The sequence below is a fragment of the Streptomyces sp. NPDC088762 genome, assembly GCF_044750905.1.
Taxonomy (GTDB): Bacteria; Actinomycetota; Actinomycetes; order Streptomycetales; family Streptomycetaceae; genus Streptomyces.
The window spans coordinates 412230-527572 of sequence record NZ_JBIVKT010000004.1 but is presented as its reverse complement, the minus strand read 5'-3'; the positions used below and the strand labels follow the sequence as shown (position 1 = coordinate 527572).

Annotated in this window: 98 protein-coding genes, 1 tRNA gene and 1 pseudogene (1 of these 100 only partly in view); 60 read left to right on the top strand and 40 right to left on the bottom strand. The window is 72.2% G+C overall.

Annotated elements, in window-relative coordinates; translation table 11 throughout:
- From ACIP5M_RS13825 to ACIP5M_RS13800, 6 genes are all read left to right on the top strand, one after another.
- Window positions 1–141, top strand: partial view of a polynucleotide kinase-phosphatase gene (locus tag ACIP5M_RS13825; RefSeq protein WP_401196102.1) — the 3' portion only. The gene continues 2454 nt to the left of window position 1, outside the view; 141 of the gene's 2595 nt are visible here — the last part of the coding sequence; the start codon falls outside the window, past its left edge; its stop codon occupies window positions 139–141.
- A 230-nt stretch (window positions 142–371) separates the two neighbouring features.
- A complete protein-coding gene (locus tag ACIP5M_RS13820) occupies window positions 372–848 on the top strand; it encodes a hypothetical protein (RefSeq protein ID WP_401196101.1) in 477 nt (158 codons plus the stop codon).
- 46 nt (window positions 849–894) lie between these two features.
- Complete coding sequence (locus tag ACIP5M_RS13815; protein WP_401196099.1) at window positions 895–2124, top strand: arginine deiminase; 1230 nt, start codon at window positions 895–897, stop codon at window positions 2122–2124.
- 191 nt (window positions 2125–2315) lie between these two features.
- Complete coding sequence (argF, locus tag ACIP5M_RS13810; protein ID WP_401196096.1) at window positions 2316–3326, top strand: ornithine carbamoyltransferase; 1011 nt, start codon at window positions 2316–2318, stop codon at window positions 3324–3326.
- A 116-nt stretch (window positions 3327–3442) separates the two neighbouring features.
- The gene (locus tag ACIP5M_RS13805; protein WP_401196094.1) at window positions 3443–4270 is read left to right on the top strand and encodes an enoyl-CoA hydratase family protein; all 828 of its coding nucleotides are present in this window, start codon (window positions 3443–3445) and stop codon (window positions 4268–4270) included.
- Window positions 4271–4289: 19 nt separating this feature from the next.
- Window positions 4290–6539, top strand: a complete 2250-nt coding sequence (locus ACIP5M_RS13800) for a bifunctional salicylyl-CoA 5-hydroxylase/oxidoreductase (RefSeq protein ID WP_401196092.1) — start codon at window positions 4290–4292, stop codon at window positions 6537–6539.
- Window positions 6540–6547: 8 nt separating this feature from the next.
- Here the strand turns inward: ACIP5M_RS13800 and ACIP5M_RS13795 are convergent, their stop codons facing one another.
- Genes ACIP5M_RS13795 through ACIP5M_RS13780 form a run of 4 tightly spaced genes read right to left on the bottom strand, consistent with a single transcriptional unit; the run spans window position 6548 to window position 10315 of the window.
- Entirely contained in the window at window positions 6548–7003 is a 456-nt protein-coding gene (locus tag ACIP5M_RS13795) for a hypothetical protein (protein ID WP_401196090.1), read from the bottom strand.
- Window positions 7000–7839: a GNAT family N-acetyltransferase gene (locus tag ACIP5M_RS13790; protein WP_401196088.1), complete on the bottom strand. Its 840-nt coding sequence runs from the start codon at window positions 7837–7839 to the stop codon at window positions 7000–7002. The genes ACIP5M_RS13795 and ACIP5M_RS13790 overlap by 4 nt, the downstream gene beginning before the upstream one ends.
- A gap of 48 nt (window positions 7840–7887) precedes the next feature.
- The gene (locus ACIP5M_RS13785) at window positions 7888–8688 is read right to left on the bottom strand and encodes a PaaX family transcriptional regulator C-terminal domain-containing protein (RefSeq protein ID WP_401196085.1); all 801 of its coding nucleotides are present in this window, start codon (window positions 8686–8688) and stop codon (window positions 7888–7890) included.
- A 4-nt stretch (window positions 8689–8692) separates the two neighbouring features.
- Complete coding sequence (locus tag ACIP5M_RS13780) at window positions 8693–10315, bottom strand: AMP-binding protein (RefSeq protein ID WP_401196083.1); 1623 nt, start codon at window positions 10313–10315, stop codon at window positions 8693–8695.
- A gap of 122 nt (window positions 10316–10437) precedes the next feature.
- Here ACIP5M_RS13780 and ACIP5M_RS13775 point away from each other — a divergent pair.
- Window positions 10438–11553: pseudogene (locus ACIP5M_RS13775) on the top strand (acyl-CoA dehydrogenase family protein); the annotation flags it as partial.
- 39 nt (window positions 11554–11592) lie between these two features.
- Window positions 11593–11994: a RidA family protein gene (locus ACIP5M_RS13770; RefSeq protein WP_401196346.1), complete on the top strand. Its 402-nt coding sequence runs from the start codon at window positions 11593–11595 to the stop codon at window positions 11992–11994.
- A gap of 58 nt (window positions 11995–12052) precedes the next feature.
- Here the strand turns inward: ACIP5M_RS13770 and ACIP5M_RS13765 are convergent, their stop codons facing one another.
- On the bottom strand, window positions 12053–12256 hold the full coding sequence (locus ACIP5M_RS13765; protein WP_401196081.1) for a 4-oxalocrotonate tautomerase family protein: 204 nt from the start codon (window positions 12254–12256) through the stop codon (window positions 12053–12055).
- Between the two features lie 54 nt (window positions 12257–12310).
- A complete protein-coding gene (locus ACIP5M_RS13760; protein WP_401196079.1) occupies window positions 12311–13093 on the bottom strand; it encodes an SDR family NAD(P)-dependent oxidoreductase in 783 nt (260 codons plus the stop codon).
- A gap of 119 nt (window positions 13094–13212) precedes the next feature.
- Between ACIP5M_RS13760 and ACIP5M_RS13755 the strand changes: the two genes are divergently transcribed.
- Complete coding sequence (locus ACIP5M_RS13755) at window positions 13213–14127, top strand: LysR family transcriptional regulator (protein ID WP_401196077.1); 915 nt, start codon at window positions 13213–13215, stop codon at window positions 14125–14127.
- A 6-nt stretch (window positions 14128–14133) separates the two neighbouring features.
- Here ACIP5M_RS13755 and ACIP5M_RS13750 read toward each other — a convergent pair whose 3' ends face one another.
- Window positions 14134–15504, bottom strand: a complete 1371-nt coding sequence (locus tag ACIP5M_RS13750; protein ID WP_401196075.1) for an aminopeptidase P family protein — start codon at window positions 15502–15504, stop codon at window positions 14134–14136.
- 219 nt (window positions 15505–15723) lie between these two features.
- Here ACIP5M_RS13750 and ACIP5M_RS13745 point away from each other — a divergent pair, with 219 nt between their 5' ends.
- From ACIP5M_RS13745 to ACIP5M_RS13675, 15 genes are all read left to right on the top strand, one after another.
- Window positions 15724–18111 (top strand): collagenase, encoded by a 2388-nt coding sequence (locus tag ACIP5M_RS13745; RefSeq protein WP_401196072.1) that lies wholly within the window; start codon window positions 15724–15726, stop codon window positions 18109–18111.
- A gap of 70 nt (window positions 18112–18181) precedes the next feature.
- Window positions 18182–19381: an NAD(P)/FAD-dependent oxidoreductase gene (locus tag ACIP5M_RS13740; protein WP_401196070.1), complete on the top strand. Its 1200-nt coding sequence runs from the start codon at window positions 18182–18184 to the stop codon at window positions 19379–19381.
- Window positions 19381–19692: a (2Fe-2S)-binding protein gene (locus ACIP5M_RS13735; protein WP_401196067.1), complete on the top strand. Its 312-nt coding sequence runs from the start codon at window positions 19381–19383 to the stop codon at window positions 19690–19692. The genes ACIP5M_RS13740 and ACIP5M_RS13735 overlap by 1 nt, the downstream gene beginning before the upstream one ends.
- Window positions 19673–21121, top strand: coding sequence for an NAD(P)/FAD-dependent oxidoreductase (locus tag ACIP5M_RS13730; protein WP_401196064.1), 1449 nt, complete (start codon window positions 19673–19675; stop codon window positions 21119–21121). Before ACIP5M_RS13735 ends, ACIP5M_RS13730 begins: the two co-directional genes overlap by 20 nt.
- Before the next feature lie 75 nt (window positions 21122–21196).
- Window positions 21197–22141, top strand: a complete 945-nt coding sequence (locus tag ACIP5M_RS13725; protein WP_401196062.1) for a dihydrodipicolinate synthase family protein — start codon at window positions 21197–21199, stop codon at window positions 22139–22141.
- Between the two features lie 20 nt (window positions 22142–22161).
- On the top strand, window positions 22162–23166 hold the full coding sequence (locus tag ACIP5M_RS13720) for a proline racemase family protein (RefSeq protein WP_401196060.1): 1005 nt from the start codon (window positions 22162–22164) through the stop codon (window positions 23164–23166).
- Window positions 23154–24182, top strand: coding sequence for a proline racemase family protein (locus ACIP5M_RS13715; protein WP_401196343.1), 1029 nt, complete (start codon window positions 23154–23156; stop codon window positions 24180–24182). The genes ACIP5M_RS13720 and ACIP5M_RS13715 overlap by 13 nt, the downstream gene beginning before the upstream one ends.
- A 38-nt stretch (window positions 24183–24220) precedes the next feature.
- Window positions 24221–25156 carry an ornithine cyclodeaminase family protein gene (locus ACIP5M_RS13710; RefSeq protein ID WP_401196341.1) on the top strand — a complete coding sequence of 312 codons (936 nt, stop codon included), beginning with the start codon at window positions 24221–24223 and terminating at the stop codon, window positions 25154–25156.
- Window positions 25157–25212: 56 nt separating this feature from the next.
- Window positions 25213–25923, top strand: a complete 711-nt coding sequence (locus ACIP5M_RS13705; RefSeq protein WP_401196057.1) for a GntR family transcriptional regulator — start codon at window positions 25213–25215, stop codon at window positions 25921–25923.
- 98 nt (window positions 25924–26021) lie between these two features.
- Entirely contained in the window at window positions 26022–26945 is a 924-nt protein-coding gene (locus tag ACIP5M_RS13700) for a D-alanyl-D-alanine carboxypeptidase family protein (RefSeq protein WP_401196055.1), read from the top strand.
- Window positions 26946–27138: 193 nt separating this feature from the next.
- Complete coding sequence (locus ACIP5M_RS13695) at window positions 27139–28881, top strand: ABC transporter substrate-binding protein (RefSeq protein WP_401196053.1); 1743 nt, start codon at window positions 27139–27141, stop codon at window positions 28879–28881.
- A 22-nt stretch (window positions 28882–28903) separates the two neighbouring features.
- Complete coding sequence (locus ACIP5M_RS13690; protein WP_401196051.1) at window positions 28904–30022, top strand: ABC transporter permease; 1119 nt, start codon at window positions 28904–28906, stop codon at window positions 30020–30022.
- Window positions 30019–31005: an ABC transporter permease gene (locus ACIP5M_RS13685; protein WP_401196050.1), complete on the top strand. Its 987-nt coding sequence runs from the start codon at window positions 30019–30021 to the stop codon at window positions 31003–31005. Before ACIP5M_RS13690 ends, ACIP5M_RS13685 begins: the two co-directional genes overlap by 4 nt.
- Window positions 31005–32003, top strand: coding sequence for an ABC transporter ATP-binding protein (locus ACIP5M_RS13680; protein WP_401196047.1), 999 nt, complete (start codon window positions 31005–31007; stop codon window positions 32001–32003). Before ACIP5M_RS13685 ends, ACIP5M_RS13680 begins: the two co-directional genes overlap by 1 nt.
- A complete protein-coding gene (locus ACIP5M_RS13675) occupies window positions 32000–32983 on the top strand; it encodes an ABC transporter ATP-binding protein (protein WP_401196045.1) in 984 nt (327 codons plus the stop codon). Before ACIP5M_RS13680 ends, ACIP5M_RS13675 begins: the two co-directional genes overlap by 4 nt.
- A gap of 75 nt (window positions 32984–33058) precedes the next feature.
- On the opposite strand, the gene ACIP5M_RS13670 is transcribed toward ACIP5M_RS13675, so the two are convergent.
- On the bottom strand, window positions 33059–35116 hold the full coding sequence (locus ACIP5M_RS13670) for a prolyl oligopeptidase family serine peptidase (protein ID WP_401196042.1): 2058 nt from the start codon (window positions 35114–35116) through the stop codon (window positions 33059–33061).
- Window positions 35117–35211: 95 nt separating this feature from the next.
- Here ACIP5M_RS13670 and ACIP5M_RS13665 point away from each other — a divergent pair, with 95 nt between their 5' ends.
- Window positions 35212–36765 (top strand): MFS transporter, encoded by a 1554-nt coding sequence (locus ACIP5M_RS13665; RefSeq protein WP_401196039.1) that lies wholly within the window; start codon window positions 35212–35214, stop codon window positions 36763–36765.
- A 251-nt stretch (window positions 36766–37016) separates the two neighbouring features.
- The gene (locus tag ACIP5M_RS13660; protein ID WP_401196037.1) at window positions 37017–37448 is read left to right on the top strand and encodes a VOC family protein; all 432 of its coding nucleotides are present in this window, start codon (window positions 37017–37019) and stop codon (window positions 37446–37448) included.
- Here the strand turns inward: ACIP5M_RS13660 and ACIP5M_RS13655 are convergent.
- The 5 genes from ACIP5M_RS13655 to ACIP5M_RS13635 all read right to left on the bottom strand — a co-directional run bounded on the left by ACIP5M_RS13655 (window position 37433) and on the right by ACIP5M_RS13635 (window position 40975).
- The gene (locus tag ACIP5M_RS13655; RefSeq protein WP_401196035.1) at window positions 37433–37990 is read right to left on the bottom strand and encodes a hypothetical protein; all 558 of its coding nucleotides are present in this window, start codon (window positions 37988–37990) and stop codon (window positions 37433–37435) included. The genes ACIP5M_RS13660 and ACIP5M_RS13655 overlap by 16 nt on opposite strands.
- Window positions 37991–38014: 24 nt before the next feature.
- Window positions 38015–39421: a cytochrome P450 gene (locus ACIP5M_RS13650; RefSeq protein ID WP_401196032.1), complete on the bottom strand. Its 1407-nt coding sequence runs from the start codon at window positions 39419–39421 to the stop codon at window positions 38015–38017.
- A 110-nt stretch (window positions 39422–39531) separates the two neighbouring features.
- Window positions 39532–40020 carry an NUDIX domain-containing protein gene (locus ACIP5M_RS13645; RefSeq protein WP_401196029.1) on the bottom strand — a complete coding sequence of 163 codons (489 nt, stop codon included), beginning with the start codon at window positions 40018–40020 and terminating at the stop codon, window positions 39532–39534.
- A complete protein-coding gene (locus ACIP5M_RS13640; protein ID WP_401196026.1) occupies window positions 40017–40661 on the bottom strand; it encodes a class I SAM-dependent methyltransferase in 645 nt (214 codons plus the stop codon). Before ACIP5M_RS13640 ends, ACIP5M_RS13645 begins: the two co-directional genes overlap by 4 nt.
- Window positions 40658–40975 carry a DUF6087 family protein gene (locus ACIP5M_RS13635; protein WP_401196023.1) on the bottom strand — a complete coding sequence of 106 codons (318 nt, stop codon included), beginning with the start codon at window positions 40973–40975 and terminating at the stop codon, window positions 40658–40660. Before ACIP5M_RS13635 ends, ACIP5M_RS13640 begins: the two co-directional genes overlap by 4 nt.
- A gap of 358 nt (window positions 40976–41333) precedes the next feature.
- Here ACIP5M_RS13635 and ACIP5M_RS13630 point away from each other — a divergent pair, with 358 nt between their 5' ends.
- Window positions 41334–42233 carry a GNAT family N-acetyltransferase gene (locus ACIP5M_RS13630; protein WP_401196020.1) on the top strand — a complete coding sequence of 300 codons (900 nt, stop codon included), beginning with the start codon at window positions 41334–41336 and terminating at the stop codon, window positions 42231–42233.
- 294 nt (window positions 42234–42527) lie between these two features.
- Here ACIP5M_RS13630 and ACIP5M_RS13625 read toward each other — a convergent pair whose 3' ends face one another.
- On the bottom strand, window positions 42528–44057 hold the full coding sequence (locus ACIP5M_RS13625) for a helix-turn-helix domain-containing protein (protein WP_401196017.1): 1530 nt from the start codon (window positions 44055–44057) through the stop codon (window positions 42528–42530).
- A 563-nt stretch (window positions 44058–44620) separates the two neighbouring features.
- Here ACIP5M_RS13625 and acnA point away from each other — a divergent pair.
- From acnA to ACIP5M_RS13575, 10 genes are all read left to right on the top strand, one after another.
- Window positions 44621–47338 carry an aconitate hydratase AcnA gene (acnA, locus tag ACIP5M_RS13620; protein WP_401196015.1) on the top strand — a complete coding sequence of 906 codons (2718 nt, stop codon included), beginning with the start codon at window positions 44621–44623 and terminating at the stop codon, window positions 47336–47338.
- A 332-nt stretch (window positions 47339–47670) separates the two neighbouring features.
- The gene (gene ngcE / locus ACIP5M_RS13615) at window positions 47671–49095 is read left to right on the top strand and encodes an N-acetylglucosamine/diacetylchitobiose ABC transporter substrate-binding protein (protein ID WP_401196339.1); all 1425 of its coding nucleotides are present in this window, start codon (window positions 47671–47673) and stop codon (window positions 49093–49095) included.
- Between the two features lie 38 nt (window positions 49096–49133).
- Window positions 49134–50078 (top strand): carbohydrate ABC transporter permease, encoded by a 945-nt coding sequence (locus ACIP5M_RS13610; RefSeq protein WP_401196012.1) that lies wholly within the window; start codon window positions 49134–49136, stop codon window positions 50076–50078.
- 13 nt (window positions 50079–50091) lie between these two features.
- Entirely contained in the window at window positions 50092–51024 is a 933-nt protein-coding gene (locus tag ACIP5M_RS13605; protein ID WP_401196010.1) for a carbohydrate ABC transporter permease, read from the top strand.
- A gap of 244 nt (window positions 51025–51268) precedes the next feature.
- On the top strand, window positions 51269–52483 hold the full coding sequence (locus ACIP5M_RS13600) for an ROK family protein (protein WP_401196006.1): 1215 nt from the start codon (window positions 51269–51271) through the stop codon (window positions 52481–52483).
- Window positions 52484–52612: 129 nt separating this feature from the next.
- Complete coding sequence (locus ACIP5M_RS13595; RefSeq protein ID WP_401196004.1) at window positions 52613–53713, top strand: substrate-binding domain-containing protein; 1101 nt, start codon at window positions 52613–52615, stop codon at window positions 53711–53713.
- A gap of 158 nt (window positions 53714–53871) precedes the next feature.
- Complete coding sequence (locus ACIP5M_RS13590) at window positions 53872–54660, top strand: ATP-binding cassette domain-containing protein (RefSeq protein WP_215011998.1); 789 nt, start codon at window positions 53872–53874, stop codon at window positions 54658–54660.
- Window positions 54661–54686: 26 nt separating this feature from the next.
- The gene (locus ACIP5M_RS13585; RefSeq protein ID WP_401196336.1) at window positions 54687–55967 is read left to right on the top strand and encodes a sugar ABC transporter permease; all 1281 of its coding nucleotides are present in this window, start codon (window positions 54687–54689) and stop codon (window positions 55965–55967) included.
- 250 nt (window positions 55968–56217) lie between these two features.
- Window positions 56218–58134: a 1-deoxy-D-xylulose-5-phosphate synthase gene (gene dxs, locus ACIP5M_RS13580; RefSeq protein ID WP_401196001.1), complete on the top strand. Its 1917-nt coding sequence runs from the start codon at window positions 56218–56220 to the stop codon at window positions 58132–58134.
- 105 nt (window positions 58135–58239) lie between these two features.
- Window positions 58240–59790 carry an amino acid permease gene (locus ACIP5M_RS13575; protein ID WP_401195998.1) on the top strand — a complete coding sequence of 517 codons (1551 nt, stop codon included), beginning with the start codon at window positions 58240–58242 and terminating at the stop codon, window positions 59788–59790.
- 32 nt (window positions 59791–59822) lie between these two features.
- Here ACIP5M_RS13575 and ACIP5M_RS13570 read toward each other — a convergent pair whose 3' ends face one another.
- A complete protein-coding gene (locus ACIP5M_RS13570; RefSeq protein ID WP_401195995.1) occupies window positions 59823–60917 on the bottom strand; it encodes an LCP family protein in 1095 nt (364 codons plus the stop codon).
- Window positions 60918–61143: 226 nt separating this feature from the next.
- Between ACIP5M_RS13570 and ACIP5M_RS13565 the strand changes: the two genes are divergently transcribed.
- The 5 genes from ACIP5M_RS13565 (at window position 61144) to ACIP5M_RS13545 (ending at window position 69539) form a co-directional block, all read left to right on the top strand.
- Entirely contained in the window at window positions 61144–62190 is a 1047-nt protein-coding gene (locus tag ACIP5M_RS13565; RefSeq protein ID WP_401195992.1) for a hypothetical protein, read from the top strand.
- 394 nt (window positions 62191–62584) lie between these two features.
- Window positions 62585–64270 (top strand): stealth family protein, encoded by a 1686-nt coding sequence (locus ACIP5M_RS13560; RefSeq protein WP_401196333.1) that lies wholly within the window; start codon window positions 62585–62587, stop codon window positions 64268–64270.
- Entirely contained in the window at window positions 64267–65229 is a 963-nt protein-coding gene (locus ACIP5M_RS13555) for a hypothetical protein (protein ID WP_401195989.1), read from the top strand. Before ACIP5M_RS13560 ends, ACIP5M_RS13555 begins: the two co-directional genes overlap by 4 nt.
- Complete coding sequence (locus ACIP5M_RS13550) at window positions 65229–68102, top strand: stealth conserved region 3 domain-containing protein (RefSeq protein ID WP_401195986.1); 2874 nt, start codon at window positions 65229–65231, stop codon at window positions 68100–68102. The genes ACIP5M_RS13555 and ACIP5M_RS13550 overlap by 1 nt, the downstream gene beginning before the upstream one ends.
- A gap of 45 nt (window positions 68103–68147) precedes the next feature.
- Window positions 68148–69539, top strand: a complete 1392-nt coding sequence (locus tag ACIP5M_RS13545; RefSeq protein ID WP_401195984.1) for a GDSL-type esterase/lipase family protein — start codon at window positions 68148–68150, stop codon at window positions 69537–69539.
- Window positions 69540–69564: 25 nt separating this feature from the next.
- On the opposite strand, the gene ACIP5M_RS13540 is transcribed toward ACIP5M_RS13545, so the two are convergent.
- The 3 genes from ACIP5M_RS13540 to ACIP5M_RS13530 all read right to left on the bottom strand — a co-directional run bounded on the left by ACIP5M_RS13540 (window position 69565) and on the right by ACIP5M_RS13530 (window position 74053).
- On the bottom strand, window positions 69565–70572 hold the full coding sequence (locus ACIP5M_RS13540) for an endonuclease/exonuclease/phosphatase family protein (protein ID WP_401195981.1): 1008 nt from the start codon (window positions 70570–70572) through the stop codon (window positions 69565–69567).
- A gap of 128 nt (window positions 70573–70700) precedes the next feature.
- On the bottom strand, window positions 70701–72830 hold the full coding sequence (locus ACIP5M_RS13535) for a 3-hydroxyacyl-CoA dehydrogenase NAD-binding domain-containing protein (protein WP_401195979.1): 2130 nt from the start codon (window positions 72828–72830) through the stop codon (window positions 70701–70703).
- Window positions 72827–74053 (bottom strand): acetyl-CoA C-acyltransferase, encoded by a 1227-nt coding sequence (locus tag ACIP5M_RS13530; RefSeq protein ID WP_030960473.1) that lies wholly within the window; start codon window positions 74051–74053, stop codon window positions 72827–72829. The genes ACIP5M_RS13535 and ACIP5M_RS13530 overlap by 4 nt, the downstream gene beginning before the upstream one ends.
- Before the next feature lie 188 nt (window positions 74054–74241).
- Between ACIP5M_RS13530 and ACIP5M_RS13525 the strand changes: the two genes are divergently transcribed.
- A complete protein-coding gene (locus tag ACIP5M_RS13525; RefSeq protein WP_401195976.1) occupies window positions 74242–75327 on the top strand; it encodes a PQQ-binding-like beta-propeller repeat protein in 1086 nt (361 codons plus the stop codon).
- Window positions 75328–75396: 69 nt separating this feature from the next.
- On the opposite strand, the gene ACIP5M_RS13520 is transcribed toward ACIP5M_RS13525, so the two are convergent.
- From ACIP5M_RS13520 to ACIP5M_RS13510, 3 genes are all read right to left on the bottom strand, one after another.
- Window positions 75397–76683, bottom strand: coding sequence for an HRDC domain-containing protein (locus tag ACIP5M_RS13520; protein WP_401195973.1), 1287 nt, complete (start codon window positions 76681–76683; stop codon window positions 75397–75399).
- 140 nt (window positions 76684–76823) lie between these two features.
- A complete protein-coding gene (locus tag ACIP5M_RS13515; RefSeq protein ID WP_007267191.1) occupies window positions 76824–77486 on the bottom strand; it encodes a response regulator transcription factor in 663 nt (220 codons plus the stop codon).
- Between the two features lie 275 nt (window positions 77487–77761).
- Window positions 77762–78418: a DUF3000 domain-containing protein gene (locus ACIP5M_RS13510; RefSeq protein WP_401195970.1), complete on the bottom strand. Its 657-nt coding sequence runs from the start codon at window positions 78416–78418 to the stop codon at window positions 77762–77764.
- Window positions 78419–78509: 91 nt separating this feature from the next.
- Between ACIP5M_RS13510 and hemE the strand changes: the two genes are divergently transcribed.
- Window positions 78510–79574 carry a uroporphyrinogen decarboxylase gene (gene hemE, locus ACIP5M_RS13505; protein ID WP_401195968.1) on the top strand — a complete coding sequence of 355 codons (1065 nt, stop codon included), beginning with the start codon at window positions 78510–78512 and terminating at the stop codon, window positions 79572–79574.
- Window positions 79575–79722: 148 nt separating this feature from the next.
- On the opposite strand, the gene ACIP5M_RS13500 is transcribed toward hemE, so the two are convergent.
- Window positions 79723–81114 carry an FAD-dependent oxidoreductase gene (locus ACIP5M_RS13500; RefSeq protein WP_401195965.1) on the bottom strand — a complete coding sequence of 464 codons (1392 nt, stop codon included), beginning with the start codon at window positions 81112–81114 and terminating at the stop codon, window positions 79723–79725.
- 58 nt (window positions 81115–81172) lie between these two features.
- Window positions 81173–82201: a DUF4349 domain-containing protein gene (locus ACIP5M_RS13495; RefSeq protein WP_401195963.1), complete on the bottom strand. Its 1029-nt coding sequence runs from the start codon at window positions 82199–82201 to the stop codon at window positions 81173–81175.
- A gap of 150 nt (window positions 82202–82351) precedes the next feature.
- Between ACIP5M_RS13495 and hemG the strand changes: the two genes are divergently transcribed.
- Together hemG and hemQ are read left to right on the top strand one after the other, a co-directional pair.
- Window positions 82352–83812, top strand: coding sequence for a protoporphyrinogen oxidase (gene hemG / locus ACIP5M_RS13490; RefSeq protein ID WP_401195961.1), 1461 nt, complete (start codon window positions 82352–82354; stop codon window positions 83810–83812).
- A gap of 22 nt (window positions 83813–83834) precedes the next feature.
- On the top strand, window positions 83835–84548 hold the full coding sequence (hemQ, locus tag ACIP5M_RS13485) for a hydrogen peroxide-dependent heme synthase (protein ID WP_215011973.1): 714 nt from the start codon (window positions 83835–83837) through the stop codon (window positions 84546–84548).
- A 123-nt stretch (window positions 84549–84671) separates the two neighbouring features.
- Here hemQ and ACIP5M_RS13480 read toward each other — a convergent pair whose 3' ends face one another.
- The 5 genes from ACIP5M_RS13480 to ACIP5M_RS13460 form a co-directional block, all read right to left on the bottom strand.
- The gene (locus tag ACIP5M_RS13480) at window positions 84672–86357 is read right to left on the bottom strand and encodes an alpha/beta hydrolase (RefSeq protein ID WP_401196331.1); all 1686 of its coding nucleotides are present in this window, start codon (window positions 86355–86357) and stop codon (window positions 84672–84674) included.
- Between the two features lie 82 nt (window positions 86358–86439).
- Window positions 86440–87228, bottom strand: a complete 789-nt coding sequence (locus ACIP5M_RS13475) for a TIGR04222 domain-containing membrane protein (RefSeq protein WP_401195959.1) — start codon at window positions 87226–87228, stop codon at window positions 86440–86442.
- A gap of 84 nt (window positions 87229–87312) precedes the next feature.
- On the bottom strand, window positions 87313–88389 hold the full coding sequence (locus ACIP5M_RS13470; protein ID WP_401195957.1) for a TIGR04222 domain-containing membrane protein: 1077 nt from the start codon (window positions 88387–88389) through the stop codon (window positions 87313–87315).
- Window positions 88386–89765, bottom strand: a complete 1380-nt coding sequence (locus tag ACIP5M_RS13465) for a DUF692 domain-containing protein (protein WP_401195955.1) — start codon at window positions 89763–89765, stop codon at window positions 88386–88388. The genes ACIP5M_RS13470 and ACIP5M_RS13465 overlap by 4 nt, the downstream gene beginning before the upstream one ends.
- A 124-nt stretch (window positions 89766–89889) precedes the next feature.
- Window positions 89890–90642, bottom strand: coding sequence for an aminoacyl-tRNA hydrolase (locus ACIP5M_RS13460; protein ID WP_401195953.1), 753 nt, complete (start codon window positions 90640–90642; stop codon window positions 89890–89892).
- A 71-nt stretch (window positions 90643–90713) separates the two neighbouring features.
- On the opposite strand from ACIP5M_RS13460, the gene ACIP5M_RS13455 reads away from it, so the two are divergent.
- From ACIP5M_RS13455 to ACIP5M_RS13440, 4 genes are read left to right on the top strand one after another with little or no spacing between them, the layout of a single operon-like run.
- On the top strand, window positions 90714–91388 hold the full coding sequence (locus ACIP5M_RS13455; RefSeq protein ID WP_401195950.1) for an AIM24 family protein: 675 nt from the start codon (window positions 90714–90716) through the stop codon (window positions 91386–91388).
- Window positions 91385–92197 (top strand): ATP-binding cassette domain-containing protein, encoded by an 813-nt coding sequence (locus ACIP5M_RS13450; protein ID WP_401196328.1) that lies wholly within the window; start codon window positions 91385–91387, stop codon window positions 92195–92197. Before ACIP5M_RS13455 ends, ACIP5M_RS13450 begins: the two co-directional genes overlap by 4 nt.
- The gene (locus tag ACIP5M_RS13445) at window positions 92194–92844 is read left to right on the top strand and encodes an ABC transporter (RefSeq protein WP_401195949.1); all 651 of its coding nucleotides are present in this window, start codon (window positions 92194–92196) and stop codon (window positions 92842–92844) included. Before ACIP5M_RS13450 ends, ACIP5M_RS13445 begins: the two co-directional genes overlap by 4 nt.
- A gap of 22 nt (window positions 92845–92866) precedes the next feature.
- Entirely contained in the window at window positions 92867–93058 is a 192-nt protein-coding gene (locus ACIP5M_RS13440; protein WP_401195947.1) for a hypothetical protein, read from the top strand.
- 14 nt (window positions 93059–93072) lie between these two features.
- Here ACIP5M_RS13440 and ACIP5M_RS13435 read toward each other — a convergent pair whose 3' ends face one another.
- From ACIP5M_RS13435 to zapE, 5 genes are all read right to left on the bottom strand, one after another.
- Window positions 93073–93879 (bottom strand): polysaccharide deacetylase family protein, encoded by an 807-nt coding sequence (locus ACIP5M_RS13435; protein WP_401196325.1) that lies wholly within the window; start codon window positions 93877–93879, stop codon window positions 93073–93075.
- Window positions 93880–94104: 225 nt separating this feature from the next.
- On the bottom strand, window positions 94105–95034 hold the full coding sequence (locus tag ACIP5M_RS13430; RefSeq protein ID WP_401195944.1) for a PPK2 family polyphosphate kinase: 930 nt from the start codon (window positions 95032–95034) through the stop codon (window positions 94105–94107).
- Window positions 95035–95082: 48 nt separating this feature from the next.
- A complete protein-coding gene (locus ACIP5M_RS13425; protein WP_401195942.1) occupies window positions 95083–96426 on the bottom strand; it encodes an alkaline phosphatase PhoX in 1344 nt (447 codons plus the stop codon).
- Window positions 96427–96657: 231 nt separating this feature from the next.
- Window positions 96658–97086: an OsmC family peroxiredoxin gene (locus ACIP5M_RS13420; RefSeq protein ID WP_401195940.1), complete on the bottom strand. Its 429-nt coding sequence runs from the start codon at window positions 97084–97086 to the stop codon at window positions 96658–96660.
- 62 nt (window positions 97087–97148) lie between these two features.
- Entirely contained in the window at window positions 97149–98249 is a 1101-nt protein-coding gene (gene zapE / locus ACIP5M_RS13415; RefSeq protein WP_401195938.1) for a cell division protein ZapE, read from the bottom strand.
- 36 nt (window positions 98250–98285) lie between these two features.
- Here zapE and ACIP5M_RS13410 point away from each other — a divergent pair, with 36 nt between their 5' ends.
- From ACIP5M_RS13410 to ACIP5M_RS13375, 8 genes are all read left to right on the top strand, one after another.
- Complete coding sequence (locus ACIP5M_RS13410) at window positions 98286–99068, top strand: pyrimidine reductase family protein (RefSeq protein WP_401195935.1); 783 nt, start codon at window positions 98286–98288, stop codon at window positions 99066–99068.
- 136 nt (window positions 99069–99204) lie between these two features.
- Window positions 99205–99672, top strand: coding sequence for an indole-3-glycerol phosphate synthase (locus ACIP5M_RS13405; RefSeq protein WP_401195933.1), 468 nt, complete (start codon window positions 99205–99207; stop codon window positions 99670–99672).
- 58 nt (window positions 99673–99730) lie between these two features.
- Window positions 99731–101125, top strand: a complete 1395-nt coding sequence (murC, locus tag ACIP5M_RS13400) for a UDP-N-acetylmuramate--L-alanine ligase (RefSeq protein WP_401195931.1) — start codon at window positions 99731–99733, stop codon at window positions 101123–101125.
- A 15-nt stretch (window positions 101126–101140) separates the two neighbouring features.
- Complete coding sequence (gene msrB, locus ACIP5M_RS13395; RefSeq protein WP_401195928.1) at window positions 101141–101548, top strand: peptide-methionine (R)-S-oxide reductase MsrB; 408 nt, start codon at window positions 101141–101143, stop codon at window positions 101546–101548.
- A gap of 577 nt (window positions 101549–102125) precedes the next feature.
- Window positions 102126–104393, top strand: a complete 2268-nt coding sequence (locus tag ACIP5M_RS13390; RefSeq protein ID WP_401195925.1) for a nitrate- and nitrite sensing domain-containing protein — start codon at window positions 102126–102128, stop codon at window positions 104391–104393.
- Entirely contained in the window at window positions 104390–104794 is a 405-nt protein-coding gene (locus ACIP5M_RS13385) for a roadblock/LC7 domain-containing protein (protein WP_401195922.1), read from the top strand. Before ACIP5M_RS13390 ends, ACIP5M_RS13385 begins: the two co-directional genes overlap by 4 nt.
- On the top strand, window positions 104794–105162 hold the full coding sequence (locus tag ACIP5M_RS13380; RefSeq protein WP_401195920.1) for a DUF742 domain-containing protein: 369 nt from the start codon (window positions 104794–104796) through the stop codon (window positions 105160–105162). Before ACIP5M_RS13385 ends, ACIP5M_RS13380 begins: the two co-directional genes overlap by 1 nt.
- Entirely contained in the window at window positions 105149–105742 is a 594-nt protein-coding gene (locus ACIP5M_RS13375) for a GTP-binding protein (protein WP_401195917.1), read from the top strand. The genes ACIP5M_RS13380 and ACIP5M_RS13375 overlap by 14 nt, the downstream gene beginning before the upstream one ends.
- Window positions 105743–105794: 52 nt before the next feature.
- On the opposite strand, the gene ACIP5M_RS13370 is transcribed toward ACIP5M_RS13375, so the two are convergent.
- Genes ACIP5M_RS13370 through ACIP5M_RS13350 form a run of 5 tightly spaced genes read right to left on the bottom strand, consistent with a single transcriptional unit; the run spans window position 105795 to window position 111094 of the window.
- Window positions 105795–106694, bottom strand: a complete 900-nt coding sequence (locus ACIP5M_RS13370) for an NAD-dependent epimerase/dehydratase family protein (RefSeq protein WP_401195916.1) — start codon at window positions 106692–106694, stop codon at window positions 105795–105797.
- On the bottom strand, window positions 106691–107785 hold the full coding sequence (locus ACIP5M_RS13365) for a cytochrome P450 (protein ID WP_401195913.1): 1095 nt from the start codon (window positions 107783–107785) through the stop codon (window positions 106691–106693). The genes ACIP5M_RS13370 and ACIP5M_RS13365 overlap by 4 nt, the downstream gene beginning before the upstream one ends.
- The gene (locus ACIP5M_RS13360) at window positions 107782–109275 is read right to left on the bottom strand and encodes a class I adenylate-forming enzyme family protein (protein ID WP_401195911.1); all 1494 of its coding nucleotides are present in this window, start codon (window positions 109273–109275) and stop codon (window positions 107782–107784) included. The genes ACIP5M_RS13365 and ACIP5M_RS13360 overlap by 4 nt, the downstream gene beginning before the upstream one ends.
- Entirely contained in the window at window positions 109275–110075 is an 801-nt protein-coding gene (locus ACIP5M_RS13355) for a glycosyltransferase (protein WP_401195908.1), read from the bottom strand. The genes ACIP5M_RS13360 and ACIP5M_RS13355 overlap by 1 nt, the downstream gene beginning before the upstream one ends.
- Window positions 110072–111094: a 3-oxoacyl-ACP synthase III family protein gene (locus tag ACIP5M_RS13350; protein ID WP_401195906.1), complete on the bottom strand. Its 1023-nt coding sequence runs from the start codon at window positions 111092–111094 to the stop codon at window positions 110072–110074. The genes ACIP5M_RS13355 and ACIP5M_RS13350 overlap by 4 nt, the downstream gene beginning before the upstream one ends.
- Window positions 111095–111388: 294 nt before the next feature.
- On the opposite strand from ACIP5M_RS13350, the gene ACIP5M_RS13345 reads away from it, so the two are divergent.
- Window positions 111389–113449 (top strand): phosphocholine-specific phospholipase C, encoded by a 2061-nt coding sequence (locus tag ACIP5M_RS13345; protein ID WP_401195904.1) that lies wholly within the window; start codon window positions 111389–111391, stop codon window positions 113447–113449.
- Between the two features lie 149 nt (window positions 113450–113598).
- Window positions 113599–114354: an alpha/beta fold hydrolase gene (locus ACIP5M_RS13340; protein ID WP_401195901.1), complete on the top strand. Its 756-nt coding sequence runs from the start codon at window positions 113599–113601 to the stop codon at window positions 114352–114354.
- A 70-nt stretch (window positions 114355–114424) separates the two neighbouring features.
- Here ACIP5M_RS13340 and ACIP5M_RS13335 read toward each other — a convergent pair.
- Together ACIP5M_RS13335 and ACIP5M_RS13330 are read right to left on the bottom strand one after the other, a co-directional pair.
- Window positions 114425–114497 (bottom strand) — tRNA-His (locus ACIP5M_RS13335).
- Between the two features lie 74 nt (window positions 114498–114571).
- Entirely contained in the window at window positions 114572–115309 is a 738-nt protein-coding gene (locus ACIP5M_RS13330; RefSeq protein WP_401195900.1) for a hypothetical protein, read from the bottom strand.
- Between the last annotated feature and the right edge of the window lie 34 nt (window positions 115310–115343).

Below are 115343 nucleotides of genomic sequence, written 5' to 3'. Positions count from 1 at the left end.
CGCTCCCTCGCCCTGCGCGAGTACGCGCTCGGGCTGGAGGCGCTGGACCGGCTGGCGGCCGGGGAGCCGCTGTGGCGGGTCCACGAGGCCGTTTTCGCGGTACTGGCCCTGGAGTCGGAGCCGGTCGACCCCCGGCTCTGACCGGCGGACGGCGCCGCGCCGCTCCCTTCCGCGCCCCGGTCCCTCCCGCGCGCCCGTCAAGCCGGGCACGCGGGAGGGCCGCGCATTAGGTCGTATGAGGGAACTTTCGGGGAGAACTCCGGGAAACCCGCCGGCGGGATCGTTCATCCAGGGCAGCGGAATGTCCGCGACCCTGGAAGGACGGAACGTCACCTATGAAGATGACCGCGCGCGGAAGCATTGCGGCGCTCATGACCTGTATGGCAGCGGCCGGCGCGGCCACCCCGGCCGTGGCCGATTCGGTGCCGGTCGGTGTCCCGCTCGACGCCGTGGAGACCGCGCTGGGCGTGGACACCCCGCGCCTGGCCACCGGGGTGCCGGTCCCCATCACCGGAGCACCGGAGGCGCCCCGCTTCCACAAGGGGAACATGCTCCCCACCCCTCTCCTCCCGGTGATCCCGATCGGTGCCGAGCTCGGCGACACCCTCGTCACCTCGCCGGTGCCGAACCTGCTGGGCAAGCCGGAGACCGACGGCGAGGGCTCGCTGGAGGCTCCGGCCACCAACCTGCTGGCCCGGACCCCCGGCCTGGTCGCCGGCGGTCTGCTGACGATGCCGGACGCCTCCAATTCGGGGGTGCCGAACCTGACCGCCCCCGAGCTGGGCGTGATCGCCCCGGAGCTGACCGGGGCGCCGGAGGCGCTCCTGGGTCTGGCGCTGCCCCGCTGAGCAGACACCGGGTCAAAAGGCCGCCCGGTCTGCGAACGTGTACGGCATGGGATTCCATGTCGATTCCGAGACCGGGCGGCTTCGCCGCGTCATCCTCCACCGGCCCGACCTGGAGCTGAGGCGGCTCACACCGAGCAACAAGGACGCGCTCCTCTTCGACGACGTGCTGTGGGTGCGCCGGGCCCGCCAGGAGCACGACGGCTTCGCGGACGTACTGCGCGACCGGGGCGTGGAGGTCCACCTCTTCGGCGACCTGCTGCGCGAGGCCCTCGACATCCCGGAGGCGAGACGCCTCGTACTGGACCGGGTGTTCGACGAGAAGGAGTACGGGCCGCTCGCCACCGACCACCTGCGGGCGGTCTTCGACGGTCTGGGTTCGGCCGCGCTCGCCGAGGCGCTGGTCGGTGGGATGACCAAGCGCGAGTTCCTGGCCCGGCACGCGGAGCCGGTCTCGGTGCGCTTCCACGCCATGGACGTGGACGACTTCCTGCTGGGCCCGCTGCCCAACCACCTCTTCACCCGGGACACTTCGGCGTGGATCTACGACGGGGTGTCCATCAACGCGATGCGCTGGCCGGCCCGGCAGCGCGAGACGGTCCACTTCGAGGCGATCTACCGGCACCACCCGCTCTTCACCTCCTCCGGCGCCTTTCACTACTGGTCCCAGGGGCAGTCGGACTACCCGTCGACGATCGAGGGCGGGGACGTGCTCGTCCTCGGGAACGGTGCGGTGCTCATCGGGATGAGCGAGCGCACCACCCCGCAGGCGGTGGAGATGCTGGCCCGGGGCCTGTTCGCGGCCGGGTCGGCCACCAGCATCGTGGCGCTGGACATGCCGAAGCGGCGGGCCTTCATGCACCTGGACACGGTGATGACGATGGTGGACGGAGATACGTTCACCCAGTACGCCGGGCTCGGCATGCTCCGCTCCTACACGATCGAGCCGGGCGAGGGGGCGAGCGAGCTGAAGGTGACCGACCACGCGCCGGAGCAGATGCACCGGGCCATCGCGACGGCGCTCGGACTGGACTCGATCCGGGTGCTGACGGCGGGGCAGGACGTGCATTCGGCGGAGCGCGAGCAGTGGGACGACGGGTGCAACGTGCTGGCCGTGGAGCCGGGGGTGGTGGTCGCCTACGAGCGGAACGTCACCACCAACACCCACCTGCGCAAGGAGGGCATCGAGGTGATCGAGATCCCGGGCAGCGAGCTGGGCCGGGGCCGGGGCGGACCGCGCTGCATGAGCTGTCCGGTGGAGCGCGACGCCGTGGCCTGAGCCGTGGCGCGGACCCGTGCGGCGGTCCGGTGCGCGGGTCCGGTGCGCGGTGCGCGGGAGGCCGAGGGCGGGCGGCGGCGCGGACCGGCAGGGCCTGCTGAGGCAGCGATCACATATCCGTATACCAATGCAGAGGATCGTATAGACTTCCAACTTCCCACACCCTGTCACCGTGACGCTGGAGCGATCCCATGGTCCCCGCCCTCGCAGGCCGCAGTTTCCTCAAGGAGCTCGACTTCACCGCCGCCGAGTTCCGCGGCCTGATCGAGCTCGCCGCCGAGCTCAAGGCGGCCAAGAAGGCCGGCACCGAGCAGCCCTCGCTCCAGGGCAGGAACATCGCGCTGATCTTCGAGAAGACCTCCACGCGCACCCGCTGCGCCTTCGAGGTCGCCGCCGCCGACCAGGGGGCCCGCACCACCTACCTCGACCCCTCCGGCTCCCAGATGGGCCACAAGGAGTCGGTCAAGGACACCGCCCGGGTGCTCGGCCGGATGTTCGACGGGATCGAGTATCGCGGTGACAGCCAGGACACCGTCGAGGAACTCGCCGCCCACGCGGGCGTGCCCGTCTTCAACGGCCTCACCGACGACTGGCACCCCACCCAGATGCTGGCCGACGTGCTCACCATGACCGAGCACTGCGCCAAGCCGCTGGAGCGGATCTCCTTCGCCTATCTCGGCGACGCCCGTTTCAACATGGGCAACTCCTACCTCGTGACCGGCGCGCTGCTGGGCATGGACGTACGGATCGTGGCGCCCGAGGCCTACTGGCCGGCCGCGCCCGTGGTGGCGGCGGCGCGCGAGCTCGCCGCCCGCAGCGGGGCCAGGATCACCCTGACCGAGCGGATCGACGAGGGCGTGGCCCAGGCCGACTTCGTCATCACCGACATCTGGGTGTCCATGGGCGAGCCCAAGGAGGTCTGGGACGAGCGGATCGAGGCCCTGTCCCCGTATGCCGTGACCATGGACGTGCTGCGCGCCACCGGGAACCCGGAGGTGAAGTTCATGCACTGCCTCCCGGCCTTCCACGACCTCGGCACCAAGGTGGCCCGCGAGATCCACGAGCGGCGCGGACTGGAATCGCTGGAGGTGACGGACGAGGTGTTCGAGTCGGCTCACTCGGTCGTCTTCGACGAGGCCGAGAACCGGCTGCACACGATCAAGGCCGTCCTCGTCGCCACGCTCGGCAAGCGCGGCGCATAGTCATGCCTCCGGGCACCGCGGCGGGCCGCGGCGGTCCGCCGCGGTCCCGTACGCGACGCTCCCCGAATGTCGCGCTTCTGTGACGGCAGTCACGTTCCAGTGATACCGTCGGGGGTGTGAGCCCCTTCACCGGTTCCACACCAGCGACCGAACGGTGGCGCCACCTGCGGGTGACCCGGCAGGACGGCGTGGCCACCGTCACCTTCGACCGCCCCGACAAGCTGAACGCGCTCACCTTCGGCGCCTACGCCGACCTGCGCGATCTGCTGGCCGAACTGTCCCGTGAGCGTTCCGTACGCGCCCTCGTGCTCGGCGGCGAGGGACGCGGCTTCTGCTCCGGCGGCGACGTGGACGAGATCATCGGCGCCACCCTCGCCATGGACACCGCCCAGCTCCTCGACTTCAACCGGATGACCGGCCAGGTCGTCCGCGCGATCCGCGAATGCCCCTTCCCGGTGATCGCCGCCGTGCACGGGGTGGCCGCCGGGGCCGGAGCCGTCCTCGCGCTCGCCGCCGACTTCCGGATCGCCGACCCCAGCGCCCGCTTCGCCTTCCTCTTCACCCGCGTCGGCCTCTCCGGCGGCGACATGGGCGCCGCCTACCTGCTGCCCCGCGTCGTCGGCCTCGGCCACGCCACCCGCCTGCTGATGCTCGGAGAGCCCGTACGCGCACCCGAGGCCGAGCGGATCGGCCTGCTCAGCGAACTCACCGAAGAGGGCAAGGCGCACGTACGGGCCGCCGAACTCGCCGCGCACCTGGCGGCCGGCCCCGCCCTCGCCTACGCGCAGACCAAGGCGCTGCTCACCGCCGAACTCGACATGCCGCTGGCCGCCTCCGTCGAAATGGACGCGGCCACCCAGGCCCTCCTGATGAACGGCCAGGACTACGCGGAGTTCCACGCCGCCTTCACCGGCAAGCGCCCGCCCGACTGGAAGGGCAGGTAGCGGGATGACACCGCGCCGGATGCCCGCGGAAGCCCTGCGGGTCGCGGTCGTCGGCGGAGGACCCGGCGGGCTGTACGCCGCCGCGCTGCTGGCCCGCCAGGGGCACACCGTCGAGGTCTGGGAACGCGGCGCGCCGGACGAGACCTTCGGCTTCGGCGTGGTGCTCTCCGACGAGACCCTCGGCGGCATCGAGCGGGCGGACAGCGTGGTCTACGCCGCCCTGAGCGCGGAGTTCGTGCGCTGGGACGACGTGGACGTCGTGCACCGGGGCCGGCTGCTGACCTCCGGCGGCCACGGCTTCGCCGCCCTCGGGCGGCGCCGGCTCCTCGAGATCCTCCACGAGCGCTGCGCCGGTCTGGGCGTCCGGCTCCGCTTCCGCACCGGACCGGTGACCGCCGAGGACCTCGCGGCCTCGTACGACCTCGTCGTCGCGGCCGACGGCGTGCACAGCGCGACCCGGGAGGCCGGGGCCGCGCACTTCGGGCCGACCGTGACGAACGGGCGCTGCCGGTACATCTGGCTCGCCGCCGACTTCGCCTTCGAGGCCTTCCGCTTCGAGATCGCGGAAACCGAGTACGGGGTGATGCAGCTGCACGCCTACCCCTACGCCGCCGACGCCTCCACGGTGATCGTGGAGATGCGGGAGGAGGTGTGGCGGGCGGCGGGCTTCGACCTGTGCGACGAGACCGAATCGGCGGCCCGCTGCGGCAAGATCTTCAGCGAGGCCCTGCGGGGCCGGCCGCTGCGGGGCAACCGCTCGGCGTGGACGGCCTTCCGTACCGTCGTCAACGACCGCTGGTCCCACGGCAACGTGGTGCTGCTCGGCGACGCCGCGCACACCGCCCACTTCTCCATCGGATCCGGCACCAAACTCGCCGTCGAGGACGCCCTCGCGCTCGCCGAAGCGGTGGCCGCCGAGGCGGACGTACCGGCGGCCCTCATCGCGTACGAGGCGGCCCGGCGGCCCGCGGTCGCCAGCACCCAGCGGGCGGCCGCCGCCAGCATGCGCTGGTTCGAGGAGCTCGCCGGCTACGTGGAGCAGCCCGCCCGGCAGTTCGCCTTCAACCTCCTCACCCGCAGCCGGCGCGTCACCCACGACAACCTGCGGCTGCGCGACGAGCGGTTCACGCGGGCCGTGGAACGCGACTTCGGCTGCCCGGACGAGGCCACCCCGCCCATGTTCACCCCCTTCACGCTGCGCGGCCTGACCCTGCGCAACCGGGTCGTCGTCTCACCGATGGACATGTACTGCGCCGAGGACGGCGTACCGGGGGACTTCCACCTCGTGCACCTGGGCGCCCGGGCCCTCGGCGGGGCCGGACTGGTGATGACGGAGATGGTCTGCGTCAGCGCCGAAGGCCGGATCACCCCCGGCTGCACCGGGCTGTACACCGCGGAGCAGGCGGCGGCCTGGCGCCGGATCACCGACTTCGTCCACACCTCCGCGCCCGGGACCGCGCTCGGCGTGCAGCTCGGGCACGCGGGGCGCAAGGGCTCCACCCGCCTGATGTGGGAGGGGATGGACGACCCCCTCCCGCACGGCAACTGGCCGCTCGTGGCCGCATCGGCCCTGCCCTACCGGCCGGGCGTCTCCGCGGTCCCGCGCGCCCTCGCGGAGGCGGACCTGCCGGCCCTGCGCTCCGAGTTCGCGGCGGCCGCCGTCCGCGCCGCCGACTGCGGTTTCGACCTGCTGGAGCTGCACTGCGCCCACGGCTACCTGCTCTCCGGGTTCCTCTCCCCGCTGACCAACCGGCGCACCGACGCCTACGGAGGCTCCCTGGAGAACCGGCTGCGCTTCCCGCTGGAGGTCTTCGACGCGGTCCGCGCCGTCTGGCCCGACGACCGCCCGATGACGGTGCGCCTCTCGGCCACCGACTGGGCGCCGGGCGGCACCTCGCCGGATGAGGCCGTGGAGATCGCGGCCGCCTTCGCCGCCCGCGGCGCGGACGCCATCGACGTCTCGACCGGCCAGGTCGTCGCGGACGAGGCCCCGGAGTACGGGCGCTCGTACCAGACCCCCTACGCCGACCGGATCCGCAACGCGCTGGGCGTCCCCGTCATCGCCGTCGGCGCCATCTCCTCCTGGGACGACGTCAACTCGCTGCTCCTGGCGGGCCGCGCGGACCTGTGCGCCGTCGGCCGCCCCCACCTCTACGACCCGCACTGGACCCTGCACGCGGCCGCCGACCAGTCCTACGAAGGCCCGGCCGCCCCGTGGCCGGCCCCGTACCGCGCGGGCAGCCGCAAGCCGCCCGCGGGGCGCGGCTGAGGTCGCGTTCAGCGCGCCGGGGCCAGCGCCGCGCACTCGTGGCACAGGCAGGGCTCCGGGTGCGGCCAGTGCGGCCAGCGTTCGCTGCGCAGCTCCCAGGCGCGGCGCTCCAGTCGGGGCGCTGCCTCCGCGGCGGCGTCCGCGGCCTCCGGGCCCCAGAACCCGGACCATTCGGCGGCGCGCAGCACGGCCGGGCTGCGCACGAGCTTCGGCCGGAAGGTGTGCAGGTGACGGATGTGGACGTACCCCGACACGTAGCGCCCGGCGTGCCGGGGGCGGCCGACGACCAGGCAGTCCTCCCCGTCCACGATGCCGAAGACGTGGACCCTGGCGCCGCCCCTGAAGGTCTTCGTGCCGGGGCGCAGGCCCTGGCCGCCCTCGCCCCAGCGGCGCCACAGCACGACGTTCGCGGTCAGCATCCAGAGCGGTTCGAGGGGCTCGTCGGGGTCTTCAGGGGCGCTCACAGGGCCTCCACCTCGAGGCGGTCCTCGACCGGGGTGTAGCCCAGGCGCAGGTAGATGCCGTTGCTGGTGGGATTGGCCAGGTCCGTGAAGAGGACGACCTCCGAGGCGCCGGCGGCGTACGCCGCCTGGCTCGCGGCGTGCGTGACCCCGGCGGCGTAGCCGTGGCCGCGGAGGGCGGGCGGGGTGTAGACCGGGCCGACGCGGGCGGCGGAACCGACCGGGCGGGTGAAGGAGGCCAGCGAGACCGGGTCGCCGGCGTCCTCCCAGAGCAGGATGCCGCCGTACGAGATCCGGTCGCGCAGGGCGGTCTCCGAGGCGCCGCCCGGTATCCGGACCTCCACGTGGAAGGCCTCGATCCACTCCAGCAGCAGCGGAAGATCGGCCTCGCCGGCGAGCCGGGCCCGCCCCGCAGGGGCGGGGTCCGGGGCGACCAGCCCGGCCAGCCGGTACAGCCGGGTCTCCTCGGCGACCCGCGTGGGCCGGGCCCAGGCCCCGGCCAGCGCCTCCGCGTCCGGGCGGCGGGCGTTGATCCCGGAGAGCCCGGCGAGCAGCGGCTCGGTGGCGAGCGCGTCCGCGAGCGCCCGTACCGCCTCCTCGGGCACCGCGCCGAGCTGCAGCGGGAACGGCGGGGTGCACAGCAGGCCCGCGGCGACGGAGCCGTCGGCCCCGGTCCACCAACCGAACACGGGGTCGGCGGACCCGTATGCGTGGACCCCCTGCCGCTCCAGCCGGTCGGCGACGGTCAGCAGGAGGGTGTTGGAGACGGGCTGAGCGGCCACGGCCGGAGCGGCCGCGGCCACATAGGCGGCCAGGTCAGAGGTGAAGGTCCAAGTCATGGCCCATCCTGACGCGGCTCCGGACCCGCGTGCGACCGCTTTTCCGGGTCAGGGCTGCGCGAACCGCCCGCCCGCATCCCGCAGCCGCGCGTGCAGCTCGGCGAAGACGGCCGCCGCGCGGTCTCCCGGCCAGTCCGCCGGGAGCAGATCGGGCGGCAGGCCCGGATCGGCGTACGGGAGGCGGCGCCAGCTGTCCAGGGCGAGCAGATACCCGCGGTAGGCCTCCTCGGGGGTCGGCTCCCGACCCGACTGGAGGGCCCGCAGGGCGGGTTCGTGCAGGTCGAGGAACTCCTCGTGCTGCTTGGCCAGCGAGGTCAGGTCCCACCAGCGGGACACGGCCTCCGCGGTCGGCGCGAAGCCGAGGTGCGCGCCCCGGAAGAGCTCCACGTACGGGGTCAGGTGCAGCCGCTCCAGCGTGTGCCCCGTCTCCTCCGCCAGCCCGGCCGGGGCGATCCACACGCCCGGGGCCACCGCGCCGAAACCGAGCCGGGCCAGCCGGGAGCGCAGCAGGTGCCGCTTGTGCCGCTCCTGCTCGGGGACGGAGAACACCGCCACCAGCCACTCGTCCGAGCGGGGCGGGCCGCCGTAGATCCGCCGGTCGCCGTCGTCGAGCAGCTGCCGCGCCTCCTGGGAGAGCTCGTACGCGGCCGAGCCGTCCGCCGCGCGGGCGGGCAGCAGGAAGCCGCGCCGCTTCAGCCGGGACACCGACGAGCGGACCGACGGGGCGTCCACGCCGGCCGCGCCCAGCAGGCGGATCAGCGCGGACACCGGGACCGGGTCCTCGAAGGCCCGCCCGTAGGCTCCGTAGAAGGTGACGATCAGGGATCGCGGGGTGTGCTGCTCGGCCACGGGTTCACTCTAGATCCCGCAGCCGGAAGCGTTGCAGTTTGCCCGTCGCGGTGCGGGGGAGGGAGGGCACGAAGACGAAGGCGCGCGGGCACTTGTGCGGGGCCAGCTCCCCCCGCATGAAGGTGCGCAGATCCTCCTCCGTGAGCACCACACCCTCACGGGTGACGGTGTACGCGACCACGATCTGCCCGCGTCGCTCGTCCGGGCGGCCCACCACAGCGGCCTCCACCACGTCCGGGTGGCGCAGCAGGGCCTCCTCCACCTCCGGGCCGGCGATGTTGTAACCCGCCGAGATGATCATGTCGTCGGCGCGGGCGACGTAACGGAAGTACCCCTCCGGATCGCGTACGTACGTGTCACCGGTCAGGTTCCAGCCGTCCCGTACGTACTCCCCCTGCCGCGGATCGGCCAGGTACCGGCAGCCCACCGGGCCCCGCACGGCCAGCAGCCCCGGCTCGTTGTCCGCGACCGGCCGGCCGGAGGCGTCCACCACCCGCGCCTGCCAGCCCGGAACCACCCGGCCGGTCGTACCCGGCCGGATGTCCTCGTCGGCGGCGGAGATGAAGATGTGCAGCAGCTCCGTGGCGCCGATCCCGTTGATGATCCGCAGCCCGGTGCGCTCGTACCAGGCCTGCCAGGTCGCGGCGGGCAGGTTCTCCCCGGCCGAGACGCAGCGGCGCAGCGCGGAGAGGTCGTACACGCCCACGTCGTACGGGCCCAGCGCGTCCAGCATCGCCCGGTAGGCGGTGGGCGCCGTGAACAGGACCGTCACCCTGTGCCGGGCGAGGGCGGGCAGCAGGTGCCGCGGCGCCGCCTCCTCCAGCAGCAGCGCGGACGCGCCCGCCCGCAGCGGGAAGACGACCAGTCCGCCCAGGCCGAAGGTGAACCCGAGCGGCGGACTGCCGGCGAAGACGTCGTCCGGGCGGGGGCGCAGCACCGTACGGGAGAAGGTGTCGGCCACCGACAGGAGGTCGCGGTGGAAGTGCATGCAGCCCTTGGGGCGCCCGGTGGTGCCGGAGGTGAAGGCGATCAGGGCGACGTCGTCGGCGGAGGTCTCCACGGCGGGGTAGGGCACCCCGTCGTGCCGCTCGGCCAGCCGCAGCAGGTCGTCCGGGGCCTCGCCCCCGTAGGCGGTGATCCGCAGTCCCGGCACCTCGGCCTTGGCCAGGTCGTCCAGTGCCCCGGTGTGGCACACGGCGTGACTCACCCGGGCCATCGCGCAGACCGTGGCCAGCTCCTTCGCCCGTTGCTGGGGCAGGACGGTCACCGCCACCGCCCCGGCCTTCATCACCGCGAGCCAGCAGGCGGCGAGCCAGGGGCCGGTCGGGCCGCGCAGCAGGACCCGGTTGCCGGGGACCACGCCGAGATCGACCGTGAGGACGTGGGCGAGGCGGTCCACCCGCCTGCGCAGCCCGCCGTACGTCCACACCTCGCCGGCGGAGCTGCGGAAGGCCGGCCGGTCCGGCCCGAAGCGGTCGATGGTGGCGTCCAGCAGCTCGGCCCCGCAGTTCAGACGGTCCGGATAGGCCAGTTCGGGGAGTTCGAAGAGCAGTTCCGGCCAGCTGCCCGGGGGCGGCAGATGGTCGCGCGCGAAAGTGTCGGCGTGAGCGGAAGGCTTGAGTTCCAAGGCGGGTTCGCCCCCTTGCAACGGTCCCGGGTGTGGGGTGGAGCCGGCCGTGCTGTTGCATCACGAGCGTATCGTGATGGTGACGGCAGTCAACAGGACGCGATAGATGCGGGGACATTCGGATGACCGGATTCGCGCTCGGGGTGGACCAGGAGGAATGGTGCGGGCAGTTGCGCGCACTGGCGGCGGACCGGCTCAGGCCGCTCGCCGAGAAGGGGGAGCCGGGACGGGTCAACCGGCCCCTGCTCGCGGAGCTGGGTGAGCTGGGCCTGTTGGAGCGGGTGTTCACGTCGGGCGCCCTGGAGCTGTGCCTGCTGCGCGAATCCCTCGCCCACGGCTGTACGGAGGCGGAGACGGCCCTCGCCCTCCAGGGGCTCGGGGCCCACCCGGTCCTGCGGGCCGGGACCGCGGCGCAGCGGGAACGGTGGCTGCCGGCGGTCCGCGCGGGACGGGCGGTGGCGGGCTTCGCGCTGAGCGAGCCCGGGGCGGGCTCGGACGCGGCGGCCCTGGCGCTGGCGGCGGCCCCCGACCCGGCGGGGGGCTGGCGGCTCAGCGGGGAGAAGTGCTGGATCTCCAACGCGCCGGAGGCGGATTTCTACACCGTGTTCGCCCGGACGGGTGAGGGCCCGGGGGCGAAGGGCGTATCCGCCTTCCTGGTTCCGGCCGACCGCCCCGGACTGGGCGGGCAGCCCCTGGACATGCTGTCCCCGCACCCCATCGGCTCCCTGTCCTTCGACGGGGTCCCGGTCGGCCGCGACGACCTCCTGGGCGAGCCCGGCCGGGGCTTCCGGGTCGCGATGGACACCCTGAACCTCTTCCGGCCGAGCGTCGGCGCGTTCGCGGTGGGCATGGCCCGCGCGGCGCTCGACGCGACCCTCGCGCACACCGCGGACCGAACGGCCTTCGGCGGGACGTTGAGCGACCTGCAGGCGGTCGCGCACCGGGTGGCCGAGATGGCCACCCGCACGGAGGCGGCCCGGCTGCTGGTCTACGCGGCGGCCGCCGCCTACGACAGGGACCCCGGCTCCCCGGAGGTCCCGCGCCGGGCGGCGATGGCGAAACTGCTGGCCACCGAGACGGCCCAGTACGTGGTGGACCACGCGGTCCAGCTGCACGGGGCCGTGGCCCTGCGGCGGGGCCACCTGCTGGAACACCTCTACCGGGAGGTGCGGGCGCCCCGGATCTACGAGGGGGCGAGCGAGGTGCAGCGCGGCATCATCGCGAAGGAGCTGTACCGGGCGCGCACGAGGGCCGTGCCGGGGGGAGGTGGGCGCGCGATGAGCCTGGAACGGATCAACCCGCCGGAGCTGTCGCCGCCGACGGGTTTCTCGCACGCCGTCACCGCGACGACCGGTTCCCGGCTGGTGTTCCTGGCCGGCCAGACCGCGCTGGACGGCGCCGGCAAGGTGGTGGGGGAGAGCCTGCCGGAGCAGTTCGAGGTGGCCCTGACCAACCTCCTGACGGCCCTGGCAGCCTCCGGCGGCACCCCGGCCGACCTGGCCCGGGTGACGGTGTACGCGGTCGACGTGCCGGCGTACCGCAGGCACGCCCCCGAACTGGGCCGGATCTGGCGCCGCCTGGCGGGCCGCGACTATCCGGCGATGGCCGTCATCGGCGCGGTCCGCCTCTGGGACGAGCAGGCCCTCGTCGAACTGGACGGCATCGCGGTGCTCCCCTGAGCGCTGCAGGTCGTGTCTTCGAAGTCCCGTCCGCCCGGCGCCACTTTGACGACACGACCTAGCGCGTGCGGCGGCGGTACTCCTCCGTCGGGACGCCGCCGACGCCCCAGTTCTCGAGGTCGACCTCGTCGATGACGACGAACGTGGTCGCCGGGTCCTTGTCGAGGACCTTGACCAGCAGGTCGGTGACTCCGGCGATGATCTCGGCCTTCTGGGCGGCGGTGGCGCCTTCGCGGGTGATCCTGACGTTGACGTACGGCATGGCGGATGTCCTTCCGGTGGGTAGGCGTGGGGTGTTGGGCGGGGAGCGGGGACCTCAGGCGGCGCGGCCGATGACGTGGCCGCCGTCCACGCGCAGGGCGTGTCCCGTGACGAAATCGGCGTGCGCCAGGTAGAGGACCGCCTCGGAGATCTCGGACACCTCACCGATCCGGTTCAGCAGGTGGATTCCGCCGAACGAGTCCACGTCGGAGTCCCCGTGCAGCGGGGTGCGGACGATTCCGGCCGCGACGAGGTTGACCCGGATGCCGTCCGCCGCGAGCTCCGCGGCCAGGCTCGTCGTCAGCGCGTGCACCCCCGCCTTGCTCACCACCGGTGCGGAGGCCGGGAAACCCGCCAGCGCGTGGTCCACCAGGACGGTGCCGATGTTGACGATGCTGCCGCCCCCGCCCTGCGCGCGCAGCGCCCGTACGAAGGCCTGGGTCGTGAGGTAAGTGCCCTTCAGATTGCCCGTCAGGAAGCCGTCGAGCTCCTCCGGCGTGACCTCCGTGAACGGCCTGGAGGCGAAGGTGCCGGCGTTGTTGACCAGGACGTCGAGGCGGCCGAAGCGGTCGAGTGCGGTACGGACGAGCGCCTCGCCGGTCTCCGGTTCGGCGATGCTGCCCGCGACCCAGGCGGTCCGTTCGGGGTGGCCCAGGCCGGCCGCGGCCTTGGCCAGGCGTTCGGGGTCCCGGCCGTTGAGGACGACGTCGGCGCCGCTCGCCAGGAAGGCCCGGGCGACGTCCAGCCCGATGCCGCTGGAGGCACCCGTGATCAATGCGGTGGTCGGGGTGGTGCTGGTGCTGGTGCTGGTGCTGATGTTGGTGCTGGTCTCGGTCATTTTCGTGGGCCCTTCGCGGCTGAACGGTTCGGTGGGTTCGTCGTGCTGACACCAGAAACGTAAGAGCCTTCAACCGATAAGACCACGACGTACTTTGGAGCATGTGATAATCCCAGGTTATGGATGTGGATCTGCGTGACCTGGAGCTCCTGGAGGCCACCGCGGAGGCCGGCTCACTGACCGCCGCCGCCGAGCGGCTCTTCGTCAGCCAGCCCGCCCTCAGCCAGCGGCTGACCCGCATGGAGGGCCGCCTCGGCATGCCCCTGTTCGACCGCAAGGGCCGCCGTCTGGTCCCGAACGCCGCCGGCCGCCGGCTGCTGGTCGCCGCCCGCCAGGTCCTCGGCGAACTGGAGTCCGCCTCCCGCGATCTGCGGGAGATCCGCGACGGCCGCGACCGGCGGGTCCGCTTCGCCGCGCAGTGCAGCACCACCTTCCCGTGGCTGCCGCCCGTGCTGCGCGCCTTCCGCGCGCGCGAACCCGACACCGAGGTGCGGATCGAGACCGTCCCCGACGACGCGCCGATCCCGGCGCTCCTCGCCGACCGGATCGACGTCGCGCTCGTCACCAAGCCGGACCTGCAGATGGACCGGGTGTCCCTGACCACGTTGTTCGACGACGAGATGATGGCCGTGGTGCCGGCCGGCCACCCCTGGTCCTCCCGCGAGCACCTGACCGCCCGCGACTTCGACGGCGCCGACCTCGTCCTCTACGACTTCTACGACCAGAAGCGCATCCCGTCGATGCCGCTGCCCCTCCCCCCGGGCGCCCGCCCGGCCAGGATCACCACCATGCCGGTGGTGACCGACCTGGTGGTGGAGATGGTGGCGGGCGGCCAGGGCGTGACGGTGCTGCCGAACTGGGTGGCCGCCCCCTACGTGGACTCGCACGGCCTCGCCCTGGTCCGCATCGGCGCGCAGCCGCTGACCCGCACCTGGTACTGCGCCACCCGCACCGGCCCCCGCCCGGCCCATCTGGACGTCTTCGTCGAGGAACTCATCACCCGGCTCAAGTCCCCGGACCGCCACTCGCGTTGATGTGTCCTAACCGTTCAGGAGGCGTCCCATCCACTCCTCGATGCCGTCCACCGTGCGCGGCAGGGCGCCCGACATCAGGCGGGCGCCGTCCGCGGTGACGACCAGGTCGTCCTCGATGCGCACCCCGATCCCGCGCAGCTCCGCCGGCAGGGTCTCGTCGTCCGGCTGGAGGTAGAGGCCCGGCTCCACCGTCAGGACCTGGCCTTCCTCCAGGACGCCGTCCAGGTACGTCTCCGACCGTGCCTGCGCGCAGTCGTGCACGTCGAGGCCGAGCATGTGCCCGCTGCTGCACAGCGTGTACCGCCGGTGCAGGTCGCCCTCCGCGTGCTTCAGGACCCCCCACTCCGCCAGGCCCTCCGCGATCACCCGCATGCCGGCCCGGTGGAAGTCCCGGAAGCTCGCCCCCGGTCGCAGGGCGGCCATGCCCGCCTCCTGGGCGGCCAGGACCAGTTCGTAGACCTGCCGCTGGACGGGGGAGAAGCGGCCCGACAGCGGGAGGGTGCGGGTGATGTCCGCCGTGTAGAGGGTGTCCGTCTCCACACCCGCGTCCAGGAGCAGCAGTTCGTCCGGGTTCAGCCGGCCGTCGTTGCGGATCCAGTGCAGGACGCACGCGTGCGCGCCCGATGCCGCGATCGTGTCGTAGCCGGTGCCGTTTCCCTCCGCCCGGGCGCGCAGGCCGAAGACCCCCTCGATCCACCGCTCCCCGCGCGGATGCGCCAGGGCGCGCGGCAGTGCCCGTACGACGTCCTCGAAGCCCGCCGCCGTGTGGTCGACCGCCAGCTGGAGCTGCTCGACCTCCCAGGCGTCCTTCACCAGCCGCAATTCCGAGAGAACGGTGGCCAGTTCGCCGTCGGTCGCGGCGTTGCGGCCCGCCGGTGACCCCAGTGCGTCCAGGTGGGCGCAGCGGATGCCGGTGAGGGCTTCCGCTTCCGCCAGGTCGGCGCGGCGTCCCACCCAGAACTCCCCGTAGCGGCGGTCCCGGTAGAACTCCTCGTTCCCGCCCGCCCGCGGCGAACGCGGCCGCAGGTAGAGGATGGCCTCGTGGGCGTGCGGCCCCGAGGGCTCCAGGACCAGGACGTGGCCCACCTGGTCCTCGCCCGTCAGTCCGGTCAGCCAGGCGTACGCGCTGTGCGGGCGGAAGCGGTGGTCACAGTCGTTGGAGCGGACCTTCAGCTCGCCGGCCGGGATGATCAGCCGCTCTCCCGGGAAGCGCGCCGAGAGCCGGGCCCGGCGGGCGGGGGTGACGGCGTGGCCGGGGACGCGGTCGACCCCGGGCAGGGGGGAGGCGGCCCAGTTCCCCGCCATGAATCGGGACAACTCCGGGGATACCGGCAGGTCGTGGCTGCCCGTGTGGAGGCGGGAGGAGGTGTCGGTCAACGAGGGCTCCCTCAAGAAGGTGCGAACTGGTGGGCGCACAGGTCTTGTCAGTGCAATTTCACATTACTATGTTACAGCTCACACCGCGGCACGTTAATCCCCGTCAAACGCCGCGTGACCCGGGGCTGTTGACCCGCGCCGTCGACCCGCGCAGTGCACCCGCCCCGGGGCCGTTCACGCACCACCCCCCACGTCACCCTCTCCACACGGGAGTTCTCGGTGTTCCAGCACAGAGCTGTGCGTTCGTCCCTCCTCGCCTCCGCCGTCGCCGTGACGCTCCTCGCCACCGCCGGCCAGGCCACCACGCAGGCCGCGGAATCGGGGACCACCGCCGCCGTCGCGGGCGGCGCCAAGGCGCCCGGCGCCCTTTCGGCCGCGCCCGCGGCGAATCCCTTCGACGAGGTCGACCGCCTCGCCCATCCGAGGGAGCAGAAGCCGGCGCCCGCCCACGCCCCCGGCGGCACGGACGCCACCGGCCGGGTCCCCGGCGCCGCGACGCCCGAGGCCGCGCCCGCCGCGAGCACCGAGAAGAGCCGCGCCGCGGCGGCTCAGGCGACCCCCACCGCGCGCAGCCTCGCCGTCGCCGTGCCCTGCACCCTCGACGGGATCACCGGCCTGTCCCCGGAGCAGTTCGCCGATTTCCTCGCCGACCAGGCCGTCCTGGCCGACGGCTGTCTGCGCGGCCTCATCTGGACGTGGGACGCCCGCCTGGCGCCCGTCATGTCCGACGCGCACGTCCAGGCCGTGTCCCGCCGGATAGCCGGCCTGGCCGCCGCCCACGACGGCCGCAACTCCTCGCACCTCGAGGAGATGTTCACCTACCTGCACGCCGCCGCCTACCACGACTTCTCGCGCGACGAGATCGACCTGACCGACGCCGCGACCGTCGATGCGGTACGCCGCGCCATCGAGGCCTTCGGCAACGCCGCCCACACCTTCGACGTCACCGCCTCCAACGCCCGCACCCTGCGCGAGGCCCTCTACGCCGCGGGCCCGGGCCTGCGCCAGTACCAGCTCGGCCTCATCAAGAAGGTCCTGGCGACCATGGACGCCTCGCACCCCGAGACCCACAAGGACCCGGCCTGGGGCGGCGCGGCCCTCGCCGCCCTCAGCACCAGCTACCTCGGCGTCTACCCGGGCAACGAGGACTCCGCCTTCCACGCCGCCGTGACGGCCGACCCCGCCTACCGCGCCGCGTTCAAGGCCTTCGCGGGCTACACCCACCTCAAGGGCACCGCCAACGAATGGGTGACCCGCGACGCCCTCGGCGAGTACGGCCGCTTCGGCCAGATCGACGGCCTCAGGGATCAGATCGTCGCCGACCTCGGCGCCCTCCTCGGGACCGTCAAGGCCGACTGGGGCAACGGCAGCGAGCAGTGGGCCAAGATCGTGTCCTGGCTGAACACCTACGAGGCCTGCAAGCCGTACGGGGTGTGCAAGGAGGACATCGAGAAGATGCTCTTCCCGAACACCTACACCTACGACAACGGCGGCATCAAGGTCCGCACGGCCCTGGACCGGGCCACCGTCGACCAGCTCTACTACGCGAGCAAGCAGGTCAAGGCGCAGTTCCACCGCGTCCTCGGCACCGACCAGCCCCTCGCCGGCGACCCCAACAGCACGCTGAACATCGTGCTCTACGCCTCCCGCGCCGACTACGTCACCTACCAGACGATGCTGAACGGCTACGGCACCAACAACGGCGGCATGTACATCGAGAACGGCGCCACCTTCTACACCTACCAGCGCCGGGTGCCCCAGGACTCCTCCCTCACCCTGGAAGAGCTCTTCCGCCACGAGTACACGCACTACCTCAACGGCCGCTACGCCGTCCCCGGCTTCTTCGGCGAGGGACCCTGGTACGAGAGCGACCGTACGACCGCCATGGACGAGGGCACCGCCGAGTTCTTCGACGGTGCCACCCGCGACAACGGCATCGCCGTCCGCAAGTCCCTGGTCAAGAGCGTCATCAGCGACACCGCGGGCGGTGGCCCCCGCATGTCGGTCGAGCAGCTGCTCAACGCCACCTACGACGGCGACGGCTTCCGCTTCTACAGCTACGCCGGCACGTTCTTCGAGTTCCTGTGGACCGAGAAGCCCTCCCTGCTGCGCGAGATGTACACGCACCTGCGCAACAACGACGTCGCGGCGTACGACGCCTGGCGCGGCCGGATGGGCGCGGACACCTACCTCCAGCGCGACTACGACCGCTTCCTCAACGCGCAGATCGCCAAGGTGGACCAGCTGTTCGTCCCGGACACCCGCTTCACCCCCAACGAGCAGCTGCGCGACTCGGCGCTCGCCTCGGTGAAGTCGGCCTTCGCCACCGCCACGTACAACAACCCGGAGTGCGTGGAGAACGGCGACCCCGGCAAGCGGCGCTTCACCTGCACCGGACGGATCACCGCGAACCTGAAGAACTGGCGCAGCGACGACCAGAACTTCAAGGACATGTCCGAGACGGTCGACTACTTCCTCCTCGACCGGGCCGGCGCGGCCTCGAACAACCTGGCCGACATGAACTGCTCCTTCGGCGCGCCGGAGATCTGGTCCAACAAGCTCGCCGCGACCTCGAGTTACAGCTGTGAGGGCCCGCTCCGCAGCTGATCCGTACCGGACCGGTCCCGGCTCCGGGACCGGTCTGGGCAGGCCCTAAAGAATGTGACATATTACTGCCGTGCTCAAGAGACACTCTCCCGACGTCGTGATCATCGGCGCCGGCGTCGTCGGGGCGGCCTGCGCGTACTACGCGGCCCGCGCCGGATTCTCCGTGGCCGTGGTCGACCGCGGCCCGGTCGCGGGCGGCACGACCGGCGCCGGCGAAGGCAACCTGCTCGTCTCCGACAAGGACGCGGGCCCCGAACTCGACCTCGCCCTCCTGTCCGCCGGACTCTGGCACGAACTCGCCTCGGCCCTCCCGCAGGAGATCGAGTACGAACCCAAGGGCGGCCTCGTCGTCGCCCCGGACCAGGCTTCGCTCGAAGCGCTGCGGAGCTTCGCGCAAGGCCAGCGCAAGGCCGGAGTCGAAGCGGCCGAGGCGGGGGCCGACGACCTCCGCGACCTGGAACCCCACCTGGCGCCGGGCCTGGCCGGCGGCTTCCACTACCCCCAGGACGCCCAGGTCCAGCCCGCCCAGGCGGCGGCCCGGCTGCTGGCCGCGTCGGGCGCCGAGGTCCACCTGGGCGAGGAGGTCACGGACATCCTCCTGGACGCCGCAGGAGCGGTCCGGGGCGTGCGCACCCCGCAGCGGGAACTCCTCGCCCCCGCCGTGGTCAACGCGGCGGGCACCTGGGGCGGCCGCCTCGCCTCCCTCGCCGGGGCCGGCCTGCCCGTCCTCCCGCGCCGCGGCTTCGTCCTGGTCACCGAACCGCTGCCCCGCGTCGTCCGCCACAAGGTCTACGCCGCCGACTACATCGCCGATGTCGCCAGCGGCTCGGCGTCCCTGCAGTCCTCCGCCGTGGTCGAGGGCACCCCGGCGGGCCCCGTTCTGATCGGCGCCACCCGCGAACGCGTCGGCTTCGACCGCACCCTCTCCATCGAGGCCCTGCGCCGGCTGGCCTCCCAGGCGGCGGCCCTCTTCCCGGTGCTGGCCGGCGTCCGGGTCCTGCGCACCTACCACGGCTTCCGCCCCTACCTCCCGGACCACCTCCCGGCGATCGGCCCCGACCCCCGCCGCCCCGGCCTGCTCCACGCCTGCGGGCACGAGGGCGCCGGCATCGGCCTGGCCCCGGCCACCGGCGCCCTGATCGCCGCGGCCCTGACGGGAACGGCCCCGCCGGTGGACCCGCTGCCCTTCCGTCCGGACCGGTTCGGGGAAACCCCCGCCGAGCCGCCCGCCGGGGACCGGCCCCCGGCACCCCCGAGGAGGACCCCCTGATGCGAAGCCCCCGCTCCCTGGTCGGCGGCAGCCCGGTATCGACGTACCCCATCGCCTTCGACGGGCGCGAACTGCCCGCGCACGAGGGCCAGTCCATCGCCGCCGTGCTCTGGTCCGCCGGGATTCTGGCCTGGCGGACCACCCGCGAGAGCGGCGCCCCGCGCGGCGCCTTCTGCGGGATCGGCAGCTGCTACGACTGCCTCGTGACCGTCAACGGGCGCCCCAACCAGCGCGCCTGCCTGGTCCCCGCCCGCTCCGGGGACACCGTCACCACTCAGGAGGGCACGGGCCATGCAGACCTCGGCATCTGAACCCGCGGACCCCATCGACCCCGTCAACCCCGGCCACCCTGGCGGTCCCACGGGCCCCACCGACCTCGCCGTCATCGGCGCCGGTCCGGCCGGGCTCGCCGCCGCCGTCACCGCCGCCGGCCACGGCCTGCGCGTCACCCTCCTCGACGCGGGGGAGCAGCCCGGCGGGCAGTTCTACCGCCGTCCGGCACCCGGCCTCGGCGCGGCCCGCCCCGAGGCCCTCCATCACGGATGGGCCGCCTTCGCCGCCCGCGAAGCCGCCCTGCGCGCCCACGCCGCGGCGGGCCGGATCACGTACCTCCCGCTCCACCACGTGTGGACGGTGGTCCCCGACGGCGACCACTGGACCCTGCACGCGGTCGCCGGCCCCGACGAGCACGCGGCGACCGTGCGCGCCGCCCGCGTCCTGCTGGCCACCGGCGCGTACGAGCGCCAACTCCCCTTCCCCGGCTGGACCCTGCCCGGCGTGGTCGGTGCCGGCGGAGCCCAGGCCATGCTCAAGGGCGGCCTGGTCCTGCCCGGCCGCCGGATCGTCGTCGCCGGCAGCGGACCCCTCCTGCTCGCCGTGGCCGGCTCGCTGGCCGCCGCCGGAGCCACGGTCCCGGCGGTGGTGGAGGCCTCGGCGTACACCGCGTACGCGCGCAGCGCGACCACGCTGCTGCGCAACCCCGGCAAGCTCGCCGAGGGCGCGCTCCACGGAGGCGCGCTGCTCAAGGGCGCCGTCCGGCTCCTCACCCGGTCCGCCGTCGTCGAGGCGCACGGCACCGACCGCGTCGAAGCCGTCACCGTGGCCCGGCTCGACCGCGACTGGCGACCGCTGCCCGGCACGGCCCGCCGGATCCCCTGCGACGCCCTCGCCGTGGGCCACGGGCTCGTGCCCCAGCTGGAACTCGCCACCGGCCTCGGCTGCGCCACCCTGCACGGCCCCGACGGCGCGGTGGCCCTGGACCTCGACGCCGGGCAGCGCACCTCCGTCCCCGGCATCTGGGCCGCCGGGGAGACCGGCGGCATCGGAGGCGCCGAACTCGCGCTCGCGGAAGGGGAGATCGCCGCCCTCACCGCCGCCGGGAAGCCCGTCCCCGCCGCCCTCGCCCGCTGCCGCGCCCGGCTGCGCGCCTTCGCGGGCGTCATGGGCGCCGCCCACCGCCCGGGCCCCGGCTGGACCGGCTGGCTGCGCGAGGACTCCGTCGTCTGCCGCTGCGAGGAGGTGCCGGCCGGCCGGATCCGGGAGGCCGCCGAAGACCTCGGCGCGCGAGACGCCCGTACGGTCAAACTCCTCACCCGGGCCGGCATGGGCTGGTGCCAGGGCCGGATGTGCGGCCCGGCCGTGGCCGCCCTGTGCGGGGAGCGGCCCGCGCCCGACCGGCGGCCGCTGTCCTGTCCGGTCCCGCTGCGCCACCTCGCCGAACTTCCCCCCGCCGATCGCTGATCGGGTGTCCCGGACCCTTGTGGCCGGCTCACACCCACTAGTAAAATGTCACACACCACACTAGGGAGTCACCTCATGACCCACGCGCCCGCCCCCGCGCCCGTCCCCACCCCCGCACCCGGCGCAGACACCCGCTCCCGGCCCTGGCACGGGATCATGGTCGCCACCACGCTCCCGCTGCGCGCGGACCTCACCGTCGACTACGACGCCTACGCCGAACACGTGGCCTGGCTGATCGCCAACGGCTGCGACGGCGTGGTCCCCAACGGCTCCCTCGGCGAGTACCAGACCCTCACCGACGAGGAGCGGGCCCGCGTCGTCCGTACCGCCGTCGAGGCCGCCGGCGACGGAGCCCGCGTCATGCCCGGCGTCGCCGCGTACGGCAGTGCCGAAGCCCGCCGCTGGGCCGAACAGGCCGCCGAGGCCGGGGCAGGCTCCGTACTCCTCCTGCCGCCCAACGCCTTCCGGGCCGACGAGGAGACCGTCCGCGCCCACTACGCCGAGGTCGCCCGGGCCGGCCTGCCCGTCGTCGCGTACAACAACCCGTACGACACCAAGGTCGACCTGACGCCCGCCCTGCTCGCCCGCCTCCACGGCGACGGCTCCATCGTCGCCGTCAAGGAATTCAGCGGGGACGTGCGCCGCGCCTACGAGATAGCCGAACTCGCCCCCGGCCTCGACCTGCTCATCGGCGCCGACGACGTCCTGCTCGAACTCGCCCTCGCGGGCGCGGTCGGCTGGATCGCCGGCTACCCCAACGCGATCCCGCGGTCCTGCGCCACCCTGTACCGGGCCGCCGTCGCCGGTGACCTCGCCACCGCGCTGCCGCTCTACAAGTCCCTGCACTCGCTGCTCCGCTGGGACTCCAAGACCGAGTTCGTCCAGGCCATCAAGCTCTCCATGGACCTGGCCGGACGCCCCGGCGGCGCCACCCGGCCGCCGCGCTTCCCGCTCACCGGCGAGACCGAGGCCTCCGTCCGCGCCGCCACCGAAAAGGCCCTCGCCGAGGGCCTCAACTAACCCGTCCGAGGGGGGACACGATGCGCACACGCCACGTCTACCACGCGGTGGACTCGCACACCGAGGGCATGCCGACCCGGGTCATCACCGGGGGAGTCGGGGTGATCCCCGGCGCCACCATGGCCGAGAAGCGGCTCCACTTCATCGAGCACATGGACCACATCCGCACCCGGCTCATGTACGAGCCGCGCGGGCACGCCGCGATGAGCGGCGCCATCCTGCAGCCCCCCACCCGGCCCGACGCCGACTTCGGCGTCCTCTACATCGAGGTGTCCGGCCTGCTGCCCATGTGCGGGCACGGCACCATCGGGGTCGCCACCGTCCTGGTCGAGACCGGCATGGTGCCCGTCGTCGAACCGGTCACCACCGTCCGGCTCGACACCCCGGCGGGACTGGTGAGCGTCGACGTACGCGTCGAGGACGGGGCGGCCACCGCCGTCACCCTCACCAACGTCCCCTCCTTCTGCGCCGGCCTCGATCTGAAGGCCGAGGTCCCCGGCTTCGGCACGGTCACCTACGACCTCGCCTACGGCGGCAACTTCTACGCCTTCGTCGAACTCGACTCCCTCGGCCTCCCCTTCGACCGGGCCCGCAAGGACGACCTGCTCGCCGCCGGACTCGCCGTCATGGAGGCGATCAACAGCTCGGGCGACCGCCCCGTCCACCCCGAAAACCCCTCCATCGCCGGGGTCAAGCACGTCTACCTCGCCGCCCCCGGCTCCGACGCCCGTCGCTCCCGGCACGCCATGGCCATCCACCCCGGCTGGTTCGACCGCTCGCCCTGCGGTACGGGGACCAGCGCGCGCATGGCCCAGCTGCACGCCCGCGGCCTGCTGGAACTCGGCGCGGACTTCGTCAACGAGTCCTTCATCGGCACCGAGTTCACGGGCCGGCTGATCGGTGAGACCACCGTCGGCGGACTCCCGGCCGTCGTCCCCACCGTGACCGGGCGGGCCTGGATCACCGGCACCGCCCAGTACTTCCTCGACCCCACCGACCCCTTCCCCGGAGGATTCCTGCTGTGAACACCGTCCGTACGGTGGACTACCACACCGCGGGCGAGCCCTTCCGGATCGTCGACACCGGTGCCGACGGCGTTCCGCCCGTTCCCGGGGACACCGTCGCCGAGCGCTGCGCCACCGCCATCGGCCCGGGAGGCTCCGGGACCGCCCCGCGACGCGGCGCGCTGGACGACGTACGGCGCCTGCTCGTGCAGGAGCCGCGCGGGCACGCCGGCATGTACGGCGGCTTCGTCGTGCCCCCGGACGACGACGGGGCCCACTTCGGCGTCCTGTTCTGGCACAAGGACGGTTACTCCACCGCCTGCGGCCACGGCACCATGGCCCTCGGAGCCTGGGCCGTGGACACCGGCCGGGTCGCGGCCCCCGACGACGGGGACGCCCAGGTCCGCATCGACGTGCCGTCCGGGCGGGTCACCGCCACCGTGCACCGGGACGGCGGCCGCACCACCGGGATCACCTTCCGCAACGTCCCGGCCCGGGTGGCGGCGCGCAAGGTTCCGGTCGCCACCTCGCTCGGAGTGGCCGAGGTGGACCTCGCCCACGCCGGGGCCTGTTACGCCTCCGTCGCCGCCCGCGACCTGGGCCTGGACGTCTCCCGGGCCGCCCTGCCCGCCCTGGTCCGCGCCGGACGGGAGATCCGGTCCGCACTGGCCACGCACCCGGCCGCCTGGCACCCCGACGGGCCGCTGCTCTCCGGTGTCTACGGGGTGATCCTCCACGAGGAGCTGCCCGACACCCCCTTCGGGCCGCACCAGCGCAACGTCACCGTCTTCGCCGACGGGCAGACCGACCGCTCGCCCTGCGGCTCCGGCACCTCGGCGCGGCTCGCCCTGCTGGCGCAGGACGGGCGGCTGGGCCCGGGCGAGGACCTGCTGCACGAGTCGGTGACCGGCACCGTCTTCACCGGGCGGATTCTGCCGGGCGGGGTCACCGAGGTCACCGGCACCGCCTACCGCACCGGCGAACACGCCTTCGCCGTCGACCCGTACGACGCGCTCGGGACGGGCTTCCTGCTGTGACGCGGCCCGATGCGGTGAGCTCCGGCGGGCTGCGGCACCTGGACGCGGCCGCCGTGGCCCGGCTCCTGACGCCGGCCGAGGCCGGCGACGCCCTGGCCGCCGCCCTGCGGGCCGGGCAGGATCCCGAGAGCGGTCCGCAGCGCACGGCGCTCGCCGTGCCGGGCGGCGGTGAACTGCTGCTGATGCCGGCCGCGTCCGGGGCGTACGCCGGTGTGAAGGTCGCGGGTGTCGCCCCCGGGAACCCGGCGCGCGGCCTGCCCCGCATCACCGGCAGCTACCTCCTCCTCGACGGCCCCACCCTGCGACCGCTGGCCCTGATGGACGGCGCGGCCCTCACCGCTCTGCGCACCCCGGCGGTCTCGGCCCTCGCCCTGCGGTACCTGGCCCCGGCCGGGCGGCCGCTGCGGCTGGTGCTCTTCGGGTCGGGCCCGCAGGCGTACGGCCACCTGGAAGCGGTGCTCTCCGTACGGGAATTGGCGGAGGTGGCGGTGGTCGCCCGGCAGCCGCTCGGGGCCCGCAGGCTGGCGGAGCACGCAGAAGGCCTCGGGGTGCCCGCCCGCGCCGGGACGGCGGGGGACGTGGCCGACGCCGACCTGGTGGTGTGCTGCACCACGGCCCGCACCCCCCTCTTCGACGGGCGGCTGGTCGGGCCGGGGGCGGTGGTCGTCGCGGTCGGCTCGCACGAGCCGGAGGCCCGCGAGACCGACACCGCCCTCATCCGGCGCTCCGCCGTGTACGTGGAGTCGCGTGCGGCGGCGCTGCGCGAGGCCGGGGACCTGCTGGTGCCGGAGGCGGAAGGGGCCATCGGGCCCGGCCACATCACCGGCACCCTGGCCGACCTGGTCGCCGGGCGGATGCCGGCGGGCGGGCCGCCGGGTTGTCCACAGGTGTTCAAGAGTGTGGGCATGGCCTGGGAGGATCTTGCCGTGGCGGTCGCGCTGTTCGAGGCCGCCGGGGGAAACAGCGAAACGTGACATTGTACGCTGTTCTTCCGCCCATCGGCGGGGTGAGGGGTCTCGGAGGAAAAGCAATGGGTGACCTGAAGCAGCACAGTCTCATCAAGGCCCAGGAACGGCTCCGCGACCAGGTCGGCCACGCCCTCCGAGCCGCCCTGATAGCGGGGGAGCTGCGCCCCGGCAGCGTCTATTCGGCCCCGGGCCTCGCGGCGGAACTGGGCGTCTCGGCCACGCCGGTGCGCGAGGCGATGCTCGACCTGGCCCGCGAAGGCCTTGTCGAGCCCGTCCGGAACAAGGGCTTCCGGATCACCGAGGTCAGCGAGCGCGATCTCGACCAGTACACCGAACTGCGCACGATGATCGAGGTGCCGACCGTCGGACGGATCACCAAGATCGCCACGACCGAGCAGCTGGAAGCCCTGCGCCCCATCGCGCAGGAAATCGTCACCAGCGCCCGCGAACACAATCTGATCGGCTATCTGGAGGCGGACCGCCGCTTCCACCTCACGCTGCTCGGCCTCGCCGGCAACGACCGCCTCGTGGAGACCGTCGGCGACCTGCGCAAGCGCTCCCGGCTGTACGGGCTCACGGGGCTGGACGAGGCCGGCAAGCTCGTCTCCTCCGCCGAGGAGCACATCGAGCTGCTCGACCTGATGCTCACCGGAGACGCCGAGGCGGCCGAGGCCTGCATGATGCGCCACCTCGGCCACGTCCGCTCCCTGTGGGCGCAGGGCCGCGACGAGCCCGTCGGCCGCACCCCGGGCGGCCTCGGCTCGGGTGTCTGACCCTGCGGCTAAGCTCCCGAAGGGGCGCGGGCACCCTGGTGCCCGCGCCCCTTCGCCCACATTTGCCTACACGGGGACAGAACTTGATAACGAATCTGATGCGCCGCGCACGCGGTGCGCTCGCCGTCACCATCGTCACCGGAGCCCTGCTGACGGTGGCCGCGCCGGCGCAGGCCGCCGCCGCGCCGCCCGTCACCGCCGCGGGCGCCTTCCTGATGGACGGCACGACCGGAGCCACGCTCTTCTCCAAGGAGCCCGACACCAAGCGCCAGATGGCCAGCACCACCAAGATCATGACCTTCGTCACGGCGCTGGCGTCTCCTGACTTCGACCTCGAGCGGAAGGTCCCGGTGAAGCAGGAGTACCTGGACTACGTGGTCCGGGAGGGCGCCAGTTCGGCCCACCTGAAGGCGGGCTCCACGCCGACGGTGCGTCAGCTGCTGTACGGCCTGATGCTTCCGTCGGGCTGTGACGCCGCCTACGCGCTCGCCGACACCTTCGGCGCGGGTGCGACCACGAAGGAGCGCACGGCGGACTTCATCGCGAAGATGAACGCCAAGGCCAAGGCGCTGGGCATGACCAACACGGTCTACGACTCCTTCGACGGCATCTCGCCCACGGGCAACAACCTCACCACCCCGCGCGACCTCGCCAAGCTCACCAAGCACGCGATGAAGGGCCTCACCTTCTCGAGGATCGTGAAGGTCACCTCCTACGACACCGGTGGCACGTCGACCGACGCCACCTGGAAGAACAGCAACCTGCTCATCCAGCCCAGCCCCACCGGGTACGCGTACCCCGGCGCGATCGGCGTCAAGACCGGCACCGGCACCGCGGCCGGCAAGTGCCTCGTCTTCTCCGTGAACCGCAACGGCAAGACCGTCATCGGCGTCCTGCTGAACGACGAGGAGCGCTACGCCGACTCGATGGCGCTCTCGGACTGGGCTCTCGGCTCGGCGACCGGCTCCAAGGCGGCCGTCCAGCGCGCCAACACCGAGCCGATCCCGGACATCCTGGACTGACGGTGAGGACCGCCCGCCACCCCGCCACTGCGGCGGAGTGGCGGGCGGTCCGCTGTGGACCCGCCCAACAGGCTTTACACCAGCGGGATTTGGACACGGCTGAATAACGACGGCGCAAACCTCTTGTCAGTACAATTTCACATTACTATGTTACCGGTCACACCCTAGAGCGCGGCCCTTCACTGGAGTGACCATGACCAAGCGCACCCAACTCGCCCTCGCCACCGCCCTGGTGGCGGCACTCGCACTCGGCGCCTCGGGCTGCTCCGACCCCAAGAAGGGTTCCGCCGGCGCGGGCGCCTCCAACCCGGCCGCCGCCAACGACGGCAAGATCCTCGGCGGCACCCCCGTCAAGGGCGGCACCCTCACCGTCCTCTCGAACCAGGACTTCGCCCACCTCGACCCCGCCCGCAACTGGGTCATGCCGGCCATGGACTTCGGGACCCGGCTCCTCTACCGCACGCTCGTCACCTTCAAGGCCGAGCCCGGCAAGGGCGGCAGCGAACTGGTCCCCGACCTCGCCACCGACCTGGGCACCCCCTCCAACGGCGGCCGCACCTGGACCTTCACCCTCAAGGAGGGCGTGAAGTACGAGGACGGCTCGCCCATCAAGGCCCAGGACATCAAGTACAACGTCGAGCGCTCCTTCGCCCCCGACCTCACGGGCGGCCCCGACTACGCGGCCCAGTACCTGGCCGGCGCCGAGGGCTACAAGGGCCCCCTCCAGGGGCAGCACCTCGACTCGGTCAAGGCCCCCGACGACCGCACGATCGTCTTCGAACTCAAGCGGCCGGTCGCCGAGTTCTCCGCGACCGCGACCCTCCCGACCTTCGCCCCCGTGCCGCAGGCCCAGGAGAAGGGCACCCAGTACGACGCCCGCCCGTTCTCCTCCGGCCCGTACAAGATCGAGTCGTACGACCGCGACAAGAAGCTGGTCCTGGTCCGCAACGAGCACTGGGACGCCAGGACCGACACCGTCCGCAAGGCCTACCCCGACAAGTTCGTCGTGGTCATGGGCCTCAAGGGCGGCCAGATCGACGACCGCATCATCGCCGGCGAGGGCGCCGACGCCTCCGCCGTCCAGTACGCCGACATGCGGCCCGAGAGCGCGCCGAAGGTCCTGCCCAAGCCGGACGTCAAGGCGCGCCTGCTCGCCGAGTCCCAGGGCTGCACCGAGATGCTCTACCTGAACAACTCCCGGCCGCCCTTCAACGATCCCAAGGTCCGCGAGGCCATGCAGTACGCCGTGGACAAGGAGTCCGTGATCACCGCGGGCGGCGGCCCGGCCCTCAACGAGGTCGCCACCGCCTACCTGCCCCCGGCCCTCTCCGGCGGCAAGCAGGCCGACACCCTCAAGATCGCCCCGGCGGGCGACCCGGCCAAGGCCAGGGAACTCCTCAAGGCCGCGGGCAAGGAGAGCCTCAAGGTCTCCCTCGCCGTCTCCACCGGCGACAAGGCCAAGGCCGAGGCCCTCCAGCAAGGCCTGTCCCGCGCCGGCATCGAGGTCGTCGTCGACACCATCGACCCGGGCGCCTACTACGACGTCATCGGCGACCTCTCCACCACCCCCGACATGACGCTCTCCGGCTGGTGCCCCGACTACCCCTCCGGTTCCACCTTCATCCCCTTCGTCTTCGACGGACGCACCATCAAGGAGAAGGGCAACCAGGGCAACAACAGCCAGTTCCGCGACGACGCGACCATGAAGCGGATCGACGAGATCAACGCCATGGCCGACGCCAAGCAGGCCAACCAGGCCTGGATCGACCTGGACGCCGAGATCATGAAGAAGTCCCCGGCCGTCCCCGTCCTGCTGGAGCGCAAGCCGCTGCTCGTCGGCCCCAACATCGCGGGCGCCTACGGCCACCCCGTGTGGACCGGCACCATCGACTACGCCACCGTCGGCCTCAAGGACCCCTCCAAGAGCCAGGGCTGAGGAATCCGGAGCCCGCGACACCATGACCACCACCGCACCGGGCGCCGGCGACCGCGCAGCCCCGGACCCCGACGGCGCCGCGGCCCCTGACAACACGCCAGGCTCCGGCGCCGCCCGTGCCCCTGGCACCCCGGCCCCCGCAGCCCCGGCCCCCGCAGCCCCGGCTCCCGACGGCACGACGACCTCTCACCCAGCCCCCGGCACCGCCAAAACCGCCCGGCCCGCGGCAGCGCAGGCAGCGCCCGGCAGCAGCCCCTGGCAGCTCGCCCGGCGGGAGCTCCGCCGCCGCCCCGCCGTCCGCGTCAGCCTCTGCCTCGTCCTCCTCTTCGTCCTGATGGCCGCCACCGCCCCCTGGCTGGGCGCGCTGGGCGGCTGGTCCCCCGAGGAGTTCGACAAGTCCGCCATCGACCCCTACCTGGGCGGCCAGCCGCTCGGCTCCCTCGGCGGGATCAGCCCCGAGCACTGGCTCGGCGTCGAACCCGTCACCGGCCGGGACCTGTTCGCCCGCGTGGTCCACGGCGCCCAGGTCTCCCTGCTCATCGCCTTCGCGGCGACCGCCATCGTGGTCCTCGCCGGCACGGCCGCCGGGATCGCCGCCGGCTACTTCGGCGGCCGCACCGACGCCGTCCTGTCCCGGCTGATGGACCTGACCATGTCCTTCCCCTCCCTCATCTTCATGATCGCGATGCTGTCCGTGGCCAAGGACGTCAACCGCATCGTGCTGATGACCGCCGTCATCGGACTCTTCGGCTGGCCCGGCGTCGCCCGCGTCGTCCGCGGCCAGACCCTCTCCCTCAAACACCGCGAGTACGTGGACGCCGCCCGCGTCGGCGGATCGAGCTCCTGGCGGATCCTGACCCGCGACATCCTCCCGGGCGTCTCCGGCCCGGTCATCGCCTACACCACCCTGCTCATCCCCGGAATGATCAGCACGGAGGCGGCGCTGAGCTACCTCGGCGTCGGCGTCCGCCCGCCCACCCCCTCCTGGGGCCAGATGATCGCCGAATCCGTCGCCTTCTACGAGACCGACCCCATGTACTTCGTCATCCCGAGCGTCTTCCTCTTCCTCGCCGTGCTCGCCTTCACGCTCCTCGGCGACGCCCTGCGCGACATCCTCGACCCGAGGGGCGGCCGTACGTGATCCTCTACCTCGCCCGCCGCCTGCTCGCCCTCGCCGGCGTGCTCCTCGCCATCGCCGCCGTCACCTTCCTCATCTTCTACGTCCTGCCCTCCGACCCGGCCGCGGCCGCCTGTGGCAAGACGTGCAGCGCCGAGCGACTGGCCGACGTACGGGCGTACCTCGGCCTCGACCAGCCCCTGTGGCGGCAGTTCGCCGACTTCCTCACCGGCATCTTCACCGGCCGCACGCTCGGCAGCGGCCAGTACGCCGTCCAGTGCGACTTCCCCTGCCTGGGCTACTCGTACGAGAACTCCCTGCCCGTCTGGGACCTGCTGATGGACCGGCTCCCGGTCTCCGCCTCCCTCGCCGTCGGCGCCGCGGCCCTCTGGCTGGTCCTCGGGCTCGGCGCCGGGGTCACCGCCGCCCTGCGCAAGGACACCGCCACCGACAAGGCCCTGATGGTCGGCGCGGTCGCGGCCGCCTCGCTGCCGGTCTACTTCACCTCCGTGATGCTCATCTACGGGGTCATCCGCATCGCCGGCCTCCTGCCCTACCCCACCTACCAGGCCTTCACCGACAACCCGTTCGCCTGGGCCACGAACCTGCTGCTGCCCTGGACGGCGCTCGCGCTGCTCTACGCCGCCATGTACGCGCGGCAGAGCCGGGGTTCGATGATCGAGGCGATGGCCGAGCCCTACATCCGCACCGCCCGCGCCAAGGGCATGCCCGAGCGCACCGTCGTCGTCAAACACGGGCTGCGCTCCGGGATGACCCCCATCCTCACCATCTTCGGCATGGACCTCGGAGGGCTCCTCGCCGGAGCCGTCATCACCGAGTCCATCTTCGGACTCCCCGGCATCGGGCGGCTGTTCTACGGGGCGCTGGTCAGCTCCGACCAGCCCGTGGTCCTCGGGGTCACCCTGCTCGCCGCCTTCTTCATCGTCGTCGCCAACCTCGTCGTCGACCTCCTGTACGCCGTCATCGACCCGAGGGTGAGGTACTGATGGCCGCCCTGCTCGAAGTGCGCGATCTGCGCGTCACCTTCTCCACCCCGCGCGGCACCGTACGCGCCGTCGACTCGCTCGGCTTCACCGTCGAGGCCGGGCGGACCCTCGGCATCGTCGGCGAGTCCGGCTCGGGCAAGTCGGTCACCTCGCTCGCCGTCATGGGACTGCACCGGGGCGCCGAGATCGGCGGCTCGGTGGCCCTGGACGGCCGGGAGCTGACGGGCCTGCCCGAGCGGGAGCTCGCCAAGGTGCGCGGCCGCAAGATGGCCATGATCTTCCAGGACCCGCTCTCCAGCCTGCACCCCTACTACACGGTGGGCGAGCAGATCGCCGAGCACTACCGCGTGCACTTCAGGGCCGGGCGGGCCGCCGCGCGCAAACGGGCGGTCGACATGCTCGGCGAGGTCGGCATCCCGGAACCGGCCCGCCGCGCGGGGGAGTACCCGCACCAGTTCTCCGGAGGCATGCGCCAGCGCGCCATGATCGCCATGGCCCTGGCCTGCGAACCCGAACTGCTGATCGCCGACGAGCCCACCACCGCGCTCGACGTCACCGTGCAGGCCCAGATCCTGGAGCTGATCGCCCGCCTCCAGGAGGAGCGCGGCCTCGGCGTCGTCATGATCACCCATGACCTGGGCGTGGTCGCCCGCGTCGCCCACGAGGTGCTGGTCATGTACGGCGGCCGGGCCGCCGAACAAGCCCCGGTCGACGCCCTGTTCGCCGATCCCGCCCACCCCTACACCCGGGGGCTGCTCGACTCGCTGCCCCGCCTGGACACCGCCGACGACGCACCGCTGCCCTCCATCCCCGGCTCACCGCCCTCCCTGCTCGCGCCCGCCCCGGGCTGCGCCTTCGCCCCGCGCTGTCCGCGCGCCGCCGAGCCCTGCGATGACGTACGGCCCGAACTCGTGGCGTACGGGGACGGCGAAGGACCGGAGCGGATGGTGGCCTGCCACTTCGCCGGCGCCCGTACCGCCGAGGAGGCGGCCCGATGAAGACGACGAGCTCCGAACCCCTGCTGTCCGTACGGGACCTCACCATGGCCTTCCCCGGGAAGCGGTCCGCGACCGGGCGCCGGGGGGCGCCCGTGCGCGCCGTCGACGGGGTCTCCTTCGACCTGGCCGCCGGACAGACCCTCGGCCTGGTCGGGGAGTCGGGGTGCGGGAAGTCCACCACCGGCCGGATGATCGTGCGGCTGCTGGAACCCACCTCGGGCCGGGTCGCCTTCGAGGGCAAGGAGATCGGCCGGCTCTCCCAGAGCGCCCTGCGACCGCTGCGCAAGAACATCCAGATGGTCTTCCAGGACCCGCACTCCTCCCTCAACCCCCGCCAGACGGTGGCCCGGATCATCTCCGACCCGCTGCTGGTCCAGGGCTGGAGCGCCGTCGACGCCCGCCGCCGGGCCGCCGAGCTGATGGAACTGGTCGGTCTGATCCCCGAGCACATCGACCGCTACCCGCACGAGTTCTCGGGCGGTCAGGCCCAGCGCATCGGCATCGCCCGGTCGCTGTCCACCAGCCCCCGCCTGATCGTCGCCGACGAGCCCGTGTCCGCCCTCGACGTCTCCGTCCAGGCCCAGATCGTCAACCTCATGGAGCGGCTGCGCGCCGAACTGGGCCTCGCCTACGTGTTCATCGCGCACGACCTGTCCGTCGTCAAGCGGGTCAGCGACCGGGTCGCCGTCATGTACCTCGGCCGGATCGTCGAGATCGGGGACAAGAAGTCCCTCTACGAGAACCCCCAGCACCCGTACACCCGGGCGCTGTTGTCCGCCGTACCGCTGCCCGACCCGGCGGCGGAGCGGCGGCGGGAGCGGATCGTGCTGCTCGGCGACCCGCCGAGCCCGGCCGCTCCACCCCCGGGCTGCAGCTTCCACCCGCGCTGCCCCAAGGCGCAGGCCGTGTGCCGCACCGAGCGGCCGTTGCTGCAGCTCGCCGCCTCCCGAGAGGTGGCCTGCCACTTCCCCGGTGACTGACGGGGATCCAGGGGAAGGGGAAGGGCCCCGGGGACAACGGCGTCTCCGGGGCCCTTCCGTGTGTTCCGAGGGTGCTCAGGCCAGTTCCCGGCGGAAGAACTCCAGCTCCAGCGCCATCAGCTTCTCGCGGGTGCCGCCCGGGGTCATGTGGGTGACGCCCGGCAGGGCCAGCAGCTGGTGGGGGCGGCCCGCGTCCGTCAAGGCCTGCGACAGGCGCAGGGTGTGGGAGGGGTGGACGTTGTCGTCGGCCAGACCCGTGGTGAGCAGCAGCGGACGGGTCAGCTTCGGCGCGTCCGCGATCAGGGAGTCCCGCTCGTACACCTCCGGGTGCTCCTGGGGCAGGCCCAGGTAGCGCTCGGTGTACGCGGTGTCGTAGTACCGGAAGTCGGTGGGCGCGGCCCCGGCTGCCGCCGCGTGGAAGACGTCCGGGCGGCGCAGCACCGCCATGGCCGAGAGGTAGCCGCCGTAGGACCAGCCGCGGATGCCGACCCGGGCGAGGTCGAGGTCGGGGTGCCGGGCGCCCAGCGCCTGGAGGGCCGCGACCTGGTCCTCCAGGGTCACCTCGGAGAAGCCGCGGTACATGGCGTGCGTGTGGGCGGGGGAGACGTACGCCGTCCCGCGGTTGTCGACGGTGACCACGGCGAAGCCCTGGTCGGCCCACCACTGGCGGGCCTGCCAGCGGCGCGGTTCGGAGCTGACGTCCTGCATGCCGGGGCCGCCGTAGCTGTCCATCAGTACGGGCAGCCGCCGGCCGGGGACATGGCCGCGGGGGAGGACCAGGGCGGTGGGGATGCCGTGCTCGGTGACCCGTTCCAGGAGCGGGACCACCCGGTAGGGCAGGGGCTCGGACAGGTCGGCGGGCGCGCATTCGCGCCCGTCCGCGGTGCGTACGGTACGACGGATCCCGTCTGCGTCGGCCGAGGTCAGCAGCAGGGTCCCGGCCGAGGCCTGGACGGAGTGCACGCCGGGCCCGTCGGCGAGCGGGGTCCGTTCCCCGGTCACGGGGTCGAGCAGCAGCACCTGCTGGTCGGCCGGATCGCCTTCGGCGGCCTCGACGAGCAGGGAGCCCGCGTGGATCCCGGCCACGCGGCGGATCTGGATCCCCTCACCGGTGAGCAGCACGCCGTCGACGGCGAGCGCGCGGGCGGCTCCGTCCGGGGTGTCGGCGCAGGTCAGCACCCGCCCGTCGGGGAGCCGGGCCGGGGTGCCGGGGAGCAGTGGGTCCACCCACCGGGGATGAACGGTGCGGGAGAGTTCCCGGGCGCGGCCGGTGGCGGGGTCTGCGGAGAGCAGCAGCACGCGTTGCTGGAGGCGGTCCTGGACGGTGAGCAGGATCTCCGTCTCCGATTCCCAGCCCGCGTCGGAGACGTACGGGTAGGTCCCGGCGTCCCAGGTGATCCGTGTCCGTTCCCCGGCCGAACCCAGCACCCACAACTGGACGTCGGCGTTGGGGCCGCCCGCTTGGGGGTAGGCGAAGTCCTCGGGCGGCAGCTCGGGGTGGGCCGGATCGGTGAAGTACCGCCGCTGGAGGCGGGATTCGTCGACCCGGGCGGCCAGCAGGGTCTTCCCGTCCGGCGACCACCAGTGGCCCCGGGCCCGTCCCAGCTCCTCGGCGGCGGCGAACTCGGACACGCCCCAGCGGGCCCCGTCGTCCGGGCTGACGCGGCCGCCGGGGGCGACGTACAGGGCGTCGTCGCTGACGTACGCGGTGCGCGTGCCGTCGGCGTTGGGCCTCGGGTCCAGGGCCGGTCCGGCGGCCGGTATCTCCTCGGGTGCCCGGGCTCCGTCCGAGCCGACCTGGTACAGCCGCCCGTACAGCGCGAAGACGGCGCGCAGGCCGTCACCGGAGAGCGCGTACGAGCCGATGCCGGCCGCGACGAGCCGGATCCGCTCGCGCAGCCGGCGCTCGGCGGTGGGCAGGGGGCCCGGCTCGGGGCACAGCTCGCGGGGGTCGGCAAGCCGGGTTTCGGCCCCCGTGGCGGTGTCGAGCACCCAGAGGCTGTCGAAGGCGTCGGTGGGGCCGCCGGAGCGGAGGAACCAGAGCAGCCGGCCGTCGTCCCCGAAGGAGAAGGCGCGCGGGGCTCCATGGGTGAACCGGGCCGTGTCGGCGGAGAGCCGGAGGAAGTCGTCCATGGCCGTAGTTTGACATGTGAAATGGCACTGACGCAGTGGGTGGGACTGGGCCGTTCGAGTGGTGACCCCGTGGGAGCGGGCTTAGCGTCGAGAGGGTGGACGCGAACGCATCGCCGAACACCAAGAGGGCCGACGGCAAGGTCCGAGGAAGCGGGAACGGTCTCGCGCTGTTCGTCATCGCCTCATGCCAGCTCATGGTGGTCCTCGACATCACCATCGTGAACATCGCGCTGCCGCACATCCAGACCGCGCTCCACTTCTCGACCGAGAGCCTTTCCTGGGTCGTCAACGCCTACACCCTCGCCTTCGGCGGCCTGCTGCTCCTCGGCGGCCGGACGGGCGACATCCTGGGCCGCAAGCGCGTCTTCATCTTCGGCGTCCTGCTCTTCGGGCTCGCCTCCCTCCTCGGCGGACTCGCGCAGAACGAGGGCCAGTTGCTGGCCGCCCGAGCCCTCCAGGGCGTCGGCGGCGCCATCGCCTCCCCGACCTCGCTCGCGCTGATCACCACGACCTTCCGTGAAGGCCCCGCCCGCAACCGGGCCTTCGGCGTGTTCGCCGGAGTCTCCGCCGCCGGCGGCGCGATCGGCCTCCTCGCGGGCGGCATGCTCGTCGAATGGCTCAACTGGCGCTGGGTGTTGTTCGTCAACGTCCCGATCGCCGTGCTGATCGCCGTGCTGGCCGGAAAGGTGATCCGCGAATCCGAACGCCACCCCGGCCACTTCGACCTCGCCGGAGCGCTGCTGTCCACCACGGGCATGGTCGCGCTCGTGTACGGCTTCATCAGGGCCTCCCAGGACGGCTGGCGCGACCCGATCACGCTCGGATCCTTCGGCGCCGCCGTGGTCCTGCTGACCCTGTTCATGCTCAACGAGCGCCGCTCGCCGCAGCCGATCACCCCGCTCCACATGTTCGCCGACCGCAACCGGGCCGGGACCTACGGGATCATGCTGATGCTCGCCTGCGCGATCTTCGGCATGTTCTTCTTCCTCACCCTCTTCGTGCAGATCGTGCTCGGCTTCAGCCCGCTCCAGGCCGGGCTCGCCTTCCTTCCGGTGAGCGCGGTCGTCGCGGTCGGCGCCGGCACCACCTCGCAGCTGCTGCCGAAGTTCGGGCCCAAACCCTTCATGGTCACCGGCGCGCTGTGCTCGGCGACGGGGCTCGCCTGGCTGACACAGACCGACATCCACTCCACGTACCTGGGCAGCATCCTCGGCCCGCTGCTGATCTTCGGCCTGGGCATGGGCCTCCAGTTCGTGTCCCTGACTCTGATGGCCCTGTCCAACGTCCCCGACCGTGAGTCGGGAGCGGCCTCCGGACTGCTCAACTCGATGCAGCAGGTGGGCGGTTCGCTCGGGCTGTCGATCCTGGTGACCATCTTCGGCACGGCCAGTCGCAACGAGGCCAAGGACCAGGCGCCGGGCTTCCTGCGCAACGCCGGCCCCGAACAGCTGGCCTACTTCAAGCGCACCGGGCAGTACCCGAAGCCGTGGAGCGACCAGGTGCTCACCTCGGGCATCAGCGCGGCCTTCGTGGTGGCCGCCCTGTTCACCCTGGTCGGGGCGCTGATCGCGCTGATCGTCATCCAGGTCAGGCCCTCGGACCTCGAACGCCTCCAGGGCAACCACGCGCCCAGCGCCGACCGGGTCTAGGGAGTGTCCGGCGGAGCACGACCCGGGAGCGGCGGAGCACGACCCGAGAACGGTGTTGCCTCGGCCCGTGATGATCACTAAAGTCGCTCGGGTGACTGCCGGGTCGGCCATGGGCCACGCACGAGTAAGGCTCCCGGCCTCGGCGTGAGCGCGGGGCGGGCAAGAGCCCCGCCCCCTTTCCGAGTCTTCCTGCCCGGCGCCCGTACGCGGCGCCCTTCCAGCGGATACCGAGACCCGGAGACACACCTCACATGCCGAACGGCGCACAGCAGTACCCGTACGCATCCGAACTGCCCGTGACATCCGTGCAGTTGAACCACACCGCCATCTACGCCCGCGACCGGCGGCTGTCGGCCGAGTTCCTCGCCGTGATCCTGGGGCTGGAGGTCGGCGCTCCCTTCGGGCCGTTCCTCCCCGTCGACCTCGGCAACGGCGTGACGCTCGACTACTACGAGAAGCGTGGCGAGCCGATCCAGTCGCAGCACTACGCGTTCCTCGTGCCGGACGAGCGGTTCGACGGCATGATCGCCCGCCTGGAAGCGGTCGGGGTCACCTACTACGCCGACCCCGGCCACACCGAACCCGGGCGGATCAACCGCCTGTTCGGCGGTCGCGGCGCCTACTTCGAGGATCCGGACGGCCACAACATGGAGATCATGACCCGGCCCTACGTCCGCCCCTGAGCGAGCGCGGCGCGCAGGCGGGCCGCGTCCGCCCGGGTGTTCATCCGCAGGGCCAGCCAGGAGCCGTCCGCGAAGGAGAGGTCCACCCGGGTCGGGCGGCGCCGCGGCCACGGCACGCGGCGCAGCGCACAGGCGGCGGAGCGGGACTCGCGGCCCGCGTCGCCGCGCCGCCAGGGCGGCCGGACGGTGACCTTGCCCGGGGCCGCGGTGAAGGTTCCGTACGGGCCCCGGGCTTCGGTGTGCCAGTGCGTCCAGTGGAAGCCGTACAGGGCCAGGGCGAGGCGGCCGGCCTCGCTGTCCCAGCCGCCCCGCAGGGCCGGCCCGTGGAGGAGCCGTCCGACCAGGCGGGCGGCCCGCTCGAAGGGCTCGGTGAGCGCCGACACCGCCTCGGCGAGGTCGTCGGGGAGCGCCGTCAGGAACCGGAAGAGGAAGAAGCCGCCGATCCGGCGGAGCAGCCGCTCCGGGGCGGGCGAGCCGGGCAGTATCGCGCGCGCGGGCCGGCGTGCGTACGGGGACAAACGCCCCGGAATCTCCTCGTCCATCCGGTCATGATGGCGGGACGGCCGCTAGCCGTCCACGCGACGGACCCGGCAGCGCGCCGGGCCGTCCGTCCGCAGGGTGATTCCGGCGCTGACCGGGATGTCGGTGTCGACGGCCTCGAACTCGTACGTCCGCAGGATCATCGCCAGCGCGATCACCGACTCCAGCATCGAGAAGTGCTGCCCGATGCAGGCGCGCGGACCGCCTCCGAAGGGGAACCAGGCATAGCGCGGACGGCCCGCCTCCGCCTCCGGGGCGAAGCGTTCCGGGTCGAAACGGTCGGGGTCGGGCCAGTAGCGGGGGTGGCGGTGCGTCACCCAGGGCGCCAGTATCACGTCCGCGCCCGCCGGGACGGCGTGGCCGCCGATCTCGGTGGCGGCGACCGCCTTGCGGCCGATGACCGGGGCGGCCGGGTAGAGCCGCATGGCCTCCTTGAGGACCTGGGTGAGGTACGGGAGCCGGTCCAGGTCGGCGGCCTGCGGCGTACGGTCGCCCAGGACCCGGGCGATCTCCTCCCGGGCCCGGCTCTGCTCCTCGGGGTGGCGGGCGAGCAGGTGCAGGGCGAAGGAGAGGGAGGTGGCGGTCGTCTCGTGCCCGGCGAGCAGGAAGATCAGCACCTGGTCGCGCAGCTCGGAGGCGTCGAACTCCCCGTCGTCCGAACTCTTCGCGGCGGCGAGCAGCGTCAGCAGGTCCTCGCCGGGGCCGTCGGAACCGGTGCCGGCACCGTCACCGGCGCCCGTCCTCCGCTCACCGATGATCTTGTCGCACACCGCATAGAGCTCATCCATCGCGGCGGCCGCCCGCTTGTTCGCCGGAGTCGGCCAGCTCCGGGGGATGTTGGCGGGGGAGTAGCCGCGCCGCAGCACGTACTCGGTGATGACCGGAAAACACCGGTCGACGACGTCGACGGTGGCCTCCACGTCGGTGCCGAAGAGGATCCGGGCCACCGCGCGCAGGGCCAGGCGCATCATCTGCTCCGACACGTCGACGATCCCGCCGGGGGCCTGTTCCCAGCCGGCGAGGACCGACGCGGTCTCGGCGGCGACCGCCCCCGCGTACCCGTCCACCCGGCGCCGCGTGAACAGCGGCTGGACCAGCCGGCGCTGGCGCAGGTAGTCCTCGTCCTGGCTGGTCAGCAGCCCGTTGCCGAAGGAGTCGCGGACCTCCTGGTAGAAGGGGTTGTCCTTGCGGAAGTTGGCCGACTCCGAGGCGAGCACCTGCTGCGCACCCTCAGGGGAGAACACGCAGTACAGCTCGGCCCGCAGCCCGGGCGGTCCGGCACTGATCCGTACGACGTCACCGTGCCGCTGCTGCGCCCGCAGGTAGGTCCCGAGCGAGTCCGACTTCAGCTCGAACAGCGACCCCAGCACCGGCACCCCCGCCAGCACGGGAACCTCCGCCCCGACAACCCCCGAGCCCGTCCCGACCGCCATGTCGACCCGCCCCTCATCCCGTCCGAAACCCCCATCCTGCCGCCCCCGGCCCACAGTTGGCGAGCGAGAGACCCCATCAGACCGGATCCCACCGCCCCCCGCCCCACCCGCTACGCCTCCATGTACCGAACGACACCATCCCGGCGCGCGGCATCGATCTCCCGCAGCCGTGCGAAGGTGCGCGGGGTCATGACCGCCTCCCACTCGGCCACGGTCTGCACCCGCACCTGGGTGTGCTCCGCCGGGTCGAGGACGATGGACCCGATCTGCTCGTCCGTCAGGGTCCCGCCGTCGAAGATGAACCCGATGTGGTTCGCGGGCCAGGCTTCGCCCTGGTGCCCGATGAAGTGCGACCCGAGGAGCTTCGGCTCACCGCCGAACACGATGCCCGTCTCCTCCAGGCACTCGCGCAGGGCGCACTGCCACGGCGTCTCCCCCGGATCCATGTTCCCGCCCGGCCACTGCCAGGCCTCGGCGGAGCGGGTCGCGCGCAGCTGCACGGGCCGGCCACGGCTGTCGGTGAAGTAGAGACAGGCGTACGAGGTCGCCCGGGCGATGGTCTCGATGTACTGCCCGGGCGGCAGCCAGGCGGAGCTCACTCCGCCGCCTGCGCCCAGGCCCGGACCAGGAGCGTGCCGAGATCGAGCGGGTCCGGAGCCTCCAGCACCCGTGCCTCCACCCGCCCGAACCCGGCCTCCGCCAGCATCTCCTCGTACGTTTCCGGCGCGTACGACCACCGCTTGACCGCGACGGGCCGCCCCCGGAGGGCGCCCGGGTAGATCCCCTGGGGCCCGTAGCAACCGTCCACGGCCGGAGCGTGCGTAAAGAGCAGGACGCCGGCGGGCGTCAGCCTCTTGCGGATCAGCGGCAGCAGCTCGCGGGGGTCGTGGAACCACACCGCCCCGAAGCGGGAGATCACCGCGTCGAACACCTCGTCGGTACGCGTGAGGAAGCCGGTGGCGTCCTGCCGGAAGAACCGGGCGGGCAGCCCTTCGCACCGCTGCCGGGCGCGGTCCAGGTGCGCCGAAGCGAGATCCAGCCCCACCACGGGGATCCCCCGGCGGGCGAAGAGCACCAGCTCCAGCGCATCACCGCATCCCAGCTCCAGCACACTGGCGGGCGCCCCGACGAAGTCCAGGCCGGGCCCGTGCCCCTCGTACTGTGTCCACCCGCGAAAGGCGGCGTCATCCCATTCGACCGCCCCCCACCCCTCGGCGTACGTGTCCCAGTACTCGCTCAACGGGAACTCCCATCGGCGCCGGTCGGCTTGCGGTGCCTACCGCCCTGCGGCCGGGGCGCCGGCCGGCTGCCTTCCTGCCGTGCTTGGGGGACGGGGCGCAGTCGCCGGCAGGCCGCCGCGTAGTCCTCGACCACGGCCAGGGCCACCCACTGGAACCCGTCCCATTCGAGGATCAGGCGGGGAACTTCGGGGTCCAGATGGGCGGCGCGCTGCGGCCCGGTTCCGAGCGTGACGGCTTTGAGCTCGCCGGTCCTGCGGAGCCGTCCTTCACGGCGCGCGGCCCATCGGTCGAGGGGTTCGTCTTCGGGGTTCATCGTCGTACCTCCGTCGAGCAGGACCCGCACCCTACCGACGGGCAGGACCCGGCAGCACTCCCTCGAACCGGTGACGAGCGCCTCCTGCGGCTCTACTTGGACAAGGCGGGCGGATTCGGCCGCGGGCCTTTGAGAGCGCTCTGCATCTCCCGCGAACCCCTCCTTGCAAGGGGCGCGGAAATCCGTGGACGGACCCGCGGAAGATCACGTACCGTGTGGCTTCACGCCCTGAGATGGATGGAAGGAGGCGAGTGCCGTGCAGTTCACACCTTTCCAGCGCTCCCTCTTCCCCTATCCCGGCGTAATTCGTCACTTCTGACCGGGAGCGCTCCAAGCAGCCTGCATCCCGGAGGAATCCATGACCGATACGGTCATCCGCGCGCTCTCCGCCAGCGACGCACATCTTTTCGACGCACACCCCGACCCCCTCGGCGCCGGTGAAGGCCACCGGCGTACCCGGTTCCGCCCGGACTGGAAGCGCGTCGCCCTGCGCGACGGCGAGGTCGTCGCACGCGGTGCGTGGTGGGGCGGCCCCGACGACTCGGAGCCCGTCAACATCAACTGGTTCGACGTGGCCGAGGGCGAGGAGGAGGCCGGGGCCGAACTCCTGCGCTCCGCTCCCTGGCAGGTCGAACTCGAGATCAACCTGCCCGGTGGCTGGCGGGAAAGTACCTACCTGCGCGCCGCAGCCGAGGCGCGCTTCGCCGCCGCACGAGCCGCAGGGTACGAACTCCTGGTGGAACGCTTCCTGTACCGCTGGACCCCCGAGCGAGGTCTGCCCGAGCGGCCCGGACGCCTGCGCTTCAGCGCCGAACCCGACGACACCGTGTTCTTCGACGCGTTGCGCCGCATCCACTCCGCCACCCTGGACGCCCACGCGCTCAGGGCCATCGAGGAGGGCGGCCTCGACCAGGCCGCCCAGGAGGAACTCGACTTCTTCCGCTGGTGCCCCTCCCCACGGGAATGGTGGCAGACCGCACACACGCCGGAGGGCGACCTGGCCGGCATCCACATCCCGGCCCACAACCCCTCCGGCCCGACGATCGGCTTCATCGGAGTCGTCCCGGAACAGCGCGGTCGCGGCTACGCCTACGACCTCCTCGCCGAGTGCACCCACCTCCTCGCCGAGCAAGGCGCGGAGTTCGTCAGCGGAGCGACGGACCAGGCCAACTTCCCCATGGCCGCGAACTTCGCCAAGGCCGGTTTCCCCGTCATCCGTGAACGCATCAACTTCCACCCGGCGGGCCAAGCGGCCTAGCGAGGAGTGGCACGCGGTGAGCGGTCCGGGCCGAGGGCAGGCCCGGACTGCTTGCCAGTGCCCGACGGCATGCCGGCCGACCGTGAACGTGCAGGATCTGCGCTGTGGAGTGGCCACCGTCTCGTCGTCAGTCCACACACCGACGATGATCAACGGTGGCCGCGCCCGTTCCTTACAGCACCCACCAGCAAGATCACGATCTACAGCTGGAGTACTAATGGGCCGTCCACCGTACCGTCACGCTGGCGGTGGAAAGCGAGGGAAGACCTCGGCTGGATCCCGCTTGTCCGGATCCTAGATGTCCCGGAAGATTTCGATCTGGGCGCCCACCGAGTTGAGGCGCTCGGCCAGTTCCTCGTAGCCGCGGTTGATGACGTACACGTTGCGGAGCACCGAGGTGCCCTCGGCCGCCATCATCGCCAGGAGGACGACCACCGCCGGGCGGAGGGCCGGGGGGCACATCATTTCCGCGGCGCGCCAGCGGGTCGGGCCCTCGACCAGGACGCGGTGCGGGTCCAGGAGTTGGAGGCGGCCGCCGAGGCGGTTGAGGTCGGTGAGGTAGATCGCGCGGTTGTCGTACACCCAGTCGTGGATCAGGGTCTGGCCCTGGGCGACGGCGGCGATGGCCGCGAAGAACGGCACGTTGTCGATGTTCAGCCCGGGGAACGGCATCGGGTGGATCTTGTCGATCGGGGCTTCGAGTTTGGACGGGCGGACCGTGAGGTCGACCAGGCGGGTGCGGCCGTTGTCGGCGGTGTACTCCGCCGAGCGGTCGTGGTCCAGGCCCATCTCCTCCAGGACCGCCAGCTCGATCTCCATGAACTCGATCGGCACCCGGCGGATCGTCAGCTCCGATTCGGTGACGACCGCGGCGGCGAGCAGGCTCATCGCCTCGACCGGGTCCTCGGAGGGGGAGTAGTCCACGTCCACGTCGATGTTCGGGACGCCGTGGACGGTGAGCGTGGTCGTGCCGACGCCCTCGACCTTGACGCCCAGCGCCTCCAGGAAGAAGCAGAGGTCCTGGACCATGTAGTTGGAGGAGGCGTTGCGGATGACCGTCACGCCGTCGTGCCGGGCGGCGGCCAGGAGGGCGTTCTCCGTGACCGTGTCCCCGCGCTCGGTCAGGACGATCGGGCGGTCCGGGGAGACCCCGGAGGCGACCCGTGCGTGGTAGATGCCCTCGGTCGCGGTGATGTCCAGGCCGAACCGGCGCAGGGCGATCATGTGCGGCTCGATGGTGCGGGTGCCGAGGTCGCAGCCACCGGCGTACGGCAGGCGGAACTGGTCCATCCGGTGCAGCAGGGGGCCCAGGAACATGATGATGCTCCGGGTCCGGCGGGCGGCGTCCGCGTCGATGGCGTCCATGTCGAGGCGGGCCGGCGGGACCAGCTCCAGGTCGACGCCCTCGTTGATCCAGCGGGAGCGGACACCGATGGAGTTCAGGACCTCCAGGAGGCGGTAGACCTCCTCGATGCGGGCCACCCGCCTCAGGACCGTGCGGCCCTTGTTGAGGAGCGAGGCGCACAGCAGGGCGACACAGGCGTTCTTGCTCGTCTTGACGTCGATGGCGCCGGACAGCCGGCGGCCGCCGACGACTCGCAGGTGCATCGGGCCGGCGTAGCCGAGGGAGACGATCTCGCTGTCGAGCGCTTCACCGATTCGGGCGATCATCTCAAGGCTGATGTTCTGATTGCCGCGCTCGATCCGGTTCACGGCGCTCTGGCTGGTGCCGAGCGCGTCGGCGAGCTGACTCTGCGTCCAGCCCCGGTGCTGCCGGGCGTCACGGATGAGCTTGCCGATGCGTACGAGGTAGTCGTCTGCCATGGCTGCACCGTATCTCAGATATGAGATGTCGATCGCGTCGGGTGCGGCAGACGGGTGTTATGGACTGTCAGATTCCGCACCGGGGCGCGCGATCCATGGCCCGTGAGCTGCCGCCACTCCCACTCGGGTGGATGGGGCAGGAGTGCCTGCCGTGGCGTGACGTCGGCGAGTTGTTCGAGCCCGCCGAGAGGGCAATGGTGGCATTTATGCGCATCTGCCCACCGCCCGGACCTCATCGGCCCGGTCGCTCCGGCGCGCCGGGCGGCGTTTCGACTCCCGCCCGGTCATCGCCACCGGCGCGCGCGAGCCGCCCGCACCGACGGTGGATCCGCCCCCCGCCCGGCGTATCCCGGCGCATCTGACGGATCCGGGGCAGCGCGCCTCGTCCCGATCCCCGGACATGTACTAGAGTTATCTCGACATCGAGATATCTGCCGAAGGCGAACCGCAGCCGCCCCCGCTGGTAAGGGTTACCTAACTTAGCCTTACCTTAGCGGATTGGCCAAGGGGCGTGGCGGCAGGATGCGGTACTACGCGCGAAATCATGCATGAAGGAGACTGTCGTGTCGGCGAACAGCTTCGACGCCCGCAGCACGCTGCAGGTGGGCGACGAGTCGTACGAGATCTTCCGGCTGGACAAGGTTGAGGGCGCCGCCCGCCTTCCCTACAGCCTGAAGGTCCTGCTGGAGAACCTGCTCCGCACCGAGGACGGCGCGAACATCACCGCCGACCACATCCGGGCGCTCGGCGGCTGGGACTCCCAGGCCCAGCCCAGCCAGGAGATCCAGTTCACGCCGGCCCGCGTGATCATGCAGGACTTCACCGGTGTTCCCTGCGTCGTGGACCTCGCCACCATGCGCGAGGCCGTGAAGGCCCTCGGCGGCGACCCGTCCAAGATCAACCCGCTGGCCCCGGCCGAGCTGGTCATCGACCACTCGGTCATCGCCGACAAGTTCGGCACCAACGACGCGTTCGCCCAGAACGTGGAGCTGGAGTACGGCCGCAACAAGGAGCGCTACCAGTTCCTGCGCTGGGGCCAGACCGCCTTCGACGAGTTCAAGGTCGTCCCCCCGGGCACCGGCATCGTCCACCAGGTCAACATCGAGCACCTGGCCCGCACCGTCATGGTCCGTAACGGCCAGGCGTACCCCGACACCCTCGTCGGCACCGACTCGCACACCACCATGGTCAACGGCCTCGGCGTGCTGGGCTGGGGCGTCGGCGGCATCGAGGCCGAGGCCGCGATGCTCGGCCAGCCGGTCTCCATGCTGATCCCGCGCGTCGTGGGCTTCAAGCTGACCGGCGAGCTGCCCACCGGCACCACCGCCACCGACCTGGTGCTGACCATCACCGAGATGCTGCGCAAGCACGGCGTCGTCGGCAAGTTCGTCGAGTTCTACGGTGAGGGCGTCGCCGCCACCTCCCTCGCGAACCGCGCCACCATCGGCAACATGTCGCCGGAGTTCGGCTCCACCGCCGCGATCTTCCCGATCGACGACGAGACGCTGAAGTACCTGCGCCTGACCGGCCGCGACGCCCAGCAGGTCGCCCTCGTCGAGGCGTACGCCAAGGAGCAGGGCCTGTGGCTGGACCCGGCCGCCGAGCCGGACTTCTCCGAGAAGCTGGAGCTCGACCTCTCCACGGTCGTCCCCTCCATCGCCGGCCCGAAGCGCCCGCAGGACCGCATCGTCCTCGCGAACGCCGCGCAGCAGTTCGCCCAGGACGTGCGCAACTACGTCGACGACGTGGACGAGGCGGGCAAGGAGTCCTTCCCGGCCTCCGACGCCCCGGCGAACCACCCGAACGGCACCCCCTCGAAGCCGACCCTGGTCACCCTGGCCGACGGCTCCTCCTTGGAGATCGACCACGGCGCCGTCACCGTCGCCGCGATCACCTCCTGCACCAACACCTCGAACCCCTACGTCATGGTCGCCGCGGCGCTCGTGGCCAAGAAGGCGGTCGAGAAGGGCCTGACCCGCAAGCCGTGGGTCAAGACCACCCTGGCCCCGGGCTCGAAGGTCGTCACCGACTACTTCGACAAGGCCGGCCTGACCCCGTACCTGGACAAGATGGGCTTCAACCTCGTCGGGTACGGCTGCACCACCTGCATCGGCAACTCCGGTCCGCTGGACGAGGAGATCTCGAAGGCGATCAACGAGCACGACCTCGCGGTCACCTCGGTGCTCTCCGGCAACCGCAACTTCGAGGGCCGGATCAACCCGGACGTCAAGATGAACTACCTGGCGTCCCCGCCGCTGGTCGTCGCGTACGCCATCGCGGGCTCCATGAAGGTGGACATCACCACCGAGGCCATCGGCATCGACACCGAGGGCAAGCCGGTCTTCCTCAAGGACATCTGGCCCTCCGAGGCCGAGGTCAACGACGTCGTGGCGAACGCCATCGGCGAGGACATGTTCAACAAGTCCTACCAGGACGTCTTCGCGGGCGACGCCCAGTGGCAGGCGCTGCCGATCCCGACCGGCAACACCTTCGAGTGGGACCCGCAGTCCACCTACGTCCGCAAGCCCCCCTACTTCGAGGGCATGACGATGGAGACCACCCCGGTCTCCGACATCGCCGGCGCCCGCGTGCTGGCGAAGCTGGGCGACTCGGTCACCACCGACCACATCTCCCCGGCCGGTGCGATCAAGGCCGACACCCCGGCCGGCAAGTACCTCACCGAGCACGGCGTCGAGCGCCGCGACTTCAACTCGTACGGTTCCCGCCGCGGCAACCACGAGGTCATGATCCGCGGTACCTTCGCCAACATCCGCCTGCGCAACCAGATCGCGCCGGGCACCGAGGGCGGCTTCACCCGCGACTTCACCGTCGAGGGCGCGCCGGTCTCCTTCATCTACGACGCCTCGCAGAACTACCAGGCCGCCGGCATCCCGCTGGTCATCCTGGCCGGCAAGGAGTACGGCTCGGGCTCGTCCCGCGACTGGGCGGCCAAGGGCACCGCGCTGCTCGGCGTCAAGGCCGTCATCGCCGAGTCCTACGAGCGCATCCACCGCTCCAACCTGATCGGCATGGGCGTCCTGCCCCTGCAGTTCCCCGAGGGCGCCACCGCGGCCTCCCTGGGCCTCACCGGCGAGGAGACCTTCTCCTTCACCGGTGTGGAGGAGCTGAACAACGGCACCACCCCGCGCACGGTCAAGGTCACCACCGACACCGGTGTGGAGTTCGACGCGGTCGTCCGCATCGACACGCCGGGTGAGGCGGACTACTACCGTAACGGCGGAATCATGCAGTACGTGCTCCGGAACCTCATCCGAGGCTAAGGGCGCGCCAAGCGGAGCCGTTCTCCGCTTATCGGCACCATAGGGCCGTATCCCCGTTAAGGGGGTACGGCCCTTCCGCTTTTCCGGGATGTCCCCGGCGGTCGGGGCCAGGTGACGGAGAGGTCTCAACTCGGAAAAGCTGAGGTCCATAGTTGTGCACGATCTTGCTCAGGCGAGCGGAAGTGGACTATACCTGTGCCCGTCCGGACCAGCGCGAGACGAGCGGCCCCGGACCGGGGGATGGGCGGGGACCTGCGGTGATGTCCGCACGTGCGGCAACCGCCGTGATTTCCGGCCTCCTTCACACTTCTGACGAAGGCGAGGACATGAGCATGGGATCCACTGGTGAGGGCCTCGGCCGCCGTGATCTGATCAAGCGTTCCGCAGCACTCGGACTGATCACGGTGCCGACGATGAGCTTCCTGTCCGCCTGCGCCTCCGGCGGTGACGACACCACGAAGGGCCCGGACAAGGGCGCGGTGACCAAGGAGAACCCCTTCGGCGTCGCCAAGGGCGGCAAGATGGACGTCGTCGTCTTCAAGGGCGGGTTCGGCGACGACTACGCCAAGGCCTGGGAGGCCGCCTTCGACAAGAAGTGGGGCACCACCAGCTCCCACCTGGGCACCCAGGAGATCGCCGCCAAGCTCCAGCCCCGCTTCAACGGCGGCACCCCGCCGGACGTCATCGACGACTCCGGCGCCCAGATGATCAAGATCGACGTACTCGCCAAGGGCGGCCAGCTCGCCGACCTGACCCCGGTCCTCGACGCCCCCTCGCTCGACGACCCGACCAAGAAGGTCCGCGACACCCTGATCCCCGGGGCGGTCGAACAAGGGACGCAGGGCGGCAAGTTCGTCGCCCTGAACTACGTCTACACCGTCTTCGGCCTCTGGTACTCCGGCAAGCTCTTCAAGGAGAAGGGCTGGGCCGAGCCCAAGACCTGGGACGAGTTCCTGGCCATCTGCGCCAAGGCCAAGGAGGCCGGCATCGGCGGCCTCGCCCACCAGGGCAAGTACCCGTACTACATCAACGTCGTCATCATGGACCTGATCGCCAAGAAGGGCGGTCTGGAGGCCATGAAGGCCATCGACAACCTGGAGCCCAACGCCTTCGAGGGCAACCCCGCCGCCCTGGCGGCCGTCGAGGCGGTCTACGAGGTGGTCGAGAAGGGCTACCTCATGGCCGGGACCAACGGCCTGACCCACACGGAGTCCCAGACCGCGTGGAACCAGTACAAGGCCGCCTTCATCCCCTCCGGCTCCTGGCTGGAGAACGAGCAGCTCAAGCAGACTCCGGAGGACTTCGACATGAAGTTCCTGCCGGTGCCCCTGCTGGCCGACAGCAAGCTCCCCTTCACCGCCATCCGCGCGGGCGCCAACGAGCCCTTCATCGTCCCGGAGAAGGCCGCGAACAAGGCGGGCGGCCTGGAGTTCCTGCGCTCCATGCTCTCCCGCGAATGGTCGACGATCTTCGCCCAGCAGGCCAACTCGCTGACCATCGTCAAGGACGGCGTGGACCCGAGCGTCACACTCCGCCCCGGCACCCAGTCGGCGGTCACGGCGCTCAAGGCGGCCGGCGAGAACACCTTCAACTACCTCTACCCCGACTGGTACAGCGAGATGGACACCGAGATCCAGAACGCGTCCAATGAGCTGATGGCCCAGCGGATCCAGCCAAAGGAGTGGATCAAGCGGGCCCAGGCTGCGGTAGACAAGGCTGCCAAGGACCCCAACGCCAAGAACAACCACCGCAGCTGACACCACGTCCACCGGCAGCGTCATCAGGGACGGACACCATGAGCCAAGTAGCCCGCGGCACAGGAAGGGCCGGCTTCATCACCGGCTTCCTCATCCTGCCGCTCGCGCTGTATCTGACCTTTGTCATCTGGCCGTACATTCAGACGTTCGGCTATTCCTTCACCAACTGGTCCGGCCAGTCACCGACGTTCGACTTCGTCGGACTGGAGAACTACTCGGCCCTGCTGAAGGACGAGGTCTTCCGCGGCGCCCTCTGGCACAACCTGCTGCTCCTGGTGTTCGTCCCGACCATCACCATCCTGCTCGCCCTCTTCTTCGCCTTCATGGTGAACGCGGGAGGGCGCAGCGGGGCGGGCGGGGTGCGGGGCGTGCGCGGATCGGCCCTCTACAAGGTCGTCTACTTCTTCCCGCAGGTCCTCTCCCTCGCCATCCTCGCGGTGCTCTTCGGCGCGGTGTACCGCAGCGACGAGGGCGGTCTGCTGAACGGTTTCCTCGGCAAGTTGGGGCTCGTCGACCCCGCCCATCCAGTCGAATGGCTCAACCAGCCCAACCTGGTGCTCTGGTGCCTGCTCCTCGTGGTGGTCTGGCACGGGGTCGGCTTCTACCTGGTCCTCTTCTCCGCGGCCATGCAGTCCGTCCCCAAGGACATCTACGAGGCCGCCCTGCTGGACGGCGCCGGACGCGCCCAGACCTTCCTCAAGGTCACGCTCCCCCTGCTGTGGGACTCCGTGCAGACCTCGGCGGTCTATCTGGGCATCGCCGCGATGGACATGTTCGTCCTGGTGTCGACCATGACCTCCGGCCAGTTCGGCGGCGGTCCCGACCACCACAGCGAGGTCATGGCCACGGTGCTCATGCGCAACTTCCTGTACTTCGGCAAGAGCGGCTACGCCTGCGCCATGGGCGTGGTCATGCTGGTCCTGACCATGATCCTCTCCGTTGTCACGCTGCGCGCCACCCGCCGCGAGCGCATCGAGTTCTGAGCGGGAGACCACGATGACCACAGTGATCAAGGCACCGGGCGAGTCCTCGGCCGAGCGGCCCGGCGGCAGCGGCAGCGGCCGCGCCGAGGAGGGCGGCAACCGCCGCTCCGACGGCACGGTGCTCAACGTCTTCTCGCACGGCTTCCTCGCCGTCTGGGCCATACTGATCGTCCTGCCCCTGATCTGGCTGGCGCTCGGTTCGTTCAAGACCGACTCCCAGATCGGCGGGTCGGCCCTCAGCTGGCCCTCCAACTGGCACTTCGACGCCTTCTCCCGGGCCTGGGACAAGGGCATCGGGGACTACTTCGCGCACACGCTGATCGTGATGGCGTTCTCGGTCCCGCTGACCATGCTGCTCGGCTCGATGGCGGCGTACGTCCTGGCGCGCTACCCCTTCCCGGGGAACCGGATCATCTACTACTTCTTCGTCAGCGGGGCGATGTTCCCCGTCTTCCTGGCGCTCGTCCCGCTGTTCTTCATGGTCAAGCGCCTCGACATGCTCAACACGTACCAGGGTCTGATCCTGGTCTACGTCGCCTACTCGATGCCCTTCACCGTCTTCTTCATGCACTCCTTCTTCCGCACCCTGCCGACGGCGGTGTACGAGGCGGCGGTGATCGACGGAGCATCCGACACCCGGATCTTCTTCCAGGTGATGCTGCCGATGGCCAAGCCCGGCCTGATCAGCGTCGGGATCTTCAACGTCCTGGGCCAGTGGAACCAGTACATCCTGCCCTCCGTGCTGATGCAGCCCCAGAGCGGATCGGACCCCGAGCGCTACATGCTCACCCAGGGCCTGATCCAGCTCCAGTACCAGATGGGCTACGAGACGGACCTGCCGGTGCTGTTCGCCGGCGTGACCATCGCGATGATCCCGATGCTGGTCGTCTACCTGTCCTTCCAGCGCCAGATCCAGGCCGGGCTGACCTCCGCCACCCTCAAATAGCCGCGCGATCAGCCGGCCGGATCACGCACCGCCGGCCGGCTGAACCCGCCCCCGCGGCCCTTCTCTCCCCCTTATGGTCCAAAGTGGCTGTTTCGTGCTGCCTCAGGCTCTTGACGTGTGGATGCGTAAAGGCTCGACTTAAGGTTCACAAGTTGGAGAGACGCCGGGGTCTCGCAGCCGAGCCGCGGTGTCCCGGCCGGGGGGCGACGGCCGGCCGTCGCTTATGGGCAGGAGTGGATGAGTCGTGCAGACTCCCGGATCGCAGTCCTCGCTGCATCGCGCGAATCTCGAGCGGGTCGTGCGGGCGGTGCGCCTGTCGGGTTCGCTGACCCAGGCGGAGATCGCCCGCACCACCGGACTGTCGGCGGCCACGGTCTCCAACATCGTCCGCGAGCTCAAGGAGAGCGGGACCGTCGAGGTCACCGACACCTCGGCGGGCGGCCGGCGGGCGCGCAGCGTCTCCCTCAGCGGTGACGCCGGCATCGTCATCGGCGTCGACTTCGGCCATACCCACCTGCGCGTGGCGGTGGGCAACCTCGCCCACCAGGTGCTGGCCGAGGAGGCCGAGCCGCTGGATGTGGACGCCTCCTGGACGGAGGGCTTCGACCGGGCGGAAGCGCTGGTCGGGCGGCTGATCGCGGGCATAGGGGTGGGGCTGGAGAAGGTCATCGGCGTCGGGCTCGGCGTCCCCGGCCCGATCGACGTGGAGTCCGGGACCCTGGGCTCGACCGCGATCCTGCCGGGATGGGCGGGCATCAACCCCCGCCAGGAGCTCTCGCAGCGCCTCGGGGTGCCGGTCTACGTCGACAACGACGCCAACCTCGGAGCCCTCGGTGAACTCGTTTGGGGGAGCGGGCGCGGAGTAAAGGACCTCGCGTACATCAAGGTGGCCAGCGGCGTCGGCGCCGGGCTGGTCATCAACGGCCGGATCTACCGCGGGCCGGGCGGTACCGCGGGCGAGATCGGGCACATCACGCTGGACGAATCCGGCCCCGTCTGCCGCTGCGGGAACCGCGGCTGCCTGGAGACCTTCGCCGCGGCCCGGTACGTACTGCCGCTGCTCCAGGGCACGCACGGACCGGAGTTGACGATGGAGCGGGTGGTGGAGCTGGCCCGCGGCGGGGACCCGGGCTGCCGCCGGGTGATCACGGACGTGGGCCGCCACATCGGCAGCGGCGTGGCCAGCCTCTGCAACCTCCTGAACCCCAGCCGGGTGGTCCTCGGCGGCTCCCTCGCGGAGGCGGGTGAACTGGTCCTGGCCCCCATCCGTGAATCAGTGGGGAGGTACGCGATTCCGAGCGCGGCCCGCCAGTTGTCGGTGCTCACGGGCTCCCTGGGCGGACGGGCCGAGGTGCTGGGCGCACTGGCGCTCGTACTCAGCGAGATGGGCGATTCGACGCTTTTGTCGGACCATGGAAGTGGAGTGCGAACTCCCGCCGTCTTGCCTTCAGGTAGATAACAGATGGCACCGTTGTCATCTCGTTAAGGATTCACTCCTTGACGGCAAAACGCGGCCGGGGTTGACTCACATCCACCTCGGCCGCAGTGTTGCGGCCTCGTCAGGGAGGTTCAAGAAATGAACACTCGTATGCGTAGAGCCGTCGTAGTCGCCGCAGCCGGCGCGATGGCCGTTTCGCTCGCCGCCTGTGGCAGCGCGAAGGAGGCCGGCGAGAAGCCGAAGGACTCCGGCTCCGCCGCGGGCGACGCGATCAAGATCGGCCTGCTCCTGCCGGAGAACCAGACCGCGCGTTACGAGAAGTTCGACAAGCCGCTCATCGAGAAGAAGGTCGCCGAGCTCACCGGCGGCAAGGGCCAGGTCGTCTACGCCAACGCCAAGCAGGACGCGACCACGCAGAACTCCCAGGTCGACACGATGATCACCAACAAGGTGGACGTCCTGATCATCGACGCTGTCGACTACAAGGCCATCGCCGGCTCGATCAAGAAGGCCAAGGACGCCGGCATCCCGGTCGTCGCCTACGACCGCCGCGCCGAGGGCCCCATCGACGCCTACACCTCCTTCGACAACGAAGAGGTCGGCAAGGTCCAGGGCAAGGCGCTGCTGGAGGCGCTGGGCGACAAGGCCAAGGACGGCCAGATCGTCATGATGAACGGCTCGGTCACCGACCCGAACGCCGCCCTCTTCAAGTCCGGTGCGCACTCCGTCCTCGACGGCAAGGTGAACATCGGCAAGGAGTACGACACCGTCGAGTGGAAGCCGGAGAACGCCAACACCAACATGGCGGGTGCGCTGTCCGCGCTCGGCAAGGACAAGGTCATCGGCGTCTACTCCGCCAACGACGGCATGGCCGGCGGCATCATCACCGCCCTCAAGGCCGCCGGCGTCTCCCCCCTGCCCCCGGTTACCGGCCAGGACGCCGAACTCGCCGGCGTGCAGCGGATCGTGGCGGGCGAGCAGTTCATGAGCGTCTACAAGCCGTACGCCCCCGAGGCCGAGGCCGCCGCGAAGATGGCCGTCGCGCTCGCCAAGGGCGAGAAGCTCGACGACATCATCAACCAGAAGGTGGACAGCGCGACCACCAAGGGCATCCCGTCCGTGCTGATCCCGGTCGTCTCGCTCACCAAGGGCAACATCAAGGACACCGTCGTCAAGGACGGCGTCTACACCGTCAACGACATCTGCACCGAGAAGTACGCGGCCGCCTGCGCCGCCATCGGCCTGAAGTAGCGGCCCCCGCCGCCTCTCGCGAGGCGGCCCCCGTGCCTGACCGGCGCCCCGCCCCCTCTTTCCCCGCCATCCGCGGGGCGCCGGGCAGAAACGTTTCCCCCATTCGCCCCGCTCCTGCTCTTTTGCACGACATCCCCGCCGGTCAGGCGGCGAAGGAGATGGTTCATGTGTCCGCTGCGCCCGTGCTGGCGTTGCGAGGGGTCTCGAAGCGGTTCGGCGCCGTTCAGGCCCTGACCGACGTAGAACTCGAGATCCACTCCGGTGAGGTGGTCGCCCTCGTGGGCGACAACGGCGCCGGCAAGTCCACGCTGGTCAAAACGATCGCCGGCGTGCACCCCATCGATGACGGCGTCATCGAGTGGGAGGGCCGTCCGGTCTCCATCGGAAAGCCGCACGACGCCCAGAACCTGGGCATCGCGACGGTCTACCAGGACCTGGCGCTGTGCGACAACATCGACGTCGTCGGCAACCTCTTCCTAGGCCGCGAGCTCAAGCGCCGCGGCGTCCTGGACGAGGTGGAGATGGAGCGCCGCGCCCGCGAGCTGCTGACCACCCTGTCCATCCGGATACCCAGCGTCCGGATCCCCATCGCCTCGCTGTCCGGCGGCCAGCGCCAGACCGTGGCGATCGCCCGCTCCATGCTGGGCGAGCCCCAGCTCGTCATCCTCGACGAGCCCACCGCCGCCCTCGGCGTCGAGCAGACCGCGCAGGTCCTCGACCTGGTGGAACGGCTGCGCGAGCGCGGCCACGCCGTCATCCTCATCAGCCACAACATGGCCGATGTGAAGGCCGTCGCCGACAAGGTGGCGGTCCTGCGGCTGGGCCGCAACAACGGTGTCTTCAACGTCGCCGACACCTCGCAGGAAGAGATCATCTCCGCCATCACGGGAGCCACGGACAACGCCGTGACCCGTCGGGCGGCCCGCACCGGGGAGGCTCGCAAGTGAGCACCGAGAACCCAGCCGCCGACCCGCTGCACACGTCGGACGACGCCCACGCCGAGGTGGTCAACCCGGCCGCAGCGCACGACGCCATCCCGGCCGTCGACCCCCGCCTCCTCGTACGGGAGGAAGGCCTCGCCGGCTACCTGAGCGAGTTCGGGCGCCGGATGAAGGCGGGCGACCTGGGCTCCATCCCGGTCGTCATCGGCCTGGTCGTCATCTGGAGCATCTTCCAGGGCCTGAACTCGAACTTCCTCTCCCCGGAGAACCTCAGCAACATCGCGATCACGATGACCGCCACCGGCATGATGGCCGTCGGCATCATCTTCGTGCTGCTGCTGGGCGAGATCGACCTCTCGGTCGGCTCCGTCAGCGGTGTCTCGGGCGCGATCGTCGCCGTCCTCGCCGTCACCCACGGCGTGAACGAATGGCTCGCGATCCTCGCCGCCATCGCCGGCGGCGCCCTGATCGGCTCCATCCACGGCTTCTTCTTCGCCCGGATCGGCGCCCCCGCCTTCGCCGTCACCCTGTCGGGCCTGCTGTTCTGGTCCGGCGCGATGCTGCAGATCCTGGGCAGCAACGGCACGATCAACCTCGACTCCGAGGGTGTGGTCGGCAAGCTGACCACGTACTTCTTCTCGGACGTGGCCGTCGGCTACGGGCTGGCCGCGGTCGCGGTGGCCGGGTACTTCCTCGCCACCTTCTTCGACGCGCGCCGTCGCGAGGCCGCCGGGGTCCCCTCCCGCCCGGTCGCCGAGATCCTGCTGCGCACCGGCCTGCTCGCGGTGTTCACCTTCGGTCCCGCGATCGTGTTCAACCAGTACAAGGGCCTGCCGCTCGCGGTGGTGCTCTTCCTGCTGGCCCTGGTCGGCACGGACTTCGTCCTGCGCCGCACCTCCTTCGGCCGTCAGGTCTTCGCGCTGGGCGGCAGCGTCGAGGCCTCCCGCCGCGCCGGCATCAACGTCAACCGGGTGCGGATCACGGTCTTCGCGATCGCCGGCACCTTCGCCGCCATCGGCGGGCTCTTCTGGGCCTCCAAGATCGCGGCGGCCAACCAGAGCGCCGGCGCCGGCGACCTGCTGATGAACGTCATCGCGGCGGCCGTCATCGGCGGCACCAGCCTCTTCGGCGGCCGGGGCCGGACCTGGAACGCCCTCCTCGGCGTCATGGTCATCACCTCGATCCAGTACGGTCTGGCCCTGGAGGGAATCGCGACGCCGATCCAGTACATGATCACGGGAGCCGTGCTGCTGGCCACCGTGGTGATCGACTCGATCACGCGCAAGACCCAGAAGACGGCCGGCCGCGCCTGACCGCGCGTCCGGAGGACTTCCGGCGGCAGGACAAGTCACGGTGCCCGGTGCCACCTCGTGTGGTGCCGGGCATCCGTGCGTACACGTGTGCGTACGGCTGTGCGGGTATACGCCCGTATGTGAGGTGTGATCGTGCAATGGTGCGTACATGTGTGACAAAGGTGTGGCTCACCCGGGGCAGCCGGATGACCGGACCCGCGAGCGGAACATTAGACTCGACAGACCAGCAAGCAACTGCAAGGAGGCACGGGTGCTGCTGACCCGCATCAAGGGACCGCGCGATCTGGACCGGCTCAGCCAGGAGGAGCTCGACGAGCTCGCCGCGGAGATCAGGTCGTTCCTCGTCGACGCCGTCTCCAAGACCGGCGGGCACCTCGGCCCCAACCTCGGTGTGGTCGAGCTGACGATCGCCCTGCACCGGGTCTTCGACTCGCCCAAGGACAAGGTCCTCTTCGACACCGGCCACCAGGCCTACGTCCACAAGCTGCTCACGGGCCGCCAGGACTTCGGCAACCTGCGCTCCAAGGGCGGCCTGTCCGGCTACCCCTCGCGCGCCGAGTCCGACCACGACGTGATCGAGAATTCCCACGCCTCCACCGTGCTCGGCTGGGCCGACGGCATCGCCAAGGCCAACGAGGTGCTCGGCCGCGAGGACCACCACGTCGCCGCGGTCATCGGCGACGGCGCGCTGACCGGCGGCATGGCCTGGGAGGCGCTGAACAACATCGCCGCCGCCAAGGACCGCCCCCTGGTCATCGTCGTCAACGACAACGAGCGCTCGTACGGCCCCACCATCGGCGGCCTCGCGAACCACCTGGCCACCCTGCGCACCACGGACGGCTACGAGCGCTTCCTGGCCCGCGGCAAGGACCTCCTGGAGCGCACCCCGGTCGTCGGGAAGCCGCTCTACGAGACGCTGCACGGGGCCAAGAAGGGCCTCAAGGACTTCATCGCCCCGCAGGGCATGTTCGAGGACCTGGGCCTGAAGTACATCGGCCCCATCGACGGCCACGACATCGAGGCCCTGGAGTCAGCGCTCCAGCGCGCCAAGCGCTTCAGCGGCCCGGTCATCGTGCACTGCCTCACCCAGAAAGGCCGGGGCTACACCCACGCGGAGCAGGACGAGGCGGACCGTTTCCACGGCATCGGCCCGATCCACCCCGACACCGGTCTGCCCGTCTCCGCCGACGCCGCCAGCTGGACCTCCGTCTTCGCCGACGAGATGGTCAAGCTGGGCAGGGAGCGCAAGGACATCGTCGCCATCACCGCGGCCATGCTCCAGCCCGTCGGCCTGAAGAAGTTCGCGGACGCCTTCCCGGACCGGATCTTCGACGTGGGCATCGCCGAGCAGCACGGCGCCACTTCGGCGGCAGGCCTGGCGACCGGCGGCGCCCACCCGGTCTTCGCGGTGTACGCCACCTTCCTCAACCGCGCCTTCGACCAGGTCCTGATGGACGTCGCCCTGCACAAGTGCGGGGTCACCTTCGTCCTGGACCGCGCCGGTGTCACCGGCACCGACGGCGCCTCCCACAACGGCATGTGGGACATGTCCATCCTCCAGGTCGTCCCCGGCCTGCGCCTCGCCGCCCCGCGCGACGCCGAGCAGCTGCGCGCGCAGCTGAACGAGGCCGTCCTCGTCAAGGACGCGCCGACCGTGGTGCGCTTCTCCAAGGGCGTCGTCGGCCCGGCCGTCCCGGCCGTCGGACGGATCGGCGGCATGGACGTGCTGCGCACCCCGGCCCCCGAGGTCACCCGACCGGACGTACTGCTCGTCTCGGTGGGCGCACTCGCCCCGATGTGCCTGGAAATCGCCGACCTGCTCGACAAGCAGGGCATCTCCACGACCGTCGTCGACCCCCGCTGGGTCAAGCCGGTGGACGAGGCGCTGGCCCCGCTCGCGGAACGGCACCGCGTCGTCGTCACCGTCGAGGACAACGGCCGCGCCGGCGGCGTCGGCTCGGCCGTCGCGCAGGCACTGCGCGACGCGGGCGTGGACGTGCCGCTGCGCGACTTCGGCATTCCGCAGCGCTTCCTCGACCACGCCACCCGCAAGGAGGTCATGGCCGAGATCGGCCTGACCGCCCCGGACATCGCCCGGCAGGTCACCGGCCTGGTGGCCAAGCTGGACGGGCGCTACGACAGCGAGGCGGCCGCCACCGTCGACTGACGCGGGGCCTTCGATAGATCGTCGCGCGGTTGCACGTCACGGGCCGGGAGATCACCCTGGAAAGGGTGGGCCTCCCGGCCCGTCCCGTTCGTGGGAGGTGCGTCGGTGGGTACGAATCTCAACAGTCCCTTCCGCAGCAAGTCGGTGGAGCAGTCCATCCGCGACACCGAGGAGCCGGAGCACGCGCTCAAGAAGTCCCTCTCCGCCTGGGACCTCACGGTCTTCGGCGTCGGCGTGATCATCGGCACCGGCATCTTCGTCCTCACCGGCAAGGTGGCCAAGGAGACCGCGGGCCCTGCAACCGCCCTGGCCTTCGTGGCCGCCGGCGTGGTCTGCGCGCTCGCCGCCCTCTGCTACGCCGAGTTCGCCTCGACGGTCCCCGTCGCCGGTTCCGCGTACACGTTCTCCTACGCCTCGCTCGGCGAGGTACCGGCGTGGATCATCGGCTGGGACCTGGTACTGGAGTTCGCCCTGGGCACCGCGGTGGTGGCCGTCGGCTGGTCGGGGTACGTGCGCTCGCTCATGGACAACGTCGGGCTCCACCTGCCGGCCTGGTTCGAGGGCCCGGACGTGCGGGGCGGCCATTTCGACCTGCTGGCCTTCGTGCTGGTCCTGGTGCTGACCGCGATCCTGGTCGTCGGCGTCAAGCTGTCCGCACGGATCACCGCGGTCGTCGTCGCGATCAAGGTCACGGTGGTGCTCATCGTCATCATCGCGGGGCTGTTCTTCATCACGGGCAGCAACTACAAGCCCTTCATCCCCGAGGCGGTTGCCCAGAAGGGCGGCTCCGGGCTCGACGCACCGCTGGTTCAGCTGCTGTTCGGCTACCAGCCGACCAACTTCGGCGTCATGGGCATCTTCACGGCGGCTTCCGTCGTGTTCTTCGCCTTCATCGGCTTCGACGTCGTCGCCACGGCCGCGGAGGAGACCAAGCTGCCCCAACGCGACATGCCGCGCGGCATCCTCGGCTCGCTCCTCATCTGCACCGTGCTCTACGTCGCGGTCTCGCTGGTCGTCACGGGCCTGCAGCACTACTCGCGGCTGTCGACCAGCGCGCCGCTCGCCGACGCCTTCAAGGACGCGGGCCATCCGGTGTACGGAGGCATCATCAGCTTCGGCGCGGCCGTGGGCCTCACGACCGTCTGCATGATCCTGCTCCTGGGCCAGACCCGCGTGTTCTTCGCGATGAGCCGCGACGGCCTGCTGCCGCGCTTCTTCTCGGTGACCCACCCGAAGTACCGCACCCCGTACCGGCCGACGATCCTGCTCGGCGTGGTCATCGCCATCGTCGCCGGGTTCACCAGCATCAACGAACTCGCGACGCTGGTGAACATCGGAACGCTCTTCGCCTTCGTGGTCGTGGCGCTCGGCGTGATGATCCTGCGCCGGACCCGTCCCGAGCTGCACCGGGCCTTCCGTACCCCGCTGGTGCCGCTGATCCCGATCCTGTCGATCGCCGCGTCGGTCTGGCTGATGCTGAACCTGCCGGCCGAGACCTGGCTGCGGTTCGGGGTCTGGATGGCCCTCGGCTTCGTCGTCTACTCCTGCTACAGCGTCTGGCACAGCCGGCTGGGCAGGTCGGACGGCGGTGCTCCCGGGGCCGAGCCGCCGACCGCGCCGACCACGCTGACCAAGCCCCCGGCGCCGGGCAACTGACACCCGGCGCGGGGCAGCCGGAGCGGGCCGGCTCAACCGCCCGTGGCGGGGGAGACCTTCGCGGAGGCCGGGATCTTCTGGTCGTTGCGGAGGGCTTCCCACAGCTGGGTCGCCTGCGGCTCGGCCACGATCACGCGGTTCGGGTCCACCTTGTCGTAGGCGACCGGCAGCATGATCGTCTGCATGGTGTCCGGGTCCACGCCCTTCATGCTCTGCGCGAAGTCGGACAGCGCGGTGAGCGAGGCGAGGTCGGAGTCGGTGGTGAGCGACTTGGTGCCGGCGTCCGCGAGCTTGTAGAGCCGCGCCGGGTTGCCGAGGGCGTCCTGCTTCTTGATCTCGGACAGCATCGCCATCATGAACTGCTGCTGGAGCCCGATGCGCCCGAGGTCGCTGCCGTCGCCGTAGCCGTAGCGGGTCCGTACGAACTTCAGCGAGTCGGTGCCGTTCAGCCGGTGCTCGCCCGCGTCCAGCTTCAGGCCGCCCTTCGCACCGCTCATCGGCTTGTCCAGGGTGACGGTGACCCCGCCGAGCGCGTCCACCAGTCCCTTGAACCCGGCGAAGTCCACCTCGACGAAGTGGTCCACGCGGATGCCGGACATCGCCTCCACGGTCTTCACCACGCAGGCCGGACCGCCGAGCGAGTAGACGGAGTTGAACATGACCCGCTTCGCGGACGCGACGGTCTTGCCGTTCTCGCCCTTGCACTCGGGCCGGGTGATCAGGGTGTCGCGGGGGATGCTCACCGCGGTGGCCTTCGCCCGGCCCTCGGGTATGTGCACCAGCATCGCGGTGTCCGAGCGGGCTCCGCTGACATCACCGTGGTCGAGGTCGCCGTTGGCCCCGGCCCGGGAGTCGGAGCCGAGGACGAGGACGTTCTGCGCTCCGGCCACGACCTTCTGCGGGCGGTTGTCGCCGATCGCCTTGTCCAGGTCGACGCTGTCGATGTTCCCGTTCAGGTGGCTGTACGCCCACCAGCCGGCGCCCGCGACCGCGAGGAGCAGGACCGCCAGGGTCAGCAGGATCACGCGTCCGATGCGCCGACCGCGGGTCCGGGTGCGCTTGCGCCCGCGCCCCTCGGAGGAGCCGCGGGGAGCTTCGCGGCCCGGTGTCATGACGTCCTGGCTCATCCTGTGAGTCCTCAATGGTGGTGACGGGCATGGGCGTTGGCGGGCGCGACTTCGGGTACGGGGAAAGGCCGCTCCGGCATGTCCACGCTGGCCGTGCATTATAGACAGCCAATGAGATGGGCGTACGATTTAACGGTCTGATTCATACACGTGTACGTCCCACTATCATTCGCTCGATGGTGGCCCCCGGGCCGTTCAGGCAGGTCTAGGGAAGGGTCGCGGCACGGTGAGCGAATTCGTCGTCGACGGGCGCTGGCTCGCCCTGGGCAAGGACGGGCGCCTCACGGCCCACGTCCGTACCCGTGGCGGTCTGCTGCGGTGGACGGAACAGGCGCCGGGCGGACCGAAGTGGACAGGTCCCGACTTCGTGGAGACGCCCGAGCTCAGCCACGTCACGGTCGTCCAGGGCGCCGATTGCTACCTGCACCTGCTGGGCCGCCGCACCGCGCGCGGTGCCGACGGGGCCCCGGTCGTGGACTTCGTGCACGCGACCCAATTCCAGACGGGGCGGCCGATCACCGATTGGCGTTCCCTCGGCAGCCCCTCGAAGGATCCGGCGCGCGCCGCGATGGCCGGCCCGCCGGTCGGCACGGTCGCGGCGTCCGGGGCGGTCTACCTGTTCGTCCGGCATGCCGGCGGCGGAGTGTCGATGCGCCGTGAGGGCCGCCGCGGCGCCTGGGAGCCGTGGAACAACCTCCGGGGCCAGCAGGGCATCGACGGCCTGGCCGCGGTCACCGCCTCCACGGGGCTCATCGAGCTGCTGGCCCCCGCGGACAACGGCCGCACCATGCACTGGTCGCAGTCCGTGCCCGACGGCGACATGGAGCGCCGCCCGAACATCCGCGTCAGCCCCGCCGTGGGCAGCCCCGTGGCGCTGGAGACCTCGCCGGGCCGCGTCACGTATTACTGGACCGACGCCGCGACGGGCGGCATCCTCGCCCACCGGCTGGGCGACTGGGTCATCCCCCTCGGCGGGGCTCCCGCCGAGGGACGGCTCGCGGCCGTGCGCGCCGTCCTGGACGGGTACGACTGCACGGTGCTCGCGCACTGGGGGTACGACGGCCAGGTCATGCTCGCCGCCTGCGGCTCGGAGAACGAGGGCGCGGGTCTGTGGTGGTTGCCGACCGGCGAGTCCACGGTGTGCCCGCCGGTGCTGGCGCTCGACGGCTACGGGCGCGTCGTGATCGGCTTGGTGGACCCGGACGGAGGGCTGCGCATCGCGCGACAGAGCGACGAGCCCGGTTTGGTCATGAATCCGGCGGTTCAGGCGTAATCCAGGGCTTCTTCGACGACGTGGCTCACGTAGCCGAAAATCGCCGAATGGATCTTGTGATCTTGTTCACAAGATATTTGCGAAAGATTGAACATGTCCTGAATGTGGGCGTGTTGCGATGTCCGGCCGACGGACGGCAGATGGACAACTCGTGACCATAAGTGTGAAGATCCGATAAGCGTCCGGGGGGGCGTGGACGGGGGATGCGTGCGGCGCGGTACGCCGAGTCCGGAGCGACCGGTCAGATGTGGCCACTTGCGATGTGGACGGATGCGGATACGTGGTGAGCAACCCAGAGGCGAGTAATCTCGTGGCGGGCTACCGGTCGCTCGTTCCCGTCCAGGCCCGCAGGCGCATCGTGCGCTCGGTACCCAAGCCCCTGCGCACCGGTGTCATGAAGAGCATGACCCTCGTCGACTCGGCCCGCTCCGCCGTCGTCGTACGGGCCATGGGAGGCGCGGACCATACGGGCGGCAGTGACGACGACGCTTCGCTGCGTGTCGTTCGCCTCCAGGGCAAGCACGTCCACGCGATGGTCGTCGACGGTGCCACGGAATGGGCCGCGAGGGCCCGGAACCTCCACCTGCTCGTCGGGGCGCTCGACGAAGCGGGCATCGACCACTTCTGTGTCCGCGGCACCGGCAAGCCCAATCCCTGCGTTGCCGTGCCCGCCGCTCAGCGCGAAGAGGTCGAGGACGTCCTCGCATACGCTTTCGGGATCAATCCCGGATACGTGGCCGACGCCTCCGGCGGTCAGCACCGCCCGGGCGCCTCCGCCAAGACCTGGCGCAGGAACCGCTCCCACGACGTACTGCGGCTGTTCTGGATCGTCTGCGACCCGACCGGGAACCTCGTCTTCGGCCAGGAGTCCGGTGTCGACCTGGAATTCTGGGGCGAATCGGACGGCCGGCTCGTCGCGCCGCGGCCCAACAGCGTGGTCACCGAGATCCCCGTGGACGGCCCCCGCACCTGGGCGCCGCAGCAACTGTTCAGCCCGGTGCCCGCTCCCTACTGGAGCGGCGAGGCACGCACCCTCGCCGAGTTCACCGCCCCGCTGCCCTCCGACCACCTCTTCCCGATCGACGTCGTCTACACCTGGGTGGACGACTCCGACCCGGTGTGGCGGGCCGGCAAGGACGCCGCCCGCCGCGGCATCACCTCCGGGGCCGCAGCCCCGCTCCACGAGCAGGCGGCCAATGACGCGCGGTTCACCAGCCGTGACGAGCTGCGCTACTCGCTGCGCTCCATCCACCAGTACGCGCCGTGGATCCGGCAGATCTTCCTCGTCACCGCCGGCCAGGCTCCGGGCTGGCTCAACACCGAGTACCCGGGCCTGCGGGTCGTCGACCACCGCGAGATCTTCTCCGACCCGGCGGCGCTGCCGACGTTCAACTCGCACGCCATCGAGAGCCAGCTGCACCACATACCCGACCTGTCGGAGCATTTCCTCTACCTCAACGACGACGTGTTCTTCGGCCGCCCGGTCCGCCCGGAGCACTTCTTCCACTCCAACGGGCTGTCGAAGTTCTTCATGTCCAAGGCGCTCATCCCGCCGGGCGGGGTCAGCGCCCAGGACCTGCCCGTCAACGCCGCCGGCAAGAACAGCCGCGGCCTCATCGCCCAGCAGTTCGGGACCTTCATCTCCCAGAAGATGAAGCACACCCCGCACGCGCTGCGCCGCAGCATCCTCTCCGAGATCGAGTACGTCTACGCGCAAGCGCACTGGGTCACCCAGCACTCGCGTTTCCGCTCCCCCCACGACGTGCCGATCGCCTCCTCGCTGCACCACTACTACTCGTACCACTCGGCCCGCGCCACGGTGGGCGACCTGCGGTACGTGTACATCGACATCGGCCACAACGGGGCGCAGCAGCGCCTCGACCGGCTCGTGGCCCGCCGGGACTTCGACACCTTCTGTATCAACGACACCGTTGCGCCCAAGGACAAAGACGCTCAGACGCGGATGGTCGAGCGTTTCCTCGACTCGTATTTCCCCGTACCGAGCCCCTACGAGCTGGCGGACGCCGTGGGAGTTCCCACCCGGCGCACCGCCGAGCTGGGAAGCCCGCATTACCGATGAAGAATTTCCTCAAGAGGCTGCTGCGTTCGCGTGAGACGTTCGTGGCCGCTCTGGCCCCGCGTCTCGTCGCCATCCGCTCCTGGCTGATGGTGCACGTCTTCCTGCCCCGACGCGTCAGGCGGGCGGCCGTGCTGCAGTACGCGCAGGTGCTGGACGGGCACACCATGAACCTGCACGCCGAGCTGCCCGACTCGGCCCCCCTCGGCGACTCCGCCGAGCTGGAGCTGAGGCACGGCCGTCGCAGCTTCCGTACGACGGTGCGGCTCTACGAGGACCGTGAGGACCGGCTTCTGATGGACGCCGCCGTCCTCCTCGGCGCCGGCCCTGGCGGCCTGCCCGTCACCAGCGGCCGCTGGAAGACGACGCTGCTGACCCAGGACGGCCGCAAGACCCGCAAGTACAAGCTGGTGCTGGTGGAACCGCCCGTGCCCTACGCCGGGCCGACCAAGCCGATGCACGCCTCGCCGGTCGACGGCCTTCGCCATCGGCTCGGCCGTACCGTCGCCGGCAGCCTGACGGTGGTCACCTCCAACCCGAAACCGCTGGCCGAGGTCGTGCGCATCGACCTCTCGCACTCCGCGATGGTCCTGGACTTCCGGACGGTCGGCGCCCAACTCCAGGAGCCCTGGGCTGAGTTCACGGCGTCGCGCCGCCGCCTCCAGCGACCGCTCGAGGCGCTGCCCGGCGGTGCCTGGCGCGTCGTCGTACCGTTGGAGGAGATGCCGCCGGTGCGCGCCACGGACCACTGGGACGTCTCCGTCGCCTCGCAGGGCTCGCGCACCCTGCGCATCGGCCGCCAGCTGCACGACGTGCGCAACCCGATGCGCGTCTTCAGCATCAACAAGGCCGTTGTCGCCCCGCGCGGCCTGGCGCCCATGATCGTCCACCCCCGTTACACCCCCGCGGGCAACCTCCGGGTCACCTGCAGCCGTATGCCCGAAGCCGGGCGGAGAGCCTGATGAAGATCACTTTTCTGCTGACCACTGCCGACGCCGTGGGAGGCACCGAACGAGCTGTCTTCAACCAGGCCGCCGAGCTCGCGTCCCGCCACGACGTACGCGTCCTCAGCATCTTCCGCAGCCAGCCCCAGCTGTTCTTCCCGCTCGACGAGCGGGTCCGGGTCGACTACCTCATCGACCAGACCGGCCCCGTACCGCGCCCGATGCGCCCGGTCGATCTGGGCGACGACGCGTACGCGGTCCTGTCCAAGCAGTCCAGCAACCTGGTCGACCGTGCCTGGGAAGCCGCGTTCAACCGGCTGTCGGACATCGAACTCGAACTCGCGCTCCAGCACACCGACACCGACATCCTCATCACGACCACCCCGGCCCTGATGGCACTGGCGGTCCAGCTCGCCCCCAGCCGGGTCATCACGGTTCACCAGGAGCACCGCGTCTCCGAGCTGCGCGGCACCAGCGGCGAGCCGCTCCTGAAGTACTCGGCGCGTCTCGACGCCCTCGCCGTGCTCAGCGGCCGCACCCGCGACTGGTTCGCCGAGACCCTCGGCGCCAGCGCGCCCCGTATCGAGGTCATCCCCAACGCGCTGCCCACCGGCTTCCGGCCGCGCTCCACCCTGGAGACCCGTACGGTGGTCACCGCCGGGCGTCTGGTCGGCGAGAAGCAGCTCGACCACGCGATCAACGCCTGGGCGCAGATCGCCCCCCGCCACCCCGACTGGATCCTGAGGATCTTCGGCGACGGCCCGCTGTCCGGAGCGCTGCGCCGCCAGATCAACCAGCTCGGCCTGCACGACAGCGTCCAGCTCAACGGCAACACCCCGCACCTCGCCGAGGAATGGGCCAAGGCCAGCATCGCGCTGATGACCTCCCGCAACGAGGCCTTCCCGCTCGTGCTCATGGAGGCGCAGGCCGCGGGTGTGCCCGTGCTCTCCTACGACTGCCCCAACGGGCCCAGCGAGATCATCCTGGACGGCCGCTCGGGCATCCTCGTCCCGCACGGCGACGTCGAGGCCCTCGCCCTGCAGCTCAATCGCCTCATCGAGGATCAGCAGCTCCGCCATCGGATGGGCGCCGAGGCCGCCCACACGATCCACCGGTTCGACCCGCCGCAGATCACCGCCCACTGGGAGAGACTCTTCAAGGAGTTGGCGGGCCACCGCGAGAGCGGCCGTCGCGATGCCGTCAAGGCCGACCGCCTCGCCCTGCACGCCGTCCACAGCGGGCTCACGGGCGCGGCCACCGCCGCCGCCCCCGCCCCCGCGAGCCAGTCGCGCTCCGGCAACCAGCGCCAGTTGGAGCAGCAGGTCGCCAAGCGCCGCCGCGAGCTCGTCCGCGACGGCGGCCAGCTGTGCCGGGTCACCGACTCCGAGTCCCCGTTCGACATCGTGCAGGCGAACCTGGCGCTGGCCGCCGACGCCCTCGAAGCGGCAGGGATCGCCTACCTCGTCACGCGCGACACGATGGTCCGCAAGACCATCGCCGTCCACGCCGCCTACCGCGAGCAAGTGCTGAAGGCACTGGCATCGGCTTACCGGCAGGAAGCCGTCTACGCGGCCTTCCTCAACGAGCGCCAGGACGCCATCACCACCGTCCTCGCCGGGCTGTGCGAGGACCACCTGCAGCTCCAGTGCACCGGTGTCCGCGTCTACCAGAGCGTCGTGACCACCTCGCGCACCCTGCGCATGGGCGCCGTCTACGGCTGCACGATCTCCTTCTGGGAGACCGATCCCGAGGACGAGGAGTTCGTGCGGGCCCCCGCGCGCACCCTCATCGGCGACCGGATATCCCAGTACTCGATGAGACGCGTCCCCACGGTCCTCGCCGGGCGCACCTACCCCACCATCGAATCCTTCGCGCAGCCCCTGCACGCCGACGTGAACTTCCCGATCGACGCCGTCTACACGTGGGTCGACGGCTCCGACATCAGCTGGCTGGAGCGCAAGAACCAGGTGCTGGCCGGGCTCGGCCTGGAGACGGTGGACGCCGCCGCCAGCGCCGCGCGCTTCCGCAGCCGCGACGAGCTGCGCTTCTCGTTGCGCTCGATCGACATGTACGCGCCGTGGATCCGGAACGTCTACATCGTCACCGACCGGCAGGTGCCGGCCTGGCTCGACACCAACCACCACCGGGTCCGCGTCGTCGACCACACGGAGATATTCGGGAACCGCGGTGCGTTGCCGACGTTCAACTCGCACGCCATCGAAAGCCAGCTCCACAACATCGAGGGTCTCGCCGAGCACTTCCTCTACTTCAACGACGATTTCTTCATGGGCCGCACCGTGCTGCCGAGCCTCTTCTTCGAGGGCAACGGGCAGGCCAAGCACTTCCTGTCGCCGACCGCCATCCCGATGCTCCCCACCCGCCAGGACGACGACTTCAACATCAGCGCGGCCAAGAACAACCGCGCCCTGATCGCCGGCTCCTTCGGCCAGGCCCTGACGCACGGCTTCCTGCACGCGCCGTACCCGATGCGCCGCAGCGTGATGGCCGACCTGCACCAGGCCTACCCGGAGGTCATGGCCCAGACGGCGGCGAGCCGGTTGCGCTCCCACAGCGACGTGTCCGTCGCGTCGTCGCTGCACCACTACTTCGCCTACCAGACCAGCCGGAGCATCCCGGGCCGCATCGCCTGCGGATTCGTCAACGTCGGCCTGAGCGAGCACCGCACGCGGCTCACCCGCCTGATGACGGCCCGTCCGCACGACGTCTTCTGCCTCAACGACTACCACGACGGGGACGTCCCGGAGGAAGAGCAGGACGCGATCTTGGCGGCGTTCCTCCCCAGTTACTTCCCGATCGCCAGCCAGTTCGAGTACGGGTCGCCCCGGAACCAGCACTACCACGCCGGCCGGATGCCCGAGTGGCCCCTTTAAGCGCAGCGGCATGCGTGGAGAGATCAGCGTGACAGAGGAGAAGTCGTGACCAAGCTGTGCATCATAGGGAACTCCGTGGCCGCTTCCCGGAGCGCCAAGGAGGCGCCGTGGGCCGGATGGGGCCAGTTCCTCGGTGACTACCTCACCCCGTACGTCGAGGTGAAGAACTACGCGCGTGACGCGATGACGGCGCGCTCGTACTACACCGAGAAGTTCTTGAGCCTCCTCAACCAGCTGAGCCCGGGCGACGTGGTGCTGGTGGACTTCGGCGGCGTCGAGCAGCGCATCGACAAGCCCGCGCTGTACCACAGCCACCGGGAGCTGCGGGAGTTCCTCCACCTCTACCTGGTCGCGATCCGCACGGAGGGTGCCGTCCCCGTGCTGCTCACCCCGGCTGTGCGGTGCGTCTTCGAGCCCGACGGTTCCGTTGCCGACACCCGCGACGGCTACCCGCAGGTGGTCCGGGAGGTCGCCGCCGAGACCGGCACGCCGCTGATCGACGTGAACCTGCTGACCGCGCGGATGCTGTACGAGCTGGGCCCGCAGCGGGCCCGCCAGTACTACCGCTGGGTGGACGCGGGCGAGCACCCCAACCACCCCGACGGGCTGATCGACGCCTCCCACTTCAACGAGAACGGTGCCCGCGAGGTCGCCCGGATCATCGCCCTCGGAATGGGCCAGGTGGCCGGCCTCCCCTATGGGCTGGTGAGTCCGGAGGCGGTCGCGCAGGCCCCCGCCTACCCGCCGCCGCTGACCGAGTTCACGGTCGAGGCTCCCGAGCGCGCCCTGCAGGGCCCCGGCGGGGCCGCCCCCGCGCCGGTGTTCGCCGGGCCGAAGCCCGGCCAGGCTGTCAGCGCCATGCAGAAGTTCTGGGGCACGGCCGCGCCCGGTACCTCGTACCTGCTCTTCTTCGAGCTGGGCCACTACATCGGCGGCACGCGGGTCAACGCCGAGGGCAAGTGGACCTGGCGCCGGGCGGTCAAGTGGCAGGCGGGCAGCCGCTTGGTGCAGGCCGTCGGCATCACCGCCCAGGGCCTGTCCGACGTGGGCCAACTGCCGTTCGAGGTGTGGGACACCGTCGAGCCGCCCGTCGTCCTCGGCCCCCGCCCGGGCAGCATCAGTGGCCCGCGGCCGCGCTTCTCGGGGACAGCTGCCCCCGGCGTCTCGCAGGTGATGGTGAGGGAGGGAGGGCGGCTGATCGCCGCGGCTCCGGTCCAGAAGGACGGCACGTGGAAGGTGACCCACCAGCACGACTGGCGCCCGGGCACCTACGAGCTGGAGTTCGTGGCGATCTTCAGCGCGATCCACTCGAAGCCCGCGCAGCACGTCCTGCGCGTGCACGGTGTCCCGGACGGGAACTGGATCCGCGAGTCCACCATGTCCCGGGTGCCGTGCAGCGACAAGTGCGACCACATGCCCTTCGCGGGACGCTGGTGAGCGCTGACGGCCGCGCCGCTGCCGGCTAGCGGTTGATCCGTACCGTCACGTAGACCGGAGCGTGGTCGGACTTTCCGTTGGGAGGCGTGTCCTCCTCGTTCGGGGTGGTGTCCATGCGCGAGCGGTCCACCCCGCAACCGGAGAGGGCCGCCTTGGTGCCGTCCCGTCCGCGGCTGACGAAGACGTGGTCCAAGGTCCGGTAGACGTGCTTGCCGCCCTTCGAGTCCCAGGCGTGGTGCGTGGTCTCCTCGTCTTGGGTCAGGGCCTTGCACTCGGTCAGCGTGGTCGTCAGCGGGACCAGGTCCAGCGACTTGGAGTTGCGGTTGAAGTCCCCGGTCAGGACGTACGGCTTGCCGTCGGGCGAGATCCGCTCGGCGATCCGGGTGACCTGCTCCGCGCCGCGCTTGTCGTTCGAGGGCAGCAGGTGAGTCGTGCAGATCCGGTGCGACCAGCCCTCGACGTCCACGCAGAGCAGCGGGGAGACCTGTCCGTCACTCTGTGAGGGGTCGTCGGTGAGGGTGTTGCCCGAGACGGACGAAACGATTGTGCCGCGCACCGCGACAGCGACCCCCAGCTCACCGGTCAGGGAACCCCGGCACTCCGACGCGCCGTCGGGCCGGGTGCCGCGGGCGCGCATCACCGTCCAACCCGGCTCCAGAGCGGCCTCCAGCTGGGTCAGATGACTGCCCGGCGCCCCGCCACAGACCTCCTGGAGGGTCACGACGTCGGCGTGGCGCTCGGCGACCATCGCCTTGATCTCGGCCACGGTGAGGTCCGGCCGGTTGCGATTGGGGCAGAAGCCGCGCTGACCGCGCAAGCCGCCGGCCTCCCCGCAGATGTTCCAGTTGAGGACGTTCAGCCGTGTCGGCGCGGTGGTGGGTTGCGCCGGCCGTGCCTGGGGCGCCCGCTGCTGTTGCGTCATGGCGTACCCGCCCGCGCCCATGAGGGCGGCGAACAGCGCGCACAGCAAGGTCACCAGCACCGCGGTCGGAAGCGGGGGGAGACGTCGGGGCTTGCTGGTGCGCTCGTACATCCCATGATTATCCGGGGTGGACGTACGTCCCGGACACCGGGTGGCAGGAACGGGAAAGGCGCCCGCCCCCGGGAGGGGGACGGGCGCCTTCCACGCGGCGGCCGGCCGGGGCCGGCCGCCGTCCTTCATCAGGCCGGGACGCTCGCCACGCCCGGGGCCAGGAACTTCTTGCCGTTCACGCGCTCCGAGACGCCCTCGCGGTCCAGGTACGGCGTGATGCCGCCCAGGTGGAAGGGCCAGCCGGCGCCGGTGATGAGGCAGAGGTCGATGTCCTGGGCCTCGGCCACGACACCCTCCTCCAGCATCAGGCCGATCTCCTGCGCCACCGCGTCCAGGACGCGGTCGCGGACCTGCTCCTCCGTCAGGACGGAGTCGCCCTGCACCAGGAGGGCGGCGACCTCGGGGTCCAGCTCCGGCTTGCCGGAATCGTAGACGTAGAAGCCGCGCTTGCCCGCCTTGACCACGGCGGCCAGGTTCGGCGAGACGGTGAAGCGCTCCGGGAAGGCGCGGTTCAGGGTCTCGGACACGTGCAGGCCGATCGCCGGGCCGACGAGCTCCAGCAGCACCAGCGGGGACATCGGCAGGCCGAGCGGCTCGATGGCCTTCTCGGCCGTGACGACCGGGGTGCCCTCGTCGATGACGTTCTGGATCTCGCCCATGAAGCGGGTCAGGATGCGGTTCACGACGAACGCCGGGGCGTCCTTGGTGAGGACCGCGGTCTTCTTCAGCTTCTTGGCGACACCGAAGGCCGTGGCCAGCGAGGCGTCGTCGGTCTGCTCACCGCGGACGATCTCCAGCAGCGGGAGGATCGCGACCGGGTTGAAGAAGTGGAAGCCGACCACGCGCTCCGGGTGCTGGAGCTTCGAGGCCATCTCCGACACCGACAGCGAGGAGGTGTTGGTGGCGAGGATCGCGTGCGCCGGGGCGACCGCCTCGACCTCCGCGAACACCTTCTGCTTGACGGACATCTCCTCGAACACGGCCTCGATGATGAAGTCCGCGTCCGCGAAGCCCTCGGCCTTGTCCAGGACACCGGTCACCAGGGCGGTCAGGCGGTTGGCCTTGTCCTGGTTGATGCGGCCCTTGCCGAGCAGCTTCTGGATCTCGGCGTGGACGTAGCCCACGCCCTTGTCCACGCGCTCCTGGTCGATGTCGGTGAGGACCACCGGCACCTCCAGGCGGCGCAGGAAGAGCAGCGCCAGCTGCGAGGCCATCAGGCCCGCGCCGACGACGCCGACCTTGGTGACCGGACGGGCCAGGGACTTGTCCGGGGCACCCGCCGGGCGCTTGGCGCGCTTCTGGACCAGGTTGAAGGCGTAGATGCCCGAGCGCAGCTCGCCGCCCATGATGAGGTCGGCCAGAGCCGTGTCCTCGGCGTCGAAGCCGGCCTGCAGGTCGCCGTCCTTGGCCGCGGCGATGATGTCCAGCGCGCGGTAGGCGGCCGGAGCGGCGCCGTGCACCTTGGAGTCCGCGATGAAGCGGCCCTTGGCGACGGCCGCGTCCCAGGCCTCGCCGCGGTCGATCTCCGCGCGGACGACCTCGGTGGTGCCGTTGAGGACGTTGGCGGTCCACAGGAGCGACTGCTCGAGGAAGTCCGCGCCCTCGAAGATCGCGTCGGCGATGCCGAGCTCGAAGACCTGCTTGCCCTTGAGCTGGCGGTTCTGGTTCAGCGAGTTCTCGATGATGACCGAGACCGCGCGCTCCGCGCCGATCAGGTTCGGGAGGATGGCGCAGCCGCCCCAGCCCGGAACCAGACCGAGGAAGACCTCGGGCAGCGAGAAGGCCGGGATGGCCTTCGAGACGGTGCGGTAGGTGCAGTGCAGACCCACCTCGACACCGCCGCCCATCGCCGCGCCGTTGTAGTACGCGAAGGTGGGGACGGCCAGGGCCGACAGGCGCTTGAAGACGTCGTGGCCGCCCTTGCCGATGGCGAGCGCCTCGTCGTGCTTCTTCAGCAGCTCGACACCCTTGAGGTCGGCGCCGACGGCGAAGATGAACGGCTTGCCGGTGATGCCCGCGCCGACGATGGAGCCGGCGATGGCCTCCTGCTCGACCTGGTCGATCGCCGCGTTCAGGTTGGCGAGGGACTGCGGGCCGAAGGTGGTCGGCTTGGTGTGGTCGAAACCGTTGTCCAGCGTGATGAGCGCGAAGCGCCCGGCGCCGAACGGCAGGTCCAGGTGGCGGACGTGCGCGGACGTGACGACCTCGTCCGGGAACAGCTCGGCCGCACCCTTCAGGAGCTCAGCGGTGGTGCTCACTTGGAGTCTCCCTCGGCGTTGAAGTTCGGGTTCTCCCAGATGACCGTGGCGCCCATGCCGAAGCCGACGCACATGGTGGTCAGGCCGTAGCGGACGTGCGGCTGCTCCTCGAACTGGCGGGCCAGCTGCGTCATCAGGCGGACGCCGGAGGAGGCGAGCGGGTGCCCGAAGGCGATGGCGCCGCCGTACTGGTTCACGCGGGCGTCGTCGTCGGCGATGCCGTAGTGCTCCAGGAAGGCCAGCACCTGCACGGCGAAGGCCTCGTTGATCTCGAACAGGCCTATGTCGTCGATCGTCAGACCGGCCTGGGCGAGGGCCTTTTCGGTGGCCGGGATCGGGCCGTAGCCCATGACCTCCGGCTCGACACCGGCGAAGGAGTACGAGACCAGGCGCATCTTGACCGGGAGGTTGTTCTCCCGGGCGAAGTCCTCGGACGCGATGATCGCGGCGGTGGCACCGTCGTTGAGACCGGCGGCGTTGCCCGCGGTGACCCGGCCGTGGGTACGGAACGGGGTCTTCAGGTTGGCCAGGTTCTCCAACGTGGTGCCCGGGCGCATCGGCTCGTCGGTGGTGACCAGGCCCCAGCCCGTCTCACCCGCGGCCTCGTTGGTGTTGCGCACCGAGATCGGGACCAGGTCCTGCTGGATCTTGCCGTCGGCGTACGCCTTGGCGGCCTTCTCCTGCGAGCGCACGGCGTACTCGTCGGCGCGGAGCTTGGTGATCGTCGGGTACCGGTCGTGCAGGTTCTCGGCGGTCATGCCCATGAACAGGGCGGACTCGTCGACCAGCTTCTCGGAGACGAAGCGCGGGTTCGGGTCCACGCCCTCGCCCATGGGGTGGCGGCCCATGTGCTCGACACCGCCGGCGAGGGCGACGTCGTACGCACCGAAGGCCACACCGCCCGCGACGGCGGTCACGGCGGTCAGCGCGCCGGCGCACATGCGGTCGATGGAGTAGCCCGGGACGGACTGCGGGAGGCCCGCGAGGATGCCGGCGGTACGGCCCAGCGTCAGGCCCTGGTCACCGATCTGCGTGGTCGCGGCGATGGCGACCTCGTCGATCTTCTTGGGGTCCAGGTCCGGGTTGCGGCGCAGCAGCTCCCGGATCGCCTTCACGACGAGGTCGTCGGCGCGGGTCTCGTGGTAGATGCCCTTCGGGCCCGCCTTGCCGAACGGGGTGCGGACGCCGTCGACGAAGACGACGTCCCTGACGGTACGAGGCACGTTGGCTCTCCTCCAGGTGCGGGTGTGCACTGCTGCGCGGCGGAGCGCTCCTTCTCACTGAGCGCCCGCTCACCCGGCCCATGCTACTTGTGGGTAACTCATGTGCACACCCCCTCCCCGAACAGCGGCGAAGGTCACACCGCGCCTGTTCCGGGCCGGCCGGCCGCGCCGCGCGGAAGATGGTGCCCGTGAGCACGTACGTGATGTGGGAGCGCCCCCTCCACCAGCAGGGCGATCCGAGGACCGTGGCGGTGGCCGACGACTGCGTCGTCGTTCACGAGCGCTTCAGCAGACTGGTCTGCCTGGAGCGTGAGGACGGCTCCGTCCGCTGGGACCACCCGTTCGGACGGTGGCCGCGGGCGGTGGTGGCCGCGGACGGTCGCTGCTACGGGATCGCGCAGGACGTGGACGCGCTCTCCTGCCGCGATCTGCGGTCCGGCGCGGAGCTCTGGCGGGCACCCCTGCCCGGCTTCACGGGCCACGTGGCGGTGGCCGGGGACACCGTGCTCGTCGGCGGCTGGCGCGGGTACACCCCGCTCCAGGCCTTCGACACGGCCACCGGGCGCCCCGTCTGGCGGACCCCCCGCCCCGTCGACACCGTGCTGCCGCTCGGCCTGGGCGACGGTACGGCCCTGCTGGGCGCGCCGGGCGGGGCGGAGGTCCGCCGGATCCGGCTCGGCGACGGGTCGCGTGCGGAGCGCGTGCCGTTGCCGGGGATGTTGCCGGACGGGGACGACCGGGCGGTCTTCTCGCGGGCGGGCGGCGGCCGCGTGCTGCTCTGCTGCGACGGCGGGCCCGTCACCGAGCTCCGCTTCCGGACCGGTGCGCGCGGGTTTCGTACGGGCACGCGGGCACGGACGCTCCCGGTGTCCGGCGCGGCCGGGCCGGTGTCCGAGGCGGGGGGTCTGCTGTGGCTGAGCGGGCCGAAGGGGTTCGACGTGCTGGACCCGGCCGACGGGACGCCGCTGTGGCGGGTGGAAGCGGGCCACCGCATGGCCGAAGGGGTGGTCCCGGTCGCGGACGGCTTCCTGGTCGCGGGAACCCAGGGCACCCTCTTCCGCCTCGGCCCCACCGGCGAGGTGGCGGAGCGGATGACGCTGGGGCGGCGCGTGGCCGGTCTGCTGCCCGGGTTCCCGGCGGGGGCGGCCGGGCCGGCGGCCCGCGCCGGTCAGGCGTTCGCGCTCACGAAGGGCACGCTCGTGGCGCTCCGTGCGCCGGGCGAGGCGGGCGAGGCGGGCGAGGCGGGCGACACGGCGGTGGCGCGGGGGGACTGACGGGCGTGCCCGGGAACGCCGAGAGCCCCCGTCCGCGCAGGCGGGACGGGGGCTCTCGGGGCGTACGGGTCAGGAGGCGGCCGGCTCCAGGGCCGTCACCAGCACCGGGGTGACCTGCTCGATCTGCCACGGGCGGGCGCCGTAGCCCGCCAGGGCCTGCGCCACCGTGTCCTGCTCCAGCCGCTGCGGCGGCTCCCAGCACAGGCGGCGGACCGTGTCCGGGGCGATCAGGTTCTCCTGGGGCAGGTTCAGCGACTCGGCCAGGGCCGAGACGGCGGCGCGGGCCGCCGACAGCCGGGCCGCGGCGGCCGGGTCCTTGTCGGCCCAGGAGCGCGGCGGCGGCGGACCGGCCGGGGTCGCCCCCGGCTGCGGCAGCTCGCTCTCGGGCAGGGCCTTCGCCCGGTCCACGGCGGCCATCCACTGCTCCAGCTGGCGCCGGCCCATCCGCTGCCCGTAGCCGGGCAGGGCGGACAGGGTGTGCACGTTCGCCGGGAGGGCCAGGGCGGCCTCGACGATCGCGGCGTCGCCCAGCACCTTGCCGGGGGAGACGTCGCGCCGCTGGGCGATCCGGTCCCGCGACTCCCACAGCTCCCGTACGACCGCCATCTGCCGGCGGCGGCGCACCTTGTGCATGCCGGACGTACGGCGCCACGGGTCCTTGCGCGGCGGCGCGGGCGGAGCGGAGGCGATGGCCTCGAACTCCTGGCGGGCCCATTCCAGCTTGCCCTGCCGGTCCAGCTCCTTCTCCAGGGCGTCCCGCAGGTCCACCAGCAGTTCCACGTCCAGCGCGGCGTAGCGCAGCCACGGCTCCGGAAGCGGGCGGGTGGACCAGTCGACGGCTGAGTGCCCCTTCTCCAGGGCGTAGCCGAGCACGCTCTCGACCATGGCGCCCAGTCCGACCCGCGGGAAGCCGGCGAGCCGCCCCGCCAGTTCGGTGTCGAAGAGCGAGGTCGGGACCATGCCTATTTCGCGCAGGCACGGCAGGTCCTGCGTGGCGGCGTGCAGGATCCACTCGGTGCCGGACAGGGCCTCGCCCAGTGCGGACAGGTCGGGGCAGCCCACCGGGTCGATCAGCGCGGATCCCGCGCCCTCGCGGCGCAACTGCACCAGGTAGGCGCGCTGGCCGTAGCGGTATCCGGAGGCGCGCTCGGCGTCGACGGCCACGGGCCCGGTGCCCGCGGCGAAGGCCGCGACCACCCGGGCGAGCGCGTCCGCGTCGGCGACGACCGGGGGGATCCCCTCACGGGGCTCCAGCAATGGAATCGGCGGCCCATCGGACGAACTGACGACGTCGTCCGGGGGGCCGCCCCCGGTGGTGGTGCGCAGGTCTGCTGCGGTCTCTTGGGCGTCGGTCACCGGTCAAGGGTATCCGTGGATACGAGGCGCCCGTCGCCGGAACGTTCCGTCGACGGGCGCGATGAGTATGCGGGGAGTTTCCCGGGGGTGTTCCGGACGGCTGTCCCGGCCTGCTATCCGGGAGCTCCGGCCGCCGGCGGTCAGTGGATGATCCCGGTCCGGAGGGCGACGGCCACCATTCCGGCCCGGTCGCCGGTGCCCAGCTTGCGGGCGATCCGGGCGAGGTGGGACTTGACGGTCAGGGCGGACAGGCCCATCGAAACGCCGATGGCCTTGTTGGACTGGCCCTCCGCGACGAGGCGCAGGACCTCGACCTCGCGGCCGGAGAGCTCTCGGTAGCCGCCCGGGTGGCTCGGGGCACCCGGGGGGCGGCGGTGCATACGGGCGGCGGCGGCGCCGATGGGGGCTGCGCCGGGCCGGGTGGGAAGCCCGATGTTGGTGCGCGTACCGGTGACGACGTAGCCCTTCACACCGCCGGCGAGGGCGTTGCGCACCGCGCCGATGTCGTCGGCGGCGGACAGCGCCAGCCCGTTGGGCCAGCCCGCGGCACGGGTCTCGGAGAGCAGGGTGAGACCGGAACCGTCGGGCAGGTGTACGTCGGCCACGCAGATGTCGCGCGGGCTGCCGACGCGGGGGCGGGCCTCCGCGATGGACGACGCCTCGATCACGTCACGTACTCCGAGGGCCCACAGATGGCGGGTCACGGTGGAACGGACGCGCGGGTCGGCCACGACGACCATGGCCGTCGGCTTGTTCGGGCGGTAGGCGACCAGGCTTGCGGGCTGCTCGAGAAGAACGGACACCTAGGCCTCCTGGGGGAGTGGCGGGACGGCCGGCTCGGGGAAGGAAGCCGGTGCGAACCGTGCGGATGGTCACTGACTCCTTCGGCACGTCACCCGCCCGGCTTTAGGGAATGATCACGATTTGGTGAGTAACAATTCGGGCAATTCGGACGCACGATCGATCATCGGGTGATCAGAAGCCCGCACCGGATGCCGTTGTTCCGACACTCTGTTACGGGCTTCGACCGGTCGTTCGCGTCCGGGCCCCTCTGCCGCACGGCCGTACGGCCCCGCGGCTACGGGTGGTGCGGACCGCGGCGCTGTGGCAGGGAGACCACACCCGTCGCGCTGTCCGTCGGCCCCACCGGAGGCAGCCCCGCGACCTGGCACAGCAACTCGCACCACGCCGCCAGGTGCGCCGAGGTGTCCGGCACCCCGCCCACCCCCTCGCGCGGCGTCCACGAGGCTCTGATCTCGATCTGCGTCGCCGGCCGCCGCTCCGCGAGCCCGCCGAAGTAGTGCGAGCCGGCCATGGTCACGGTCCCGCTCGCCTCCCCGTACGTGAGCCCGCGCGCGTCCAGCGCGCCCGTCAGCCAGGACCAGCACACCTCGGGAAGGAGCGGGTCCGCGGCCATCTCCGGCTCCAGCTCCGCCCGTACGAGCGTCACCAGCCGGAAGGTCCCCTGCCAGGCGTCGTGCCCGGCCGGGTCGTGGAGCAGGATGAGCCGGCCGTCGGCCAGGTCGTCCTCCCCCTCCACCACCGCCGCCTCCAGCGCGTAGGCGTACGGTGCCAGTCTCTGCGGCGGCTTCGTGGGGTCGATCTCGATCCCCGGACGCAGCCGCGCCTTCTTCAAGCCGTCGACCGCCCGACGGAACGGGAGCGGGACGGAGCTCTCCTCCGCGCTGTCCATACCGTCAGCGCCATCTGAAAATCGTCCCTGAGCCGCAGCCATGCGGGGAAGACTAGGCGGTATGTGCGCCCGTACGGCGCAGGGACACCCGCGCCGGGCCGGGCACTTCTTCATACGTGCGAAGATTTGGGTCGTGAGTGCCAACGACCGCCCGACGGGCCAGCCGAGTCAGACGTACGATTCCGCCTTCCTGAAGGCGTGCCGGCGGGAGCCGGTGCCGCACACGCCGGTGTGGTTCATGAGGCAGGCGGGACGCTCGCTGCCGGAGTACCGCAAGGTGCGCGAGGGCACGCAGATGCTCGAGTCCTGCATGCGGCCCGACCTGGTCACGGAGATCACGCTGCAGCCGGTGCGCCGCCACAAGGTGGACGCGGCGATCTTCTTCTCCGACATCGTGGTCCCGCTGAAGGCCATCGGTGTCGACCTCGACATCAAGCCGGGCATCGGCCCGGTCGTCGCCCAGCCGATCCGCCGCCGCGAGGACCTCGCACAGCTGCGCGACCTCACCCCGGAGGACGTCTCGTACGTCACCGAGGCGATCGGCATGCTCACGGGTGAACTCGGCTCCACGCCGTTGATCGGATTCGCGGGCGCGCCTTTCACCCTCGCGAGCTACCTGGTCGAGGGCGGCCCCTCGAAGAACCACGAGCACACCAAGGCCCTGATGTACGGGGACCCGCAGCTGTGGGCGGACCTGCTCGACCGCCTCGCGGAGATCACCTCCGCCTTCCTGAAGGTCCAGATCGAGGCCGGCGCCTCCGCGGTGCAGCTCTTCGACTCCTGGGTCGGCGCCCTGGCCCCGGCGGACTACCGCCGCTCGGTGATGCCCGCCTCCGCGAAGGTCCTGCAGTCCGTCGCCTCCTACGGTGTCCCGCGCATCCACTTCGGCGTGGGCACGGGTGAGCTGCTCGGTCTGATGGGCGAGGCCGGCGCGGACGTCGTGGGCGTCGACTACCGGGTCCCGCTGGACGAGGCCGTCCGCCGCGTCGGCCCCGGCAAGGCGCTCCAGGGCAACCTGGACCCCGCCGTCCTCTTCTCCACCCCGGAGGCCGTGGAGGCCAAGACCGACGAGGTCCTCGCGGCCGCGGCCGGCCTGGAGGGCCACGTCTTCAACCTGGGCCACGGCGTCCTCCCGACGACCGACCCGGACGCCCTCACCCGCCTGGTGGACTACGTCCACACCCGGACGCAGCGCTAGCCGGTCCCCTACCCGCGCCTCAAACGCCGGCGAGGCTGAATCAGCCTCGCCGGCGTTTGAGGCGACGGGCGCGCAGCGCCCGTACGGGGTCCGGGGCGGAGCCCCGGGAAACGGAGAAAGGGCGGGTAGGGGACCGGCCCCGCAGGGCTCACACCCCCGCAGAGCGGACCGCTGTCACCGCCTTGCGGGCGGCCACCAGGATCGGGTCCCACACGGGAGAGAACGGCGGGGCGTAGCCCAGGTCCAGGGACACGACCTGCTCCACCGTCATACCCGCCGTCAGCGCGACCGCTGCGATGTCCACCCGCTTCGCGGACCCGGCGCCGCCCACGATCTGCACGCCCAGCAGACGCCCCGTGCGCCGCTCCGCCAGCATCTTCACCGTCATCTCCGCCGCCCCCGGGTAGTAGCCCGCCGTGTTCGTCGAGCGGATGGTGGCGGTGACGAAGCGCAGCCCGGCCTCCAGCGCGTCCTTCTCGCGCAGCCCCGTACGGGCGATCTCCAGGTCGCACACCTTGCTGACCGCCGTACCCACCACCCCCGGGAACGTCGCGTAGCCGCCGCCCACGCCCGAGCCGATGACCTGGCCGTGCTTGTTGGCGTGCGTGCCCAGCGGGAGGTGCCGCGTGCGGCCGGCGACCAGGTCGAGGACCTCCACGCAGTCGCCGCCCGACCAGACGTTCTCGTGGCCCCGGACCCGCATCGACAGGTCCGTGAGGATGCCGCCCGACGGACCGAGGGGGAGCCCGGCGGCCCGGGCCAAGGCCGTGCGCGGTTCCACGCCCATGCCGAGCACGACCACGTCCGCCGGGTACTCCTCCCCGGACGCCGTGGCGACCGCACGGACCCGGCCCTCCCCGTCCTCGAGGATCTTCGTCACCTCGGCGCGGGAGACCGTACGGATCCCCATGCCGTTCATCGCGCCGTGCACCAGGCCGCCCATGTCCGGGTCCAGCGTGGACATCGGCTGCTCGCCGCGGTGCAGGACGGTGACCTCGTAACCCCGCCCGATCAGGGCCTCGGCCATCTCCACGCCGATGTAGCCCGCGCCGACCACGACCGCCCGGCGGCCCTCCGTACGCTCCAGGGTGTCCATCAGGCGCTGACCGTCGTCCAGGCTCTGGATGCCGTGGACCCCGTGCGCGCCGATGCCGGGCAGGCGCGGGCGGACCGGGCGGGCGCCCGTCGCCAGGACGAGCTTGTCGTAGCCCGTCCACGATTCGGAACCGCTGTCCAGATCGCGGGCGCGCACCCGCCCGCCCTCCAGGTCGAGTTCCACGACCTCGGTACGGGTGCGCAGGTCGATGCCGCGGGCCCGGTGCTCCTCGGGGGTGCGGGCGACGAGGTCGTCGCGGTCGGCGACCTGGCCGCCGATCCAGTACGGGATGCCGCACGCGGAGTAGGAGGTGAAGTGCCCGCGCTCGAAGGCGAGGATCTCCAGTTCGTCCGGCCCCCTGAGCCGCCGGGCCTGTGACGCGGCGGACATGCCCGCCGCGTCACCGCCGACCACCACCAGTCGTTCCTTCGCCGCCGTCGCCATCGCCGTACCGCCCCTTCACTGTCATCGGATGGTGAACACGCTACGGGCGAACGTGCGTTCAGTCCTGTACGCCGGCTCCGGTGTCCGCGGTGTCCCCGGTGTCCCCGGTGGCCCCGGTGGCCGCCGCCCGGGCCGCCGGGACCGGCGCCCGCTCCGGCACCGGACCCGCCGCCCGGGACCGCGCCGGACGCAGCCGCCGGTAGAGCCGGTACCCGAGGGTCCCCAGCGCGGCGGCCAGCGCGAACGGGAGCAGCGCGCCCACCGCCAGTACGAAGAAGCGCAGGATCGCCGTGAAGACCGCCCAGCCGGCGCTGAGCGCGTCCGTGAACGAGGACTCCTCCTCCGCCTCCACCACCGGCTTGGGGGCCGGTTCCGAGACCTCCAGCGTGATCGTGCCCAGCGAGGTCTGGTCCTTCAGCGCCGTCTGCTGCGCCAGCAGGGACTCCAGGTCGGACTGGCGCCGGCTCAGCTCGCTCTCGAGCATCACCACCTCGCTCAGGGCCGAGGCCTTCCCCATCATCTCCCGCACCCGGGCGACGCTGGCCTGCTGGGAGGCGACCCGGCTGCCGATGTCGGCGACCTTCTCGGTGACGTCCTGGGCGTCGACCTTGCGGTGCAGGAGCCTGCCGCTGCCCTCCATGGCCCCGAGCACCGCGTCGTAGCGCTCGCCCGGCACCCGCATGGTCAGGGTCGAGGTCATCCGGCCGTCCTGACCGCGTCTGGTGGACTCGTTGCCGACGTAGCCCCCCGCGCCGTCCGCCGCCGCGCGGGCGGCGGCGAGCGTCTTCTGCACGTCGGTGGTCTCGATGCCGAGCGTCGCCGTACGGATGACGTTGGGGCGGACCACGGCCGGCTGCTGCGCGCCCTTGTCGGCGGTACCGGGCGCCGCCGAGGGCGCCGCCGCGGCCCCCTTCGCGCCCTCCTGGGCCTTGCCGTCCGGGGCCTTGCCGTCCTGGGCGGGCGCAACCGCCGCCCGGTCGGCCGCGCGGTCCGTGCCGTCGGCGGCGCAGCCGGTGAGCGCGAGCGCCCCGGCCAGGGAGAGGGCGGCCAGAGCGGCCGCGGAGCGCTGTCTGTTCCGGGTGTGCATCGCGGTAAACCCCCGAGGTTCGGCTGGTGTTGCCGTTTCGACGCACCGGGCCGCCCCGCGGGTTTCGCCTTCCCGGTACCGGGCCGGTCCCGATGCGATCACGGTCCGGCCTCGACGATCGGCCCCTGAGCGGTCTGAGACGATGTGTCCATGCACGAAGCGGACATGCGTACGGACGGATCAGGCGGCACGGGCCGTGTCGTCGTCATCGGCGGCGGCATCGCGGGCCTCGCGGCAGCCCACCGGCTCCTCTCCGCGGGGGTCCGCGTCACGCTGCTGGAGGCAGGGCCCCGGCTCGGAGGCAAGCTGCATGCCGGCGAGCTCGCCGGCGCCCCCGTCGACCTCGGCGCCGAGTCCGTGCTCGCACGCCGCCCCGAAGCCGTGGCCCTGGCACGGGCCGTGGGCCTCGGCGAAGCCCTCCAGGCACCCGCCACCGCCACCGCCCACCTGTGGACCCGGGGCGCACTGCGGCCGATGCCGCGCGGCCACGTCATGGGCGTCCCCGGCGACCTGGGGCCCCTGGCCGCCTCCGGGGTGCTCTCGCCCGAGGGCCTGGCCCGGATCGAGGCCGAAGGCGCCCTGCCGCCCACCGAGATCGGCGAGGACGTCGCGGTCGGCGAGTACGTCGCCGCCCGGCTCGGCCGCGAGGTCGTCGACCGGCTCGTGGAACCGCTGCTCGGCGGGGTCTACGCGGGCGACGCCTACCGGATCTCGATGCGGGCCGCCGTGCCCCAGCTCTTCGAGGCCGCCCGCACGCACCGCTCGCTGGGCGAGGGCGTACGGGAGCTGCAGCGCCGGGCGGAGCACAACCCGCAGGCGGCCGGCCCCGTGTTCGCCGGCATCGACGGCGGCATCGGCCGGCTCCCGGTCGCCGTGGCCGAAGCCTGCCGGGCGGCCGGGGCGCGGATCCTGCTCGACACCCCCGTGCGCGAGCTCACCCGTACGGCCGGCGGCGGCTGGCGGGTCGTGGCCGGCGCCGGGTCCACCGAGGTCTTCGAGGCCGACGGCGTGGTCCTGGCGACCCCGGCGGGGCCCGCCGCCCGGCTGCTGGACGGGCTCGCGCCGGCCGCCGCGGCCGAGCTGCGCGGGGTCGAGTACGCCTCGATGGCCCTGGTCACGATGGCCTTCCGCCGCTCCGACCTGCCGGCCTCCGTCACCGGCGGCGGCGCCAGCGGGTTCCTCGTACCGCCGGTCGACGGCCGGACCATCAAGGCGTCCACGTTCTCCAGCAACAAGTGGGCCTGGGCCGGGGCCGATCCGGACCTGTTCCTGCTGCGGACCTCGGTGGGCCGCCACGGGGACGAGGGCGAACTGGAGCGGGACGACGCCGAACTGGTCGAGGTCTCCCTCGCCGACCTCGGCACGGCCGTGGGCCTCGCGGCCCGGCCGGTCGCCTCCACCGTCACCCGCTGGGACGGCGGGCTGCCGCAGTACCCGGTCGGCCACCTCTCCCGGGTCGCCCGGATCCGTACCGCGGTCGCGGCCCTGCCCGGCCTGGCCGTGTGCGGCGCGCTCTACGACGGCGTGGGCATTCCGGCGTGCATCGCCAGTGCCGGCAAGGCCGCCGAGGCCGTGATCGCCTCGTTCGGCACCCCTGGCACAGAGCACTGATCGGCACTGGGACAATAGGCACATGACTGCACCAGAGAAGATTCCCAACGCGGGGAAGAAGGCGAAGGACCTCAACGAGGTCATCCGCTACACCCTGTGGTCCGTCTTCAAGCTGAAGGACGTCCTGCCCGAGAACCGCGCCGGCTACGCCGACGAGGTCCAGGAGCTGTTCGACCAGCTGGCCGCCAAGGACATCACCGTCCGCGGCACCTATGACGTCTCCGGCCTGCGCGCCGACGCGGACATCATGATCTGGTGGCACGCGGAGACCTCCGACGAGCTGCAGACCGCCTACAACCTGTTCCGCCGCACCAAGCTGGGCCGCGCGCTGGAGCCGGTGTGGTCGAACATGGCCCTGCACCGCCCGGCCGAGTTCAACAAGTCGCACATCCCGGCCTTCCTGGCCGACGAGGTCGCGCGCGACTACGTCAGCGTGTACCCCTTCGTGCGCAGCTACGACTGGTACCTGCTGCCCGACGAGGACCGTCGCCGCATGCTCGCCGACCACGGCAAGATGGCCCGCGGTTACCCCGATGTGCGCGCCAACACCGTCGCCTCCTTCTCGCTGGGCGACTACGAGTGGCTGCTGGCCTTCGAGGCCGACGAGCTCTACCGCATCGTGGACCTCATGCGTCACCTGCGCGCCTCCGAGGCCCGTATGCACGTCCGCGAAGAGGTGCCCTTCTACACCGGGCGCCGCAAGTCCGTCGCCGATCTGGTGGCCGGGCTCGCCTGATACCTCCCCTGGGGGGAAGGACCGGAGGACTGACCTTCTCCGGTGGATCGGGAGGCTGGGCCTTGATCCGGAAGACAGGCCCTCACCCCCGAAACGACGCAGCCGGAGATCCCGCCCGGAAGTTCAGACGACATGCGGCAGCAGCGCCCCGCGGGCGCTTGCCGCCCCGTCGTCCAGCGACACCGGTGCGGGCTCCGGATGCGGCGCACACGTGACACGCCGCCCCGGGGTGTCACCCGTCAGCAGATACCGCTCCACGTGACGGTCCACGCAGCCATTGCCTCCGCCGAACACTCCGTGGCTGCCGGCCCCGCGCTCCGTCACCAGCGCCGCACCGCCACCGAGCCGCCGCTGGAGCTCCAGCGCACCGGGATACGGGGTCGCACCGTCCCGCTCCGCCGCGACGATCAGTGTGCCGGGCAGTGCGGCCGCCCGGCTCCCGGCCGTGACCCCGACCTCGACCGGCTGCTGCCGTGAGCGCACCGGCCAGGAGGCGCACGGCAGGTTCAGGAAGGCATTGGCCCAGGTCTCGAAGGGGGCCGTGCGCGCCAGTTCGGTGTTGTCGCGGTCCCAGGTCTCCCAGTCGCCGGGCCAGGGAGCGTCGTTGCACAGCACCGCCGTGTAGACCGCCCTCGCGTTCTCGGTTTCGGCCGCCGCGGCCGCGTCCGGGGCGGCCTGCCGGGTCAGCGGGCCCGGATCGCCGCGCAGGAAGGCCGCCAGGGCCGCCGCGCGCTGGGGCCAGACGTCGTCGTAGTACGCGGCCTGGAGGTAGGCGGCCTGGAGCTCGCCGGTGCCGACGGACCCGCCGGCGGGCCGGCGGGCCACGGCGTCCCGGACCCGTGCGTAGCTCGCCTGTACGGCCGCCGGGGTGGTGCCGAGGCCATAGGTGCCGTGGTGGCGGGCGACCCAGGCGCGGAAGTCGTGCCAGCGGCGTTCGAACGCCGCCGCCTGGTCGAGGTTGTTGCGGTACCAGACGCGGCGCGGGTCGGGATTGACCGCCGAGTCCAGGACCATGCGCCGGACGCGGCCCGGGTGGAGGGTCGCGTAGACAGCGCCCAGATAGGTGCCGTACGAGGCGCCCATGAAGCTCAGCCGCTCCTCGCCGAGGGCGGCCCGCAGCACGTGCAGGTCGCGGACGTTGTCCAGGGTCGAGTAGTGGGGCAGCGCCGGGCCCGCCCGCCGCGCGCAGCCGCGGGCGTAGGCGCGGGCCGCGGCGACGCGCTGACGTTTGTACGAGGGGGAGGGCTCGGCCGGGACCTGGGTGGGGCCCTGGGCGCGGGTGGCGGGGTCCTCGCAGGAGAGCGGGGCGGAGCGGCCGACTCCGCGCGGGGCGTAGCCGACGAGGTCGTAGGCGGCGGCGATCCGCTCCCAGCCGGGCGTCGCGGCGAGGAGCGGGAAGGACATGCCGGAGGCGCCGGGGCCGCCGGGGTTGTGGACGAGGGCGCCCTGCCGGGGTGTGCCGCGGGCGCCGCTCGCCGGGACGCGGCTGACGGTGAGCGGGATCTGCGGTCCGGCGGGGCGGGTGTAGTCGAGCGGCACCCGCAGGGTCGCGCACCGGACGGGGTCGGGCAGCCCCTCGGCGTACGGGCAGGGCCCGAAGCGCAGGCCGGTGGCGGCGGCGCGGCCGGCGGCCAGCTCGGCACCGGCCTCCGCGGCGGAGGAGCCGCCGGGCGCGGCGGGCGGGGCGGTCCCGGCCGGGAGCGGGAGTGGCGGCGCGAGCGGGGAGGCGGCCGCGTGGACGGCGGTGGCCCCGGTGCACAGGGTGAGCGACAGCCCCGCCGCGGCGGCTGCGAGGCGGGCGAGCGACATCCGCATGGCGGCCCCTTCGTATCGTCCGACGAGACGACCATCGGGCGGGGGCCGTGTAAAGGATCGGCGGCCGGTGTCGGCGTCAATGGCCCCGTTGCCGCGGGATCCACCCCCGGTTGCCGTACCCCAGCGCCGCCCGCAGTCCGGGATCGGCGACCACGCGGACCCCGTGCACGGCCACCGAGGTCAGCGAATCCCGTTCGCCGCGCTCGCGGTCCAGGGCGACGAGCAGCCGCCGGCCGGCCGGGGAGGCCCAGCGCGAGTACGGGTGGGCCTCGTAGCGGGCTATGGCCAGGCAGCCCGCGCCGAGAACGAGCGGCAGTGAGAACCAGGCCAGGATCATGCCCTCGGTCGTGCCCCCGCCCGCCGGGAGGGCGACGGAGACCGCGGCCATCGCGAGGACCAGCAGGGTGGCCCCGCGAACGGCCCGGACGCCGTCGGCGACCCCGCGCCGGGTGCCGGCGGGCAGCGCGAGCCCGGCTTCGCCGAGCCGCTCCGCGAGCGCCCGTACCGCTTCGTCCGCGGCCACCGCGGACCGCAGGTCCGGTACCGGAGACTGCCCGTCGGGTCCGAACGCGCCGAGCAGGGACCTCTCGTGGGCGTCGTGGCCCACGGGGTCGACGACGGTGGCCCAGCCGGTGTGGGCCAGCAGCAGCCGCCGCCGGCGCTGCATCGACAGCAGCGTCAGATCGGCCACCCGCCGCGGGCCGCCGGCGAGATAGGCGGCCTCGTAGAGGTTCAGCTCGTCGTGGTGGGGCGCGGTGGCGGAGCCGGCGGCGGGCTCCGCGGCGTGGGTGGCGGCCGCCAGGAGGAGGGTGCACGACCACAGCACCCCTGCCCAGGACACCAGCAGGAAGAGGACCCAGAACATCCCCGTGTTCTACAAGCAGTTGACGTGCCTGGTCAGGGGTGGTGCCGAGGTGTGAGCACCTTGTGATGCGGCCGTGATGGGCAGTCAGGAGCTGCTGGAGCAGCTGGAACCGGACGAACTGCTGCAACTGGAACTGCTGCTGGAGCAACTGGAAGAGCTGCTCGAACAACTGGAGCTGCTGCTTGCGCAGCTGCTGCCGGAGGAACCGCAGCCGGATCCCGTGGCGGAGCACCCGCTGATGCCCGTCGAGCCGCAGCCCGAACCGGAACCACAGCCGGAGCCGCCTGCGCCGCCGCCGTCGCTCGAGGCGCACCACAGGACCGGCAGGACGTCGGAGGAGGATCCGTACGAGGAGTGCGACGGGTGCGGCCGGGAGCCCGGCCGGGATCCCGCCTGGGCCGCCGCCAGCCGGGTGCCGCGCGCGGCGGGCACCAGCTGGGCGCGCAGGAACGGGTCCCGCAGGCCGCGCAGCCCGAACAGCGCCGTCTGCACGTGCGCCGTCCGGTCGTTGACGTACGAGGAACGGATCGCGCGCAGCGCCCGCATCCCCGCCGGGGTTAGCCGGCCCTTGGCGCGGGCGGCGCAGACCAGGCCCACCACGAGCCCGCCCAGCAAGGCGGGCAGTACCTTCACGATGAAGGGCACCTGGTCCGTCCCGGGCCGCAGGACGTACGCCGCGAAGGTGAGCGGCACCGACACCGGGATCAGGATCCCGCACACGACGGCCTGGATCAGCCCCCAGCGCCGCCAGGTCCTGCCCCACCCGGGCGGCGAGAGCAGCCCGCGGGCGGCCAGCGCGTCCCCGGTCTCCTGTACGGCCGGATCGATCATGGCGGCGTAACGGACCTGGTAGAGCCAGCCCGAGGGCGCGCCCCGGTGGGCCTGCAGGACGGCCCGCTCGGCGGGGTCGTACGCGCGCGCCCCGGGGCGTACCCGGACGATGCCGGGGCCGCCGACCATGAGCCGGCCGTCGCCGAGCATCGAGACGAGCGCGGTGTCCACGACGGCGCCGGGGCCGCCCGCCATGAACGCGGCCTCGGACAGGTCGTGCAGGGCGGGAGCCGGACCGGCCGACGGGCGCCGGGAGCGGCGCAGGCCGCGGATCAGCAGGCCGCTGGAGACGGCTGCGCCGAGCCAGATCGCGAGGGCGAGGAGGTTCATGCGGCTCTCCCCACGAGGGCCCGGGCCCAGCGCACGACCCGGCGCGGCGGCCGCGCCCCGGCCCGGTCCCGCCACCAGGTGGTGAGGCGGCGCCGGGCGGCCGGGTCGGCCGGCAGGTCCTGGATCAGCAGGTGCTCGGCGAAGTCCAGCGCGTCGCGGCGGTACCCGCCGGTCATGGGGCGGCCCTTGGCGTACGCGAGGAAGGCCGCGCGGTACGGCTCGGCGCCGCCCAGGATCCCCGGCAGCTCGGGGGCCACCTTGGCCACCACTCCGGCCCGCTTGGCGGCCAGAGCCCGGGCCTGCACCCCGATCCGCTGCCGGTCGAACCCCTCGGGCACGGGTGTCCCGGCCACCAGCGCCGACAACAGCGCGGCCTGCCCGAGCGCCACCCGCGTCCGAGCGGCCTCGGCGACGCCCGCCTCGGCGAGGCCCGCCCCGGTGGGGTCCGCCTCGGGGATGCCCGCCTCGGCGATGCCCGCCCCGGGGGCCGCCGAAGGCGCCGCGGTGCCGGCCCGGCCCGCGGCCCCCGTACCGCCGGTCCCCGCCGGCGGGCCGGCCGTGACCACCGCGCGGATCGCGGACAGTTCGGCCGCCAGTTCCGCCTCCGGCGGGAAGTCGTCGTCCCGTTCCAGCAGCACGCCCGGCGGGTCCACCCGGGAGCGGAGTCCGGCGAGCAGGTCGAGCACCACCGGCGGCACCGGGTGGGCGTGCGTGTCGTGCCAGACCCCGCCCCGCTCCACGCCGCCCGCCACGTGCACGTACGCCAGCGCCTCCAGCGGGATCGCGTCCAGGACGGCGGCCGGGTCCTCGCCCCGGTTGACGCGGTTGGTGTGCAGATTGGCCACGTCGATGAGCAGCCGGACGCCGGTCCGCTCGACCAGCTCCGTCAGGAACTGCCCCTCCGTCAGCTCCTCGCCCGGCCACGAGAACAACGCGGCGATGTTCTCGAGCGCGAGCGGCACCGGCAGTGCGTCCTGCGCGATCCGCACGTTCTCGCACAGCACGTCCAGCGCGTCCCGCGTGCGCGGCACCGGCAGCAGGTGCCCCGCCTCCAGCACGGGCCGTACGGCCGCCGACGAGCGGACGAAGGCGATGTGCTCGGTGACCAGCGGCGCCCCCAGTGCCACCGCCCGCTCGCCCAGCGCCGCCAGCTTCTGCGGGTCGGGCCGGTCGGCGCCGCCGAGTCCCAGCGAGACCCCGTGCGGCACGACGCGCGTCCCGCGCTCGCGCAGCCTCAGCAGCGCCTCGGGCAGATGGCCCGGGCAGATGTTCTCGGCCACCACCTCGACCCAGTCCAGGCCGGGCAGCCGCTCCACGGCGTCCGCGATCTCCGGCCGCCAGCCGATGCCCACCCCCAGGTGTGCCATGGGCTTCATGTCCCCTCGCCCCCTCTCCGCGCATCCATCGGACCGTGTGCCGGTGTCATGACCCCATCGGCGTCCGGCCAACCGCGGGGAAGGGACGTTCAGAGCAACATTTGAGGTTCCGCGAGGACGCGGCTCAGAGCCGGGCCCGCAGGGCCGGGTGGTCGGCGACCACTGTCGCGCTGCCCGGCGCGATCTCCGTGAAGCCGGCGTCCCGGACCACCGGCAGGCCGCTCCCGCTCAGCTGCGCCCACCGCTCGCGCGCGGCCGTCCGTACCGCCAGCCGGAACCCGGAGTCCTGCCACGCGGTCCGCTCCGCGTCCGTCAGCTCCCACCACGCCAGCTGCGCCGCGTGACCGGCCTGGGCCATCGCCTTGCCCGCCGACATGCCGAGGCCCGGGTTGAGCCACAGCACCGGCACGCCCGGCTCCACGTCCGCGGCCACCGGCTCCGGGTCGTCCAGATCGGTACCCGACACCTGGAGCTTCGCCAGCTCCTTGGGCCAGCCGTCCAGCGGCACCGGCGGGAAGACCCGTACCTCCGAGGTCTCACCGTGCACCGTGACACCCGGCAGGGTGCCCGCCTTGCGCCACTCCGCGCCGCGGGCCCGCCGGACCACCTTGCGGATCCGCGCGTCCTGCCAGTCCCGGACCGCCTCGGCCCACTCGCCCTCGCCGCGCGCCCGCTCGTCGGTCAGCAGGACCAGCACCGCGCGGGCCGCCGTCTCCAGCGCGTCCGTCCGGGCGGGCGGCCCGGTCTTCTCGATCCGCACCACCAACGGCAGCACGAACTGCGGGGCTTCGTCGCGCAGGACGTGCTCCTGCCGGAAGGGGCTGTCCGCCCCGACCGCGGGTACGTCGGTGGTGTCGTCGGTGTTCCGGCTGCTCATCCGGCCAAGGATGCCAGGCTCCGCCTTGAGGATGATGCCGAGGGTGCCCGCCCCGGGCGAGTATCTGATCCATGAAGAGCGATCTTTTTGCCTCCGAGAACCTGGCGCAGCCGGCCGTCGCGCCCGGCATGACCCTGCAGAACGCCAAATCCGTGAAGTACGCCGTCAACGGCGAGATGCTGGCCCGCCAGGGCTCGATGGTCGCCTTCCGCGGAAACCTCCAGTTCGAGCGCAAGGGCCAGGGCATAGGCGGCATGCTCAAGCGCGCCGTCACCGGCGAGGGCCTGGCGCTCATGTCCGTACGCGGGCAGGGCGAGGCCTGGTTCGCCCACCAGGGGGGCAACTGCTTCATCATCGACTTCGAGCCGGGCGACGCGCTGACCATCAACGGCCGCAACGTGCTCTGCTTCGACCCGACCCTCTCCTACGAGATCAAGATGCTGAAGGGCGCCGGCATGACCGGCGGCGGCCTCTTCAACAGCCTCTTCACCGGCACCGGCAAGCTCGCCGTGGTCTGCGACGGCAACCCGATCGTCATCCCGGTCACCGCTCAGTCCCCCGTCTACGTGGACACGGACGCGGTCGTCGGCTGGAGCGCCCAGCTGGAGACCGGACTGCACCGCTCCCAGTCGGTCGGCTCGATGATCCGCGGCGGCTCCGGCGAGGCCGTCCAGCTCAGCCTGCGCGGCGAGGGCTTCGTCATCGTGCGCCCGAGCGAGCTCACCGAGACGACGGCCTCGCACTGAAGCTGACCGCAGTGGGCCGCCGCTACGGACGGCGCCGGCCCTGGGTGCTGCGCGGGATCACGCTGGAGCTCCCGCGCGGCGCCCTCGTCCGCGTCGAAGGCGGCAACGGCGGCGGCAAGTCCACCCTCCTGCGGCTCGTCGCCGGAATCGACGCCCCCACCGAGGGCCGCGTCAGCGGCCGTCCGACGCGCACGGGCTACGTACCCGAGCGCTTCCCGGCGGCACTGCCGCTCACCGCCGCCGCCTACCTGACCCACCTGGGACGGGTGCACGGGCTGCCGCGCGCCGAGGCGGCCCGCCGGGCGGCCGACCGGCTGGAGCGGTTCGGCGCCGCCGCGTACGCCCGCACCCCCATGGCCGAACTGTCCAAGGGGAGCAGCCAGAAGGTGGCCGTCGCCCAGGCCCTGCTCGCCGAACCGGGGCTGCTCGTCCTCGACGAGGCGTGGACCGGCCTGGACACGCCCGCCCGGGCGGAACTGGACCGCGCCGTCGCCGAACGCACCGCCGCCGGGGGCACCGTGGTGTTCGTGGACCACGACCCGAGGCGGCTCGCGGGCGCCGCCGACGCCCACTACCGGGTCGAGGGCGGGGCACTCGTAGCGGTGTCCGGCACGGCCGGGGCGCGCGTACGGATCCACGCCGCCGGCCCGCCCGGCCGGGCACTTCCGCCGGGCCTCGCGGCCGCCGCGCCCGCCCCGGGCGGGGGAGTACTGCTCACCGTGGACGCCGACCGCTCCGACGAGGTCCTGCGCGAACTGCTCACCGCCCGGCCGCCCTGGCACATCCGCACCGTGGAGGAACTCCCGTGACCGCCCTGCTCCGCTACCAGGGCGCCCTGCTCCTGCGCTCCCAGCGATGGCTGGCGCCCCTGATCGTGTACGCCGCCTTCGTGGGCGCCGGCATCCGGCCGGGCGACCCGATGCCGGACTCCCTCGGCTTCGCGGCCGCCGGCCTCGTCCCGGTCACCGCCTGGCTGGTCCGGATCTGCGTGACCGGCGAACCCGACGCGGCCCGCGACTGCACGGCCGCGGCCGCCGGTCCCGTACGGGTGCACGCGGCGTCCCTGCTCACCGCCCTGGCCGGGGCCCTGGCCGCCGGAGCCGCGGCAGCCGCCGTGGCGCTGCTGACCGGCGACCGGGCCGGCGCCGACCCCGGCGCGGCCGCCCTCGCCGGGGCGGTCGCGGTGGCGGCCTGCGCACTGACCGGCGCGGCCGTGGGCGCCCTGTGCAGCCGCCCGTTGGTCCGGCGCCGGGGCCACGCCGTCCTGGCCGGCACCCTCGGCTCCCTCCTCGCCTGGGTGCTCGCGTTCTCCCCGGCCCGCGCCGCGGTGTCCGCCCTGGTCACGGCGGCCCGCTCGGGGACGGTACCGCTGCCGCTCGTCCCCCTGGCGGGCGCACTGCTGCTGGCTGCGGGGGCGGGCACGGCGGCCTGCCTCGCCGCCGCGCGGCGGGGTTAGGCGGCCCAGTACGCTGGTACGCATGGACGAGCCGGACCGGACCGAGTCGTACTGCCCCGCACCGGCAGCCCCGGAGGGGCGGGTGCCCGGCCCGCCGTACGCCGACTGCCTGGAGTGCGGCAAACCCACCGAGTACGGGGTCGCCACCCCGGGCGTGGTGCTGTGCCCGGTGTGCGAATGGCAGGACGCGCAGCGCACGGCCTGCTCCGGCTGAGGCGGTCCTCCGCGCTACTTGCCGATCAGCTCGGAGACCTTCACGAAGCGGTAGCCGCGCTTGCGGAGCTCCGGGACGATCTTCCGGATGGCCTCTTCGGTGACGGGGGCGGCGCTGCGCGTGCAGTGCATGACCACCACCGAGCCGGGCTTCACCCCGGCCAGCACCTGCTCGGCCACCGCGTCCGGGTCCTTCGCGAAGGCGTCCCCGCTGACCACGTCCCACTGGACGGCCGTGACCTTGGCCGTGGACAGGGCCCGCAGCGCCTGGTCGTCGTAACAGCCGCCCGGGAAGCGGAAGTACGGGACGGTGTTGACCGCGCCGGCCTTCCGGAAGGCGTCGAAGGCCCGGTCCACGTCGGCGCGGGCGGCGGCGCCGTCGAGCGCGGGCAGCCCGTAGCAGGGCGACTTGAAGGCGTGGTGGCTGTACGAGTGATTCGCGATCTCGAAGTTCGAGTCGGTGCCGATGGACTTCGCCTGGTCCGGGTACTCCTCGGCCCAGCGGCCCGTCATGAAGATCGTCGAGGGCACCTTCAGGGTGCGCAGGGCCGAGATCAGCTGGGGGTTGTCGAAGTGCTCCCCGTCCGCGGCGCGCGGCCCCTGGTCGGAGGTCATGTCGGCGTCGAAGGTCAGCGCGACGGTCTTGTCGCTCTGCTGCTTCGTCCGCTCGAAGACCGGGGTCAGCCCGTTCGGACCGGGCGCCAGGGTCGGGGCCTTGTGCGGCGCGCCGCCCTGCGGGGCGGCCGACGAGGACGGTTCGGCCCCGGCCGCGAGCGGCGCACCGGAGGCGGGGACGGAGGGGGTGGCCGCGGGGGTGCCCATGCGGGCCTGGCCGCCCCCGGCCGACGTACCGGCGCCGCCCCCGCAGCCGGCGAGGGTGCCCACCAGCGCTGCCGTGACGGCTGCGGCTGCTGCTTTTCGTACGGAAATGGTCACGCACGCAAACTATATGACTAACCGATAAGAAGCCTTACGCGACAGACGGCCAAGCGGGCGAGCGGCCGTTCCCGACCCCAGTCCCTCCGGACCGCCGGCAGCCGGCGGAACTCAGCCCGCCAGCAGGCGCCTGCGGCACTCCTCGACGTCGAAGTCGGCCTGCGGATAGCGGGGCCCGATGGCCTCCAGGTGCTCCAGGAGCAGGGTGCTGATCGCCCAGTTGCGGTACCACTTGCGGTCCGCGGGGACGATGAACCAGGGCGCGGCGTCGGTGGAGCAGCGCTCCAGCGCGAGCTCGTAGGCCTCCTGGTAGGCGGGCCACACGGCGCGCTCGGCGAGGTCGCCCTCGTCGAACTTCCAGTGCTTGTCGGGGTTGTCCAGCCGCGCCAGGAGCCGCGCCCGCTGCTCCTCGTAGCTGATGTGGAGGAAGACCTTCACGATGCTCACGCCGTCGTCCGCGAGGGACTTCTCGAAGCGGTTGATCCGGGAATAGCGGCGGCCCAGCCGGCTGCGCGGCACCAGTTCGCGCACGCGGGCGACGAGGACGTCCTCGTAGTGCGAGCGGTCGAAGATGCCGATCTCACCCGGCTGGGGCAGGGCCTTCTTGATGCGCCAGAGGAAGGAATGCTCCCGCTCCTCGGGCGTGGGCGCCTTGAAGGCCTTGATGCGGCAGCCGGAGGGGTTGAACTGGCCGATCACGTGCTTGACGGTGCCGCCCTTGCCGCTCGTGTCCATGCCCTGGAGGACCAGCAGGACCCGGCGCCGGTCGCCGGCGGTGCTCGCCGCGTAGAGCCGCTCCTGGAGGGAGGCGAGCCTTCCCGCCATCGCGGCGGTGGCCGCGAGCCCGGCCGCCTTGTCGGCGGGGCCGGCGGGGATGCCGGCGGGGTCGAAGCGGCGGAGGTCGAGCCGGTCCCCTGCGGGGACGCGCAGCAGCGGGCTCAGGGCCGGGACCTCGGCGGCCTCCCCACGTCCCTTGCCACTGCCCCCGCCCTTGCCGTTGTCCTTGTCCTTGGTCTTCTTGGGCACCTCGCTCAACCCCATCCCGTCGATTCCGTTCGATCGTGCACCAAATCGAACGGAACCGCGAGATCAGTGCCAGGGGCCGGTCACCGCGAACGTGGTCCCCGGGGCATAGGCGTTGACGTACATCGTCCGGCCGTCGGGGGAGAAGGTGACCCCGGCGAACTCCCCCCACTCCGGCGCGCCGGAGGGCCCGATGTCGTCGGCGTTGCGGGCCACCGGGTAGACCTCGCCGTCGGCCGTCACACCGAACACGTACTGCGCCCCGCCGCCGTCCTCGCAGACCATCAGGCCACCGTCGGGGGCCAGGCAGATGTTGTCGGGGGAGTCGCCGGGCAGCCTGACGTCCGCCGCCGGACCGAAGAGGACGTCCAGCCGGAGCCGGGCGCGCAGCGGGTCGTAGAACCACACCTGCCCGTGGTGGTCGGCGCCGGCGCCCTCGCGGGTGCGGGCGTAGCTGGAGACGAAGTGGACGCCGTGGCCGCCCCAGTAGCAGCCCTCCAGTTTCTGGGCGTGGGTGATCCCGCCCGGCCCGAAGTCCTGGAAGCGGATGGCGGTGCCGGCCGCGGACGGGTCCGGCACGGGGACCCATTCCACCGGGAACTCGGCCCCGGGCTCGTCCACCACCGACAGGTCCGCGATGCCCGGTACGCGCAGGGCCTCCAGGGAGCCCCCGGCGCGCAGGGAGCCGAGGCCGCCGAGGGGACGCGCCGGCAGGAACCGGTAGAACAGCCCGAAGGGCTCGATGAAGGCGTCCTCGGTCTCGTAGACGATCCCGCGGTACGGGTCCACGGCGACGGCCTCGTGGGCGAAGCGGCCCATGGCGGTGAGCGGGACCGCGCCCGAGCGGTGCGGGTCGGCGGGGTCCACCTCGAAGACGTAGCCGTGGTCCTTGGTGTAGCCGGAGGTGCCCGCGCGGTCCTCGGTCTCCTCGCAGCTCAGCCAGGTGTTCCACGGGGTGCGGCCGCCCGCGCAGTTGACGGCGGTACCGGCGAGGGCGACCCGCTCGCCGGTGACCGCGCCGGAGGCGTCGAGCTCCAGGGCGGTGCAGCCGCCCAGGGCCTGCGGATCGTAGGTGAGCCCCTCTACGGCGGGCACGCGCAGGGCGGCCGTGGTCCGGTTCTCGTGGTTGCGGACCAGCCGTACGCGGCCGCGGCCCGCGCCGAAGGCGGCCATGCCGTCGCAGTTGGCGGGAACGGTGCCCTCGCCGGAGCGGAGCGGCTCGCCCGCCCGTGACAGCACCCGGTACGAGAACCCGGCCGGCAGGTCGAGCAGCCCGCGCGGATCGGGCAGCAGCGGCCCGTAGCCGCGGCTCTGCCGCATGGCTCCGGCCCGGCCGGTGAACAGGGCGCCGAGCGCCCCGGTGAAGGCGATCCCGCCGGCGGCGAGCAGGCTGCGTCGGGACACGGACATCGGCAACTCCCGGCGGGGGCGGAGATGTAACCGGCCCGTGATACCACGCCGCACCCCCTGAGCCGCCCCCACCCGCCGACCGTTCCCACCACCGGCCCAGCGCCCCGGCCGGGCCGGACGGATGGACGGACGGCAGCAGCCAAACCCAGCCCCTCCGGCGATTGAGGCGCGGAGCCACGCGGCGGAGCCGCCGCCCCCCGAGGGGAGGGGGCTCCGCGCAGCGGGAACGGGTCAGACGAGCTTGGCGCTCAGCGTGATGGTCGTGCCCGTCAGGGCCTGGCTGACCGGGCAGTTCTTCTTCGCGTCCTCGGCCGCGGCGGCAAACGCGTCGGCGTCCATGCCCGGCACCTCACCCTCGGTCGTGAGGTGGATCCCGGTGATCCCCTTCCCCGGCTCGAACGTCACGGCGGCCGTCGTGGTCAGCTTCGCCGGCGCATTGCCTGCCTTCGCCAGGCCGTTCGAGAACGCCATGTTGAAGCAGCTGGAGTGCGCCGCGGCGATCAGCTCCTCCGGGCTGGTCCGCCCGTTCGCCTCCTTGTCCGTACGCGCGGGCCAGGAGACCGGGTAGCTGCCGATGCCGGACGAGTCGAGACTGACGACGCCCTTGCCCTTGAGCAGGTCGCCTTCCCAGACGGCGTGTGCGGTGCGTGTGGCGGCCATGGTGGATCCCTTCGCAGATGTTGGGAACGACCGGGTCCCCGGAAGGGCCCGGCTCCCCAAACCTACTGGGACACCAGGGGTTTCGCGTCGCGCGCCAGGGCGGTGAGCCGCGATATGGCGCGGAAGTACTTCTTCCGATAACCGCCGGCCAGCATCTCTTCACTGAACAGGCGGTCGAAGGCGACCCCGGAGGCCAGGACGGGTATCTCCCGGTCGTACAGCCGGTCGGCCAGCACCACCAGCCGCAGCGCCGTCGACTGGTCCGGCACCGGGCCGACGTCGGTCAGGCAGACGGCCGACAGCCCGTCCGTCAGCGCGCCGTAGCGGCTCGGGTGGACGCGGGCCAGGTGTTCCAGCAGTCCCGGGAAGTCGTCCAGGCTCGCGCCCGGGGTCGCGTACGCGGCCTTGGCGACCTGCTCGTCCGAGAACGGCGCCGGGGCCTCGGGCAGGCCGCGGTGGCGGTAGTCCTGGCCGTCGATCCGCAGCGGCCGGAAGTGCGCCGACAGCCCCTGGATCTCCCGCAGGAAGTCGGCGGCGGCGAAGCGGCCCTCGCCGAGCTTGCCGGGCAGCGTGTTGGAGGTGGCGGCCAGCGCCACGCCCTGCTCGACCAGGCGGCTGAGCAGCGAGGAGACGAGGACGGTGTCGCCCGGGTCGTCCAGTTCGAACTCGTCGATGCACAGGAGGCGGTGCCCGCCGAGGGTCTGGACCGTCTGCTGGAAGCCGAGCGCGCCGACCAGGTTGGTCAGCTCCACGAAGGTGCCGAAGGCCTTCAGGGCGGGCTCGGCCGGGGTGGCGTGCCACAGGGAGGCGAGCAGGTGGGTCTTGCCGACGCCGTAGCCGCCGTCGAGGTAGACCCCGCGCGGGGCCGCGGCGGCCGGGTTCTTCGGGGTCCTCGCGAACCAGCGCCGCTTGCCGGCTCCGGAGGCGTGCGCCCCGCCCAGGCCGGCCGCGAAGCCGCTGAGCACGGTGACGGCCTCGGCCTGGCTGGGCTGGGTCGGGTCCGGGTTGTACGTGTCGAAGCGCACCGAGTCGAAACGCGGCGGCGGCACCATCTCGGCGACCAGCCGTTCGGCGGGCACCCGCGGCTCACGGGCGCACAGGGCCTGAGGGCCCGCGTCGTCGGCTATCGGGGGCCGTCCGGAGGCGGTGAGTGATGTTGACACAGCTCTTAACTCTACGGGGCGTGGCAGACTGCACCGATGCGACGCCTGCTCCCTGTGACCGATCAGACATCAGCCTCGCCGCAGGATCCGGCCGACCGCGAGTGGTCGCTGGACGAGCTCGCCGAGGCCTACGCCTACCCGCCGCTCGGGCCGGACGCGCACTGGCTGCGGGCGAACATGGTTTCCACTCTCGACGGGGCCGCCCAGCACGAAGGCCGTTCGCATCCGATCTCCGGCGAGACCGACATGCGGATCTTCGGCACGCTGCGGGCCCTGGCCGATGTCGTGGTCGTCGGCGCCGAAACGGTTCGCCAGGAGGGCTACCGCCCGGCCCGGGCCCGGGAGGCCTTCGCCGCCCGGCGCGAGGCCGCCGGACAGGGGCCCGCCCCGGCCATCGCGGTGGTCACGGCGAGCCTGGACCTGGACTTCTCGCTCCCCCTGTTCACCTCCCCGCTCGTGCCGACCCTGGTGGTCACCGGGGCCGCCGCGCCCGCCGGCCGGGTGGCCGAGGCCGTCAAGGCCGGGGCCGAGGTCGTCGTCGCGGGCGAGGGCGCCGGCGCGGATCCCGTCCGGGTCGTACGGGAGCTCGCGGAGCGGGGGCTGCGCCGCCAGCTCACCGAGGGCGGGCCCCGGCTGCTGGGCCAGTTCGTGGCCGCCGACGTCCTGGACGAGCTGTGCCTGACGATCTCGCCGACGCTCACGGCGGGAGACGCGCAGCGGATCTCCGGTGGGCCCTCTGTCACGGTTCCGCACCGCCTCGCGGCAGCCGGTGTCCTGGAAGAGGCCGGCTTCCTGTTCACGAGCTACCGTCGGATCTGACAAGGTCGCGGAATTTGTCGTTCCGCTTAGCTTCCACTGGGCACATATACCTCCGCAGGCCCCGTGCGAGAGCGGGGCAGGATGGTTTCCGCAGGGGTCGGCCACCCGGCCTCGGCCCATGAAGGAGAGGGCGTCCGTGTTCACGAGCGTATTGATGATCGAGCAGCCGCTGACCACGGTGGACGTGGACTTCGTCACCACCCTGCACGGAGACGACCAGGTCTCCTTCGTCGTCCTCATGCAACCCAGGGGCGACCAGGACCGACTGCTGCGCGCCATCGACGACGTAGCGCTCGGTGAACTCCCCGAGGCCATCCGCGAGGGCGAGGAACCCGCGGGAGAGGCCGCGCGCGGCCCCGCCGCACAGGCGCTCGCGCACTCCCTGAACGCCCTGCGGCAGAAGGGCGCCCGGGCCGTCGGCCAGATCGTGGAGGACCACCCGCTCGACAAGCTGAAGGCCGTGGTGGACGAGACGAACGCCGACGAGGTGATCGTCCTGACCGCCCCGCACTTCGTGGAGGAGTTCTTCCACCGGGACTGGGCCTCCCGGGCCCGGCACAAGGTCGGCGTTCCGGTGCTCAAGCTCTTCGCCCACAACGAATAGGCTTGGGTCCGTCAGAGCCCGACGCACACACACCGCACTCGATCCTGGAGCGACCTGAATGAAGCCCGGCCTGCCGACCGCCATGGAACGGCCCCACTTCATCGGCATCGGCGGCGCCGGCATGTCCGGCATCGCGAAGATCCTCGCCCAGCGCGGCGCGCAGGTGGCCGGCAGCGACTCCCGTGACTCCGAGACCGCCCAGGCGCTGCGCGCCCACGGCGTCACGGTCCACATCGGGCACGCCGCCGGCCACCTCGCCGCCGACGCCACCTGCGTGGTCGTCTCCAGCGCCATCCGCGCGGACAACCCCGAGCTGGCGCGCGCCGCCGAGCTGGGCATCCCCGTCGTCCACCGCTCCGACGCCCTGGCCGCGCTGATGGACGGGCTGCGCCCGATCGCCGTCGCCGGTACGCACGGCAAGACCACGACCACCTCGATGCTCGCGGTGTCCCTGTCGGCCCTGGGCCTGGACCCCTCGTACGCCATCGGCGGCGACCTGGACGCCCCCGGCTCCAACGCCCACCACGGCGAGGGCGACATCTTCGTGGCGGAGGCGGACGAAAGCGACCGCACCTTCCACAAGTACACCCCGCAGGTCGCGATCATCCTCAACGCGGAGCTCGACCACCACGCGAACTACGCGTCGATCGAGGAGATCTACGAGTCCTTCGAGACCTTCGTCTCCAAGGTCGTGCCCGGTGGCACCCTGGTCGTCGCCCACGGCCAGGAGGGCGCGGCCGAGATCGCCCGCCGGGTCGCCGGCCGCCAGGGCCTCGAGGTCGTCACGTACGGCGAGGAGCCCGAGGCCGACGTCCGGATCACCAAGATCACCCCGCGCGGCCTGACCAGCGAGGTCACGGTCGTCCTGGACGGCCGGATGCTCACCTTCACCGTCTCCGTCCCCGGCCGGCACTACGCGCACAACGCGGTCGCCGCCCTCGCCGCGGGCGTGGCCCTCGGCATCCCGGCCCACAACCTGGCCTCCGCCCTCGGCAAGTACACCGGCGTCAAGCGCCGCCTCCAGCTCAAGGGCGAGGCCGCCGGCGTCCAGGTCATCGACTCCTACGCGCACCACCCGACCGAGATGACCGCCGACCTGGAGGCCATCCGCGGCGCCGCCGGGGACTCCCGGATCCTGGTCGTCTTCCAGCCGCACCTCTTCTCCCGCACCCAGGAGCTCGGCAAGGAGATGGGCCAGGCCCTCGCCCTCGCCGACGCCTCCGTGGTCCTGGACATCTACCCGGCCCGCGAGGACCCGATCCCCGGTGTCACCAGCGAGCTGATCATCGCCGCCGCCCGGGCCGCGGGCGCCGATGTGAGCGCCGAGCACTCCAAGGACGCCGTCGCCGACGTCATCGCGGGAATGGCCAAGCCCGGCGATCTCGTTCTCACCATGGGAGCGGGCGACGTCACGGATCTGGGGCCCCGGATCCTGGCCCGGCTGTCGGACTGAGGGAGCGGGAACGTCATGGCGTACGAGGTCGAGAAGACGGACGAGCAGTGGCAGGCGGAGCTGACGCCGTCCGAATACCAGGTGCTGCGCCTCGCGGGCACCGAGCCGGCCTTCCGCGGTGAGTACACGGACACCAAGACGGAGGGCGTCTACTCCTGCCGGGGCTGCGGGGCGGAGCTGTTCCGCTCCTCGGAGAAGTTCGAGTCGCACTGCGGCTGGCCGTCGTTCTACGACCCGAAGGACACCGACGCGGTCGAGCTGGTCGCCGACACCTCGCACGGCATGATCCGTACCGAGGTCCGCTGCGCGACGTGCGGGTCCCACCTGGGCCACGTCTTCGAGGGCGAGGGCTACCCCACGCCGACGGACCAGCGGTACTGCATCAACTCGATCTCGCTGCGCCTGACGCCGAAGGGGGCCTGACGACAGCGGGGCACTCGCCCCGGTCCTCATGACGCGCCGGCGGGTCACCGCGCCGGCGCGGTAAGAGCAGACGGCGCGCGGCCCGGTGTCCGGGGCGCGCGCCCGAGGGCGCTCTTCGACGAAGGGGCCTCTTCGACGGCCCCTCAGGGCCCGGGGTGCCCCGGGCCGATCGACACGCGCGCATCTCGCCGTTCCGGTCATCGGCGCGCGCGGTGTCGGGGACATCGCGAATGGATTCCGATCCGGTCTCCGGCTTGAGACCCATCGCTGCCGGTAGCACGATTCGGCCACGGAAGATACCTCTCCGCATCTGCGGTGTGGCTGGTTATGATCGGCACCCTCAAGATCCCGCCGCAGCCCCCCGGGTTGTGCCCGTCCCCACCCCCGGACGGTGCCGGACCGGGCTGTCGGGCTGCCATCCGCTGCCATCGCCGCCACCCGCCGGCCCGCCGTCCCCTGCTCGTCCCCCCGCTCCAGAGGACCGATGTCTCCCATAGAACCCGAAGGCGCACCAAGGCGGCCAACGTGCCGCCGGCGGCGTACCGTACGCCTGCGTACGCTGCTCATCCTGCTGGCGGTGATCCCCATCGTGGCGATGGGCACCCAGGTGACCGTGACCGCCCAGCGCCTGCTGGAGCAGTCGGAGCGCCTGCGGGCCGATGTCGCGGCCGCCGAGCGGCTCGGCGCCCCGCTGTACACGCTCATGGTCGACCTGCAGGCCGAACGGACGGTCACCGCCTCGCGCTGGGCGGGCACCGCCGGGGCCGAGGAGGAACTGCGGGACCGGCGGCTGGCGACGGACCGCGCCGCGGCCGAGTTCCGCCGGCTGGCGGCCGGTTCGACCGCCCCCTTCAGGGAGGTGAACCAGCAGCTCGACGGCCTGCCCCTCCAGCGCCAGCGCGCGGACGCCCGCAGCGGCGGAGCCGACGCCACGCTCGCCTACTACACCGGGGCGGTCGGCGCGGTCATCCAGGTGTACCAGCAGGAGTTCAGCCACGCGCAGGACCCCGACGTCGCCCGGGAGAGCCGGCCCGTGGTGCCGATGCTCGCGGCCACCGAGATGGTGGCGCGCGAGGACTCGATCCTGGCCCTGGCCGGGCCGTCCCGGGAGCTGGACTCCGCCGCCTTCGACGAGTTCATCAGCGCCATGGGGGCCCAGCGGTACCTGTACGAGGCATGGATCGCGCCGTACCTGTCCGAGCGGGACCGGCGGTTCTACGAGCGGATCCTCTCCTCCTCGGACTGGAAGACGAAGACCCGTATCGAGAACGCGGTCGTCTCCGACCACAAGGACATCGAATCCGGCGTCAAGCTGCCCGCCGAGATCGGCGGCTGGCGGTCCGCGCACGAGAACTTCTCGGTGCAGATGGCCTCCCTCAACGTCGACCGGGCGCGGCAGGTGCTCACGCGCGGCGAGGCCAAGGCCGCGGAGCTGCAGACCGAGGTCGCCTGGCTGATCGGCGGGAGCGGCGGCGGGCTGCTGCTCGTCGTGGGCGTGATCGTGTTCACCACCCGGTCGGTCCTGCGCCGCCTGAACGTCCTGCACGAGCGCACGGTGACCGTCGCCGAGGAGACCCTCCCCGGCATCGTCGCCCGGCTCCAGCGCGGGCAGACGGTGGACGACGCGGCGCTGCCGGCGGTGCGCGGCGACCGGGACGAGGTCGGGCGCGTCAGCGACGCGTTCGCCCGGGCCGTTGCCGTCTCCGTCGACGGACACCGCCGGCTCGCGGCCGAGCGCCACGGTTTCGGTCTGTTCGCCGCGGGCATCGCCTCGCGCACGGGGAACCTGGTCAGCCGCCAGCTGAGCCTCACCGAGGAGCTCCAGGACACCTTCGGCCACGACGAGGCGCTGCTCGCCCAGTTGATGCGGGCCGACCAGCTGACGGTGGGCATGCGGAGGCAGATCGAGAACCTCCTCATCCTGGCGGGCGGCGAGGTCCCCGACCCGCACACCGAGCCCATGCGCGTCGCCGACCTGCTCCGCGAAGCCGCTGCGGAGGTCGAGGACTTCCGCCGCATCGAACGTCAGGCCCTGGACGAGACCAGCGTGGAACCGCACGCGATCAGCCAGATCAGCCACCTGCTCGCGGAGCTGCTGGACAACGCCACCCGCTTCTCCCCGCCGCGGTCGAAGGTGGTCATCCGTGCCGAACTGGTCGCGGACGGCCTGTCGGTCGAGATCGAGGACCGCGGCCCGCGGGTGACTCCCGAGCGGTACGAGGAGATGAACCGACGCCTGCACGAGGCCCCGCCCTACTCCGTCCTCGCGCAGAACGCGCACCGGCTGGGCCTCTTCGTGGTCGGTCACCTCGCCGACCGGCTCGAGGCGACGGTCACCCTGCGCCGCTCCGTGTACGGAGGGACCTCCGCCGTGGTGATCCTCCCCGGGGAGCTGCTGGTGGCGACCGAGGGCGAAGCACCGCGCGAACCCGCGCGGCCTTCCCCGGTCCCGGCTGCGCCCCCGGCGCCCGCCCAGGATCCGGCCCCGGCGGCGTCCGCGCCGCGCCTCGCGGAGGAACGCAAGCCCGAGCTGGTCCTGCACACGGCCGCCGGGCTGCCGACCCGCGGTACGAAGAGGCCCGCGCCCGCGGCCGTCCCCGTACCGTCCCGGCCACCCGCACCCGCACCAGCGGCCGCACCCGCGCCGACGCCCGGCCCCGGGAGGCCGGCCCTCCCCGAGCGCGTCCCGCAGACCCACATCGCCGAACAACTGCGCGCGCCCCGCGCACCGGAAACCGTCGTCCCGCAGGACACCGCGACCCCCGAAGAGGTGGCCGACGCCTGGGCGGACTACGAACAGGGCACCCAGACAGTGGAAGAAGAGCTCCGACGGGATCAGCCATGACCACCTCATCGACCGACATGATCTACAGCGTCCTGGACAACAACCTGAGCAGGATCGCCGGCATCCAGGGAGCCGTGCTCCTGTCCAACGACGGCATCAAGCTGAGCGCCTACCTGCTGGACGAGCCGCAGGCCGAACGGATGGCGGCCGCGGCCTCCGGCATCGCGGCCACGATGAAGGCGATATCCCGGGAGGTGGACGGCGGCCGGGTCATCCGCCAGCTGGTGGAGATGGACGACCGGTACCTGTGCATCGTCGGCTGCGGGGAGGGCAGCACCCTCATCGTGGTGACCTCCCGCAAGGCGAGGCTCGGGGAACTGGGCGGCGAGGCCGTACGGACCGCCCAGGCGCTCGGCGAGTGGCTGGGCACGCCCGAGCGTACCCAGGCGCCGACCCCGTAATGCCGGAAGAGGAGCCGCAGCCCGCACGACGCCGCAGGACGCGGCTGTACGCCCTGACCGACGGGCGTACGGCCGCACCGCACACCGTCCTCACCATGGACACCACGATCACCGCGGCGGTGGCCGAGGACGCCCTGGGCGGCCTGCCCACCGAATGGCAGGACATCCTCGCCATGTGCGCGGTGCCGGGCGGGCTGGCGGTCGCCGAGATCGCCGCGCGGACGCACATCCGCCTCACCCCGATGGCGCTGCTCCTCGGCGAACTGGCCGACCGCGGGCTGATCCACCACCGGCCGCCCCTGGAGGGCGCCGAGACCACCAACGTCCACCTGCTCATGAGAATCAGGGACAACCTTGCCCGGATATGACACCCCCGCCACCCAGGAACCGGCTCCGGTCAAGATCCTCGTCGCCGGTGGGTTCGGGGTCGGGAAGACGACCCTGGTGGAGACCGTCTCGGAGATCGAGCCGCTGCGTACGGAGGAGCGGCTGACGGCCGCGGGCGTCGGCGTCGACGACCTCGACGGCATCGAGTCCAAGGCGGTCACCACCGTCGCGATGGACTTCGGCCGGATCACCCTCGCCGATGCCGGAGTCGTCCTCTACCTGTTCGGTACGCCGGGCCAGGAACGCTTCTGGTTCATGTGGGACGACCTGCTGAAGGGGGCGCTCGGGGCGATCGTGCTGGTCGACACGAGGCGCCTGGACCGCAGCTTCCCGGCCGTGGACTTCTTCGAGAGCCGCGGCCTGCCGTTCGTGGTCGGCGCGAACTGCTTCCACGGCGAACAGCCCTACACGGCGGAGGAGATCGGGGCCGCCCTGCACCTGCGCGACCCGAACACGCCCGTCCTCATGCTCGACGCCCGCTCCCGTACGGACGTCCGCGCGTCCCTGCTCGCGCTGCTCGACCTGCTCATCGCGGACGCGGGGGCCGCTGAAGCCGTCTGAGGCTGCGACCCGGGAACTCGTCCGGGACGCCGCCCGGTCCGCGGGGAGCTCCTCAGCGCCGGAGCGCGCCGAGGTGGTCCTCCAGGTTCCGGCGCGGGGTCCAGCCCTGTGAGCGGGCCCGGGTCAGGTCCAGCACCACCGGGTGGGCGAGCTGGTCCACCGCGTAGCGGCTGAGGGGCGGTTCGGCGGTGGGCAGGGTTTCCGCGAGGCGGGCCGCCGTGCGGGCCAGGGCGAGCGGGAGGTGGCGGATCCGGGCGCGGACGCCGTGGGCGCGCAGGACGGCGCCGACCGCCGCGTCGCGGGAGTACGGATCGGCGTCGGCCACGTTGTAGGCGCCCGGGGGCCAGCCGGCGGCCGCGAGGCAGGCGTCGGCGAGGTTCTCCACCGCCGTCAGGCTGAGCCGGACGTCCGGACCCGGCAGCAGCAGGGTCCCGGCCCGGACCCGGGACAGGAGCCGGGGGAGCAGCTGGGTGTCCCCGGGGCCGTAGACGGCCCGCGGCCGCAGCACCACCGCGCCGGCGGCCAGCGCCAGTGCCTCGCCCGCCGCCTTCGTGCGCCCGTAGGCGTTGAGGTGGCGGCCGCGCGGATGGTCCTCGCGGACCAGGCCGCGGTCCCGGTGCGGGTCGTAGACGCTGGCGCTGCTCACCCAGACCACCGGCCGCCCGCCCGCCGCCCGCAGGAGGCGTCGCGTGCCGTCGACGTTGACGGCGTGCATCAGCGTCTCGGCGGCGGAACGGGGGGCCGGATCGCCGACCGCCGCCGCGCAGTGCACCACCAGGTCCGTCCCCGACAGGTCCGGTTCGCCGAGCGCGGCGTCCCAGAAGCGGTGTTCGCCCAGGGGGCCGGGCCGCCGCCCCACGCACACCACCTCCGCCCCGCCGGCGGCGGCCGCCCGGGCCACGTGCCCGCCGCAGAAGCCGCTCGCCCCGGTCACGGCGATACGGATGCTCACGCGCGGGCCTCCACCGTCAGGGTGCGCCAGCCGGGCAGGGCCGCCCTCCGGTCCACCCGGGCCCGCGTCACGACCGGCCGGTACGGGGCCAGCGCCGCCAGTACGTCGGCCAGCTGGACGTGCGCCAGCCGGGCTCCGGGGCAGACGTGCGGCCCGGCGCCGAACACCAGCCGGGCGGTCGCCGCACCGGCCGGGCGATGGGCATCGGGGTCCCGCCGGTGCGCCCCGGCCGCGTGCCGGGCGACCAGCAGCAGCCGGTCGCCGCCGCGCACCGGGCAGCCGCCGACGGACCCGTCCGCGGCCGCGACCCGGGGCAGCAGCGGGGACGCCGCGGTGACCCGCAGCAGTTCGCCGGCGAGGGCCTGGCGCAGTTCCGGGTCGGCGGCCTGCTCCCACAGCCCGGCGTCCGCGCACCAGGCCACGGCCCGGGGCAGCGCGGCGACGGTGGTGTTGACGGCGGCGACCGCCAGCATCGCGGCCGGCCCCTCGTCGGCCGCTCCCAGCAGCCGGCGGAGCCGGTCGGCGGCCCGGACCGCCGCGGCCTGCGCGCGCGGGCGGCGCGGCCCGGGCAGGTGACTGCGTACGGAGGCGCTCGCGGCCTCGGCGGCGGCCGCCGAGACGACGAGCGGATCGGCGTCCGCTTCCAGGAGCGCGCAGACGACCGCCCCGGCCAGCTCCCGCGCGAGCCCGACGAGGTCCACCTCGCCACCGTGCGCGAGAGGCGCGAGGCGGCGTACGAGCAGCGGCTGCCACACCGCGCGCAGCCGCTCGACCCCGGCGGTGCCCAGCTGCCCGGCGAGGTCCCGCCGGCCGGCCCGGTGCCCGTCGCCCTCCTGGTCGAACAGCACACCTCCGCGGCCCGCCAGCGCGGTCCGCGCCGCGGCGCCCGTCGTACCGGCCGCCGTCCGGTCCAGCGGCAGCCGGATCAGCGCCTCCCGGTAGGCCTCCGCGTCGTGCACGAGCAGCGTCCGCCCGAACCGCCGTACGGGCCGCCCCCGGGTGGCGGCGAGCAGCCCGAACAGCACGGGATGGCTGCGCAGGTAGACCCGGCGGTCACGCCGCCGGGCCCGCGCGTGGGACAGGGGGGTCATCGGTGGGGTACCTCCGGGAGGACGGGGCCGAGGCGCCGCGCCGCCAGGGCGGCGGTGGCCGCCCGGTCCGGTTTGCGGGAGCGGCCCGACAGGGGGATCCGGGCGAAGAGGAGGGCGTCGGGGCGGGCCGTGCCCATGCGCCGCAGCGGGCCCGACAGGGCGGAGCGCAGGGCGGGTTCGGCCGCGCCGCGCTGCGGCTGGACCACGGCCACGAGCCGTTCGTCGCCGTCGCCGGCCGGGACCCCGACCAGGACGGCCAGCTCCACCCCCGGGATCTGGAGGGCCGGTTCGTACAGGCCCGGGTAGATGTTCTCCGCCCGCCGCAGGACCATGTCCTTGACCCTGCCCTCCAGGACGATCCGCCCCGCTCCGTCCAGCCGTGCCCGGTCGCCGGTACGGATCCACGCGTCGGGCTCCTCGCCGAGGTAGCGGTCCCGGGCCGCCGCTCCGGCCAGGAGCAGCTGTCCGTCCGCGTCGGGCTTGGCGAGGACCCCGGGCAGCGGGGCGCCGACCAGGTCCCCCGGACCCTCGAAGGCGGACTTCTCACGGGACTCGACCGCCGCCGCGGGGAACAGCTCGGTGAGCGCGTACACCCCCCAGGCCCGGTCCGCGCCCGCGCCCCGTACCCGCTCCAGCAGCTCCGCGCTCGCGGGGGCCGAGCCGGTCCACACCCGCCCGTGGAAGCGGGCCCGTACGGCCAGGGCGTCGCGCAGCTGCGGCGGGGTCAGATAGGTGTCCTGCGGCCGCAGACGGTCCAACTGCCGTGCCAGGGCCCGGGGTTCACGGGCGGGCAGGGCGACGGGCGCGCCGCGCGTGAGCGCGGGGACCAGAACGAAGAAGGTGCCGCCGAGCACCGGTTCCTCCCCGTGCGCGTCGAACAGCGAGCCGACGCTCGCCATGCCGGCGGCCAGGCTCGAGCGGGTGTGGACCACGGCCCGGGGCAGGGAGGTGGTCCCGGAGGTGAAGACGATCACCGCGTCGCCGTCGTGGTCGCCGAGGACGGGAACGCCGGTACGCGGCGCGGCCAGGTCCAGGGCGGGCGCACAGCCCGGCAGCCGCCGGCCGACCGTGGCGACCGGTCCCAGCCCGGCCAGGTCCGGCAGCGCCAGTCGGGCCCGCCGGGCCAGGGGGCGGGCCCATCCCGCCACCGCCTGCGCGGCCGCGTCGGCCAGGACCAGCGAGGGCCGGGCCAGCGCCAGCCGGGCCCGCAGTACGTCGGCTCCGGCGCCGGGGTCCAGCACGGCGCCGCGCAGCCCGAGCCGCCACAGCGCGAGCAGTACGGCGAGGGCGCGCGGTCCGGGGCGTACGGCGACGCCGACGGTGTCCCCGGCGCGCAGTCCGCGCGCGTGCAGTGCGGCGGCGAACGCGTCGGACTGCTCGGCGAGTTCGCCGCGGGTGGCGCGGACCCGCGGCGCGCCCGTCCGGGTGGCGGTGAGCACGGCGGGCCGTTCGGGCCGGCTGCGCAGCGCGTGGTCGAGGCGGTCGAGCATCAGCGGGGGTCCGTTCCGTGCGAGCCGCTGCCCTGGTCCAGGTACCAGCGGGCGGTGCCCGCGATCCCGTAGGCCCGCAGGCGCCGCGTGGAGTTCTCCACGACCATGTCCCGGCAGCGGGTGATCCGGTCGGTGTGGCGGCGTACGGCGTTGAGGAAGAGCCGGTCGGTCGGCGAGGGGCGCCGGGGCATGCCCCCGACGGCCAGGTACAGCTCGGCGGTGATGGCCATGTTGTTCCCGGCGTGCATGCGGTAGGGGGCCCGGAAGCCCCTGCGCCGCGCGTGCTCGGGCCGCAGTCTCCCGAAGAGCGCGGCGAGGGCCACGAGCAGGGCGAAGCCGGCCCGGCCGAGCGGCCCGTGCTCGTCGCGCCGCGCGGTGACCCGGCCGCACACCAGTCCGGGGCGGTCCGTGAGCGCGGCCCGGGCGGCGCGGGTCCAGCCGGGACGGGGCAGGCAGTCGGCATCGGTGCGGGCGAGCAGCGTCGCGCCGCGGCCGATCGCGTACCGGAAGCCGGTGTCCACGGCCGAGCCGACCCCCTTCTCCGGTTCCTCGATCACCTCCACCGGGAAGGGAGCGCCCGCGGCGAACTCCCGGGCGATCGCACCGGTGCGGTCGGCGGAGGCGTTGTCGACGACCAGCAGCGTGAAGTCCCGGTCCCGCTGCGCGGCCAGCGCCCGCAGGGTCTGCGCGAGGCGGGCCTCCTCCTCGTGCGCGGGCACGACCACCCACATCGAGGGACTCAGGGCCGCCCCGGCTGCCCCGGCTGCTCCGGCCGTCCCCGTCGCCCGCCGCGCGGTCACGACTTCTCCCAGACCATCGTCATGATGCTGATGCCGCCGCCCAGCCCGACGAACAACACCCGGTCCCCGGCGTCCAGTTCACCGAACACCCGGTCCAGCTGGACCCCGATGCCCGCGCTCGCCACATTGCCGAGCTCGGGCACGGTCACCACCAGCTTTCCCTCCGGCACCCCGGTCAGCTCCGCGAACCGCTCCAGGTACGGCACCGTCACCTGGTGCACCAGCACCTTGGCGAAGCCGTCCCAGTCCATCCCCGTCCGGTGCAGCGTCCGGTCGATGACGGCGGTGCCCACCTTCTCGAAGACGCCCCGCAGCTCGTGCCCGTCCCCGCGGAAGTACGTGTACGCATCCCCGCGCGGGTGGCGCGAACCGCCGCCGGGAATCCCCCCGACCTCCCAGTGCTCGGAGTGGGTCTCGCTGTCCACGTCGAGGATCCCGCCCCGCTCCACGGCCTCCACGACCACGGCCGCTCCGGCGTCGCCGAACGTGTAGCCGGCGAAGCCGCTGCGGAACTCCGCGAAGTCGGCGGGGTCGTACCGGACGGCCCGGCTCGGGGTCTCCCCGGTGACCACCAGGGCCCGCCGGGCCCGGCCGGCCAGGACCATCGACCGGGCGAGGTCGACCCCGTTGACGAAGCTGTTGCAGGCGTTGGTCACGTCCAGGGCGTGGGCCCGCGAGCCCAGCTCTGCCTGCACGATGTGCGCGGTGGCGGGCTCGACCAGGTCGCGGGAGGCCGAGGCGAACAGGAGCAGGTCGATGTCGAGCGGGCCGAGTCCGGCCGCGTCCAGTGCCCGCCGGGCGGCGCCCACCGCGAGCGTGGAGGCGTACACCCCCTCGCCCGCCACGCGGCGGGTGAGGATCCCGGTGGCCTGTCTCAGCAGCGTCGGCGGCATGGTGAGGCCGCTGCGCCGGGCCACCTCCCGCTGGAGGTCGTCGGAGGACAGGACCTCCTCGGGCAGCAGGGTGCCGACGGCGGTTATCCCGGCGCGAGGCCGGCGGTCACTTGGCTGAAAGGGCATGCCCACACGATGACAAGCCGCCATCTCCCGGTCCTGAGTACGGATGCTCAGATCGGCGCCGAGGCCGGATGAGTACCCCCGGTCACCAGTACCGATGTGAAGTGGAGTGGCTCCGGGGGCTGTTGCGCGCCGGACGGTTCGCCTACCGTCTTCGCCAGACGCGCGGGCCGGCAGAGAACGACCTTCCGTTCTCCGGCTGTACGGCCAGGTGTCGGACAAGGATCTCCGTCCGGTCCCCCGGGGCCGCTGTCCTTGGGGCGCCCCTCCCCCCTCACCCGCAGAGGTCGTCACGCCATGGCAGAACTCAATCGCCGCAGGTTCCTCCAGATAGCCGGCGGCACCGCCGCGATCGCGATGCTGAACGAGAGCATCGCGAGGGCCGCCGCCATCGAGGCGCAGGGCACCACCGGCACGATCCAGGACATCGAGCACATCGTGGTCCTCATGCAGGAGAACCGTTCCTTCGACCACTACTTCGGTGCGATGAAGGGGGTCCGCGGCTTCGGCGACCCGCGGCCCGTCCTCCAGGACAACGGGAAGTCCGTCTTCCACCAGTCCGACGGGACGAAGGACGTCCTCCCCTTCAACCCGCAGATCGCGGACCTCGGGATGCAGTTCCTGGAGGGACTGAACCACGACTGGGCAGGAGGCCACCAGGCGTACAACAACGGCAAGTACGACAAGTGGGTCCCGGCCAAGACGGCCACGACCATGTCGTACATGACCCGGAACGACATCCCGTTCCACTACGCCCTCGCCGACGCCTTCACCGTCTGCGACGCCTACCACTGCTCCTTCATCGGCGCCACCGACCCCAACCGCTACTACATGTGGACGGGCTACACGGGCAACGACGGCACCGGCGGCGGCCCCGTCCTCGGCAACCAGGAAGCCGGCTACGGCTGGAAGACCTACCCCGAGCGCCTGGAGGCGGCCGGCGTCTCCTGGAAGGTCTACCAGGACATCGGCGACGGCCTGAACGCGGCCGGTTCCTGGGGCTGGATCAGCGACGCCTTCCGCGGCAACTACGGCGACAACTCGCTGCTGTACTTCAACAGCTACCGCAACGCCCAGCCCGGCAGCTCCCTCTACGAGAAGGCCCGTACGGGCACCAACGTCAAGGCGGGCGACGGGTACTTCGACCGGCTGCGCGCCGACGTGGTGAACGGTACCCTGCCCCAGGTCTCCTACATCGCCGCCCCCGAGGCGTTCAGCGAGCACTCCAACTGGCCGACGAACTTCGGCGCCTGGTACATCTCGCAGGTCCTGGACGCGCTGACCGCGAACCCGGCGGTGTGGGCGAAGACCGCCCTGTTCCTCACCTACGACGAGAACGACGGCTTCTTCGACCACGTGGTCCCGCCGTACCCGCCCGCCTCCTCGGCCTGGGGCCTGTCCACGGCGAGCGTGACCGGCGACCTCTACAACGGGGGCGGCGGCTACGCGGCCGGCCCGTACGGGCTCGGCCCGCGCGTCCCGATGATCGTGGTCTCGCCCTGGAGCAAGGGCGGCTACGTCTGCTCCGAGACCTTCGACCACACGTCGCTGATCCGTTTCATGGAGAAGCGCTTCGGCGTGCAGGAGCCCAACATCTCGCCGTGGCGCCGCGCGGTCTGCGGTGACCTGACCTCGGCGTTCGACTTCACCCGGGCGGACGCCGTGCCGGCGGCCCTGCCCTCCACGGCGGCGTACGTCCCGCCGGACAAGGACCGCCACCCGTCCTACCACCCGACCCCGCCGGCCACGGGCACCCTGCCCAGGCAGGAGGCCGGGTCCAAGCCGACCCGCGCCCTGCGCTACAGCCCGTACGTGGACGGCAGGGCCACGGTGTCCACGGGCAAGTTCACCCTGACCTTCTCCTCCGGCCCGTCCCTGGGCGCCCACTTCCACAGCACCTCGGGCAACCGCACGGACGGCCCCTGGCCCTACACGGTCGAGGCGGGCAAGACCCTCTCGGACACCTGGTCCACGAGCAGCTCCACCGGCAACCAGATCAACCTGACGGTATGGGGCCCCAACGGCTTCCTGCGCACCTGGAAGGGCCCGGCGAAGAAGGCCGGCCCCGAGGTCACGGCCCGCCACGTGGACGCCACCGGCAACCTGGCCCTGACCCTGACCAACGCGGGCACGGCCGCGGTCAACCTCACGGTGACCAACGCCTACGACGGCGCGTCCCAGACCTTCAGGGTCCTGGCCGGCGGCACGGTCTCGCACACGGTCGACCTCCGTGCCACGGGCCGCTGGTACGACGTCAAGGTGGTCTCCGACACCGACACCACCTTCCTGCGCCGCTTCGCCGGCCACGTCGAGACGGGCGCCCCGGGCGTCTCCGACCCGGCGATCAAGACCGTCTGATCCGGCCCCGTACGGCCGTTGTTCCCACCGCCCGCGAGGCCGATGCTCCCGTCGGCCCCGCGGGCGCGGCCGTTGCCGGAGTGAGCGCGAGCGGGGTGGGAAGAAGGTACGGCGTCGGTTTTCTTCGACCCGTCACCGAGGGAGAGCCCATGGCCATCGCCCACCGCAGGATCGGCAGCGGTCCCGTCCGCGTCATCGTGCTGCACGACTGGTTCGGCACCTCCGCCAACTGGGGCTCCGTCCTGGACTACCTGGACCCGCACGGGTTCTCGTACGCCTTCCTCGACTACCGCGGCTACGGCGACCGCCGCGACGTCCCCGGCCGCTACACCCTCCACGAGATCGCCGAGGACGTCCTCGAACTGGCCGACGAACTCGGCTGGGACACCTTCTCCCTCATCGGCCACTCCATGGGCGGCAAGGCGGCCCAGCAGGTCCTGCTCCGCGCCCCCGGACGCGTCGAGAAGCTGATCGGGCTCACCCCGGTCCCGGCCGCGCCCTACGAGATGGACGACACGACCCACTCCCTCTTCTACGGCGCCGCCGACGACCCCGAGAAGCGCCGGATCATCCTCGACCTGGTCACCGGCAACCGCGCGAGCCGCCACTGGATCGAGCGCATGGTCACCCACTCCCTGTCGGTCTCCCGCCCCGAGGCCTTCGCGGGATACCTCGCCGACTGGCAGCCGCGCGACCTCTCCTCCGCCGTCAAGGGCAACACTGTCCCGGTCCTGGTCCTCGTCGGCGCGTACGACCAGGCGCTCACCGCCGATGTGATGCGCGCCACCTGGCAGGCCTGGTACCCGAACTGCCGGATCACCACCCTGCCGGGCGCGGGCCACTACCCGCCGCACGAGACACCGGTGGCCTTCGCCACCGAGGTGGAGGCGTTCCTGAGGGCCTGATCCTTGCGGGGCGGGGCATGAAAAAGCCCGTGGGGCGCGAGGAGGACCTCGCGCCCCACGGGACGGAAAGGGTGAGTGACGGGACTTGAACCCGCGGCCACCTGGACCACAACCAGGTGCTCTACCAACTGAGCTACACCCACCACGAAGGGCGGCGGACCACCCGTTCGATGTGCATGCACAGCATAGCCGATCAGCGGGGTGGTCCTGCGACGCGTTATCCCGCGGGGGCGGCCGCGGTGGCGTGGGCCACCGCGGCGGCGGCGAGGGCCCGGACGACGGGGTGCGGCTGCGTGCCGTCCCCGTGCAGCTCCGGCTGGAACAGCGTGGCCAGGAAGAAGGGGTGCCCGGGGAGCTCGACGATGCGCACCTGGCCGTCCTCGTCGTGCCCCGACAACCGCAGCCCGTGCGCGGCGAGCGTGGGCAGGTGCGTGGGGGCGGGCCCGTAATTGCAGTGGTAGTGCTCCATCGACCGCTCCGCGCCCAGCGCGGACTCGGCGAGCGAGCCGGGTTCGGCCCGTACGGGGCCCTGGTGTCCCACGAGGGAACAGGCGAGCGGGGCGATCAGCGGGTCGGCCGCCCCGGGGTCGTTCTCGGCGTGCGCGGCCTCCGCGAGCCCGCAGACGGTGCGGGCGTACTCCAGCAGCGCGTGCTGGAAGCCGCCGCAGGTGCCGAGGAAGGGGATCCCCTCCTCCCGGGCCACCCGGACGGCGGCCAGCGCGCCGGCCTCGCTGGCGTACGGGCTGCCGGGCAGCACCCACACGGCGTCGAATCGGGCGAACGTTCCGGCGGCGGCCTCGGCCTCCGCGTCGGCGGTGGGGATCCAGTAGGCGTCGAGGACGAGTCCGTCGCGGGAGGCGAGGGCGTCGAGGAGGACGGGGATCCGGGTGTGGGACTTCACGTGCGGGGAGCGGTCGCCGACGAGGGCGATCCGGGCGATGGGTGCGGTGTCCATGACGGACATCCTGGCCGCGGATCCCGGTTCAGCA

Bases quoted from the DNA above. Each gene is read 5' to 3' on its own strand.
- ACIP5M_RS13550 (WP_401195986.1), top strand. From the start codon at position 65,229: ATGAAGATCACTTTTCTGCTGACCACTGCCGACGCCGTGGGAGGCACC.
- ACIP5M_RS13725 (WP_401196062.1), top strand. From the start codon at position 21,197: ATGACCCACGCGCCCGCCCCCGCGCCCGTCCCCACCCCCGCACCCGGC.
- ACIP5M_RS13330 (WP_401195900.1), bottom strand. From the start codon at position 115,309: ATGGACACCGCACCCATCGCCCGGATCGCCCTCGTCGGCGACCGCTCC.
- ACIP5M_RS13455 (WP_401195950.1), top strand. From the start codon at position 90,714: ATGAAGAGCGATCTTTTTGCCTCCGAGAACCTGGCGCAGCCGGCCGTC.
- ACIP5M_RS13360 (WP_401195911.1), bottom strand. From the start codon at position 109,275: ATGCTCGACCGCCTCGACCACGCGCTGCGCAGCCGGCCCGAACGGCCC.
- ACIP5M_RS13660 (WP_401196037.1), top strand. From the start codon at position 37,017: ATGCCGAACGGCGCACAGCAGTACCCGTACGCATCCGAACTGCCCGTG.
- ACIP5M_RS13560 (WP_401196333.1), top strand. From the start codon at position 62,585: ATGAAGAGCATGACCCTCGTCGACTCGGCCCGCTCCGCCGTCGTCGTA.
- ACIP5M_RS13675 (WP_401196045.1), top strand. From the start codon at position 32,000: ATGAAGACGACGAGCTCCGAACCCCTGCTGTCCGTACGGGACCTCACC.
- ACIP5M_RS13500 (WP_401195965.1), bottom strand. From the start codon at position 81,114: ATGGCGACGGCGGCGAAGGAACGACTGGTGGTGGTCGGCGGTGACGCG.
- murC (WP_401195931.1), top strand. From the start codon at position 99,731: ATGAAGCCCGGCCTGCCGACCGCCATGGAACGGCCCCACTTCATCGGC.
- ngcE (WP_401196339.1), top strand. From the start codon at position 47,671: ATGGGATCCACTGGTGAGGGCCTCGGCCGCCGTGATCTGATCAAGCGT.
- ACIP5M_RS13385 (WP_401195922.1), top strand. From the start codon at position 104,390: ATGACCACCTCATCGACCGACATGATCTACAGCGTCCTGGACAACAAC.
- ACIP5M_RS13460 (WP_401195953.1), bottom strand. From the start codon at position 90,642: ATGAGCAGCCGGAACACCGACGACACCACCGACGTACCCGCGGTCGGG.
- ACIP5M_RS13435 (WP_401196325.1), bottom strand. From the start codon at position 93,879: ATGGGCACCCCCGCGGCCACCCCCTCCGTCCCCGCCTCCGGTGCGCCG.
- ACIP5M_RS13365 (WP_401195913.1), bottom strand. From the start codon at position 107,785: ATGACCCCCCTGTCCCACGCGCGGGCCCGGCGGCGTGACCGCCGGGTC.
- ACIP5M_RS13760 (WP_401196079.1), bottom strand. From the start codon at position 13,093: ATGACCGAGACCAGCACCAACATCAGCACCAGCACCAGCACCAGCACC.
- ACIP5M_RS13670 (WP_401196042.1), bottom strand. From the start codon at position 35,116: ATGGACGACTTCCTCCGGCTCTCCGCCGACACGGCCCGGTTCACCCAT.
- ACIP5M_RS13695 (WP_401196053.1), top strand. From the start codon at position 27,139: ATGACCAAGCGCACCCAACTCGCCCTCGCCACCGCCCTGGTGGCGGCA.
- ACIP5M_RS13820 (WP_401196101.1), top strand. From the start codon at position 372: ATGACCTGTATGGCAGCGGCCGGCGCGGCCACCCCGGCCGTGGCCGAT.
- hemQ (WP_215011973.1), top strand. From the start codon at position 83,835: ATGACTGCACCAGAGAAGATTCCCAACGCGGGGAAGAAGGCGAAGGAC.
- ACIP5M_RS13410 (WP_401195935.1), top strand. From the start codon at position 98,286: ATGCGACGCCTGCTCCCTGTGACCGATCAGACATCAGCCTCGCCGCAG.
- ACIP5M_RS13425 (WP_401195942.1), bottom strand. From the start codon at position 96,426: ATGTCCGTGTCCCGACGCAGCCTGCTCGCCGCCGGCGGGATCGCCTTC.
- ACIP5M_RS13495 (WP_401195963.1), bottom strand. From the start codon at position 82,201: ATGCACACCCGGAACAGACAGCGCTCCGCGGCCGCTCTGGCCGCCCTC.
- ACIP5M_RS13610 (WP_401196012.1), top strand. From the start codon at position 49,134: ATGAGCCAAGTAGCCCGCGGCACAGGAAGGGCCGGCTTCATCACCGGC.
- ACIP5M_RS13735 (WP_401196067.1), top strand. From the start codon at position 19,381: ATGCGAAGCCCCCGCTCCCTGGTCGGCGGCAGCCCGGTATCGACGTAC.
- ACIP5M_RS13605 (WP_401196010.1), top strand. From the start codon at position 50,092: ATGACCACAGTGATCAAGGCACCGGGCGAGTCCTCGGCCGAGCGGCCC.
- ACIP5M_RS13755 (WP_401196077.1), top strand. From the start codon at position 13,213: ATGGATGTGGATCTGCGTGACCTGGAGCTCCTGGAGGCCACCGCGGAG.
- ACIP5M_RS13430 (WP_401195944.1), bottom strand. From the start codon at position 95,034: ATGGGGTTGAGCGAGGTGCCCAAGAAGACCAAGGACAAGGACAACGGC.
- msrB (WP_401195928.1), top strand. From the start codon at position 101,141: ATGGCGTACGAGGTCGAGAAGACGGACGAGCAGTGGCAGGCGGAGCTG.
- ACIP5M_RS13720 (WP_401196060.1), top strand. From the start codon at position 22,162: ATGCGCACACGCCACGTCTACCACGCGGTGGACTCGCACACCGAGGGC.
- ACIP5M_RS13705 (WP_401196057.1), top strand. From the start codon at position 25,213: ATGGGTGACCTGAAGCAGCACAGTCTCATCAAGGCCCAGGAACGGCTC.
- ACIP5M_RS13590 (WP_215011998.1), top strand. From the start codon at position 53,872: ATGGTTCATGTGTCCGCTGCGCCCGTGCTGGCGTTGCGAGGGGTCTCG.
- ACIP5M_RS13730 (WP_401196064.1), top strand. From the start codon at position 19,673: ATGCAGACCTCGGCATCTGAACCCGCGGACCCCATCGACCCCGTCAAC.
- argF (WP_401196096.1), top strand. From the start codon at position 2,316: ATGGTCCCCGCCCTCGCAGGCCGCAGTTTCCTCAAGGAGCTCGACTTC.
- ACIP5M_RS13595 (WP_401196004.1), top strand. From the start codon at position 52,613: ATGCGTAGAGCCGTCGTAGTCGCCGCAGCCGGCGCGATGGCCGTTTCG.
- ACIP5M_RS13650 (WP_401196032.1), bottom strand. From the start codon at position 39,421: ATGGCGGTCGGGACGGGCTCGGGGGTTGTCGGGGCGGAGGTTCCCGTG.
- ACIP5M_RS13480 (WP_401196331.1), bottom strand. From the start codon at position 86,357: ATGTCGCTCGCCCGCCTCGCAGCCGCCGCGGCGGGGCTGTCGCTCACC.
- ACIP5M_RS13345 (WP_401195904.1), top strand. From the start codon at position 111,389: ATGGCAGAACTCAATCGCCGCAGGTTCCTCCAGATAGCCGGCGGCACC.
- ACIP5M_RS13800 (WP_401196092.1), top strand. From the start codon at position 4,290: ATGCCCGCGGAAGCCCTGCGGGTCGCGGTCGTCGGCGGAGGACCCGGC.
- ACIP5M_RS13340 (WP_401195901.1), top strand. From the start codon at position 113,599: ATGGCCATCGCCCACCGCAGGATCGGCAGCGGTCCCGTCCGCGTCATC.
- ACIP5M_RS13700 (WP_401196055.1), top strand. From the start codon at position 26,022: ATGCGCCGCGCACGCGGTGCGCTCGCCGTCACCATCGTCACCGGAGCC.
- ACIP5M_RS13655 (WP_401196035.1), bottom strand. From the start codon at position 37,990: ATGGACGAGGAGATTCCGGGGCGTTTGTCCCCGTACGCACGCCGGCCC.
- ACIP5M_RS13815 (WP_401196099.1), top strand. From the start codon at position 895: ATGGGATTCCATGTCGATTCCGAGACCGGGCGGCTTCGCCGCGTCATC.
- ACIP5M_RS13510 (WP_401195970.1), bottom strand. From the start codon at position 78,418: ATGGCTGCGGCTCAGGGACGATTTTCAGATGGCGCTGACGGTATGGAC.
- ACIP5M_RS13470 (WP_401195957.1), bottom strand. From the start codon at position 88,389: ATGAACCTCCTCGCCCTCGCGATCTGGCTCGGCGCAGCCGTCTCCAGC.
- hemG (WP_401195961.1), top strand. From the start codon at position 82,352: ATGCACGAAGCGGACATGCGTACGGACGGATCAGGCGGCACGGGCCGT.
- ACIP5M_RS13420 (WP_401195940.1), bottom strand. From the start codon at position 97,086: ATGGCCGCCACACGCACCGCACACGCCGTCTGGGAAGGCGACCTGCTC.
- ACIP5M_RS13540 (WP_401195981.1), bottom strand. From the start codon at position 70,572: ATGTACGAGCGCACCAGCAAGCCCCGACGTCTCCCCCCGCTTCCGACC.
- ACIP5M_RS13765 (WP_401196081.1), bottom strand. From the start codon at position 12,256: ATGCCGTACGTCAACGTCAGGATCACCCGCGAAGGCGCCACCGCCGCC.
- ACIP5M_RS13680 (WP_401196047.1), top strand. From the start codon at position 31,005: ATGGCCGCCCTGCTCGAAGTGCGCGATCTGCGCGTCACCTTCTCCACC.
- ACIP5M_RS13635 (WP_401196023.1), bottom strand. From the start codon at position 40,975: ATGAACCCCGAAGACGAACCCCTCGACCGATGGGCCGCGCGCCGTGAA.
- ACIP5M_RS13465 (WP_401195955.1), bottom strand. From the start codon at position 89,765: ATGAAGCCCATGGCACACCTGGGGGTGGGCATCGGCTGGCGGCCGGAG.
- ACIP5M_RS13555 (WP_401195989.1), top strand. From the start codon at position 64,267: ATGAAGAATTTCCTCAAGAGGCTGCTGCGTTCGCGTGAGACGTTCGTG.
- ACIP5M_RS13350 (WP_401195906.1), bottom strand. From the start codon at position 111,094: ATGCCCTTTCAGCCAAGTGACCGCCGGCCTCGCGCCGGGATAACCGCC.
- ACIP5M_RS13380 (WP_401195920.1), top strand. From the start codon at position 104,794: ATGCCGGAAGAGGAGCCGCAGCCCGCACGACGCCGCAGGACGCGGCTG.
- ACIP5M_RS13570 (WP_401195995.1), bottom strand. From the start codon at position 60,917: ATGAGCCAGGACGTCATGACACCGGGCCGCGAAGCTCCCCGCGGCTCC.
- ACIP5M_RS13770 (WP_401196346.1), top strand. From the start codon at position 11,593: ATGAGCCTGGAACGGATCAACCCGCCGGAGCTGTCGCCGCCGACGGGT.
- ACIP5M_RS13440 (WP_401195947.1), top strand. From the start codon at position 92,867: ATGGACGAGCCGGACCGGACCGAGTCGTACTGCCCCGCACCGGCAGCC.
- ACIP5M_RS13625 (WP_401196017.1), bottom strand. From the start codon at position 44,057: ATGGCAGACGACTACCTCGTACGCATCGGCAAGCTCATCCGTGACGCC.
- ACIP5M_RS13475 (WP_401195959.1), bottom strand. From the start codon at position 87,228: ATGTTCTGGGTCCTCTTCCTGCTGGTGTCCTGGGCAGGGGTGCTGTGG.
- ACIP5M_RS13630 (WP_401196020.1), top strand. From the start codon at position 41,334: ATGACCGATACGGTCATCCGCGCGCTCTCCGCCAGCGACGCACATCTT.
- ACIP5M_RS13690 (WP_401196051.1), top strand. From the start codon at position 28,904: ATGACCACCACCGCACCGGGCGCCGGCGACCGCGCAGCCCCGGACCCC.
- ACIP5M_RS13790 (WP_401196088.1), bottom strand. From the start codon at position 7,839: ATGACTTGGACCTTCACCTCTGACCTGGCCGCCTATGTGGCCGCGGCC.